The sequence below is a fragment of the Rhodococcus sp. AZ1 genome, assembly GCF_054979605.1.
This window is the reverse complement of sequence record NZ_JBUEQF010000001.1, coordinates 112,023-225,053: the sequence shown is the minus strand read 5'-3', so window position 1 is coordinate 225,053 and position 113,031 is coordinate 112,023. Positions and strand designations below refer to the sequence as shown.

The window sequence follows — 113,031 nt, the reverse complement described above, 5'->3', positions numbered from 1 at the left end:
CGTGCACACCTCACCCTGGTTGAGGGCGAACATCGTGAAGCCCTCGAGCGCCTTGTCCTGGAAGTCGTCGTGTGCGGCCATGACGTCGGAGAAGAAGATGTTCGGGCTCTTGCCGCCCAGTTCGAGCGTGACGGGGATCAGGTTCTGCGAGGCGTACTGCATGATCAGCCGGCCCGTGGTGGTCTCACCAGTGAACGCGATCTTCCTGATGCGCGGGCTCGACGCGAGCGGCTTGCCGGCCTCGGTGCCGAAGCCGTTGACGATGTTGACCACGCCCGGCGGAATCAGGTCACCGATCAGGGAGATGAGGTAGAGGATCGACGCCGGTGTCTGCTCGGCGGGCTTGAGCACCACGGCGTTGCCGGCGGCCAGAGCGGGCGCGAGCTTCCACACGGCCATCAGGATCGGGAAGTTCCACGGGATGATCTGACCCACCACGCCGAGGGGCTCGTGGAAGTGGTAGGCGATGGTCTCGTGATCGATCTCCGACAGCGAACCCTCCTGCGAGCGAATGCACCCCGCGAAGTAGCGGAAGTGGTCGATCGCCAGCGGGATGTCTGCGGCCATGGTCTCGCGGATGGGCTTGCCGTTGTCCCACGACTCGGCGAGGGCAATGGACTCGAGGTTCTCCTCGATGCGGTCGGCGATCTTGTTCAGGATCACCGAGCGCTCACCGGCCGTGGTCTTGCCCCAGGCCGGTGCGGCAGCGTGGGCGGCGTCGAGGGCGAGCTCGATGTCCTCGGACGTCGAGCGGGCGACCTCGCAGAAGTTCTGTCCGGTCACGGGTGTCGGGTTCTCGAAGTACTGACCCTTGACCGGCGGCACCCACTCGCCGCCGATCCAGTTGTCGTAGCGCGACTGGAAGGACATCGCGGCATCGGGCGATCCGGGGCGAGCGAAAACGGTCATCGAACGTGCTCCTTCGTCGGTGGGACTCCCCCGAAGCAGACCCGGGGGCTGTGACTCAGAACACTACGATCGGCAACGTTGCATCCCCGTTGCGTGCTGCGGGCAACCCCGGTCCGCGAGAAACTCAGCGTGCGAAGAACCGGGCCCGCGCCTCGGCGCGAGCGAACTGCGGCGACGACGGGTCCAGGCACGCCCGGTAGGCCGCCCACGCAGCAGGGTCCTCGCGCCCGTGTACCGACGAGGTCCACCTCGCCAGCAGCGACGGGTCGCCGGCCCGCAGCAGGGCTGCCTGCACTCGCAGGCGTAGCTGCTCGCGAATGTCCTCCACACCCGGGGCGAACGATCCGGGCAGCACCGGCCCGCGGTAGCGGCGCAGGGCACCGGCCAGGTCGCCGCGATCGAGGGCTGCCTCGACGTCGGTGACGTCCGAGCGCAGGGCGGTCAGCAGCCGGTAGGGACGCGAGGCGAGCCCGTCGGAACCGAAAACCTTGCGCAGACGCGACATCTCGGCGCGCACGGTCACCGAGTCCAGTTCGTTCTCGTCGAGCAACACGGCCAGGTGGTCGGCGCTCAGACCTTCGGGGTGGGCGGCCAGCAGCACCAGCATCTCCGCGTGACGCTGGGTCAGAGGTACCCGCTCGTGCCCCCGCACCAGCATCGGGCGAGCACCGCCGAACACCTCGAGGCGCGGGGCGCGTTCGGCTCCGCCGAGTTCGGCCGCGTCGTACTCGGCCAGGGCATCGGGGTTGTCGAGCAGGTACAGGCGCAGCTCGGCCTCCGCAGCGGCCACGGTGGCCCGCACGAGCGAGAGTGCCGCGGGTACCGCAACGCCTGGTCCGCCGGTGATGTCGATGGCGCCGAGAATGCGTCCGGTGAGCGGATTGTGAACGGGCGCAGCGGAACAGCTCCATTCCTGCACCGGCCGCGAGAAGTGCTCGGCCGCGAAGATCTGCACGCTGTGGTCGAGGGCCAGGGCCGTGCCGGGCGCGTTGGTGCCCACGCGCGATTCGCTCCAGTCCGAACCCTCCACGAAGTTCATCGCCGTGGCCCGGGTCTTGGCCACCGAGTCGCCCTCGACCCAGAGCATGCGACCGGAGGCATCGGTGATGGCCACGAGCAGACCGGTGTCGGCTGCGTCCTCGACCAGCAGTTTGCGCACGACGGGCCGGATCAGCGACATCGGGTGGTCGGTGCGGTACCGCTCGAGGTCCAGTCCGTCGAGTGCCTGATCGGTGGTGGAATCGGGATCGACACCGAGTTCGGCGCTGCGCATCCACGACTGGCGCACCACGGCTCTGACCGCGCCCGTGGCGCTCTCGGTGCGCGTCTCGACGAAGGCGCGGTGCGCCTCGGAGACGGTGCGGGCGAGTGCACGGGTGTCCTGCCCCGGGCGCACGGCGATCCAGGGGTTGACTGCGCCCTCGCGCTCTGCGGTCACGCCCTCGCGCTCTGCGGACAACCCGTCGGGCTCTGCGGTCAGCGATGTCACGTCTGGAGGTCCTTACGTCTGCGTAGCTCCACTGTAACGCACGTCACAGTTTGCCCACGTCAGCAGGCCCGCACCCCCGCAGCGGACGATCGACGCACCGTGTAGGAGTCCGCGCGGCGCACCGGGGACGGCGGCACGCGGGACCAGGGCGCGCGGCGCACGCGAGGTGATCGCCGCTGCCCACAGACCCGACCCGTAGGCCAGATCCCCGAGCCGAGTGAAGAACACGTGCGTCACCGGGCCCGGCCCGCCGTCGACGCGATGCTCGTGCCAGTCCCACAGACCGTCCGCGACGGCCACGGCGATCGCCAGCCGCCGCACGCGCACCGAGAACACCATCGCGACGGCGGTGATCGGCCAGTACATCCGCAGCATCGCCGCCGCGAGGTGCCAGGCCGTGCTCGCCAGACCCTCCGCCGCCAGGTACGCCGCCACCCGCGACGCGTCGTCGACGCCCACCAGGGCCCGCCGTAGCCGAGTGAACAGGACGGCCAGAGCGGCCAGGGCTCCGAGCAGACCTGTTCTGGTTGCAGCCCCGAGCAGCGCTCCGGCGAGAAGGGCCCATCTCGGCAGCGGCGCGGCCGGGTCGCCATCACCGTGGACGGTGCTCAGGGCCACCGCGCCACGCCCGTGGATCACGCTGCGCACCAACCACTCTCGGAGATCACCGCGATTGTCGTGCGCCACCCGGGCGACGGGTTCGTACCGCACGATCCGCGACTGCTCCTCGAGTCGACGCACCAGGTCGGCGTCGGCCACCGGATGCATGCTCGCATCGAAACCGCCTGCCTGCGTGAGGTGTTCGCGGCGAGCGACCAGCGCTTTGCCCGGTACCGACGTCACCCGACCACCTGCGCTCACCCGCGCCTCACGATGTCCGCGGTCGAGCGGCGAGCGGGCGAACTCGTAGCGCGCGAACGGACCGGACTGCGCCGTGAGCGCAACGATCCGCGGTGCCACCATCGCCACCGACGGATCGGTGAAGTGGCCGAGGATCATCTCGAGCCATCCCCGGTGCGGCACCACGTCGGAATCCAGGAAGGCCACGAATTCCGTAGTAGCACTGCGCAATCCGACGTTACGAGCCTCAGGTGGGCCGACGGGATCGTCGAGGCGGATCACCGTCAGCGACGCGCAGGGGACCTCGTCGGCGTGAACGGTCACCGGCGCCGCGGACCCGTCGTCGACGACGATCACCGCTACCGCACGGAGCGCTCGAAGCAGCCGCATCAACCGCGCAAGGTTGTCGCGAACCGGGATCACCACGGTGACGTTCTCGATGGCCGGCAGCGCGGACGGGCGGGGATTACCGATACCGGTGTCGAGCAGGCGACGGGCGAGCGCGGCGGACTCGTCGTCGACGACGGTGAGGAACCTGTCCACGATGGAGTCGGCGGCAGGGTCGTCGAGTGTCAGCACGCAGGCCGGTGAGCCCCCGACGAGCACGCGCCCGTTGGACATCGCCCGCACCCGGGGATCGATCCGCACCCCGAATCCATCGGGCAGTCGGGGTGCATGCATCCGAATATCGTAGGCAGCGCACCCGGCGCTGTCTGCGTGTCGGGGAGGATATATCCGCCACGGGCGGGGAACACGCGGATCGACGCGGGTGAGCCCGACTCACCACCCGTGCACAGCTCGTTACGCTGTTGTCAGAACACAAGAACCCCGCGCCGGGAGGAGGGCGATCTGGTGCCCGTAGCCGGTGAGGCTCGACGCCCCATGTACAACAATCTGCGCCGCCTGCGAGCTGCAGCCAAGATGTCGCGAGCCGATCTCGCCGCCGAGATCGGCGTCAACGTTCAGACCATCGGCGCGCTCGAGCGTGGCGCGTACTCGCCGAGCCTGTATCTCGCGCTCCTCATCGCCGATGCGCTGAACGTGTCGATCACCGACGTGTTCGGCCTCGCCGACGCGCAGGTACACGACGATGAACGCGCGGGACCCGGCTGATCGCCACGTGCAGAGGTACGGTGGTTACGTGCGCGACAACGCCAGCAGGACAACGCTTCTGCTGTACCTGCGACTCTCCCTCGCAATCGCCCTCGTTGCGCTGCCCGTCATCGTCGACGTGGCCGAGGCGCAGATTCCGTGGATCGTGCTTCTTGCCGCGCATCTGATCGCCTGGTGGTTGCTGATTCGCACCGGATCGGCGGTGATGGAGACCCGTGGAGCCGACCTCGACGAGCGTGAGATGCACATCCGCAACGCCGCCTCCTGGTGGGGCCTGACCACGCTGTGCTCTCTGGTGGCGGTGCTCGCCGCGTTCCAGATAGTCGGCGCCGGCCGTGACGCAGGCCTGTTCCTCGCTCTCCGGGATCGGTCCGGGTACATCCTCGTAGGAGTCCTCCTGACCGCCCTGTCGGTTCAGAGCATCGTGGCCCGGGCGGCGTCGGTCGGGCAGCCGACCGACGCCCCGATCTTCGTCGACCTCGACCCCGACGATCCCGAGACCGACGACTGAGTGCGGTCAGTTCTTGCTCGTGCGCTGCTGCTGAACGCCGAGGTAGACGGCGAAGGCGAGGAGCAGGGCGATGATGACGACGAGAACGGTGCTCATGGGGATTCCCTTCTGATCGATCACTCCGAATGTTGTGTTGTCACAACACTACGGCAGATATTGCGATAACACAACACCGCTCGATCGACGCGGCAACGCCCCCTCAGCCCGCGCTACCGACCTCGAACCGGCGGTCGACGCGTGCGACGCGGTAGTAGACCAGCGCCACGATCCACACCAGCGCGAAAGCGCCCACGACGAACAGCCCCACACGCTCGAGATCGACGGCGGCGAGCACGTCCCACACCCCGCCGGTGAGCGAGAACCGCTCCATCACCAGCGACAGCACCTGGAAGGTGCCGATCACCAGGGCCACGAACACCGACAGCGACGTCATGGTGATGTTGTAGAACAACTTGCGCGCCGGCGTGACGAACGCCCAGCCGTAGGCCTTGGCCATGAACACCCCGTCCAGGGTGTCCATGGTGGTCATCCCGGCGGCGAAGATCAGCGGCAGCGCGATGATCGCGAGCGGCGGAAGCCCACCGGCAACGGCGGTGGTACCGGCGATGGCGAGCAGGCCCACCTGGGTGGCGGTGTCGAACCCCAGCCCGAACAGCAGGCCCAGCGGATACATCTGCCACGACCGATCGACCATCGAGTCGTACCGCCCGCGGAAGACTCGATTGAGCAGTCCCCGCTGGGCGAGCAACCGATCGAGGGTCTCCTCCGCGTACTCACCGCGGCGGGCGCGCCGCCACACGCGCACGATCCCCTGCAGCACAACGATGTTCACCGCCGCGATGGCGAACAGGAACACCCCGGAGACCATCGTGCCGACGAACCCGCCGGGACCGGTGAACGCCTCCTGGAAGGCCGTCGCCTTCGCCGCCACGAATGCGATCGCGGCCACGAAGACGAACACCACCGTCGAGTGCCCGAGTGAGAAGAACAGCCCGACCGCCAGGGGTTGCCTGCCCTTCTGCAACAGCAGGCGCGTGGTGTCGTCGATCGCGGCAATGTGATCGGCGTCGAACGCGTGCCGCATACCGAGGGTGTACGCCACCAGCCCGGCCCCGGCGTACACCAGCGTGCCGTCCGGACCGGTGAGCTGATGGATGGCAGGCACGGAGTTGTAGCACGCGAACAGACCCCACCCCACACCGTGCAGAGCCACGATCACCGCGCCGATGGCCAGCAGACGTCGAATCTCGCCGCGGGTGAACCGATTCGTCACGGGCGACCCAGATCGGTGCCCGGCTCCTGCGTCATCATGGCCAGCAGGAACTGGTCCTGCAGACCGCTGATCTCGGAATCCGGGACGGGCGCGGTGAACAGTTTCTTCACCTGGCCGTGCAGCGCCTCCATACGCACGTCGAGGGCGTGTGCCGCCGCAGCGGCATCGGTGAGTTCGGCCAGAATCGGCTCGGGAACCTGCCCGTCGTACTGATAGTGGATCTTGTGGTCGAGGCTGGCCCAGAAGTCCTGGGCGATGGTGCGGATCTGCACCTCCGTGTACACCCGTTCGACCCGATCACTCAGGTACACCGGGAGTTCGAGGATGAGGTGAATGCTCTTGTACCCGTTGTCCTTCGGGTTGGCGATGTAGTCCTCGAACTCCACCACCCGAACATCTTCCTGATTGATCAGCAGGTCCTTCACCACATAGGTGTCGGCGTGGAAGCTGCACACGATGCGCAGCCCGGCAATATCGCGCACCCCCTCGCGAATACCGTCGAACGTCAACGGATAACCCTTGCGAATGGCCTTGCGGGCAATGCGATCCGGTGTCTTCAGCCGCGAACCGACGTGCTCGATCGGGCAGTAGCTGTGCAGGTGCGTGAACTCGTCCTTGAGGATGTTGATCTTGGTCAACATCTCGTCCAATCCGAACTGGTACACCATCATGAAGCGCGTCAGATCCTCGCGGAGCTCACGCACCCGCGTCGCCCGGTCCTCGGCGCCACCGTCCTCGCCCTCGGCATGCGTCATCGCGACCACACCGTACCGCCGACCACGTCGAGATCGGACTCGGGGCCGAGCCCGAGCACGATCCGCCCGGCCTCGTAGTTCGTCGCCCGCCGATCAAGCTCACCCGGCCGCAGCGAATTCCACACCCGCACCGGCGCATCCGGCACAGACACCGACACCGAGGGGCCGTCACCGAGCATCCGAGACGCCTGACGGGCCACCGCCTCGGCGCTGTCGAACACCGTGATGCCCGGCGGCAGCGCCGCCTCGATCTGCTGCTGCACCAGCGGGTAGTGCGTGCACCCGAGCACCAGGGCCTGCACGTCGGACGGGGTGCGCGCTGCCGCGTCGGCGATGGCGTCGGCAATGGCGACACTGTCGGCCCGATCGATGGCGTCGGCCAATCCGTGGGCGGCGACGGCCGTGACCTCCCGATCGGCGGCGAACGTGGCGATCAGGTCCGCCTGGTACGCGCTCGCGGTGGTGGCGGCGGTGGCCCAGACCGTCAGGCGAGCTGCGGCCGCGGCCGCCGGCTTGATGGCCGGCACGGTGCCCACCACGGGAACCGCCTCCCCCACATGCGCGCGGGTGGCTGCCAACGCCGCGGTGCTGGCTGTGTTGCAGGGCAGCACGATCACCGATGCACCCTCTGCCACCGCGCGGTCCGCTGTGGCCACCACTCGATCGATGATCCAGTGGGTGGACCGCGGGCCCCACGGCGCATTCTCGGGATCGGTGAACAGCAACTGCGCCACATCGGGACGAAGACGACGCAACCAGGCCGCGGTGGGCAGCAGCCCGAGCCCGGAGTCGATCAGCGCAACGCTCACGGCGTCGAATCTACCGTCCACCCGACCGCGACCGGCTCCGCGCCCACAGACGCCGAACGGCGCCCACCCCGAGGGGTGAGCGCCGTTCGAGTGATGCGGGTGTTGCTTGTTGATCGCCCGTAGCCGGAGGCTACTTGTTGATCGCCCGTAGCCGGAGGCTACTTGTTGATCGCCCGTAGCCGGAGGCTACTTGTTGATTTTCGTGACGCGCCCGGCGCCGACGGTGCGGCCACCCTCGCGGATCGCGAAGCGCAGGCCCTCGTCCATGGCGACCGGCTGGATCAGCTTGACGGACATCTCGGTGTTGTCACCGGGCATGACCATCTCGGTGCCCTCGGGGAGGGTCACGACGCCCGTCACGTCCGTGGTACGGAAGTAGAACTGCGGGCGGTAGTTGTTGAAGAACGGGGTGTGACGACCACCCTCGTCCTTCGACAGGATGTACGCCTGGCCCTCGAACTCCGTGTGGGGAGTGGTGGTGCCGGGCTTGACGACGACCTGTCCACGCTCGACGTCCTCGCGCTTGATGCCGCGGACGAGGAGGCCGACGTTGTCGCCCGCCTGGCCCGAGTCGAGCAGCTTGCGGAACATCTCGATGCCGGTGACGGTGGTCTTGGTCGACTTCTCCTTGATACCGACGATCTCGACGTCCTCGTTGACGTTGACCACGCCACGCTCGATACGGCCGGTGACCACGGTGCCGCGGCCGGTGATGGTGAAGACGTCCTCGACGGGCATCAGGAACGGCTTGTCGGTCTCGCGGACCGGGTCCGGGATGGAGTCGTCGACAGCCTGCATCAGCTCGGCGACCGACTCTGCCCACTTCGGGTCACCCTCGAGGGCCTTGAGAGCGGACACCTTGACCACCGGGGCTTCCTCGTCGAAGTCCTGGGCAGCGAGGAGCTCACGCACCTCCATCTCGACGAGCTCGATGATCTCCTCGTCGTCGACCATGTCGGCCTTGTTCAGAGCCACGAGGATGTAGGGCACACCCACCTGACGGGCGAGCAGCACGTGCTCGCGGGTCTGCGGCATCGGGCCGTCGGTTGCTGCGACGACGAGGATCGCGCCGTCCATCTGTGCCGCGCCGGTGATCATGTTCTTGATGTAGTCGGCGTGACCCGGAGCATCGACGTGCGCGTAGTGGCGCTTCTCCGTCTGGTACTCCACGTGCGAGATGTTGATCGTGATACCGCGAGCCTTCTCCTCGGGAGCCTTGTCGATCTGATCGAAGGCGAAGCTCTCGTTGAGGTCGGGGTACTTGTCGTGCAGAACCTTGGTGATTGCTGCGGTCAGCGTCGTCTTGCCGTGGTCAACGTGACCGATGGTCCCGATGTTGACGTGCGGCTTCGTCCGCTCGAACTTCGCCTTCGCCACTGTGTGTCCTCCTGGACTTCTCGTTTGCCTGCGGGGTGCAGTGCGTGTGGTGTGTTGACAGGTGGTGCGGTAGTGCTGGTCCAGCTCCGGGGAGAAGTAGGGCGAACCTACTCTCCGGTGGCCTTCGCAATGATTTCCTTCGAGACGTTCGCGGGAACCTCTGCGTAGGAATCGAACACCATGGAGTAGTTCGCGCGACCCTGGGTACGAGACCGCAGGTCACCGATGTAACCGAACATCTCCGAGAGCGGAACCAGCGCCTTGACGACACGGGCACCACTGCGTTCCTCCATGGCCTGAATCTGGCCACGGCGGGAGTTCACGTCGCCGATCACGTCGCCCATGTACTCCTCGGGCGTGGTGACCTCGACTGCCATGAGCGGCTCGAGGATCACCGGACCGGCCTTGCGGGCCGCTTCCTTGAGAGCCTGCGAACCGGCGATCTTGAATGCCATTTCCGACGAGTCGACGTCGTGGTAGGCACCGTCGAGGAGGATGAGCTTGAGGTTCACCAGCGGGTAGCCGGCGAGAACGCCGTACTGCATGGCGTCCTGCGCACCGGCGTCCACCGACGGGATGTACTCGCGCGGCACGCGGCCACCGGTGACCTTGTTCTCGAACTCGTAGGTGGCGCCGTCCTCACCGGTGAAGGGCTCGAGGGCGATGATCACCTTGGCGAACTGACCCGATCCACCGGTCTGCTTCTTGTGGGTGAACTCGTGCTTCTCGACGGTCTTGGTGATGGTCTCGCGGTAGGCCACCTGCGGCTTGCCGACGTTGGCCTCGACCTTGAACTCGCGACGCATGCGGTCGACGAGGATGTCGAGGTGGAGCTCACCCATGCCGCCGATGACGGTCTGGCCGGTCTCCTCGTCGAGCTTGACCGAGAAGGTGGGATCCTCCTCGGCGAGCTTCTGGATGGCGGTGCCGAGCTTCTCCTGGTCGGACTTGGTCTTGGGCTCGATGGAGACCTCGATGACCGGATCCGGGAACGTCATCGACTCGAGGATGATCTGGTTCTGCGGATCGCACAGCGTGTCACCGGTGGTGGTGTCCTTGAGACCGATGACGGCGTAGATGTGGCCGGCACTGGCGGTGGGCACCGGGTTCTCCTTGTTGGAGTGCATCTGGAAGAGCTTGCCCAGACGCTCCTTCTTGCCCTTCGTCGAGTTGACGACCTGCGAGCCGGAGTCGACCTTGCCCGAGTACACGCGCACGTAGGTGAGCTTGCCGAAGAACGGGTGCGTGGCGATCTTGAACGCCAGCGCCGCGAACGGCTCGTCCGCCGACGGCTTGCGCACGATCTCCTTCTCCTCGTCGCCCACGGCGTGGCCGACGGTCTCGGCGACGTCGAGCGGGGAGGGGAGGTAGTCGATGACGGCGTCGAGCATGGGCTGAACACCCTTGTTCTTGAACGCCGAACCGCACAGGATCGGGTAGAGCTCGGAACCCACGGTGAGCTTGCGGATGGCGCCCTTGATCTCCTCGATCGTGAGCTCCTCACCGCCGAAGAACTTCTCGAGCAGCGCCTCGTCGGACTCGGCGACGGTCTCGAGCAGCTCCTGGCGGTACTGCTCGGCCTTCTCCACGAGATCGGCAGGAATGTCCTGCACCTCGTACTTCTCGCCCAGCTTGGTCTCGCCGGTCCACACCTTGGCCTTCATCTCGACCAGGTCCACGATGCCCTCGAAGCCGTCCTCGGCGCCGATGGGCAGCTGGATCACCAGCGGCTTGGCGCCGAGGCGGTCCTTGATGGTCTGGACGGTGAAGTAGAAGTCGGCGCCCAGCTTGTCCATCTTGTTGACGAAACAGATGCGCGGCACGTCGTACTTGTCGGCCTGACGCCACACCTGCTCGGACTGGGGCTCGACGCCCTCCTTGCCGTCGAACACCGCGACGGCGCCGTCGAGCACACGCAGCGACCGCTCGACCTCGACCGTGAAGTCCACGTGGCCAGGGGTGTCGATGATGTTGATCTGATTGTCGTTCCAGAAGCACGTGGTGGCAGCGGAGGTGATGGTGATGCCACGCTCCTGCTCCTGCTCCATCCAGTCCATGGTGGCTGCGCCGTCGTGGACCTCACCGATCTTGTAGGAGATACCGGTGTAGAAGAGGATGCGCTCGGTTGTGGTGGTCTTGCCGGCGTCGATGTGCGCCATGATGCCGATGTTGCGGACCTTGTTCAGGTCGGTCAGCACGTCCTGTGCCACGGATTGATCCCGCCTCTGGTTCGAAAGAATGGGTTGTCGGTGATCGATGCCCGCGCCCGTCGCGTGTGGAGTGCGACGGGCCGGGCACCGGTGTCACCAGCGGTAGTGAGCGAATGCCTTGTTGGCTTCGGCCATCTTGTGGGTGTCCTCGCGGCGCTTGACCGCGGCACCGAGACCGTTGCTCGCGTCGAGCAGCTCGTTGGCGAGACGCTCGACCATCGTCTTCTCGCGGCGTGCGCGCGAGAACGAGACCAGCCAGCGCAGGGCCAGCGTCGTGGACCGGCCGGGGCGAACCTCGACCGGGACCTGGTAGGTGGCGCCACCGACGCGACGGCTGCGGACCTCGAGGGCCGGCTTGACGTTGTCGAGTGCGCGCTTGAGGGTGACCACCGGATCGGTGCCGGTCTTCTCCCGTGCCTGCTCGAGCGCCTGGTAGACGATGCGCTCGGCGGTGGACTTCTTGCCGTCCAGCAGGATCTTGTTGACCAGCTGGGTCACCAGGGGCGACCCGTAGACGGGGTCGGCGATCAGCGGGCGCTTGGGTGCGGGTCCCTTGCGAGGCATATCAGCTCTTCTCCTTCTTGGCGCCGTAGCGGCTGCGAGCCTGCTTGCGGTTCTTGACGCCCTGGGTGTCGAGCGAGCCGCGGATGATCTTGTAGCGCACACCCGGGAGGTCCTTCACACGACCACCGCGCACGAGCACCATCGAGTGCTCCTGCAGGTTGTGGCCCTCACCGGGGATGTAGGCGGTGACCTCGACCGCGCTGGTCAGGCGCACGCGCGCGACCTTACGCAGAGCGGAGTTCGGCTTCTTGGGGGTGGTGGTGTACACGCGGGTGCACACGCCACGGCGCTGGGGACTGCCCTTGAGGGCAGCGGTCTTGAGCTTCGCAACCTTGTCGGTGCGACCCTTGCGGACCAGCTGGTTGATTGTTGGCATGAACCGGCTTTCTTCGTGTCGTACTTCTCGTGTTCGAGAATCAGGGATCAAGCAGTTGGAGCAAGAGAACGCTGCTCCTCACCCGGTACCGACACCGCGGGTCACTTGCACCCCGCGGTCGGGTGTGTCGCATACCCCCACACGGCAGCCGATCAGCACGATCCATCCGGACTGTACGCACGGCTGTACCTCGCATAGGCACACAGACGGCCCGGACCAGCCGGGCACAGCCCTCGACGATACCCGCCGCCGAGGGTGCGGGTCAAAAATCACTCACGCGCTGGTGTTGAGGGAGAGCTGCATCAGCTTGGTGGCCGCCGCGCAGGGATCGGTGGCGCTGCCCGGGCGGTACTGCACCCACCACCCGATCACCCCGTAGTCCGGCGACCCGGCGGTGACACCGCACGACGCGGGGTCCTCGGGTTGGCGGATCTCGATGGCCCGTCGCGAGGAGATGGTGACATTGGTGACCGTCCACCCGAGCTTCTCGTTGGTGCTGCGCTCGACATCGAGGGAACCGTTCTCGAACCAGTCGAAGGTCACCGACGTCGCCCCGCCGTCGACGGCCCACCGGCAGATCGCACCGATGAACTCGGAGTCGATCGTGGTCCCACCGACCACCTCGGCGATCTTGGCGTCCTCGACCGTCTTGCACTCCTGCAGCAGCAACCGGTACTGGTCGTCGGTCGGGTCCGGACCCAGGGCGGTGGGGGTTCCGGTGACCGAACGCGAGCACCCGGCGACGAGCATCATCAGCACGCCGAGGACGGCCGCGATCCGACGGGCCCTCATTTCGCCCGCTCCACGACCTTGGTGAGCAGCGACTTCGCAACCTCACACGGATCGGCGGTCGGTGGGGACTGGGCGTAGGTCACCGAGAAGTGCACGAAGTCCGCGTCGAACTGCACCCCGATCTCGCAGAGCGCCACCACGCCACCCACCCCGAGGCTGGTGGCCTCGAACCCGGGCCGCCCGCTGATCTCGATGTCCTGTGGCGGTCGGCCGATACGATCGGAGCCCGCCCGCTCACGCCCGATGGGACTGCCGCGATACCAGGAGAAACTCACCCCGGGCGAATCGAGACCGGCGGTCCGCCAGACGCACCCGACGGAGTTGCGGACGATCGTGGTGAACGAGGGGACGGCGAACGCGGTGCGCACCTCGTCGTCGGTGACCGAACCGCACACTCCGAAGAACGGTCCGGGCGGGGCGACGGAGGTGGTCACCACCCCCGGATCCGCCGGCGCATCGGACGACGCCGATTCCGACCCGCACCCGGCCAGCAGGGTCACGGCAGCAACGGCGGGCAGCGTGACGCGCACCCATCTGCGCTGCTTCGGTAAGGCGGACACGCAATCAGAGTGCCAGACGCGCGAGCGCCGAGCGTCATCCGCTCACCCCCCAGCACTGCGCTCAGGTTGCGGCCTGCGCGCAGTGCTGGGAGCGGTGCGTCCGCGGCGAGGGGTCGGCGGCGCCTCGGCGGGGGTTGTCGAGACGGTGCTGAGCGCCGCGTCGAGCTGCACCGCCCATGCGCGCACCACCGATGCCCGCCGCTTGGAATCGTCGGTGAGGAGCCCGGCCAGCCCCAGGCCGCGCGCGAGGTCGAGCGTGGCCTGGACCAGGGAGTGCGCGACGGGATCGGTGTCGTCCACACCGAGGGTCTCGACGGCCATGCGGTGCGCCCGACGCCCGAACGTCTCCTCCAGCGGGACCATCCGGTCGCGCAACTGCGGATCGGCTGCCGCCGCCGTCCACACCTGCAGCGCGGCCCGGAACAGCGGGCCGGTGTAGTAGTCGATCAGACGGGCCACCACCTGCTCGGTGTTGCGTGGGCCCGCACGGCGCGCCCCGAGCTCACGGGTGACGTTCTGGGTGCGCTCGTCGAACATGTGCTCGAGGGCGGCGGTGATCAGATCCTCACGGGTGGGGAAGTGATGCTGGGTGGCCCCGCGGGAGACCCCGGCCCGCTCGGCCACGGCGCCGACGGTGGTGGCGTTCCACCCCTGTTCGGCGAGCGAGTCGATGGTCGCCTCGAGCAGTCGTGCGCGGGTGATCCGACTGCGATCCTGCTTGGGTTCACGGTCGACGACCCCGATCGCCGGCTGCTCGCTCGTACTCGTCACGGCGCCCCTCCTACGGTGTCGGCGCCCAGCGCGGCGCCCTCTTCTGCAGGAACGCCATCATCCCCTCGCGCGCTTCCTCCGAGGCGAAGAGCCGGGCGGAGGTCGCCGCCAGGTCGTCGGCGCGGGCGTCGAACTCGGCCAGCACCGCGCGGGTCATCAGGGCCTTGCACTCGGCCAGTCCCTGCGGTGAGGCCGCGCGCAGCGCCTCGGTGATCTCGGCGAGGGTGGCCGACGGCTGCTCCGCGGCCACCGTGATCACCCCGAACCGGGCGGCCTCCTGCGGCCCGAACTTCTCCCCGGTGAGCAGGTAACGCCCGGCTGCACGCGCGTCCATCCGCGCGAGCACGGTCAGGGAGATGATGGCCGGCGCCAACCCCAACCTCGATTCGGTGAGCGCGAACGTCGACGCCGGTCCTGCCACCGCGATGTCGCACGCGGTCACGATGCCCATGCCCCCGGCACGCACGTGACCGTCGATGACGGCGATCACCGGCTTCGGGCACTCGAGAATCGCCCGCATGAGGTCGACCAGCTGCTGCGTCCGCCCGGCCGGGGATGCGCCCGCTTCGGTGAGATCGGCACCCGCACAGAACGTCCCGCCCGTGTGCGTGATCACCACCGCGCGCACGTCGTCGTCACCGGCCGCGGAGGCCATCGCGGCGATCAGCCCCTCGACCATCGCGGTGGAGAGCGCGTTGCGGTTGTGTGGGGTGTCGAGGGTCAGCGTGGCGATCGAGTCGGCCACCACCACCCGGACCGCGACGGAGTCGGTGTCGGTGGAGCCCATCAGTACGACCGCTCGAGCCCCAACGAGTGCTGGGCGACGAAGTTGAGGATCATCTCGCGGCTCACCGGTGCGACGCGACCGATGCGCGCGGCACCGAGCATCGAGGCCAGACCGTAGTCGGCGATCAGACCCGCTCCGCCGTGCGTCTGGATGGCCTGGTCGAGGGCCTTGATGCTGGCCTCGGCGGCGGCGTACTTGGCCATGTTGGCGGCCTCGGCGGCACCGAAATCGTCGCCCGAGTCGTAGAGGAACGCGGCCTTCTGCATCATCGTGCGCGCCAGCTCGAGTTCGATCTTGCACTGGGCGAGCGGGTGCGCGATGCCCTGGTGCGCACCGATCGTGGTCTTCCAGACCTTGCGTTCGTTGGCGTACTTCACGGCGGCGTCGATGGCGTACCGGCCGATGCCGACGGCCATGGCCGCGCCCATGATCCGCTCGGGGTTCAGACCCGCGAACAGCTGCGCCAGGCCCGCGTCGGGCTCACCGACCAGAGCCTCGGCGGGCAGGGCGACATCGTCGAGGAAGAGCATGAACTGGTGATCGGGCTCGACGATGTCCATCGTCATCTGCGTCTTCGTCAGACCCGGCGCGTCGGTGGGAACGATGAACAGCGCCGGCTTGAGCTTGCCCGTCTTCGCGTCCTCGGTACGCGAGACCACCAGGATCGCATCGGCCTGGTCGACCCCGGAGATGTACATCTTGTTGCCACTGAGCAACCATCCGCCCGTGGACTCGTCACGCCGGGCCGTGGTGCCGATCTGGTGGGAGTTCGACCCCGCGTCGGCCTCGGTGATGCCGAAGACCATGATCTTCGAGCCGTCGGCGAGAGGGGTCAACCACTCCTGCTTCTGAGCCGGCGTGCCGTACTTGGCGATCACCGTGCCGCAGATCGCGGGCGAGACCACCATCAGCAGCAGACCCGCGCCCTGCGCGGAGAGTTCTTCGAGCACCAGCGCGAGTTCGTAGATTCCCGCGCCACCGCCGCCGTACTCCTCGGGCAGGTTGACCCCGAGGAACCCGAGCTTGCCCGCCTCGTTCCACAGTTCGGTCAGCGGCTCCCCCACGCGAGCCCGCGGCAGCACGTAGTCCTTGTAGTTGAAGCGCGCGGCCACACCGGCCACGGCGGAGCGCAGTTCCTTCTGCTCGGCGGTTTCGGTGAAGCTCATGACTGCTCTCCTTCGATGAGTGCGAGAACGGATCCCACCTCGACCTGCTGGCCGAGGGTGACGTGCAACGACGTGAGAACCCCGGCCGTGGGGGCGGACAGGGTGTGTTCCATCTTCATGGCCTCGAGCCAGAGGATGGGTTGGCCGGCGACGACGGTGTCGCCGACCGAGGCACCGATGCGGATCACCGACCCTGGCATCGGTGCGAGCAGCGATCCCTCGGCCACCTGCTCGGACTGATCGACGAACCGCGGCACCACCTCGAGCCGCACGGGCCCGAGGGCGGAGTCCACGAACACCGTCTCCCCGTATCGGCGTACGTGGAACTGCCGACGCAGCCCCGCGGTGTCGAGCACCACGGTGTGCGGCTGCGCGGACACCACCACGGGGGCCGGATCGGCGAATCCGACCGGCTCGTATCCGCTGCGGGTGCGTCGATAGTCGATGTCCACCGGCTCCCCGTCGGCCAGGAACTGCTTGCGTACGGGCGCCGAGGCGAGGTTGCGCCACGCACCGAACCCACGCAGGACGGACGCACGCGCCTCGACGTCGGCGGCGTCGGCGATCGCGGCGGCCAGCGCGGACAGGCGCTGCGCGGGGCCGTCGGCGAGGGGTGCGGCGAGGACGTCGAGACCGTGCCGGTCGAAGAATGCGGTGTCGGTCTCACCGGCCAGGAACGCGGGGTGCCGCAGCACGGTCACCAGCAGGTCCCGGTTGGTGCGCAGTGAGTGCAACGTCGTGCGCTCGAGCGCGGAGGCCAGCAGCCGGGCGGCCGCGGTGCGCGTCGGGGCCACCGAGATCACCTTGGCGAGCATCGGGTCGTAGTCGACACCGACCACACTGCCGTCGACGATTCCCGAGTCGAGTCGGATACCGGTACCGGTGAGCACCTCGAACTCGCTGCGCACACCGGGAACAGCGAAGGCGTGCACCGGTCCGCTCTGCGGTTGCCAGTTCTGGGCGGGGTCCTCGGCGTAGAGCCGCACCTCGATCGAATGCCCGGTGATCGGCGGCTGCCGGGCGGGCAGCGGTTCGCCGGAGGCGACGGCCAGCTGCAGCGCCACCAGATCGAGTCCGGTCGTGTTCTCGGTGACCGGGTGCTCCACCTGCAGGCGGGTGTTCATCTCGAGGAAGTAGAAGTTGCCGTCCTCGTCGGAGAGGAACTCCACCGTTCCCGCACCCTCGTAACCGATCGCGTTCGCGGCGAGGACGGATGCCTGGAACAGTCGCTCGCGCATCCCCGGCGTGCGCTCGACCAGAGGCGACGGCGCCTCCTCGATCACCTTCTGGTGTCGACGCTGAATCGAGCACTCCCGCTCACCCACCGCCCACACCCCGCCGTGCCGATCGGCCATCACCTGCACCTCGATGTGCCGGCCGGTCTCGAGGTAGCGCTCGCAGAACACCGTCTCGTCACCGAAGGCCGACTTCGCCTCGCGCGCAGCGCCTTCGATCTCCCCGGCCAGCGCCGCGAGATCGCGCACCACCCGCATGCCGCGGCCACCACCACCGGCGGATGCCTTGACCAGCACGGGCAGGTCCGCGGCCGTGATCGTGGCCGGGTCCAACCGGCCCAGCACCGGCACCCCGGCATCGGACATGATCTTCTTGGACTCGACCTTCGAGCCCATCAGCTCGATGGACTTCACCGGCGGCCCGATCCACGTGAGCCCGGCGTCCTGGACCGCCCGCGCGAAATCGGCGTTCTCGGACAGGAACCCGTACCCGGGGTGCACCGCGTCGGCCCCGGCGGTGCGCGCGGCATCGATGATCGACTCGGCACGCAGGTAGGTCTCGGCCGGTGTCCGCCCCGGAAGTCGCACGGCCACATCGGCTTCGGCAACGTGCGGGGACCGGGCATCGGGGTCGGAGAACACCGCCACCGTGCCCAGCCCGAGGGAGCGCGCGGTGGTGAACACGCGGCGCGCGATCTCGCCGCGGTTGGCCACCAGGACCCTGGTGATGGTCGGGTTCGAACTGGTCATGGTCGTGGCCCTCACATCCGGAAGACACCGAAGTTGGCGGTGCCCTCGATGGGGGTGGTGGCGATGGCCGACAGGCACATCCCCAGCACGGTTCGGGTGTCGCGGGGATCGATGACCCCGTCGTCGTAGATGCGTCCGGAGAGGAACATCGGGAGCGATTCGGCCTCGATCTGCGCTTCGATCGCCGCGCGCATGGCGGCGTCGGCGTCGGGGTCGACGGCCTGCCCACGCGCCGCCGCCGCGGCCTGCCCGACGATCGAGATCACGCCGGCGAGCTGCGCGCCGCCCATGACGGCGGACTTCGCACTGGGCCAGGCGAAGAGGAACCGCGGCTCGAATGCGCGACCGCACATTCCGTAGTGCCCGGCGCCGTAGGAGGCGCCGATCAGCAGCGAGATGTGCGGGACGGTGGAGTTGGCGACGGCGTTGATCATCATCGATCCGTGCTTGATCATCCCGCCCTCCTCGTACTCCCGCCCCACCATGTACCCGGTGGTGTTGTGCAGGAACAAAAGTGGGGTGTTGGAGCGGTTCGCCAGCTGGATGAACTGGGTGGCCTTCTGGGACTCGGCCGAGAACAGCACCCCACGCGCGTTGGCGAGGATGCCCACCGGGTACCCGTGCAGCTCGGCCCATCCGGTGACCAGGGACGACCCGTAGAGCGGCTTGAACTCGTCGAAGTCCGAGCCGTCGACGATGCGGGCGATCACCTCGCGCGGGTCGAACGGGATCTTCAGGTCCGCCGGGACGATGCCGAGCAGTTCCTCGGTGTCGTAGAGCGGATCGATCACCACCTCCCGCGGTACCGGACCCTTCTTCTTCCAGTTCAGGCGGGCGACGATGCTGCGTCCGATGCGGATGGCGTCGTGCTCGTCGACGGCGTAGTGGTCGGCGAGGCCGCTGACCCGCGAGTGCATGTCCGCACCGCCGAGCGACTCGTCGTCGGACTCCTCACCGGTGGCCATCTTCACCAGCGGCGGACCGGCGAGGAACACCTTGGAGCGCTCCTTGATCATCACGATGTGATCGCTCATGCCGGGGATGTACGCGCCACCGGCGGTGGAATTGCCGAACACCAGCGCGATCGTGGGAATGCCCGCCGCCGAGAGCTGGGTGAGGTCGCGGAACGTCGCGCCGCCGGGGATGAACACCTCCTTCTGAGTCGGCAGGTCCGCACCCCCGGATTCGACGAGGGTGATCACCGGCAGTCGGTTGGTCCGCGCAATCTCATTGACACGCAGGCCCTTACGCAGCGTCCACGGGTTGGAGGTGCCGCCGCGGACGGTGGGATCGTGCGCGATCACCAGGCACTCGACGCCGCTGACCACACCGATACCGGTGACCACGGAGGCGCCGACCTGGAACTCGCTGCCCCACGCCGCGAGGGCGCACAGCTCGAGGAACGGCGTGTCGGGGTCGAGGAGAAGCTCGATGCGCTCGCGGGCGAGCAGCTTGCCGCGCTTGTGGTGGCGCTCGATGTACTTGGGTCCGCCGCCGGCGAGGGCCTTCGCGTTCTCGGCCTCCACCTCGGCGAGCTTGGCCGTCATGGCCGCCGCCGCCGCGGTGTACCCGTCCGAAGCGGTGTCGAGGGTCGATCGCAGAGTGCTCATGCCGAGAGCCCCAATCGTTTGGCCGCGAGGGAGGTCAGGATCTCGGTGGTGCCGCCGCCGATGCCGATGATCCGCATGTCCCGGTACTGCCGCTCGACCTCGCAGTCGCTCATGTAGCCCATGCCACCGAACAGCTGCACGGCCTGGTGGGCCACCCACTCCCCCGCCTCCACGGCGGTGTTCTTGGCGTGACAGACCTCGGCGACGCAGTCGTGATCGGTGGTCATCGACATCTCGACCACGTGCCGGGTGTAGACGCGAGCGACGTCGATGCGTCGATGCATCTCGGCGAGGGTGTTCTGCACGGCCTGGCGGGCGATGAGCGGCTTGCCGAACGTCTCGCGGTCACGTGTCCACGCCACGGTCAGATCCAGGCACCGCTGCGCACTCGAGTACGCCTGCGCGGCCAGGCCGGCCCGCTCGGAGACGAACGCCCGCGCAATCTGCGCGAACCCGGTGTTCTCGGCGCCGACGAGGTTGGTCACCGGCACCCGCGCGTCGACGAAGGCCAACTCGGCGGTGTCCGAGGCCCGCCACCCCATCTTGTCGAGCTTGCGGGTGACGGTGAATCCGGGTGTGTCCGTCTCGATCACGAGCAGCGAGACCCCGGCGGCGCCCGGTCCGCCGGTGCGCACGGCCGTCACCACGAAGTCCGCGCGACAGCCGGAGGTGATGTAGGTCTTCGAGCCGTTGACCACGTAGTGATCGCCGTCGCGAGTCGCGGTGGTGCGCAGGTGGCCCACGTCCGATCCCCCACCCGGCTCGGTGATGGCGAGCGAACCGATCTTCTCGCCCGAGAGCGTGGGGCGCACCCATCGCTCGATCTGATCGGGGTCGCCGGCGGCGATGAGGTGCGGCAGGGAGATCCCGCAGGTGAACAGCGACGCGAATAACCCACCCGACGCGCCTGCCTCGTGCATCGCCTCACAGATCACCAGGGAGTCGGCGCCGTCGCCCCCACCTCCGCCCACCGATTCCGGGTAGGGCGCACCGAGCAGGCCCAGCGCGCCGGCGCTCTTGTGCAGCTCGCGCGGGATCTCTCCCCGCGCCTCCCAGTCGTCGAGGTTCGGCAGGATCTCGTGCTCGACGAAACTGCGCACCGTCGAGCGCAATTCCTGCCGCTCCGCGCTCGTCCACATGCTCATCGATCGCTCTCCTTGTTCGTTGCTGCGAGCAGGGCTCCGTGGTTGTCTGCGAGCAGGGCTCGGGGAATGTCGAGGTGGCGACCGCGCAGCCATTCACCGAGTCCCTTGGCCTGCGGGTCGAAGCGGGCCTGCGAGGCCACGCCCTCGCCGAGGATCCCCTCGATCACGAAGTTCAGGGCCTTCACGAGCGGGAAGACGTGCCGCGTCACGGTCAGCCGCGCGGTCTCGGGGAGAAGTTCCTGGAGCTTCTCGACAGTGAGAGTGTTTGCGAGCCAGGCGAACTCGTCGTCGGTGCGCACCCACACCCCAATGTTGGCGTTGCTGCCCTTGTCCCCGCTGCGGGTGGCGGCGAGGGCGCCCAGCGGGGCGCGGACGGTCTCGCCCGGATCCGCAGCCGGGGGCAGCTCGACCGTCTCCTCGGGCGCCTCGGCGACCGTACGCGCGGGCGGCGGGATGTCCACCCGCTCGCCGCCGGGTAGCACCGCGGTGTGCTCGGGGGCTCCCTGATCGATGTACGCCGGGTCGAACACCCCGTACGGCGACGCGGACGAGGGGGGCGCGGTGACGTGGAAGCCGGGGTAGCTGGCGAGCGCGAGTTCGACGGCGGCAGAGGAGAATCGACGTCCCACCACATCGGGATCACCGTCGCGCACCGCCAGCCGCAGCAGGGCGCTGGCGGTCTCCTCGGTGTCGGCGTCGAGGTGATCGGTGCGCGCGAGCGTCCACTGCACCTCCCGCGGGGCGGGGGTCAGGGCGTCGGCCATCTGGCGGCGAACGAGCTCGGCCTTGGCGTCGATGTCGAGACCGGTGAGCACGAAGGTGACCTCGTTGCGGAAGCCACCGATCGTGTTCCGTGAGACCTTGACCGTCGGTGGCGGCGGCTCGCCCACCACCGAGGTGATCGCCACGCGGTCGGGGCCCACCTGCTCGAGCCGCACGGTGTCCATGCGGGTGGTCACGTCGGGGCCGAGGTAGCGGTGCCCGGCGATCTCGTACATCAGCTGAGCCGTCACCGTCCCCACCGTCACCGCGCCGCCGGTCCCGGCGTGTTTGGTGATCACCGACGAGCCGTCCTCGGCGATCTCCGCGATCGGGAAGCCGGGGTGCGTCAGGTCCGCGATCTCGCCGAAGAACGAGTAGTTGCCGCCGGTGGCCTGGGTGCCGCACTCGATCACGTGACCGGCCACCACCGCACCGGCAAGTTTGTCGTAGTCCTCACGGCCCCAACCGAATCGGGATATCGCCGGCGCGATGACCACCGACGCGTCGGTGACACGGCCGGTGACCACGATGTTCGCTCCGGCGTCGAGGCACCGTGCGATCCCGAACGCACCGAGGTAGGCGTTGGCGGTCAGCGGCGATCCGAGATCGAGTTCGTCGCGGCGGGCGAGCACGTCGTCGCCCTCGACGTACGCCACCGACGCCGCGATCCCCAGCCGGGTGGCCATCTGCTCGATGGTCGCCGCGAGGCCGGCGGGGTTGAGGCCACCGGCGTTGGTCACGATGCTCACGCCCCGCTCCACCGCGAGGCCCAGGCAGTCCTCGAGTTGGCGTTCGAAGGTGCGGGCGTACCCGCGCGCGGGATCCTTGGCGCGGTCGCGGTCGCGGCCGAGGATGAGCATCGTCAACTCGGCGAGGTAGTCGCCGGTGAGGTAGTCGAGTTCGCCGCCGGTGAGCATCTCGCGCATCGCCGAGATCCGGTCACCGTAGAACCCCGAACAGTTGCCCACGCGGATCATGCGCCGACCCCCGCTCGGCGGGAGCCGCGTGCACGGCCGTCACCGGGTGGGCCGGCGAACGCCTGCGCGATGCCGAGCCAGCGCTGCGCCTGCGATCCCAGCGCGCGCACGTCGACATCGTCGAGGTGTGCGCGCTGCGTCACCAGCAGACAGAAATCGAGCGCGGGCCCGGTGACCCGGTCGGTCGCGTCGTCCGGACCCCAGGACCAGGTGTCGCCGTCGGGGGCGGTGAGTTCCACACGGAACGGCTCGGTCGGTGGCTGCTCCCCGCGGGAGATGAACGCGAAGTCTCGGGTACGCACACCGATGTGCGCGACGTGGCGCAGGCGAGCGGTGGGCTCGCGGACCACACCGAGGGCGTCCGCGACGTCCTGGCCGTGTGCCCAGGTCTCCATGATGCGGGCGGTGGCCATCGAGGCCGCACTCATGGGCGGTCCGAACCACCCGATGCGGGCACCGGAGGGCACCTGCGCGAGAGCCTCGGCCAGGGCGTCCCGACCGGCACGCCAGCGGGTGAGCAACTCGAACGGTGGTTCGGCCTCGATGCCGTCGAGCACCCGGTCCACGGCGTCGAGACCGTGGACGAGCAGGGCCCGGGTGCGCTCGGCGAACTCCTCGGCTGCGCGGGCGTCCCCGGCGGCTGCGCGGGTGGTCACCGCGGCGATCTCGTCTGTCCAGGTCAGGTGCCCGATCTGGTGGGCAATGGTCCAGCCGGCGGCCGGGGTGGGCGTTGTCCAGCGCTCGGCCGGGAGTTCCGCGACGAGGTCGTCGAGATCGAGTCCCTCGCGCCGCAGATCGGCCAGTATGTGGTCCATCACACCTCTACCGTGCGTCATCCGGCGCAAAAAAGCAAGCACGATTGCTTGTTCCGCTGGGGCGGCGGCGAGATCCCCGACCTCAGCGCGCGCCGCGCATCCGTTCACGGACCTGATCGAACGTGCGCGGAACCACCCCGGCGTCGCGTCGTGCGAGGCGCCGGTAGTGCACCACCGCCACCGCGGCCAGGGCCCACACCGCGAACTGGCCGAGCCAGGCGATGCGGAAGTTCGCGAAGGTGTATCCCCCCAGCTCGGCGAGGATCAACCCCATCACCTGCATCACCACCAGCGCGGCCACGAAACCGCCCATGTTGACCATCCCCTGCGCGGTACCCCAGGTGGTCGACGGGTTGAACAGACGGGCGTAGTCGAAGCCGACGAGCGAGCCGGGTCCACCCACCGAGATCACCACCACCAGCAGGGTGAGCAGCCACAGCGGGGACGGTGTGGAGCGGATCAACACCAGCGCCCACATCACCGCGCTCGAGCCCATGATGAACAGCACCATCCACGATCGACGGGTCGGGTAGCGGCCGCTGAGCACACCGATGATCACCCCGGCCACCACCGAGGTCACCACCGACACCGTCAGCAGCGCGCCGGCGGCGCCGGGCGAGAGCCCCTGCGCGGACACCAGGTACGGCACACCCCAGATCAGTGCGAACGTCGCGATGGGAAACGAGGTGCCCATGTGGCTGAAGAAGCCCAGTCGAGTGCCGGGTCGGCGCCACACGTCGGCGATGCGCCGGACGGTCTGCCGGAACGTCGCGGCCTCCGATCGCACGCGCTCACCGTTGGGTGAGTCGCGAATCACGCTCAGCGCCAACACGAACGCGAGCAGACCCACCGCGGCGGCGGACGAGAACGCCACCGTCCACCCCGAGGCCCGCAGCAGGGCCAGGAACGGTACCGCAGACAGGATCTGCCCACCCTGACCGAGGATCCCGCTCAACTGCGATACCAGCGGCACCCGCCTCTCGGGGAACCACTGCGGCACCAGTCGCAGCACCGAGATGAAGGTCATCGCGTCGCCGACACCGAGCAGTGCCCGGGCCCCGATGGCGATCGGCAGGGTGTCGGTGACCGCGACCACGATCTGCCCGATGACCATCACCCCCGCTCCGGCGGAGATCATCACGCGCGGGCCCACGCGGTCGAGCAGCACCCCGGCGGGGATCTGCATCCCCGCGTAGACCACGATCTGCAGCACCACGAACACCGACAGCAGACTCGGCCCCACCGAGAACCGCTGCGCCGCCTCGAGACCGGCGACACCGAAGGTGGTGCGGTGCAGCACGGCGGCCAGGTACGCCAGCACACCGACGCCCCACACCACCCACACCCGCATGTCGAGGAGTGTGCCCGTCAGCGAAGCGAACGATCTGCCCGCCCCCGGATGCCGAATCCGTTCCCGCGGTTGCGGCGCACCCCGGGCGGTAGTGTCCCCGGTCATGACAGTGTCCCCGGTCATGACCGACGCCGACGCCAGTGGGCCCACGGGGCACATCCTGGTTCTGAACGGGCCGAACCTGAACATGCTCGGCACCCGCCAACCCGAGGTCTACGGCACCGCGACCCTGGCCGACATCGTCGACGTGTGCACCCGGACCGCGACGGCATACGGGCGCACGGTGGTGGCCGAGCAGTCCAACCACGAGGGCGCGCTCATCGACTGGATACACGCCGCGCGCGGGACGGCGTCGGGAATCGTCATCAATCCCGGTGGCCTGACGCACACGTCGGTGGCTCTGCGCGATGCGCTGGTGATCCCCGAGGTACCCGTCATCGAGGTTCATCTGAGCAACATCCATGCGCGCGAGCAGTTCCGTCACCACAGCTACGTCTCACCCGTCGCCACAGGTGTGATCGCAGGCCTGGGCGTCGAGGGCTACCGCGTCGCGGTGCGGTACCTCTGTGAACACATGAACCGCGAACACACGATAGCTGTGAACGCGCCTGAGCTGTGAGTGGTGTAAGCAATACCTGTGACTGAGACGGCCGCGCATCTCGAGCATGCGCTCACTCCGTGTCCGGGCGAGGTGTTCACCACCGGATGGCCCACCCGCGCCGGTGATGTCGACGCCACCCGGCGGTTACGGCTCGACGGCATCGCCCGTTACCTGCAGGACGTGGGTATCGAGGACCTGCAGGCCTCGGAGATCCGCGATTCCGACCCGCTGTGGATCGTGCGGCGCACCGTGATCGACGTTCATGTCGACGCCACCATGAACGAGGAGCTGACCTTCCGCCGGTGGTGCGCGGCCCTGTCGACCCGATGGACCCACATGCGGGTCTCGCTCGACGGTGCGCTCGGGGCGTCGGTGCAGACGGAGGGCTTCTGGATCAACGTCGACGAGGAGAAGGGCGCGCCGTCGCGTATCTCGGACGTCGGACTCGAAGCGCTCGCTGCCACCGCCTACGAGACACGCCTGAAGTGGAAGCAGTGGCTCACCGATCCGGCACCCGAGCCCAGCGACGACGACATCGAATTCCCGCTGCGCTTCGTGGACGTGGACCCGTTCGATCACATGAACAACGCCGTCTACTTCGCCGCCGTCGAGGAGGCGCTGGTCGATCACCGCGACCTGACCGCGGAGCCGTACCGCGCGATCATCGAATACAACAAGCCGATTCGCGGCGACGCCCCGGTGACGCTGCGCCGGCGTCGGGTCGATCGGACGCTGACGATCTGGTTCGTGGTCGACGGTGAGCCCCGCACCGTGGTTCGGGTGTGTCCGCTGGCTGTTCTCGATCTGAGCTGAGGCGGGCATGGCCACGCTGATCCTGATGCGCCACGGCAAGTCCGGCTATCCCGACGGCGTCACCGATCACGAACGCCCCCTCGCCGAGCGTGGTCGGCGACAGGCCGCCGCCGCAGGTCACTGGATTCGCGCGAACCTCCCGACCGTCGACGCCGTGGTGTGCTCGACGGCCCTGCGTACGCGCGAGACCCTGGCGGCCACCGGTTTCGGTGATGTACCGGCGCGGTTCTGCGTGAGCGTCTACGGCGGGGACACCGCGGACCTCCTCGGTGAGATCACGGCCACCGATCCGACGGTGTCGACGCTCCTGGTGGTCGGCCACGAGCCCGGAATCCCCTGGACGGCACTGGAGTTGGCCGACGACGGTGACAGCGACGCCGCCCGCTGGATTCGCGGGGGCTTTCCCACCTCCGCCCTCGCGGTGCTGAGCGTCGACCTCCCGTGGGCCGACCTCTCCGCAGGCAGCGCACACCTGCGTCATGCCCTGCGCGTGGACTGACGGACAGGGCGCCGACCATGAGCTTCGGGGTGCTCGCGGTGGTGTGCGCCATCGGCCTTCTCGGACCACTGCTGGCGGTCTCCGAGCGCCTGCGCATCCCGGTGGTGATCGGTGAGCTGGTGGCCGGGATCATCCTGGGCAGAACGGGTCTGAATTTCCTGCGGCCCGAGGATCCCACTTTCTCCTTCCTCGCCGAGATCGGGTTCGCCCTGGTGATGTACGTGGCCGGTACGCACGTGCCGATGCGTGATCCCGACCTGGTGGCCGGCGTTCGCATCGGTGGTGTGCGCGCCGCGCTGGTGGGGGTTGCCTCGGCCGTGGCCGCGGTGGCGATCGCGGCGATCTTCGGCAGCGCCCACGTGCCGCTGTACGCGGTGCTGATGGCGTCGTCGTCGGCGGCGATCATCATGCCGATCATCACCGGGGCCTCGCTCACGGGACGGTCGGTGGTGCAACTCATTCCGCAGATCGCGATCGCCGACGCCGCCTGCATCGTCGCCCTGCCGCTGGTGATCGACCCCGTCCGGGCACCGCGGGCGGCGCTGGGTTCGCTCGCGGTGATCGCCTGCGCGGCACTGCTGTGGCTCGTCCTTCGACAGCTCGAGCGGAACGGTATACAGCGGCGCATCCACCGGGTGTCGGAGCACCGCAAGTTCGCGGTGGAACTGCGACTGAACCTGGCGATCCTGTTCTCCCTCGCCGCCCTGGCCACCTACACGCAGGTCTCGATCATGTTGGCGGGCTTCTGCTTCGGGCTGGCCGTGGCCGCCATCGGGACACCGCGGCGGTTGACCAAGCAGATGTTCGCCCTCACCGAGGGCTTCCTCGGGCCGGTGTACTTCGCGTGGCTGGGTGCCTCGCTGGATCTACGACAACTCGCCGCGCACCCGTCGATGATCGGACTCGGGGTGGCGCTGGGGCTGGGCGCGGTTCTCGCGCAACTGATCACGCGCATCCCGCTGCCACGATTGTCGCCGCAGCCGCTCCCGATCGGGGTGCTGGCGGCCTCACAGCTCGGGGTGCCGGTGTCGGCGGTGACTCTGGGCACGCGCGGTGATCTGCTGGCGCCCGGTGAGGGCCCGGCGATCATCCTCGGGGCGCTGATCACCCTCGCCGCAGCGACGGTCGCGGGGTCGGTGCTCTCCAAGCGCGCGGGGGCGCCGACGGGCTGAGCGCCGTCAGGACGAGCGCCGTGCCACCAGGTGCACCGGCTGCCCGTCCTTGGGGAAGGGCAGGGAGGTGAAGTCGATAGGCGTGTCGTACTCGGCGGGCACCGTCCAGGTGAACCGCGTCAGCAGATGATGCATCACGAGCTTGATCTCGATCGCCGAGAAGAACCGACCGATGCAGGTGTGCGCGCCGCCGCCGAAGGGGTGCCAGGACTCGGCGAGATGTGCGGGTGTGCCGTCGGCGAAGCGTTCGGGGCGAAACGCCTCCGGCTCGTCCCACAGGTCCGCCATGTGGTGGGTGAAGTGCGGGGTCAGCAGGACGAAGGTATCGGCGGGGACGAAGTACCCGCCCACGGAGGTGTCCTTGACGGTCTTGCGCACCATGGTCGGTACCGGGGCGAGCAGACGCAGACACTCGTTCATCACCATCTCCAGCGAGACGAGCGAGGCCACCTCCTCCGGCGTACCGGGTTCGGCGCCGAGGCGCAGCGACTCCGCACGGCACCGCTCCTGCCAGTCGGTGTGCTGGCCGAGGTAGCGCATCATGGTCGAGAGCGTGATGGTCGAGGTGTCGTGCGCGGCCATGAGCAGAAAGATCATGTGGTCGATGACGTCGTCGTCGCTGTAGCGATCGCCGTCCTCGGTCTCGATGCGGCACAGCACCGAGAAGATGTCGTCGCCGTCACCGGCGCGGCGGGCCGGCAGGTACTCGCGCAGGAACTGCTCGAGGTACCGGCGGCCGCGATGCCCGCGGTCCCACCGTGTTCCGGGGATCCGCGCCCGAACCAGCGACGACGCCGCCTGCACGCAGTCGACGAACGCGCGGTTCACGCGGTCCATCCGCTCGGGGTCGACGCCCTCCGCGCCACCCATGAAGATCTCGGCCGCGATGTCGAGGGTCAGCGTCTTGAGCTTCGGGTACACCAGCACCCGACCGCCCGCAGGGTCGCCGGGATCGAAAGCGTCGAGTCGCGACGCGATGGCAGGGCCCATCGCGGCGGTGTAGCTGGCCAGGCGGGCCTTGGTGAACGCCTGCTGCATCAGCCGCCGGTGGCGACGATGCTCGTCGAAATCGAGCAGCATCAGTCCGCCGTCGAAGAACGGGCCGACGAGGTAGCCCCAGCCCAGCCTGTTGCTCAGCGCCTTGTCGTGGTTGGCCAGCGCCTCCGCGCACGCCTGCGGGCCGACGACGAGGACGAACTTCTTGCCCAGCAGACGCATCCACGAGACGGAGCCGAACCGGGCGTACTGCTCGCGCCAGAGCGCCAGGGGATCGCCGATCATCCGCAGCGTGTGGCCGAGGAACGGGATGCGCCCGTTGCTGCCGGGTATCGGTGCGAACCCGCTGCCCACGGGCGGCGTGCTGAGAACACTGGTCATCGGTATCTCCTCGTACTCGACCGTGGCGGTCGGTGAGCAATGGCAGTCTGACATGCTCGACTGTCAGATGTAGCGTGCGTCACACGACCGAATAAGTCAAGATGGTCCGGTGACCGGAGCAGCGCGGACGTACCGCGGCATCAGCGCCACCGACCGCGCTGCCGGGCGGCGCAAGCAACTCCTCGACGCCGGGATCGACCTGCTGGGCACTGTCGGATTCGATCAGACCACCATGACCGCCGTGTGCGCGCACGCACGTCTGACCGAGCGTTACTTCTACGAGAGCTTCCGCAGCCGCCAGGAACTGTTGATCGCCGTCTGCGAGAGCGTGGCCGAGTCGCTGCGCACCGAGGCCCTCACCCGCATCGCCGCAACCGAGGGCGACTCGATGGCCAAGTTGCGTGCCGGGGTATCCGGCTTCGTCGAGATTCTCGTGGGCGATCCGCGCGTCGGGCGTGTCGCCCTGGTGGAGGTGGCGGCCGCCGACTTCATGCGCGCCGAACGACGGAAGCTGATGCGGCAGTTCCACACCCTGATCATCGAGCAGGCACGCGAGTTGTTCGCCGACGACGCCCTACCCCCACCGCGGGATGCCATGGGCGCCATGATGTTCGTCGGTGGCTGCAGCGAGCTGATCACCGAGTATCTCGACGGCCATGTCGACGGCTCTCCCGACGACATCGTCGACGCCGCCGTGCACCTGTTCACCACCAGCATGCGCACTGCGCAGGATCGGCACCACGAAGCCTGAGGCGCGCCTGTCTCACCCCAGCACCGCACGGGCGGCGTTGTGGCCACCGATGCCGCTGACACCGCCGCCCCGGCGGGCTCCCGCGCCGCACACCAGAACGCCGGGGTAGCGCGTGTGCACTCCCCACGTACCCACCTCGTCGTCGCGCTCGGCCCAGGGCCACTGGAGGCTGCGGTGGAAGATGTTGCCGCCGGGCAGCGCCAGGGTTGCCTCGAGATCGCGCGGTGACTTGACCTCGATGCACGGCGCACCGGTGCCGTCGCGGGCCACCACATCGGTGATCGGCTCGGCCAGAACGGAGTTCAACGATGCGAGGGTGGCCTCGACGGCCCGCTCCCGCGAGCCGGGAGCGTCGAAGAGGGTCGGCGGCAGGTGCAGGGCGAAGACGGTGAGCGTGTGCGCATCGGGCCCGAGTTCGGCGCCGAGGATGCTGCGGTCGGAGAGGGTGTGGCAGTAGATCTCGGCGGGAACGGGATCGGGCAGGTCTCCGCGGGCGGCCGCTGCGTGCGCGGCCTGCAGCTGGGTGTACCCCTCGTTGATGTGGAAGGTCCCCGAGAACGCCGCGGCCGGATCCACCGAGGTGTCGAGCAGGCGGGGCAGCCGGGTGAGCAGCAGGTTGATCTTCAGTTGCGCGCCCATCGGGGCGGGCTCGTCGGCAATCGGATCCGCCCCGGTCAGCGAGTCGAACACCGTTGGTGCACAGGCGCAATGGAGCATCGAGGCCCGTGCCGAGCCGCCGTCCCACCGCACGGTCCCCGCCCCCGGGTCGACGGCGAGCACCCGCGCACCGGTACGAATGTCGGCACCGGCCGTCCTCGCCGCACGGGCCAGGGCCCCGGTCACCGCACCCATCCCACCGATGGGCACGTCCCAGTCGCCGGTACCGCCGCCGATGAGGTGGTACAGCAGGCAGATGTTCTGCCGCAGTGACCGATCATCGAGATCGGCGAAGGTTCCGATCAGCGCGTCGGTGGCGACGATCCCGCGCACGGTGTCGTCGGCGAACGTGGCGGTGAGGGTCTCGGCGAGCGGCACGGTGGTCAGCGTGTCGAACAGCTCGTCGTCGTCGACGAGGGCGCGAACCTCCTCGCGCGAGCGCAGCGGCTCGAGCACCGTGGGGAACACCCGCTCCGCGAGCGCGGCCATCCGCTGGTAGAAGCGTTGCCACGCCGCGAAATCCGCGTCGGCGCCGGTGGCGGACCGAAACGAGGCCGCGGTGGCCTCGGGGTCACCGGTGTCGACACAGATGCCACGCGACGGGCTGTGCGGCAGGGGGGTGTACGAGGAGAACCGCCGCCGCACCAACCGGATGTCGAGGTCGAGATCGGCCATGATCCGCCGGGGCATCAGCGACACCAGGTACGAGTACCGGGACAGCCGCGCGGGAACACCGGGGAACGGCTGGGCGGAGACCGCCGCTCCGCCCACGTTCTCGCACTGCTCGAGCACCAACACGCGCCGCCCGGCGCGTGCCAGGTACGCAGCCGCGGTGAGACCGTTGTGCCCGCCGCCGATCACGATGTCGTCGAAACTCTCCACGCGCCCGACGGTACGGGCTTTCCCGACCTTCGCGGCGCTCAGGAGGGCAGCCGCACCCCGGCCATGCCGCCGTCGACCGCCAGCGTGGTGCCGGTGGTCGATCCGGCCAGGGGGCTGAGCAGATAGGCGATGGCGTGCGCCACCTCGTCGGCGCGAACCAGGCGCCGGTGCGGCTGGCGCGCCTCGAGCGCCGCCAGGGCGGCGGCCGGGTCGTCCGCGGCTGCCAGCAGCCGCTGCACCCACGGGGTGTCGGCGGTTCCCGGGTTGACACAGTTGAAGCGAATCCCCTCGCGCACGTGGTCGGCGGCCATGGCCGCGGTCAGCGAGAGCACCGCGCCTTTGCTCGCGCTGTAGACCGCCCGCGCCGGCAGACCCGCCGTGGCGGCGATGGAACAGACGGTGACCACCGCGGCGTGGCCGGACTCGCGCAGGTACGGCAGCGCAGCGCGCACCGTGCGCGCGAGACCGAAGACGTTGACCTCGAACACCGCGCGCCATTCGTCGTCGGAGTTGGCCGCCACGTCGCCGACGGCCCCGATCCCCGCGCTGGCGACCAGGAGGTCGATTCCGCCGAGCCGCTGCGCCGCCGCGGTGATCGCCGAGCGCACGGTGTCGTCGTCGCACACGTCGCACTCGATCACCTCCGGCCCGGGTGTGCGGTCCAGCACCGCCACCGCCGCCCCCCGTTCGATCAGCGCCCGCACTGTCGCCGCGCCGATCCCGGAGGCACCGCCGGTGACCACCGCTCGCAGTCCGTCCATCTCCATGCCGCGCTTCCCTTCGGTTGATCCAGCGGGCCCGGTCGATTCGGCGAGCCCTGTCGATTCGTCTAGTGATCCCATGTCTGCATCGGACGCTAGCACCACAGAGGCAGATCGAGAGACTCCGGTCACACGAAAGCCACTGTTGACACAACAAACATCCGATGTATCGTCGTGTCCCAGATCACACCGACAGAGGATGCGAATGACGACGATCACCGCGCTGGCCACCTACGACGTCCGGTTCCCGACGTCCCTGGAACTGGACGGCTCCGACGCCATGAACCCTGACCCCGACTACTCGGCCGCCTACGTGGTGCTGCGCACCGACGACCCGGCCGGCCACGAGGGTCACGGGTTCGCCTTCACGATCGGCCGCGGCAACGACGTGCAGACCGTGGCCATCGATGCTCTCGCCCACATGGTGGTGGGTCGCCGCATCGACGACATCGAGAACGATCTCGGCGCGTTCGCGCGCGAGCTCACCGACGACTCGCAACTGCGCTGGCTGGGCCCGGAGAAGGGCGTGGTCCACATGGCCATCGGGGCCGTGGTCAACGCGGTGTGGGACCTGGCGGCGAAACGTCGTGGACTACCGCTGTGGGAGTTCGTGTCGCGGATGAGCCCCGACGAGATCGTCGACCTCGTCGACTTCCGCTACCTCACCGACGCCCTCACCCGCGACGAGGCGCTGGAGATCCTCATCGCCGCTCAGGCAGGCCGTGACGCACGCATCGACGAGCTCCGCACCCGGGGTTACCCCGCCTACACCACCTCGCCCGGTTGGTTGGGCTACAGCGACGACAAGCTCAGCACCCTGTGCCGGGCAGCCGTTGCCGACGGGTTCGAGACCATCAAGCTCAAGGTGGGTCTGGACATCGACGACGACATTCGGCGGGTCGGACTGGCGCGCAGCGTGATCGGGCCCGCCGTGAACCTGGCCGTCGATGCCAACCAGCGGTGGGACGTGGACGAGGCGGTGACGTGGATGCGCGCGCTCGCCCCCTTCGACATCGCCTGGATCGAGGAGCCCACGAGCCCCGACGACGTGCTCGGGCACGCCGCCATCCGCCGGGGTATCGCCCCGGTCCCGGTCTCGACCGGTGAGCACTGCCAGAACCGGGTGATGTTCAAGCAGTTCCTGCAGGCCGAGGCCGTCGATCTGATCCAGATCGACGCTGCGCGAGTCGGCGGCGTCAACGAGAACATCGCGATCATGTTGCTGGCGGCCAAGTTCGGGGTGCCGGTGGTGCCGCACGCGGGCGGAGTGGGTCTGTGCGAGTTGGTGCAGCACCTGGCAATGATCGACTTCGTCGCCATCTCCGGCACCACCGACGGCCGGGCCATCGAGTTCGTCGACCACCTGCACCAGCACTTCCTCGATCCGGTGCGGATCGTCCGCGGCCGCTACTGCGCGCCGAGCGCACCCGGGTTCTCGGCGGAGATGTCCGCCGCATCCATCGCCGACCACGTGTACCCGTCCGGACCGGTGTGGCTGGCCATCGACAGCCAGCGCCCCGCGTCCTGAGTATCCGCTCCCAGAAGGAAGTTCACCGATGAACAGGTCCACCCTCATGGCCGCGGCCGTGCTCACCACCGCACTGACCGTGCTGTCCACCGGCTGTAGCCGACAGGCCACCGATTCCGGTTCCGGCACCCCGGCGCCCGCCGCCATCGGAACGGGTGATCCCAACGGCGTCTCGGTCGGCGCCGACCAGCCCCGCTCCGACACCGACTTCTGGAGCGCCTACGCCAAGTATCTCGGGCCGAAGGCCGCCGACAACAAGATCAAGCTCGAGAACACCGCGTCGGACAACGACGCGAACCGGCTCAAGTCCAACGTCGACACCCTGATCTCCAAGAACGTCAAGGCCGTCATCATCTCGCCGCAGGACACCGCCGCGGCGGCGCCGGCCATCGCCGCGGCCACCGCGGCGAAGGTCCCCGTCGTCACCGTCGACACCCGTCCGGACTCCGGCGGCGCATACATGGTGGTGCGGGCCGACAACCGCGCGTACGGCACGAACTCGTGCATCTACCTCGGAGAAACACTGCAGGGCAGGGGCAAGGTGGTCGAGTTCCAGGGCGATCTGGCCTCGATCAACGGACGCGATCGATCGGAGGCGTTCGCCGAGTGCATGAAGTCGAAGTACCCCGGAATCGCCGTCATCGAGATCCCCACCGACTGGAAGGGTGATCGCGCGGCATCCGGCCTCGAGGACAAGCTGTTGACCGACCCCGACATCAACGGGATCTACATGCAGGCCGGCGGCGCGTTCCTGCAGCCGACTCTCGCTCTGCTGCAACGCAAGAACAAGCTCGTTCCCGCCGGGCAGCCGGGTCACATCACCATCGTCTCCAACGACGGGATCTCCGCCGAACTCGATGCCATTCGCAAGGGTGACATCGATGCCACCATCTCCCAGCCGGCCGACCTGTACGCCCAGTACGCGGCGTTCTACGCCAGGGCCGCGATCGACGGGAAGACCTTCACCCCCGGCCCCACCGATCACGGATCGACGATCGTCGACACCGGGATCAAGGGGATGCTCGAGGACCAGCTACCCGCACCGGTGGTCACCAGGAACGGTGGCGCCGTGGGCCCGCTGACCACGGTCGACGCGAACTCGACGTCGCTGTGGGGCAATTCGTGACCGATGGCGCACTGCTCGACGCCCGGGGCATCACCAAGCGGTTCGGCGCGAACACGGCGCTGAACGACGTGCGGCTGCGGGTGAGCGCCGGGCGCACCCACGCGCTCGCCGGTCGCAACGGCGCGGGCAAGTCCACCCTGGTGTCCATCCTCACCGGACTCACCGCACCCGACGCCGGGGAGGTGCTGTTCTCGGGCGAGCCCGCCCCGCCGATCTCGGATCGGGACGCCTGGCGCTCACGCGTGGCGTGCGTGTACCAGCACTCGACCATCATTCCCGATCTCAGCGTCGCGGAGAACCTGTTCCTGAACCGCCAGAACATCGATGGTCGCCTCATCCGGTGGGGCGCGGTACGTCGCCGCGCGCGCGAGATCCTCGACACCTGGTCGGTGCCCGTGGACGTCGACACCACCGCCCGTGACCTGTCGGTGGAGCATCGTCAGCTGGTCGAGATCGCCCGATCCCTCTCGCACGGAGCACGTTTCATCATTCTGGACGAGCCCACCGCCCGGCTGGACGGCCCTGCCATCAAGCGGCTGTTCACCCGCATCCGGTCGCTACAGGAGCAGGGCGTGACGTTCCTGTTCATCTCCCATCACCTCGACGAGACGTACGAGATCTGTCAGGACATCACCGTCTTCCGCGACGCACGGCACGTGATCACCGCGTCGGTGGACGAGCTCGGCAAGCCCGACCTGATCGCCGCGATGACCGGCGATCAATCCATGCCTCTCGCTCGCTCCGAGAGTCCCGAACCTGCTCGGGCCGAGGCGGTTTCGACGGCACCGGCCCTCGAGGTCACCGCCCTGGCCCGGCCCGGCGAGTTCGCCGGTGTGGATCTGCGCATCGCGCGCGGTGAGATCGTCGGGCTGGCCGGCGGTGGGGCGAGCGGCAAGGTGGAGGTGGCCGAGACCATCGTGGGTCTGCGCACCGCCGCGAGCGGGACCGTCTCGGCGAACGGGCCGGTGCGCCCTGGCAGCGTCGGCGCCTCGCTGCGCGCCGGTATCGGATTCGTGCCCCACGATCGCCACCACGAGGGGTTGGTGGAGTCGCTGTCCGTGGCGGACAACGCCACCCTCACCGTTCCCCGTTCCCTGGGCCCGCTCGGCCTGATCTCGCGGCGCCGTCGCACCGCGCTCGCCGCGGCCGCCATCGCCGAGTTGGACATCAAGACCGACGGCCCCGAGCAAACCGTGGACGGGCTCTCCGGCGGTAACCAGCAGAAGGTGGTCTTCGCCCGAGCCCTCGCGAGCGAGCCGAAGGTGCTGGTGCTGATCGGACCCACGGCGGGCGTGGATATTCGTTCCAAGGCAACACTTCTCGACGTGGTCACCCGCGCCGCTGCGGACGGCACCGCGGTCCTGGTGGTCTCGGACGAGATCGACGATCTACGCGTCTGTGACCGCGTCCTGGTGATGGTGGGCGGCCATGTGGTCGACGAGTACGGCAACGACTGGAGCGACCACGAACTGGTCGCCTCGATGGAAGGACTGCAGTGACCGGAACGACCCGAACCACCGTGACGGGCAAGGCGCCCGTCACAACTGCGACGCCACCACCGGCAGCGGTCGAGCCCGGTCCCCGCCGGCAGATCCGATGGGCCGCGCTGCGCGACTTCCTACTGGTCCCGCCGATCCTGCTGGTGCTGGTTGTCGGGTACTTCGTCAACGACCAGTTCGTCTCCACCAGCAACCTCACCAACGTGCTCACCACCATGAGCGGGATCTCGCTGATCGTGCTGGCCGAGGTGTTCGTGCTGATCGTGGGCAAGATGGACCTGTCCCTCGAGTCGACGTTCGGGTTGGCCCCCGGTATCGCGATGTGGGCGACGATGGGCACCTCGCAGGTGGGCGCCTTCGTGTGGGCGCAGCAGTGGATGGCCGTTCCGATGGCGTTGGTGGTGGGCGCTCTGGTCGGCCTGATCAACGGCCTGCTCATCGTCCGGTTCGGCCTCAACGGCTTCATCGTGACCCTGGCGATGCTCATCGCCCTGCGCGGACTGCTGACCTTCATCACCGGCGGGTTCACCCTCACCAAGATCGCACCGGCGGTCGACTGGATCGGTAACGACCGCATCCTGGGCATACCGGTGAACATCGTTCTCGCACTGGGACTGTTCGCGATCGGCTACGTGGTCCTCGGCTACACCCGGCTGGGTCGGTCGATGTACGCGATCGGCGGGAACGAGGCGGCGGCGCGCGCTGCCGGTATCCGCACCGACGCCGTGGTGATGGGCGTTCTCGTGGCGGCCGGTGCACTCGCCGCCGTGGGCGGACTGATCTACTCGGGTCAGTTCGCCAGCGTCCAGGTCAGCCAGGGCGACGGCATGATCTTCCAGGTGTTCGCCGCCTGCGTGATCGGCGGCGTCTCACTCAACGGCGGACGCGGATCGGTGGTCGGTGCGTTCTGCGGCATCGCGCTGCTGACGCTGATCCAGAAGCTGCTCTCCTACGGTGGGGTGAGCGCGGACTCGCTGAAGTTCATCAACGGCGCCCTCATTCTCATCGCACTCGTGATCACCCGTGTCGCGAGCCGACGTCGACAGGACTGACACGATGACCGCTTCCGACCGCCCACAGGTGGTGGCGCTGCACACCCGCGTCGCCGAGGGCCGTATCGACGAGTACGACCACGCCCACACCGAGGTCCCGCCCGCTCTGGTGGAGGCCATCCGCACGGCCGGGGCGTCGTCGTGGCGCATCTGGCGCAGCGGGCACGAGCTGTTCCACGTCATCGAATGTGCCGACTACCCGGCGCTTCTCGACGGTTTGCGTGACCTGCCGGTCAACATTGCCTGGCAGGCACGGATGCAACCGCTGCTGTCGACCCCGCACGACTACACCGAGGACGGCACCGACGCGGGTCTGCCGCTGGTGTGGTCGCTGAACGATCAGCTGTGAGTGTGCAGCTGCCACCCCTGGTTCTCGGCGGCGCCGGGTACGCCGGGCTCTACCGCGCCGTGCCCGACGATGTGGCCCGCGCAACCTTGACCGCCGCCCTCGAGCACGGGATCACCGCGTTCGACACCGCACCGCACTACGGCGTCGGCCTGTCCGAGGAGCGGCTCGGGGCCGCTCTGGCCGCGTTCGCCGCCGGTCGTTCCGACACCGACCCCGCGGTGATCGTCTCGACCAAGGTGGGGCGCCTGCTCGTCGACGATCCCGATGCCGTGGACGGCGCCGACGGGTTCTTCGGCACCCCGGCCCGCAGTCGTCGACGCGACTACAGCGCCGACGGTGTGCGGCGCTCCCTGGACCAGTCACTGCTGCGGCTGCAGCGCGACCGCGTGGAGATCGCCCTCGTCCACGATCCGGACGACCATCAGGAGCAGGCACTCTCGGAGGCGGCGCCCGCGCTGTCGGAGCTGCGTGCGCAGGGACGGATCGACTCGTGGGGCGTGGGGGTCAACGACGCCGACCTCGCGCTGCGCTTCGTGCGCGAGACCGACCTCGATCGTGTCCTGATCGCCGGCCGCTACAGCCTGCTCGACCGCCGCGCCCTCGAACTCCTGGGCGCCTGCGCCCAGCGCGGGGTGTCGGTGATGGTGGGCGGTGTGTTCAACAGCGGACTGCTCGCGGACCCGTCCACCCGCACCACCTTCGACTACGGCGACGCCCCCGCCGAGACGGTGGCCCGCGCGCAGGAGATGGCGCGGGTGTGCGGGGACTTCGGGGTGCCGCTGCGCGCGGCGGCCCTGCAGTTCCCGCTGCGCCACGAGGCCGTGGAGGCCGTGGTCAGTGGCGCCGCCGACCCGCAGCAGGTCCTCGACACCCTGGCGATGAGCACCCTGCCCATCCCGGACGATCTCTGGGCCGCCCTCGACGACCTGGTCCTGGTGCGGTGATGGGAAACGGCGAAAGACAGAAGACGATCAGGAAGGACCCGCAGTGAAGTTCCAGCGTATCGGCGAGGTCGGACACGAGAGACCCGTCGTGATCGACGGGGGAACCGCGTTCGACCTCTCCCCCATCACCGCCGACATCGACGGCGCCTTCCTCGCCGACGACGGCATCGCCCGTACGCGCGCCGCGCTCGCCGACGGTGCGCTGCCCACGATCGACATCGACGGCCGACGCGTCGGGGCGCCGGTGGCGCGTCCGCATGCGGTGTGGTGCATCGGGATGAACTACGCCGCCCACGCCGCGGAGTCGGGCTCCGCGCCGCCGGAGGTGCCCGTGCTGTTCTTCAAGACCCCCAACACGGTGGTGGGCCCGTTCGACGACGTCATCATTCCCCGCGGATCCACCCGGACCGACTGGGAGGTGGAGTTGGCCGTCGTGATCGGCTCGCGCGCACAGTATCTGGAATCACCGGAGTCGGCGCTGGACGTGGTGGCCGGATACACGCTCTCCAACGATGTCTCCGAACGCGAACTGCAACTGGAGAAGTCGGGCGGGCAGTGGTCGAAGGGCAAGTGCTGCGCCACCTTCAACCCGTTGGGACCGGCACTGGTGCCGGCGGACGAGATCGACCCGTCCGCTCTGCGTCTGCGCTCGTTCGTCAACGGTGAGCCCCGACAGGACTCCTCGACGGCCGACCTGATCTTCGACGTGGGCTACCTGGTGTGGCACCTCTCGCAGGTTGCCGTGCTCGAGCCCGGCGACATCATCAACACCGGCACCCCGGAGGGCGTCGCGCTGTCCGGCCGCTTCCCCTACCTCGGCCCCGGGGATGTCATGACGGTGGAGATCGACGGCATCGGGTCGGCAACCCAGACGTGTCGGGCCGGGTGATCACCGGGTCACGTTGCGATCGCGCGAGATGGTGAAACCCATCCTGCCCATGAAGCACGTGATGCCGTCGGTGGTCGAGGTGCAGGTGACACCGAAGAACGTGGCGGTCTGCCCGTAGTCCAGCACCCGCGCGGACGGCGCGGCGAGGGTTCCCGGCCGGGTGCACGAGGACAGCGCACCCTCCCCGGACAGCGTCACCAGATAGCGCGGGCCGTAGCTAACCGTCGAACAGTCGACTCCGTTGGCGGCCGCGGGCACCGACACGGCCGCCTCACACCCGAGCACCACGCCCTGCTTCCCGCCCTCGGGGGCGCCGCACGCGACGTTGCCGGTCGGGCTCGAGAAGTAGTACGACGCTCCCGGCGTGCCGCGGGTGCCCACGAAGAACGCCTCGGCGTCGACGGTGTCGTTCGCCGAGGTGAGCGACGACGGGATCCCGGCGGGGGCACCTGCGGGAGGAGGCGCTTCGATCGAGGTCTCGGCGACCGGATTCGGGGAGGCAGGAGTCCGGTCTCCGGGCTTCTGGTCTCCGGGCTTCTGGGCCGCCGGCACCGTGACCGTCGGCGCCGGCGGGGTGTCGGCTGCCGACGGGCTCGCGGTGGAGTTCGACGAGCAGCCCGTGGCTGCCATCGCGAACGCCAGCGCGGCGATACCGAGGAAGTTGGTGGTACGCATGGCAGTCCTGTTCTGTCGGGGCGTGAGCGGCGGGGTGGCCTCTCATCAGCACTATGCACATCACATCGTTCAATTCCGACCAGTCGTTCCGCCGTTGCGGTAACGAACCGATCTCCGTTTGCCGACAACTCGGTGCACGCTGGTCGGCGCCCAATCCGCGAGCCGACAACCAGGCTCGCGGTTACAGTTCACGCGTGAGCGGCAACGATTCCGACAGAACCCCCCACCGTCCCCGCGCCGCCCTGCGCGGCGGCGAGACCGTGACGTTCCTCGAGCTGTTCTTCGACCTCGTGCTCGTGCTGGCCCTGACCCAGGCGACGGCGATCATGGCCGCCGACCCCACCTGGTCGGGACTGACCAAGGGCGTCCTCGTCCTCGGCGTCATGTGGTGGGCGTGGGTGGGGTACGCCTGGCTGACCAGCGTCGTCGACCCCGAGGAGGGCATCAACCGCCTGGTCATCGCGGCTGCGATGGCGGGCCTGCTGGTGGCCGCGATCGCCCTTCCCGAGGCGTTCGACGACCGCGCCCTGCTCTTCGCCGGCGCCTACGCCGTGGTGCGCTACGGCCAACTCGGGCTGTTCTGGCTCGCCGCCGCCGACGAGGACGCCGCCGAACTGCGCCGCTCGGTCACCGGCCTGTTCGTCAGCAGCACCATCGCCGTGGCCATCATCGTCGGCGCTGCCTTCGCCGACGGTCCGGCCCAGGGAGCGCTGTGGCTTCTGGCCATCGTCATCGACATGCTCGGCCCATACGTGTTCGGCAGCGAGGGATGGCGCCTGGCCCCAAAGCATTTCGCGGAACGCCACGGGCTGATCATCATCATTGCGCTCGGCGAGTCCATCGTCGCCATCGGTATCGGTGCCGAAGCAGGACTCGGAACCCTCGAGGTGGTGGCCGTCGTGATCGGGGTGGGCGTCGCGTTCGCCATGTGGTGGCTGTACTTCGACGTGGTGGAGAAGGTGGCCTCGCGGCGTCTCCAGGACGCCGAACCGGGGCCCGAGCAGAATCGCATAGCCCGCGACAGCTACTCCTACCTGCACCTACCGATGGTCACCGGCATCGTGCTCGTCGCCCTCGGGTTGAAGAAGACCCTCGGGCACGTGGACGAGCCGCTGAAGCTCGTGGTGTCCGCGGCCATGTTCGGCGGCATGGCGCTCTATCTCCTGGCCCACGTGGCGTTCCGCTGGCGCAACGTCCACAGCCTGACCACCCAGCGTCTGGTGGCCGCGGCGATATGCCTCGCAGCGATCCCCCTCGGTACGGCGATCCCGGCCCTGACCTCGCTCGTCGTACTCGCCGCGATCGTCACCGGTGTCGTGATCTACGAAACCGTGCGTTTCCGCGACGACCGCGCGGACCTGAGGCGGCGCCTGGCGCACTGAGCGGGTGGATCAGTACACGTCTCGGCGGTCGCGGGAGATGGTGAACCCCGCCTTACCCTGGTAGCAGGTGATCCCCGCCGTGGTGGAGGTGCAGGTGACACCCTGCACGGAGATGGTCTGCCCGTAGTTCAGCGGGAGCGCCGGCCCGATGTTCGGCCCGTCCTGGCGAAAGCCGATGTAGACCCCCTGGTTCTCGCACTGCGCGCGCGCGACACCGTCGATGATCACCACCGACGGAGCGCTGACATCGGACTCCGTGCACACCACCCCGGTGTTGCTGGTCACCGAATCGCGCGCCCGGCAACCTGCCCCGAGAGCGCTCCCCGACGTCACGCCGCAGTCGACATTGCCTGTGGGCGAGCGGAAGTAGTATCCGGCCGCAGCCACGGGAGTGTCGGTGCCGATGAAGTAGTCCCGCGGATCGACGTTGGCATCGGCCGGGGTGAGGGCCGACGGGATGGCGTCGGTAGCGCTCTGCGCCGGCGGTGTGGTCGAGGTGGCGTCACTGGGCGGTGTCGAGCTGCGCGTGGTGGGCGCGGCCGCCCCCGCGCTGACGGTGGGCGCGGTGGGTGTGCCGGAGGGCGCCGGGGAATCGTCGGAACCGCAACCAGCGCACAGGATTCCGATGATCGCAACGACAGGGGCGGCAGCCCGGTGCACGGGGCGGACGAGTGCGGGGCGAGCGGGCAGGGAGCGAGAAAGCAGGGGACGAGAAAGCAGGGGACGAGAAAGCACTGTGGACTCCAATCGAGGTGTGACACACACGACATCGTCCGGTCCGAACCGCACCGTTACGGCGGAAAAGTAACAGTTTGGATCGTCAGGGGTTCGGTGACGCGCTCACCGAACGCAGCACCTTCGTCAGCGCCTTACCACGCGCCAGTTCGTCGACGAGCTTGTCCAGGTAGCGGATACGTTGCATCAACGGGTCCTCGACATTCTCCACACGCACCCCACACACCACGCCGGTGATCAGGGTGACGTCCGGGTTCAGTGTGGCCGCGTCGAAGAAGTCCGCGAACGTGGTCCGCTCTGCCAGGTGCCTGTCGAGGGTCGGCTCGTCGAAGCCGGTCAACCACTCGAGGACGGCGCGGAGTTCGCTCTCGCTGCGACCCTTGCGTTCGAGCTTGGCCACGTAGGCGGGATAGACGTCGGCGACAGGCGTGGTGAAGATGCGATGCACGTCGCTCAACTTAAGGGGTGCGCCCGCACGATGCCTAGTAGCCGGCCGATCCGTCGATGCGCTCGCGCAGGATGTCGGCGTGCCCGAGGTGACGGGCGTATTCCTCGATCATGTGGAACCCGATCCACCGCATGGACACCGCCTGCCCACCGCGCAGCCCCACACCGAGTGCGGTGGGATCGACCCCGTCGGCCACGGCGCGGCAACGCTCGAGGGTGTGGCGGTAGAGGTCGAGCACCTCCCCCGCGGGCATGCCGTGCAGCTCGGTGAAGTCGCGATCATGGACGCCGTGGTCGGCGAACGGCACCGGCTCGGGCAGGCCCGCGAACACCTTCAGGTACCAGTAGTGCTCGACGAACGTCAGGTGCCGCAGCAGACCCAGCAGCGTCAACGACGACGGCGGGGCCGACGCCGTGCGCAGCTGCTCGTCGGTCAGCCCCGAGCACTTCCACACCAGGCTCGCCCGATAGAACTCGATCCACGCGGTGCACATGTCGGCCTCGTCGGCCACGAACGGAATCGGCGCTCGCCCTGCAGAATCGGAGTCGGTCATCCTCCGATCCTGCCAGCACCGATCCGAGCCACCGGCATCGATCTGACCGAACTCGCCGCGCCACGAGCGGCCGGGCGGCACAGTGGGCGGCATGACATTCCAGATCGCCTTCCCCCGCCTCACCCGCGTCGGAGCCGGCGCCGTCGCCGAGATCGGTGAGGTGGTGACCTCACTGGGTCTGCGGCGCCCGCTGCTGGTCACCGACGCCTTCATCGTCTCCACCGGGCTCGCCGAGCGCGTGATGGACCACCTCACCGCGAGCGGCGCCATGCCCGCACTGTTCGACGGCACGGTGCCCGACCCCACCACGATCTCCCTCGGCGCCGGGCTCGACGCCGTACGCGAGCACGGCAGCGACTCGGTGATCGGGCTCGGCGGCGGCAGCCCGATGGACACCGCCAAGGCTCTCGCCGCCCTCGCCGCGAGTGGTGGAGCGATGCGCGACTACAAGGCCCCGCACCAACACACCGGCGCCTCGCTGCCGGTGATCGCCGTTCCCACGACGGCCGGAAGCGGCTTGGAGGCAACGCAGTTCACCGTCATTTCCGACAGCGACACCGACGAGAAGATGCTGTGCCCAGGGTTGTCGTTCCTGCCCGTCGCCGCGATCGTCGACCCCGATCTCACCATGACGATGCCGCCGCGCCTGACCGCCGACACCGGGGTGGACGCACTCACCCACGCTGTCGAGGCCTACGTCAGCCGCAAGGCCAACCCGTTCTCCGACGCGTTGGCCCTGGCCGCGATCGGCACGATTGCACGCAACCTGCGCACCGCCTACGCCGACGGCGGACATGCGCAGGCACGGTCGGCGATGATGATCGCCGCCACCCAGGCCGGAATGGCCTTCTCCAACGCGTCGGTTGCGTTGGTGCACGGCATGTCCCGGCCCATCGGAGCCCACTTCCACGTGGCGCACGGGCTGTCCAACGCGATGCTGCTGCCGGCCGTCACCCGCTTCTCCGTCGACGGTGCCACCACCCGCTACGCCGACTGCGCGCGGGCGTACGGGGTGGCCGCGCAGAGCACCGACGACACCGCCGCCGCAGCGGCCCTGGTGGACGAGATCACCACGCTCTGTGCGGATCTGGCCGTACCCACCCCGGCGTCCTACGGCATCGACGAGCAGCGGTGGGAGGAGCTGATCCCGTTGATGAGCGAACAGGCCCTCGCGTCGGGCTCACCGGGCAACAACCCGGTGGTCCCGGACGCGGCGCAGATCGCCGAGCTGTACCGGGAGGTCTACCGCGGGCGTCAGTAGCCCTGGATCTCCGACCAGGCGCGGCGCAGGCCGAGTGCGTACTCGCTGTCGCAGACGATGCGCTCGACCGTCGCCCGGTCCGACGCAGTGAGCTGCTCGCCCACCACACGGTGCACGTAGCCCACGGCGTCGAGCACGGCGATGAGAGCGGCCAGACGCGAGTTGACCTCCGAGCCACCCTGCACGGCGAGGCGAACCTGCTCGGTCAACTCCCCGGTCGGCGCGCTCTCCGTGGCCACCAGCCGGGTGCGGCGCAGCACCCCGCCACTGGTGACGGTGACGTCGCCGCGGGCGACGAGGTCGTCGCGCACCACCCGATCCGGGCGGGCAGCGCCGGTGAAGTCGACGTCGGCGGAGGTCAGCACGTTGCGCAGCAGAGCCGGCGAATCAAGCTGCGCCAGAACGGCATCGGCTGCGCGATCACCGGTGGGTGTGCTGTCCACGGGCTCGATCTTGTCGCCGATCACCGACACGCGGCCCGCGAGGACCAGCTCGCCGATCGCCGCGGCGGTCACGATCCGGGCGAACGAGGTGACCGTGCGCGCACGTCCGGTGGTGGGGTCGTAGGCCAGCAGAAGTGCAGCTTGGGGAAGCGACGTCGATACGCTCATGGTGGGGTGTTCCTTCCACGCTCAGCCAGGGAGCCGGACGGCCCCGCGATGACCCGACGCTAGCGAGAGTCGGACATTTCAACCATGAATCGCGGTGCTTCTTAGCGGGGACTTAAGACAACTGCCCGGACAGCGAGCGATCACTACCTATGTTCGGTCCGATATCGGCTCGCGGCACCAGGATGCAGCGCGAAGGACCCGGTGTCGATGAACGATCGCGCGCGCAGATTCTGGGCGCCGCGCGCTCCGTCCGGAACCAGATCGGGTGCCGACGACAGCAGCAGCGCCACCAGATCCGACGCGATGTCGTCCGCCAGGTCCGGCCGTGTGAGCAGAAGGTTCGGCAGACCCACGGTCGAGACCGGTGGCGAATCCGCATACGCACCGCCGGGCACGGTCAACCGTCGGAATGGGGCGCCGAGCGTGGAGACGACGGATTCGACGACGCCCGCCAGATCCACCAGCCGCACCGGTCCGGACTCCGCGAACGCCGGGGTGGGCACCGCACCGATCCACCCCACCGCATCCACCGATCCCTCGCGCAGAGCCTTGGCGGCGGCGCGCAGACCCAGCGGTGTCACCTCGACGTCCCGCACGGTGTCGATCCCGACCGCAGCCAGCACCTCGGGCAGGGCGACGAACGTGCCCGAACCCGTGCGCCCCAGGCTCACCCGACGACCGCGAAGATCGTCGACCACCCGCAGGTTCGACGAGGCCGACGCCGCGATCTGCAGATAGTTGTCGTACACCCGCGCGATCGCGACGAGGCTGTCCGGCCGGTCGGCCGTGAAGGCCAGGGCGGTGTCCTGCTGGGTCAGCGCCACGTCCACCTCACCGGCGGCGAGAAGCTCGAGGTTGCGACGCGACCCCGGCGTGACCTGCACGTCGATCGCGAGGGTGTCTCCGCGCGCGGCGGCGGCGGCCAGCAACCGACCGAACGCCAGGTAGCCGCCACCGTCCTCCCCCGCCGCCAGCCGGATCGCGTGCGGACTCGCATGCGCGCACCCGCCGATCACGGTGGCCACCGCGCCGATGGCCGCACCCAACAGGAACCGCCTGCGCTCGATCACGATGCGGCCACCGTCTCGCTGACGGGCAGGACGACGCGGAATGTCGCACCGCGCGGATGCGTGGCCGCCATCTCCACCGATCCTCCTCGCATCTGCGCCAGCGCCACGGCGATGGACAGGCCCAGACCGGATCCGCCCTCGGTGCCGCGGACGAATCTCTGCGTGAGCGTCGGGGCGACCCCGGAGTCGAACCCCACACCGGTGTCGATCACCTCGATCACCGCGTTCTCCCCCGCCTCCGCGGCCCCCGACGTCGAGGTTGCCGGGGTGGTGGATGTTGCCGGGGTGGTCGAGGTTGCGATGGTGACGGTTGCACCGCGGCCGGCGTAGCGGGAGGCGTTGCTCAGGGCGACGTCGAGAATCTGGGCGAGCGAGTCCGCGGAGATGGCCGCCACCACCGACGCGTTGTCGGGCGCCACCTGCAACTGCATGCCGGCGCGCGCGAACGACTCGGCCCAGGCGTCGACGCGGTCACCGACGACGACGTCGACACGGCACGCCGCGTTGCCGGCGGACTCGGCGGTCAGCGCGGCGTGTTCGAGCTCGGCGAGGGTGAGCATGCCGTCGAGCACGGCGCTGAGCCGATCGACCTCGGTGGCCGCGCGCTCGAGCTCACCTCGCGTGGCGTCCGGTGCTGCCATCGAGATCGCGTCGAGCCGAAGCTGCAGTGCTGCAAGCGGATTGCGTAGCTGGTGGGCGGCGTCGGCGGTGATCCGCTGCTGGGTGGCGACGGCGTCGACGACGGTGGCGGACAGGTCGTCGAACGAGCGTCGGAGGCGTCGGAACTCCCGCGGCCCACCCACCTCGGTGCCCGGTTCGTCGTCGGCGGTGCGCCGGCCCGGCAGCCGCGCCGAGAGCTCGACAAGATCGTTCGACATGGTCTCGAGCGGGCGGAGCACCCACCTGCTCACCAGCACCGCACCGCCCATGAACAGGGCCACGAGCACAACCGACACCGCCGCGATGCCGAGCCACAGCCGCCCCAGTTCCGACCGCAGCGGAGCCGTGGACGCCTCGATCACCACCACTCCGCTCGGGTCGCTGAGCCGACCGATCGGATAGGTGAACACCGCGTCCGTCGGCCCCCACGGCAGAACCTCGTCGAGCGGGGTCGACTCCTCGCTGCGCAGTGCCGCCTCGACGGCCCCGAGGATGCGGGCATCGGCCGGATCCCCACCGGCCGAGGCGATCACGATGCCGCGACTGTCGGTGACGAGCACGGTGTCGCCGTAGAGCTCGCTGTATCGACGCGCGTACGTGGCCAGTTCGTCGTACCCGCCCGCGGGCGTCACGGCCTCGGCCAGCCGCGAAATGTAGTCGAGGTCGCGGTTGCGTTCGAGCACGAAGTCGCGGGTCCGCGACGCCGAGAACGACAGTGCCAGCGCAGCGGACAACCCGGCGATCGAGACGATGAAGAGCACCCCGAGCACCACGATCAGACGCGCGCGCACCTCACACTCCCAGGCGGTAACCGAAGCCGCGGATCGTCGAGATCAGGCCCGGCCGATCCAGCTTGGCCCGCAGGCTCGTCATGTGCACATCGAGGGAGCGGGAGACCACCACGAACGCGTCGCCCCACACCTCGTCGAGGAGCTGCTCTCGACTCACCGCCGTACCGACCTTGCCCGCCAACACGCGAAGAATGTCGAACTCCTTCTGCGTCAACGCGATCGGCAGTCCGTCCACCGACACCGCTCGGCTCGCCAGGTCGATGCTCACGTCGCCGATCACCACCGAGTCCGCGGCGGCACTCTCACTCGCCCGTGCGGCGCGGCGTGAGACCGCCTCGATTCGCGCCAACAACTCGCTCAGCCGCGCCGGTTTGACCAGGTAGTCGTCCGCACCGGCGCGCAACCCGGCCACCACCGACCGCTCGTCGCCGCGGGCGGTGAGCACCACCACCGGTACGGCACTGACCGAGCGGAGCTTGCGCAGCACATCGATCCCGTCCGCATCGGGCAGACCAAGATCCAGCAGGACCACGTCGATGTTCTCGTGCCGTGTGAGGATGTCGCTGCCGCGCCGCATGCGCACCGGGGTCAGGTGTTGCGATCGCAGCGCGGACACCAGAGCGTCGCCGACCCCGTCGTCGTCCTCCACCACGGCGATGCGCATCAAATCACCTCGACATTCGTGCCGCGTGCGATCCTGCCACACGGTGGGTGGCAGGCGTCGAAGGCGACCCGACGCGGAACTGGTGGCCGGGCGGCGGCGCTCCGGACAATGCACGACGGGTGGGGCGTCAGATCGAAGAGCGTGACCCCGTCGACGGCGGTGGACGGGAAGGTCGACGCCAGGTGCATCCGGGTTGTCGTACCGGTACCTCAGCGCTGCGGTGGGTGTGAGCGCCAGGACAAGAGCGGCCGGCAGCCGAGATCTCCATCAGCCACAGTGACGCGGGGACGAGCCCAGCGGGGGCGGGGCTCGGTGGTGTCGGTCCCGGGCGCGTCGGGCTCACGCGTGTCCGGATCGGGGGTGTGGGCGGGGTGGGCGGTCATCGAGGTGGGACGAGGACGCGGACGAGAAGTCCGCGATGGTCCGAGCCCCGCACGTCGACGGGGCACACGGAGATCGGGGCAGCATCTGCGATCAGCACGTGGTCGATGGCGATGATCGGTGGGTACCACCGGTCCGCGGCGTAGGTCTTGATCGGGGCGACGCCGAGCGCGGTCGCCGCATCGAGGAATCGGCCGGACGCCAGGCGTCGGAAACGCACGTGATCGCGGGTGGCGTTGAAGTCGCCCGCCACGATCACCGGGCCCTCCGGCAGATCGTCGAGCAGAGCGCGAAGCCGGTCCATCTCACGCAGCCATGCTCCCGGCCGCCGGGGCCACGGTGGGACAGGGTGGGCGGCCGCCACCCTGACCGGGCCGACCTCCGGGACCGCCACGGTGGCGGAGAGCAACTCGCAGACGAAGCCGTCGTGTCGGACCATCGCGCTGAGTGGGTACCGACTCCAGATACCGGTCCCCTGCCCGCCGTCACCTGGCGACAGGTGGTGGTACGGCAGCGTGCGCTCGAGGCCCGCCGCCCGCAGACCGTCCACGGTGACCTGCGAAAGTTCCACCAAGGCCAGCACGTCCGCACCGTGGGCGCGCACCTGCGCTGCCAGGTGGGCTGTATCCGCGCCGCCGAGGAGCACGTTCGCGTGCAGCACCGCCAGTTCACGCCCCACATCCGCTGCGGGCGGGGCCGGTCGACGGCGGCGGCGCTGCGTGAGCGCGGCCACCTGTCCCACGACGACTCGGGCCACCACAACTGCGGCCACGACGACTCCGGCCACCGCCCCGAGGAGGCTCCACACCGACGGGTCGACGAGCGCGGCCACCAGCACGAGCACCGCGCCGGGCAGCGCCGCGAGCCTCAGGTACGGGGCCAGCGCCGCCGCCACCAACACGACCTGTCGTCGCGAGTCCAGATGGTGCGCCGCGACCCCGGCCACCGCGATCAGTAGTAGGGCGACCCCGACGAGGGTGAGGACAATGGGCACCTCACCCAGTGAACCAGGCTGAGCGGAACTGCTGCCCGGGTGATGCTCGGAGCGGACCTACTCGGAGACCCCGATCTCCGGTCGCCCGGACGGCACGACCACCGTCGCGCGGGTCCGGGCGGGCACTCCGGGTGCGGACACCGTGTCCACGGTGCGCAGTTCGGCCGTCCACTCGTCGGGCGTCAGGCGCGCACGCACGTGCCCGCGCAGAGCGTTGCCGAACTTGACGTGCGGCGACGCCGCCGCGATGGCCCGGCCGGTGTCGTCGACGTCGGCGCCGTTCTTCCCCGAGGCGATCGAGGTACCCGCGAACTCCACGCCCACCACCGGGGCCGACGGGTCCTGATAGTCGCGTCGCAGCTCGGAGACGATGCTGCGGTGGATGTCGCCGACGATGGAGACGAGGTTCTGCGTGCCGCGCTCGCGCGCCCCGTCGAGGATCCGGTGCCGTGAGCCCTCGTAGCCTCCCCACTGGTCCATCGGCACTACGCGCTCACCGTTCTTCTGCGCCGCCAGGTCGGAGATCACGGTCTGATGGGCGAGGAACTTCCACCGGGCGGGACTGGTGAACCCGTCGAGGATCCACTTCTCCTGCTCCGGCCCTGTGATGGTGCGGGCAGGGTCTGCGGTGACGGCGTCCTGCGGGTGCTCGCCGTCGCCGTCGGCCTGGTCGTCGCGGTACTGCCGAGTGTCGAGCACGGAGAAGTCGACGAGGTCGCCGAAGGTGAATCTGCGGTACTCGGCGATGTTCGGGCCGTTCGGACGCAGGTTCGCGCGCACCGGGGTGTTCTCCCACCACGCCTTGAACGCATCGGCGCGCCGCAGCAGGAACTGCCGCGGGTCGTCGTTGTTCTGACTGATCGACCCGGCCCAGTTGTTCTGCACCTCGTGATCGTCGAACGCGGAGATCCACGGTGCGCTGGAATGTGCGGCGGCGAGATCGGGATCGGACTTGTACAGCGCGTAGCGGTCACGGTAATCGGCGAGCGAGACCGATTCGTGGCGCATCGACTCGGGGAACGCCGCGCCTCGCACCCCACCGCCATCGGTGAGTGGGTACTCGTAAATGTAGTCACCGAGGAAGAAGATGACGTCGAGGTGCTCCTGCGCCATGTCGGCGTAGGCGTTGTAGAAGCCCTCCTCCCACTTCTGGCACGAGGCCCAGGCGAATGTCAGCGCAGCGCAGGCCGATCCGGGCGCGGGCGCGGTCTTGGTGCGGCCCACAGGGCTCGCGTCGGAGCCGACCATGAAGCGGTAGAAGTACTCGCGGCCCGGCTCGAGGCCCGTGACGTCCACGTGCACCGAGAATCCGTCCTGGTCGGTGGCCACCTCCACACCGCGCGCCACGACCGCCCCGAACGAGGGATCGTGCGCGATCTCCCAGCACACCGGCACGATGCCCGGTGTCATCCCACCGAGGGGCGCGACCGGGTCCACCACCAGTCGCGTCCACAGGACCACCGAATCGGGCAGTGGGTCGCCGGAGGCGACACCGACGCGGAACGGGTAGCCGGGCGGTGTGACGGGCGCGGCCGACGCGAGGGTGTTGCCCGTCAACGCGGGCGTGAACGCGAGCGCGCCGACCAGCGCGGTCCACGTGAGGAACTGACGTCGAGTGGTGCCGGCGCGCAGTGACCTGTCGGATCCGATCACGAAATCGTTCATGAACCTCAGCATCGACCGGTCCGGTGACCATCATCGTTATGTGCGGTAACGATCAGGTGGATCTGCGGCGACAGGACCGTCGAAATCGGGCGGACACGACACGAGCCCCGCACCCCTGGCGGACCAGGGACGCGGGGCTCGTGAGGCTACTGGCAGATCTACCGGTAGTCGCCCGAGAAACCGTAGTCGTCGAGCGGCACCGCAGCACCGGTGTTCTGGCCGAAGCCGTCCGGGCTGTAGTACTGATCGTCGTACGACGGCACGGCGTACGCCGCTGCGCGCGCCTCCTCGGTGGGTGCAACGGTGATGTTGCGGTACCGGTTGATGCCGGTGCCGGCCGGGATCAGCTTGCCGATGATCACGTTCTCCTTCAGACCGATGAGCTTGTCCGAGCGGCAGTTGATGGCCGCGTCGGTGAGCACACGGGTGGTCTCCTGGAACGACGCCGCCGACAGCCACGAATCCGTCGCCAGCGACGCCTTCGTGATACCCATCAGCACCGGACGTCCGGCCGCGGGCTCGCCACCCTCGGCCACGACGCGACGGTTGCTCGCCTCGAACTCGCTGCGCTCGGTGAGCGATCCGGGCAGGAACTCCGTCGAACCCGAGTCGATGATCGTCACCCGACGCAGCATCTGACGAACGATCGTCTCGATGTGCTTGTCGTGGATCGACACGCCCTGGCTGCGGTAGACCTCCTGCACCTCGTTGACGAGGTGGATCTGCACCTGACGGGGACCCATCACGCGCAGCACCTCGTGCGGGTTGGCCGCACCCTCCATCAGCTGCTGGCCGACCTCGACGTGATCGCCGTCCGCGAGCAGACGCTCCGAGCCGTCCTCGTGCTTGAACACACGCAGGCGCTGACGCTTGGAGAGCTTGTCGTAGACCACCTCTTCGCCACCGTCGTCCGGCACGATGGTGATCTTGTAGAAGCGCTCACCCTCCTCGAGCTGCACGCGCCCGGTGACGTCCGCGATCGGCGCGACACCCTTGGGCACACGTGCCTCGAACAGCTCCTGCACACGCGGCAGACCACCGGTGATGTCGTCGCCGGCCACACCACCCTGGTGGAAGGTGCGCATCGTCAGCTGCGTGCCGGGCTCGCCGATCGACTGCGCCGCGACGATACCGACGGCCTCGCCGATGTCGACGAGCTTGCCGGTGGCCATCGAACGGCCGTAGCACGTGGCGCACACACCGGTGCCGGTGGTGCAGGTGAGCACCGAGCGCACCTTGACCTTGGTGATGCCCGCCGCGAGGAGAGCATCGATGGCCGGATCGCCCAGATCGTGACCACGCTCGACGATCACGGTGCCCGACTCGTCCACCGCGTCGGCGGCCAGGGTGCGGGCGTACGTGCTGGTCTCGACGTGCGCATCGCGGATCAGCGTGCCGTTGGGCTGCTTCTCGGCGATGGTCGTGGTGATGCCGCGGTCGGTGCCGCAGTCGACCTCGCGCACGATCACGTCCTGGCTGACGTCCACCAGACGACGGGTCAGGTAACCCGAGTCGGCGGTGCGCAGGGCGGTGTCGGCCAGACCCTTGCGGGCGCCGTGCGTGTTGATGAAGTACTCGAGAACCGTCAGGCCCTCCTTGAAGGAGGACTTGATGGGCCGCGGGATGAACTCACCCTTCGGGTTGGTCACCAGACCCTTCATTCCGGCCAGCGAGCGAACCTGCGTCATGTTTCCGGCGGCACCGGACTTGACGATCATCGGGATCGGGTTGCTGTCGGGGAAGTGGGCCTCCATGGCCTTACCGACCTGCTCGGTCGCTTCCTGCCAGATCTTCACCAGAGCCGAGTTGCGCTCGGTGTGATCGAGCGCGCCGCGCTGGTACTGCTTCTCGATCCGGTCGGCCTGGGTCTCGAACTCCTCGAGGATCTGCGGCTTCTCCGGCGGCACCAGCACGTCGGAGATCGAGATGGTCACACCCGAGCGCGTGGCCCAGTAGAAACCGGCGTCCTTGAGCTTGTCGACGGTCTGGGCCACCACGATCATCGGGTACCGCTCGGCGAGGTCGTTGATGATCGTCGCCTGACGCTTCTTCGGCATCTGCTCGTTGACGAACGGGTAGTTGCCCGGCAGCAGCTCGTTGAAGATCACACGCCCGAGGGTGGTCTCGGCGGTCCAGGCATCGCCCGGCGCCCACCCGTCGGGGAACAGCTCCGCCTCGACGTCCGCAGGCGGACGCTGCTGGGTCAGACGCACCTTGATCTTCGACTGCACCGTCAGCACACCACGGTCGACGGCCATCTGAGCCTCGGCGGGGCTGGCGTAGATGCCCTGCTCCGGCCGGTCCTTGGCGGCGGCCGCGTTCTCCCCGAGAGCCTTCTCGTCGAGACGGGTCAGGTGGAACAGACCCGTCACCATGTCCAGACGCGGCATGGCCAACGGGCGACCCGACGCGGGCGAGAGGATGTTGTTGCTCGAGAGCATCAGCACCCGGGCCTCGGCCTGCGCCTCCGCCGACAGCGGCAGGTGCACGGCCATCTGGTCGCCGTCGAAGTCGGCGTTGAAGGCCTCACACACCAGCGGGTGCAGCTGGATGGCCTTGCCCTCCACCAGCTGCGGCTCGAACGCCTGGATACCCAGACGGTGCAGGGTGGGTGCACGGTTGAGCAGCACCGGGTGCTCGGCGATGACCTCTTCGAGCACGTCCCACACCTGGGCGCGCTGACGCTCGACCATGCGCTTGGCCGACTTGATGTTCTGCGCATGGTTCAGATCCACCAGGCGCTTCATCACGAACGGCTTGAACAGCTCGAGAGCCATCAGCTTCGGCAGACCGCACTGGTGCAGCTTGAGCTGCGGACCCACCACGATCACCGAGCGGCCCGAGTAGTCCACACGCTTTCCCAGCAGGTTCTGACGGAAGCGACCCTGCTTGCCCTTGAGCAGATCCGACAGCGACTTCAGCGGACGGTTGCCCGGCCCGGTGACCGGACGCCCACGACGACCGTTGTCGAACAGCGCGTCCACCGACTCCTGCAGCATCCGCTTCTCGTTGTTGACGATGATCTCGGGGGCACCGAGATCGATCAGTCGCTTGAGGCGGTTGTTGCGGTTGATCACGCGGCGGTACAGGTCGTTGAGGTCGGAGGTGGCGAAGCGGCCACCGTCGAGCTGGACCATCGGACGCAGCTCCGGCGGGATCACCGGAACGGCGTCGAGCACCATGCCCATCGGCGAGTTGCCGGTGGACTGGAACGCCGCGACCACCTTCAGGCGCTTGAGGGCGCGGAGCTTCTTCTGCCCCTTGCCGCTGCGGATGGTCTCGCGCAGGCTCTCGGCCTCGGCCTCGATGTCGAAGTTCTCCATCAGCTTCTGAATGGACTCCGCGCCCATCGCGCCGGTGAAGTACTCGCCGTAGCGGTCGACCAGCTCGCGGTAGATCAGCTCGTCGACGATGAGCTGCTTGGGGGCGAGCTTGGTGAACGTGGACCAGATCTCCTCGAGCCGGTCGAGTTCGCGCTGCGCCCGGTCGCGGAGCTGACGCATCTCGCGCTCGCCGCCGTCCTTGACCTTGCGGCGCACATCGGACTTGGCACCCTCGGCCTCGAGCTCGGCGATGTCGGCCTCGAGCTTCTGCGCGCGTGCCTCGAGATCGGCGTCGCGCTGATCGACGACGGCCTTCTTCTCCACCTCCATCTCGGCCTCGAGGGTCGAGAGCTCGTTGTGGCGCAGCTCGTCGTCCACCGAGGTGATGACGTATGCGGCGAAGTAGATGATCTTCTCGAGATCCTTCGGCGCCAGGTCGAGCAGGTAACCCAGACGCGACGGGACACCCTTGAAGTACCAGATGTGGGTGACCGGCGCGGCCAGCTCGATGTGACCCATGCGCTCACGGCGAACCTTGGCGCGCGTGACCTCCACGCCACAGCGCTCGCAGATGATGCCCTTGAAGCGCACACGCTTGTACTTGCCGCAGTAGCACTCCCAGTCGCGAGTCGGTCCGAAGATCTTCTCGCAGAACAGGCCGTCCTTCTCGGGCTTGAGCGTGCGGTAGTTGATGGTCTCCGGCTTCTTGACCTCACCGTAGGACCAATTGCGGATGTCCTCCGCGGTCGCGAGACCGATGCGAAGTTCATCGAAGAAGTTGACGTCCAGCACGTCGTACTTCCTTTCCCCGTAGGACGGGTTAGTTTTCTGTAGCTACGGCAGTGGGTCGGCGAGGACGAACGCCGCCGACTACTGCGCCAGATCGTCGACGGTGGCGGCCTCGTTGCGGGAGAGGTTGATTCCCAGGTTGGCCGCCGCGCGCTCGAGATCCTCGTCGTCGCCGTCCGCCATCGTGATCGCCGCACCGTCGGAGGAGAGAACCTCCACGTTCAGGCACAGCGACTGGAGCTCCTTGAGGAGCACCTTGAACGACTCGGGGATGCCCGGCTCGGGGATGTTCTCGCCCTTGACGATGGCCTCGTACACCTTCACGCGGCCCACCACGTCGTCCGACTTGATGGTCAGCAGCTCCTGCAGCGTGTACGCCGCGCCGTAGGCCTGCATCGCCCAGCACTCCATCTCGCCGAAGCGCTGGCCACCGAACTGGGCCTTACCGCCGAGCGGCTGCTGGGTGATCATCGAGTACGGACCGGTCGAACGAGCGTGGATCTTGTCGTCGACCAGGTGGTGGAGCTTGATGATGTACATGTAGCCCACCGACACCGGGTACGGGAACGGCTCACCGGAACGACCGTCGAACAGCGTCGCCTTACCGTCGGCGCCGACCATCTGGTCGCCGTCACGGTTCGGGATGGTGCTCGAGAGCAGACCCGTCAGCTCGTCCTCCTTGGCGCCGTCGAACACCGGAGTGGCGATGTTGGTGTCGGCCTCGGCCGCCAGCATCTCCTCCGGCAGCGTCGCCGCCCAGTCCGGACGGCTACCGTCCGACGCCACCTGCACGTTCCACCCGGTCTTGCCGATCCACCCCAGGTGGGTCTCGAGGATCTGACCGATGTTCATACGACGGGGCACACCGTGCGTGTTGAGGATGATGTCGATCGGGGTGCCGTCGGAGAGGAACGGCATGTCCTCGGCGGGAAGGATCTTGCCGATGACGCCCTTGTTGCCGTGACGACCGGCGAGCTTGTCGCCGTCCTGGATCTTGCGCTTCTGCGCCACGTACACGCGCACCAGCTCGTTCACGCCCGGAGGCAGATCGTCGTCGTCGTCGCGCGAGAACACGCGAATACCGATGACCTTGCCGTTCTCGCCGTGCGGCACCTTCAGGGAGGTGTCGCGAACCTCGCGCGCCTTCTCACCGAAGATCGCGCGCAGCAGGCGCTCCTCCGGCGTCAGCTCGGTCTCACCCTTGGGCGTGACCTTGCCGACGAGCACGTCACCGTCACGAACCTCGGCACCGATGCGGATGATGCCGCGCTCGTCGAGATCGGCGAGCACCTCGTCGGAGACGTTGGGGATGTCGCGGGTGATCTCCTCGGCACCGAGCTTGGTGTCACGGGCATCGATCTCGTGCTCCTCGATGTGGATCGAGGTGAGCACGTCCTCCTCCACCAGACGCTGGCTGAGGATGATCGCGTCCTCGTAGTTGTGGCCCTCCCACGGCATGACGGCCACCAGCAGGTTCTTGCCCAGGGCCATCTCACCGTTCTCGGTGCACGGCCCGTCGGCGAGCACCTGACCGGCCTCGACGCGGTCACCCTCGTCGACGATCGGACGCTGGTTGGCGCACGTGCCCTGGTTGGAGCGGGCGAACTTGCGCATGCGGTAGGTGCGGCGGGTGCCCTCGTCGGCCATCACCGTCACGTAGTCGGCGGAGACCTCCTCGACCACGCCGGCCTTCTCGTTGACCACCACGTCACCGGCGTCGACGGCGGCACGAAGTTCCATGCCGGTACCGACGATCGGGGCCTCGCTGCGCACCAGCGGAACGGCCTGACGCTGCATGTTGGCACCCATCAGGGCGCGGTTGGCGTCGTCGTGCTCGAGGAACGGGATCATGGCCGTGGCCACCGACACCATCTGGCGCGGCGAGACGTCCATGTAGTCGACGTCGGTCGACGAGACGAACTCCACCTCGCCGCCCTTACGACGGACGAGGATGCGGTCCTCGACGAAGGCACCCGAGGTGTCGATCGCCGAGTTGGCCTGCGCCACCACGTGGCGGTCCTCCTCGTCGGCGGTGAGGTAGTCCACCTCGTCGGTGACGCGACCGTCGACCACCTTGCGGTACGGGGTCTCGATGAAGCCGAACGGGTTGACCCGCGCGTACACCGACAGCGATCCGATCAGGCCGATGTTCGGGCCTTCCGGCGTCTCGATGGGACACATGCGGCCGTAGTGCGAGGGGTGCACGTCGCGCACCTCGAGGCCGGCGCGCTCACGCGAGAGACCACCGGGACCGAGAGCGGACAGGCGGCGCTTGTGCGTCAGACCCGACAGCGGGTTGTTCTGGTCCATGAACTGCGAGAGCTGCGAGGTGCCGAAGAACTCCTTGATCGCCGCCACGACGGGACGGATGTTGATCAGGGTCTGCGGCGTGATCGCCTCCACGTCCTGCGTGGTCATGCGCTCACGGACCACACGCTCCATGCGCGAGAGGCCCACGCGGATCTGGTTCTGGATCAGCTCGCCCACCGTGCGCAGACGACGGTTGCCGAAGTGGTCGATGTCGTCGACCTCCACCGGAACCTCTTCGCCGCCGGGTGCGGTCATCGAGGTCTCGCCCGCGTGCAGACGCACGAGGTACTCGATGGTGGCGACGATGTCCTCCTCGGTGAGGGTGGACGCCAGGATCGGCTGGCCCGGGTTCAGGCCCAGCTTCTTGTTGATCTTGTAGCGACCCACCCGTGCGAGGTCGTAGCGCTTCTCCTTGAAGAACAGGTTCTCGAGCAGGGTCTGCGCGCTCTCCTTGGTGGGGGGCTCGCCCGGACGCAGCTTGCGGTAGATGTCGAGCAGGGCCTCGTCGGTGCCGGCCGTGTTGTCCTTCTCCAGCGTGGCCATGAGGATCTCGGAGAACCCGAAACGCTCGGTGATCTGCTCGGTGGTCCACCCCAGCGCCTTGAGCAGCACGGTGACCGGCTGGCGACGCTTGCGGTCGATGCGCACACCCACGGTGTCGCGCTTGTCGACGTCGAACTCGAGCCACGCACCGCGGCCCGGGATCACCTTGACGCTGTGCAGGTCCTTCTCGGTGGTCTTGTCCACCGAGTGGTCGAAGTACACGCCGGGCGAGCGCACGAGCTGGCTGACCACCACGCGCTCGGTGCCGTTGATGATGAAGGTGCCCTTGTCGGTCATCATGGGGAAATCACCCATGAACACCGTCTGGCTCTTGATCTCGCCGGTGTTGTTGTTGATGAACTCCGCGGTGACGAACAGCGGCGCCGCGTAGGTCATGTCCTTGTCCTTGCACTCGTCGATCGAGGCCTTGACCTCGTCGAAGCGCGGGTCGGAGAAGGAGAGCGACATCGAGCCGGAGAAATCCTCGATGGGGGAGAGCTCGGTGAGAATGTCCTCGAGCCCACCGCTGGCCGAGCTGTCGCCGCGGGCCTGAGCCCTCTCACGCCAACTCGGAGCCCCGATGAGCCATTCGAACGAATCAGTTTGAAGATCAAGTAGCCCTGGTACCTCGAGCGGCTCGCGAATCTTCGCGAACGACACCCTCTTCGGGGCTCCGGGAGTTCCGGTGTTGTCCTTGGTCTGGGTGGAGACTGCCAAGATGCATCCTTCCAGCACCTCACGCGAACCGTGCCGCTACCGAACCGTGAGGACTCGGGCGACCGCCGCTGTATCTGCTTTTGTGTGGGGCGAATCGGTGTGACCGAAACCGCTGGTCACAACCCGAACGACGACCTCGCCCCGAGCAGCCCACAACACAGCGGACGACACGGAAACAGGAGAAGGACAGGAGGCACCCAGCGCAACAACCGAAAGTACCCCTCGCGGCGCTCAGATGCAAGCCCCCAGCCGGACCCTCACGCCGGCTCGCAGTATCGGTGCCTCCATTTGCGCCGATAGCAAACCGCCGGGCTCGGGAACCCAGTGGAGCGACGAACGAATTCGCCTTGCAACAGCCTGGACCGCGAACGTCCCCGCGTCAAGACGAACACGAAATTTGTGTCCTCGGGTTTGCGACGGTGGCGCCCTCAGCGGTTGTCGAGCTTGGAGATCAGCCAGCGCCCGTCGACTCGCCGCATCGTGAGCGTCACCGGCGTATCGGCCTGACCCTGATCGACACCGTCCTGCGACGCGGTGACGTTCAAACTGGCCGTCACCTCGGCCAGGTCCCCCTGCAGCGACCCGACACCGAGCTGGGTGACCTTGGCGACGGCCACCGTCTTCGTCTGCAGCACACCGGATTTCGTCTGATCAGCGGTGTCGTTGTATTCCTTGAGACGATCACCGTCGAGGAAGGTCCGCGCAGCCGCCTGATCGGCGTCGATCGTATCGGCCTTGTAGGTGAACACCGTCTCGAGCGCGGTGCGCGCAGCCGCGGCCACCTCGTTGGTGCCGGGCTGATCCACCCACGCGTCGTTGGTCACCGTGCGCGTGCCCGGCTGGAAGGCCGCGATCGCGGCCGCGATACCGGCCACCACGGCGATCACCAGCAGGACGACGGTGACCCGTCGAACGCGGCGCGAGGACGCCGTCTCGGCCTCCCCCACCGGCGACGGCCCGCTCGAGCCCGCCGCCGCTCCCGCGGCGACAGGCTTGCTGAGGCGATACGCCGCAGTCCGACGCCTCTTGGGCTGCACAGCCGTCGTGGCTTCAGCGTCCACGGTGTCGGGTGCCGCGGTGTCGGGTGCCGCGGTGTCCGCGATCTCGGTGTCGGCGGCGACCTTCGTCAGTGCCACGGTCTCGGCGACATCGGCCTTCTCGGCAACATCGACTTTCTTGGCGACATCGACCTTCTTGGCGGGGGCAGCCTTCTTCGCGGGGGCAGCCTTCTTCGCGGGGGCAGCCTTCTTGGCGGGGGCCACCTTCTCGACCGGCTCCGCCTTCTTCGCCGGAGCGACCTTCTTGGCGGGGGCGGGTGCGCTCTCGCCGACCTCGGGTGATCGACCGGCCACACGGGGTCGCCGAGCCGGGCCGGCAGGGTTCTTGCGGCGCGGGGGTGCCATCGTCAGGTCCTCAATCGCTCTCGTGCCGGATGACTACTGCCCGGCGGGGGCGGGTGCGGGTGCCGGCGCCGGGGACTCGGGCGTGGCAGGTGCCGGTGCATCGGGGGCCGGTGCCGGCGCCGGGGTTCCGGGCGCCGGGGTGGTGGTGGGGACGGCGAGGGCGATCCGCTGCCCGATGGGCTGAATCTTCGAGGCCTTCCACACGTCACCGACCTTGGTGAGCTCGAGTCGCACCGTGGTGAGGTAGCGCTCCTCACCGCTGGGCTTCTTGGTGTCGGTCTGCAGAACCACCAGTGACGCGGCAGTTCCGTCGTCCTGATTGAAGTCGGTCAGAACGGCGTGCTGCACGGTGGCCGTGGTGACCACGTTGGTGGTCGCGAACTGTGCGCGGAACTGGTCCTTGGTGTCGTTGAGACCCGCGGTCAGCTCGTCACCGGTGATCGAGGATTCGATGTCGGCGAACGTCTTGTCCAGGTTGTTCGAATCCACCGAGTTCAGGTTGACCCCCGCCTGCCGAGCGCCCGCGAGCGCCGACTCGCGAGCATCGGCCTTGGCGGAGTTCTGAGCCGAGTGGAACCAGCCGGTACCGAGCAGGACGGCAGCGACCACCGCCACCACGGCAGCGAGTGCCGCGGCGACGAGACCGACTATGTCCCACCGCCGACGTTGTGCGGGTGAAGTCACGGTTCGAACGTACTCCGAGCTCACTTCACGGTGACACCCACGAGGGGTGCCAGCTGCGAGGCGATGGGGTTGAGGTTCAGCGGCGCGGGGGCGACCTTGGGTGTGTCGTCCCAGGGCTGCGGAACCGTCGGGTCCGCGAAGACGGCCCGGTTGGCACTGCGCACGCCGGTCACCGACCCCTGCGGGGCGGTGCAGTTGGCGTTGGAGTTGAGCGGGAAGTCCTGCTGCTCATCGTTGAAGTTGGGGTCCTTCGCCCGCTCCGCGTCGATGATCGCCCGGGTGCCCTCGTAACCCACCGTGCACGGCGGCGGGGCGTTGACCTCGAGGATCGCGCCCTGGTGGACAGTGGAGTCGCCCGGTGTCGCCGACGGCGCCGCCACCGACAGTGCCGGCAGGAACTGAAGCAACGGCCGCAGGGCGAACGTTCTCGGACTCAGTGCATCGATCAACGACGCCAGCGACCCCAGGTTCTGAGTCAGCGGTGCGCCGATCTGGTTCACCAGAGCCCCCACCTGATCACTGGCCGGGATCCCGTTGTCGATGAGACGACGAATATCGGGATCGTTCGAGCGCAGCTGCGCGGTGACGGTGTCGAGGTCGCGGGTGAACTGGGCGATGGCCGACGACTGGTCGCTCTGCGTGCCCAACACCACGGTGCTGTCGCGCACGAGTGTCAAAGTCTGCGGCAGCGCCTCGACACCGGACTGCGACAACGTGTCCAGCGACGTCACGAGGGTCTGCAGATCGTCGCCCTTGCCGGCGAAACCCTTGCCGAGTTCGGTGACCAGGGTGCGCAGCTTGTCGATCGGAACCGAGTTGGCCAGTGTGTTCACCGAGGTCAACACACTTTCGACGGGTGTCGGGGTGAACGAGGTGGTGATGGTCGACCCGTCCTCGAGGTAGGGGCCCTGATCGCTGGACGGCCGCAGGTCGACGTACTGCTCGCCGATGGCCGATCGGTTGGCCACCGTCGCCGAGGCGTTCGCCGGAATCTTGGGGCCGCCGCTGTCGAGGATCAGGTCCACCTGCACGCCGTCTGGGGTCAGCCGAAGGTCGCCCACGCGCCCGACCGGCACACCGCGATAGGTGACCTCCGCGTTGGTGAAGATGCCGCCCGAATCCTTGAACTCACCCTTGACCGTGTACTGCCCGAACCCGATCAACTGATCGAGCCGCACGTACTTACCGCCCACGTAGAGCAGGCCGGCCAGGGCGATGATGGTGAAGAGCGCCAACTGAATTCGTAGACGTTTGACCATCACCGACCACTTCCCGGAAGCTGAACACCGAACTGCTGGAGCAGGCCGTCGAGCGGATTGGCCGCGGGCGGGGCGGCCGGCGGGGCGCCGGGCACACCGGGCGGGGGCACCGGGTTGGGGATGATCGGCGGGAGCGGAAGCAACGACACCGTCGGCAGGCCCGGTCGCGGACCGTTCCCGTTGTAGTACGGGTTCGACGGATCCACGAACGGCTTCTTGCCGAACTGCGGCGGGCTGTAGACCGGGTCGCCCTTACCGACACCGAGCGCCGAGAGCTGAGTGCCCAGCGACAGATCCAGGCTCAGGAACAGGTTCACCGAACCACCGGTGATGATCTTCTCCACCCCGTCCGGGAACGGGAACGTCGGGATGAAGCTCAGGTCGGAGACCAGCGCGTCACTGGACTTCGCCAGTTCCTGCAGTGTGGGCCGCAGGGCACGAATATCGGCGATCAGATTGTCCTTGGACTGGTTGAGCACGTCGGTACCGACGGTGCCGAGGCGATCGAGCTGGGTCAACAGCGCGGTGAGCTGCGGACGCTGCTTCTCGAGTACATCGGTCGCGACCGGCAGATCCTTGAGGATCCGATCGATCTTGTCGGTCTGAGTGGACACCGACGAGGTGAGCGTGTCGAGCCCGTCCAGCGCCCGGGTGATGTCGTTCTTCTGCTGATCGAGCCCGGTGATCAGCGTGTTGGCCTGCTCGAGCAGGTCGCGCACACGGTCGGTGCGACCGTCGAGAGCAGTGTTGAGCTCCTTGACGATGGGGGCGAGCTGAGCCACACCGCCCTCGGTCAGCAGCATCGACAACGCGCCGAGAACCTGCTCGATATCGGTGGCCGAGCGCGTGCGATCGAGACCGATGGTTGCGCCCGAGGCCAGCTTGTTCGCGTCGGCCTGGCCCAGCGGAGGTGCGATGGAGACGAACTTCTCGCCCAGCAGGCTCGTCTGTTCGATCTTCGCCGTCGCATTGGCCGGGAGCGAGACCGACGAGTTCACCGTGACATCGACCAGCGCGGTCCAGCCGTCGGGAGCGACCTTGATGTCGGTGACCCGACCGACGGGCACGCCGTCGACCTTGACCGTCGACTGCGGAACCAGGTCCAGCACGTCGTCGAACTGGATAGACAGGTTCATCGGGTTCGACCCGAGATCCGCACCACCGGGCAGCGGGATCGAGTAGATCCCCTCGCTCGCACACGAGGTCGCGGTCAGCATGAGAGCACCGGCGGCCGCGACCAGCGCGATCGGACGCCTCGAGCGAGTTCTCACTGCCCACCTCCGGTCGTCAGACCCGGCAACTCGATGCCGCTCAGGCGCGGTGACGGCACACCGGGAACGGTGCCGGGGACCACGGCGCGCTGAATGTTGTCGGCGCTGAGCAGTCCGAGCGGAAGGTTCAGCGACGGCGACTTCACCGCGTTCGTGGCCTGCCCGACGATGGTGCGGCAGTTGTCGACGATGGGCTGCATCTGCCGTCCCAACGCCTCGAACGCCGGGTCACCGGGCTTGAGGTTCTTCAGATCGATGAGGCGGCAGATCAGTGACGCCGGATCCTGAAGTTCGGGCAGGTTCACGCGCGAGGACAGCGTGCCCGACTCGGCGTCGTAGCTGTTGACCACGTTGGAGATCGCCAGCGGCAGCAGCGTGATGGTGTCGGCCACCTTGGCGCGGTTCTGAGCCAGCAGATCGGTCGTCGGGACGAGCTCGTTGACGTCGGCGGTCAGCTTGTCGCGGTTGTCGCGAACGAACCCTGCGACGTCCCCCAAGGCCACCGACAGCTGGTTGATCGCCAGGCCGAGGTTCTCCCGTTCGCCCGCCAGGAAGCTCGACAGCGAGGACAGCTGGGTGTTGAACTGGCGAACCTGATCGTCGTTCTGGGCGAGCGCCGTGACGAACACCTGCAGGTTCTTGACCGTGTCGAACAGGTCGCCGCGGTAGGAGTTCAGGGCGTTCACCGCGCCGGAGAGCTGGGTGATCGACGAGTTCAGCGCGTCACCGTTACCGGCGAGGTTCTGCGCCCCGGTGGTCACCAGGTCCGACACGGCACCGTTCTTGTTGGCCCCGTTGGGGCCCAGCGCGTCGGCAAGCTTCTGCACGCTCTTGTACAGCTCGTCCACCTCGACCGGGGTGGCGGTGCGATCGCGCGGGATGGTGGTGCCCGAGCGCATCTTGTCGCCGCCGGTGTAGGCGGGGGTGAGCTGGACGTAGCGATCGGCAACCACCGAGGGGGCCACCTGGACGGCCTTGGCAGCGGCCGGGACGTCCACGCCGCGATCGACCCGCAGGTCCACGCGCACCTGGTCACCGAGGGGCTCGACCTTGGTCACCTCGCCCACCTTCACCCCGAGGATGCGCACATCCGTGCCCTCGTACACCCCGACACTCTTGTCGAAGTAGGTGGTGATGGTGGTTGTCCCCGCGCGCGTGAACAGCCACCACAGGCCCGTCGCGATCAGCAGCGCACCGATCACCGCGATGGCGATGTACGGGATGTTCTTCTTGGTCAGGATCGATGTGGTCACTGGCCGGCCCCCGGTCCGGGGCTGCGCACCGGGTCCACCCCGAGATCGCGGATCGGAGCGCGGTCGCCGGGCTGAACCGACAGGCCGGGCGGGAGGAGGTTGACGATCACCTGATCGAACCACCGGCCGTTGCCGACGATGTTGGTGTACAGCCGCACGAACGGCGAGTACAGGTCGATGGCCCGCGCCAGATTCTGGTTGTTCTGCTTCAAGATGTCGATCACTCCGCCGAGCTGTTGGAGGGCAGGTCCGATCTGGGCCTCGTTGTCACGTACGAGGCCGGTGAGCTGCTGCGAGATCCGCTGGGTTCCCGTCAAAAGCGCGGCCACGGCCTGCTGCCGGTTGTTGAGCTCCTGAACCAGGACGCCCGCGTCGGTGATGAGTTTGGTGAACTCCTTGTTGCGGTCGGCGAGCACCTTCGAGGTCTTCGCCGTCGCGTCGAACAGGGTGCGCAGTTGGTCGTCGCGCGTGGCGATCGACTGCGAGAGCCGCGACACCCCGTCGAGGGCACCACGCACGTTCTCCGGAGTCTGCGAGAACGCCTGCGTCAGCGTCTCGAAACTCGTCGCGAGCTGGTCGGTGTCGATGTCACCGGCCGTCCTCGCCGCATCGGAGAAGGCATCGATCACGTCGTACGGCGAGGTGGTGCGCTCACGCGGGATCACGTCGCGTGGATCGAGCGGCTCGGTGCCCTTCGGCTCGAGGGCGAGGTACTTCGATCCGAGCAGCGTCTTGATCTGGATCGACGCCGTGGTCTGGTCGCCGACCCACGCATCGCGAACATCGAAGGCGACCTTGACCTTGTCGCCGTCGAGTGTCACGGAGGTGACCGTGCCGACCTTGACTCCGGCGATGCGCACCTCGTTGCCGTCCTTGAGTCCGGCGGCCTCGGAGAAGTCTGCGGTGTACTTCGATCCCGCACCCAGGATGGGCAGCGAGTCGAGGAAGAACGCCGAGGCAACCGACATCAGGATCACGAAGAGACCCAGGGCGCCGGCAACCGCCGGCCGACGACGGGAGTGGTTCACTTGATCCCTCCTGCAGCGCAGCGCGTCGCCGAGTTGGTGTAGATGGCTTCGTTGATGGTCGGCAGACCGGTGGGCAGGTTCAGCTGCGGTGCGTACCCGGGACCGGCCGTGATGTCGAGACCACACAGGTAGAACTGGAACCACGAACCGTAGCTGGCCACCCGGGTGAGCTTCTCGATCTTGATCGGCAGCGTCGCCAGGGTCGCGTTGACCTCGTCCGCGCGCCGGTTGATCGTCCCGGACAGCGTGTTCACCGAACCGATCACGCTCTGGATCGCGGGTCGGGTGGGCTCGAGCAGATCGGCCGTCACGTTGGTCAGGGTGGACAGCGAGCTGACCGCGGACCCCACGGTGTCGCGATCGGCAGCCAACCCGGACACCAACTTCTGGGTGTTGACGATCAGATCGTCGAGACCCTTGTCGTTCTTGTTCACCGTGTCGAGCACGGTGTTGAGGTTGGTGATGACCTTCCCGATCACGGCATCCTTGTCGGCCACGGTGTTGGTCAGGCTCGCCGTCGTGCGCACCAGATCGCCGATCGTGCCGGCCTCACCCTGGAACACCTGGATGATCTGCTGCGACAGCTTGTTCACATCGTCCGCGGTGAGAGTTTGGAACAGGGGACGGAAACCACCGAACAGCGTCGTCAGGTTCACCGCGGGCTTGGTGCGCTCGATCGGGATGGTCGACCCGGGGTTGAGCTTCTCACCCTGCTGACCGGTCCCCTCCACGAGCGAGACGTACCGCTGGTTGATGAGGTTGCGGTACCGGATGACGGCCATGGTGCTCGCCGGCAGGTAGTCACGTCCCTCGACCGTGAAATCGACCTTGGCCTTGTCACGGTCGTAGATCTCGATGCCCGTCACCTGACCGACGCGCACGCCCGCGATGCGCACCTCGTCGCCCTTGTTCAGCGAGGCCGCGTCGGTGAAGATCGCCGAGAACGACGACCCGCCGCCACCGGAGCTGTTGGCGATGGTGAACGCCAGTGCGGCGGTGGCCATCAGCGTCACGATGATGAAGATGATCAACTTGATCAACGGAGCGAGAAGACCCCTCACTGAACGTTCACCTCGGTTCCTCGAAGAGCAGGGGCGCCGATGAGCGTGGTCCACGCCGGCACGCTGGCCGGCGACTGACCGATGGCCTTGCCGTAGAGCACCGCGAGGGTGTCACGCTCGATGTCCGATCCCTTGTACGTGATCGGGACGCTGCCCGACGAGTCGGGCGAGATCGCCGTGCCGGGGGCCTGCGGATCGGTCGAGGCAGGGGCCTGCGAACCCGCTGCCGGCACGGACGAGTACTGCGGCGGGGGCAGGTACTGGATGTCGCGGGGGCCGGGGTTGCGCGAGGGCACCTGGTAGGAGCCGTCGTTGAGTCCGCCACCGGGGAACTGCGGGAAGAAGTTGTCCGGCCTCTTGACATCGGCGTAGCAGGCCGCGGGTCGATCGTCGAACATACGCGGCTCGTCCTGGTTGGGCAGGTACGCACCACGCGGGTTGATGAATCGAATGGTGGCCCGTGCACCGGGGTACGCCTGACCTTCACCGAGGATGCGGCGGCCCTCCTTGCCGATCGGCACGAAGTTCTCGAGTGTGCAGCTGAACGACGGCGAGTAGTCGGCCAGCAGCTCGAGCGCCTGACGCGACTGGGCGGCGATGGTGATGACCGACTGCGAGTTGGCCGCGAGCAGGTCCGCGAGCGACGAGGACGACGAGGTTGCCGTGGTGAGCAGCAGCTTCAGGTCGTTCTGCTTCTCGACGATGGTGTTGCCCGTCACCGAGAGGTTGTCGAGCGCATCGATCAGGTCGGGCGCCGCGGTGGAGTAGGTCTGCGCGAAGTCCGCGAGCCCCACCAGGTCCTTCTGGATGTTGGGCAGCTCGGAGTTCAGACCCGCGAAGATCGTGTTGAGGCGATCGAGGGTCTCGCCGAGAGACTTGCCTCGACCCTGCAGTGCCTGACCGAGCGCACCGAGAGTGTTCGCGAGGTCCTGCGGCGGGATCGCGTCGAGCAGCGGAAGCAGCGAGTCGAGCACCTGCCCGACCTCGATGGCGTTGCCACTCTTGTCCTGCTCGATGGTCGCGCCCTCGCGGATCGACGATGCGGCCGCGCCGCTCTCGGGGATCTGCAGGGCGACGTAGCGCTCGCCGAAGAGGGTCTTCGGCAGCAGGCGTGCGGTGACGTTGGACGGGATGGTGGCCGCCTTGTCCGGATCCAACGCGATCCGCGAGGTGACCTTGCCGCCGTCGCTCGACGCCGAGCGCACCTCACCGACGATGACGCCCCGAATCTTGACGTCGGCGTTCGCGGGCAGCGCATTGCCCACCGAGTCGGTCACGAGGTCGACCATGACGACGGACTTGAAGGTCTTGAGGTACGAGGTGATGCTCGCGCCGATGAACAGCGCCACCACCAGGAAGAAGGCCGCGCCGAGCAGGACCCGTCGCAGTCTCGAAGGTGCCTTGGTCATCCGGCCACCCGCACAGTCGTCGTCGTTCCCCAGATGGCGAGGCTGAGGAAGAAGTTGAGGATGGAGATCGTGACCAGCGCGGCGCGGACGGCGCGCCCCACCGCCACACCGACGCCGGCCGGACCGCCCGAGGCGTGGTAGCCGTAGTAGCAGTGGATCATGATCAGCACGAAGGCGAACACGAGCACCTTGAGGAACGAGTACAGCACGTCCTCCGGTGGCAGGAACAGCGTGAAGTAGTGGTCGTACGTACCCGAGGACTGACCGTTGAAGATGGTGCTGATCAGGCGTGAGGCGAGGTAGGCCGAGAGCAGGCCGACGATGTAGAGCGGGATCACCGCCACGAAACCGGCGACCATGCGCGTGGTGACCAGGAAGGGCACCGACGGCACCGCCATGACCTCGAGCGCGTCGATCTCCTCCGAGATCCGCATCGCACCGAGCTGGGCTGTGAAGCCGCAGCCGACCGTGGCCGAGAGCGCGAGCGCCGACACGACCGGCGCGAGTTCGCGAGTGTTGACGTAGGCCGAGAGGAACCCGGTCAGCACCGAGCTACCCAGCTGATCGAGGGCTGCGAAACCTTGCAGGCCCACCACGACGCCCGTGAATCCGGACATCATCAGGATCACCCCGATGGTCCCGCCGATCACCGCGAGGGCGCCGCTTCCGAAGGTGACCTCGGCGAGAAGACGCAGAGTCTCCTTGCGGTACTGCACCACCGTGCGCGGGATCCAGCCGATGGCTCGGCCGTAGAACGACATCTGCTCGCCGGCACGATCGAACGTGCCCACGGGCGCAGCCACCAGTTTGCGCAATCGCAGGATGGTGCGATCGCCTCGTCCGCGTGCGATGACCATGTCAGCCTCCCTTCGCCGGGACGATCTGGAGGTACACCAGGGTGAGCACCAGGTTTGCGAGGAACAGCAGCAGGAACGTGATCACCACGGTCTGGTTCACCGCCTCACCCACCCCTTTGGGGCCGGGGTTGGGGTGCAGACCCTTGTACGCGGCGATGACACCGGCGAGCACACCGAAGATCACAGCCTTGAGCTCGCTGACCCACAGGTCGGGCAACTGCGCCAGAGCGGAGAACGACGCCAGGTAGGCACCGGGGGTTCCGCCCTGCAGGATCACGTTGAAGAAGTAGCCACCGGCGATACCGACCACCGAGACCAGGCCGTTGAGCAGCACGGCGACCAGAACCATGGCCAACACCCGGGGAACGACGAGGCGCTGGACGGGGTTGATCCCGAGCACCTCCATCGCGTCGATCTCCTCGCGGATGGTCCGCGAGCCGAGGTCGGCGGTGACCGCCGATCCCGCCGCACCCGCGATCAGCAGTGCCACCACGATCGGACTTCCCTGCTGCACCACCGCCAGCACACTCGCGGCACCGGTGAACGACTCGGCGCCGAGCTGCTTGATCAGCGAGCCGGTCTGCAGGGAGACGACGGCACCGAACGGGATCGCCACCAGGGCGGTCGGCAGAATCGTGACGCTGGCGATGAACCAGGCCTGCTCGATGAACTCGCGGAACTGGAACGGGCGACGGAACGTTTCCCGTACGACCTCGGTGAACAGTCCGACGATGTTCCCGGCCTGGGTCAGCGCAGCATTACCCGAGTCGAGAATCGGGTTCCTCTTGGTAGCCATCTGAGTCGGTTATCTCCACGTCTTCGCGCTGGTGCCGACCGGCGGTTCGTGACCGGACTCGGCCAGACTCTCGCGAATGGCGATCTGCGCGCTCTCGGGGAGGGTGTGCAGGATCTCCCGCACCCGATCGCGTCGCCGGTCGATCGCTTGGCGATACGGCATCCCGGGGCTGGGCTCCATCTGCGGCATGATGCCCTCGACGTCGTCGACACCACCGAAGTTGTGACCGGCCTCCGCGAGCGCCTGCTCCTCCCGCATCTGCGACTCGTCCTTCTCCTCGGACATGCCGATGGGCCCGATCATGGTGCCGTTGAGGAACTGCTTGACGGCGGGCTCGTCGGAGGTCAGCAGCACCTCGCGCGGGCCGAACATCACCAGGTGCTTGCGGAATAGCATCCCGATGTTGTCCGGGACGGTGCGGGCGAGGTTGATGTTGTGCGTGACGATCAGGGTGGTCGCGTCGATCTCCGCGTTGATGTTGAGCAGCAACTGCGAGATGTAGGTGGTGCGCACGGGATCGAGACCGGAGTCGGGCTCGTCGACGAGGATGATCTGCGGATCGAGCACCAGCGCACGGGCGAGGCCGGCGCGCTTGCGCATACCGCCGGAGATCTCGCCGGGCAGCTTGTCCTCGGCGCCGTTGAGGCCGACCAGGTCCAGCTTGTCCATGACGATGGAGCGGATCTCGGTCTCGGACTTACGTGTGTGCTCGCGGAGCGGGAACGCGGTGTTGTCGTAGAGGTTCATCGACCCGAACAGCGCGCCGTCCTGGAAGAGCACGCCGAAGAGCTTGCGGATCTCGTACAGCTCGCGCGACGAGCATTCGAGGATGTTGGTGCCGTCGATCCAGATCGCGCCCTCCTCGGGGCGGAGCAGACCGATCAGGGACTTCAGGAAGACGGACTTTCCGGTGCCCGACGGGCCGAGCAGGGCACTGACCTCACCGGCCGGAAGGGTGAGCGAGACGTCCTGCCAAATCTTTTGAACCCCGAACGACTTGGTCAACCCCTCGACGGATACTTCGACACCCACGCTTGACCCTCCGCTACTCGAACACGCACGACGACTCTGTTGCCCCGACACCGCCTGTGCGTCAGGTCACTCTAACCCACCCATAGCGCCATTAACGACACCGGGGATTACCGCCGGGTAGGTCTGGGTAATCCGTGGGGTCGGGTCCGCATGAAGTGTGCCGTACGAACCAGGGTCGGACATCACTTATGCCTTGCTATGGATCCGAACCGTGGCTCACCGTAGCGGCTGGCCCCGGAAGAACACCAGCCGCACCCGTGGGATCCGGGTGCGGCTGGTGTTCTGGTGCTGCGGGCCGTGGCGGCCACGAAGACCTACTTGACGGTGATCTTCGCGCCTGCGGCTTCGAGCTTCTCCTTGGCTGCGTCGGCAGCGGCCTTGTCGACCTTCTCGAGGATCGCCTTGGGCGCGCTCTCGACGAGGTCCTTGGCCTCCTTCAGACCCAGGCCGGCGACAACCTCGCGCACAACCTTGATGACCTGGATCTTCTTGTCGCCGGCGCCCTCGAGAACGACGTCGAACTCGTCCTGCTCCTCGACAGCCTCGGCGGCAGCGCCACCAGCGGCGCCACCGACGGCGGCGACGGCGACGGGGGCGGCGGCGGTGACCTCGAAGGTCTCCTCGAACGCCTTCACGAACTCACTGAGCTCGAGGAGGGTGAGCTCCTTGAACTGGTCGAGCAACTCTTCGGTGCTGAGCTTCGCCATGGTGGCGGGTCCTTCCTTGTATGTCCTCGTCGCTGATCCGCGAGAGGGATTTCGGGTGTGCGCAGTCCTTACGGATCAGCTATTCGGCATCGGGGGCGGGGGCGCCCTCGGCTGCCTTCTTCTCCGCCAACGCAGCCGCCAGACGGGCGACCTGCGATGCGGGGGCGTTGAACAGGCCGGCGGCCTTCGCCAGGTTGCCCTTCATCGCGCCGGCCAGCTTGGCGAGCAGGATTTCGCGGGACTCGAGGTCCGCGATCTTGTTCACCTCGTCCACGGACAGCACCTTGCCGTCCATGTAGCCGCCCTTGATGATGAGCGCCTTGTTCTCCTTGGCGAAGGTCTTGATCGCCTTGGCAGCGTCGACCGGCTCGCCCGCGATGAACGCGATGGCGGTCGGGCCGACGAACAAGTCGTCCAGGCCAGTGATGCCGGCTTCCGCGGCAGCACGCTTGACCAGGGTGTTCTTGGCGACGGAGTACGTCGCACCGGTACCGAGAGCCCGACGGAGCTCCGAGATGCGACCAACCGACAGGCCACGGTATTCCGTGACGACGGCGGCCGTGGAGCTGGTGAACTGCGCGGAGATCTCCGCGACAGCCGTTACCTTCTCTGCCTTTGCCATACTTCGCCTCCTCTCGTGAAGCGTCGTGTTGGTCGTTGCGGACCAGGGAAACGACGAACGCCCCGGCGCAGAAGCACACGGGGCGTGAGAGGGCGTGGGCCGCAGAGGACCTGACGCTCCCGACCTCGGTCCTCCTGCGTGGGCCGCCCGGTTCGATACCCGGGACCTTCGATCGCTGCACCGAACGGGTGCAGCGACGACCAACGGTCTGTGGTGGATCTGGATAGGGGTGGTGCTGGTGAGGAAAGCTTGCCCACCGCAGTGGACACGCAAGAGTACCGCGCCGACCACCCGGCGACCAAAACGCGGTCAGACGGGCACGCCGAACACCACGAGATTGCGGTCATAGCTACCCACGGATGCGTCGAAGTCACCCGAGCACGTGATCAACCGAATCTGGTCCGTCGCAGTGGCACCGAACACACGCACTGTCGGCAGTGACACCTTGTCGAACTCGCTCACCTCGACCACCCGATACGTGACCGACGGCCCACCCACGGTCTCGACGGTGATCATGTCGCCCTCGGACACCTCCTCGAGCCGGTCGAACACCGCCGGTCCCGTGACCGAGTCGACGTGACCGGCGATCACCGTGGGACCGACGCCGCCGGGTCGACCACCGTCGACGAACCATCCCACGTCGTCGTAGTTCGTCGGAACGGCCATCGCCCCGTCCCTGGTGAGCCCTAGATCGATCAACGGCTCGTCCAGGTCGATCGCCGGGATGGCAACCCTGGTGGGGACCCGTCCGACGACCAACCGATCGCCCCCCGCGGTCGCTCCCGCACCGGGCGACCCGGTTTCCACGGGCCCCGACTGCACGGGCCCCGACTGCGCGGGTGCGGTGACGGGTGCGGTCGGGCCGCTACAACCCACTGCCACCACCACCGCCGCCGCCACCACCACGATCGGCGCGCGTCGGATCACGAGCGCTCGGCGCCCCGCCGTCGCACCACCAGCGCGGTTCCGAGGACGGCTGCCGCGCCGACGGCCGTCACACCGGCGATCGCGCCGGCAGCGTGTGCAGCCCCACTTCCCGCGTTCCCGCCGGCACCGGTCTCCACCCCACCGACAGGGATGCGGGTCAGCTGGCCACGCACCACCCCGGCGGGCGAGGTCACCGTGTGCGCATCGGCGGTGAACCCGGTGGGGTTCGCCTCGAGTGCCGCGAGCGTGAACCCGGTACCCGTGTCGGCGCCGTTGGTGACGATGCCGGTGGTGAACGGGCCCTGCAGACAACCCTTGCTGGTTCGGGGGCCGTCGCCCACCGGGGTCGGGTTGGGGAATGCGATGCGCGGCGGCCCGGACTTGCCCACGGCAGCCTGGTGAATGTGTGTGGCGGTCTTCGCCGGGCTCATGTAGTCGCCCGTCACGCCGGTGAGGGTGATGTCGTAGCAGATGATGTTCAGCTCCGAGTTCACCCGGAAGGTGAAGGAGCCGCTCGCTCCCGCCTGGCCGGGGGTCACCACCGAATCGGCGTTGACCACCTGATCGGGAGTGGCCATCGTGGTGAACGCGCTGGTGAAGGTCGCAGGCTCCGCGACCGCGGTCTCGGCCGACGCGACCGGAGCGCCGAACAGCGTGGTCGCGACGGCGATCGTGGCGGGCCCGGCAATCACGCCGAGTGCTCGCGTGGCAGTGGGGCCGGACATCTTGCTGGGGCCGGACGTCTTGCTGGGTCCCGACGTCTCGGTGGGGACAGAGGTGTTGGTGGGGACAGACATGGGTGGTGCCCTTCCGTTCCGACGAGCACGGTGTGCCCGTTCCGCAGGGGTATACGTCGCCCGGGCTCCCCGCGTTCATCACCCGCGCACGATCGATCCGGCTATACAGTCGAGACCATCGGCCGACTCGACGATCCCGGCCCCGTCGACCGGAGGAGGTGCAGAACCCTGGACTCGTCTGTGACTCCGCGGCCGGACGACGTCGACGCCCGCGAACGCGGGTTCGACCTTGCCGTCGCCTATGACCGCCACGCCTCCGTCCTGCTTGCTGTCGCGGTGTCCGCGCTACGTGATCGGGCTCGCGCAGAGGACGTCGTCCAGGAGACGTTCCTACGCGCGTGGCGAGCGAGAACCTCGTTCGACCCACGACGTGGTGCGCTGCGGACCTGGCTGTTCGCCATCGAGCGCAACGTCATCGTCGACGCCGTGCGCGCCCGCGCACGCGCCCCGGTGGCTTCTGCGGTCGCCCCCGACGATCTGCGATCACACCCCGACATCACCCCGGAACCGGATCACTCGGACGCGACGGTGGAGCGAGTTCGCTTACTGGAGGCGCTCTCGACCCTCTCACCCGACCATCGCGAGGTGGTCGGTGCCATCCACATTCGGGGACTGACCTACGCCGAACTGGCTGCGAGCACCGGCACATCGGTTGCGACGCTGCGCACCCGATGCTTCTATGCCCTGCGCGCCCTGCGTGCCCGCTTCGACGCGGAGGAGAAACGATGAGCAGCTACGACGACCGGCGTGCCGAACTGGTGGCAGCAGCGGTCGGCGACGATCTGGCCGCGGACGAACGCGCCGAACTCGACGAGATGATCGAGGCCGATCCCACGGTGGCCGAGGAGATCGAGGCTCTGCGCCACGTTGCCCGCTCGCTGTCCACCCTGCGGATCGAGGACCCGGCATCGACCGTGCACCCGAATTCGACTGCTCCGGTGCCCGGCCGGGCCGTGTCTCGAACCGCCCGGCGGTCGACTCTGCACCGGGCCGGTCGCGTCCTCGCCGCCGCCTCGGTGGGTCTGCTCGTCGGAATCGGGGCCACACTCGCGGTGCAATCGGTGTCGACACCCGATCCAGTGACCGGACCCCCCGGCACCCTCGGCGCATTCGAGCCCGCGAGCTTCACCGCCGTCGGCGCCGACACCCGCGTGACGGGAGGGCTCGTCGCACATACATGGGGCACGGAAACGGTGCTCGACATCACCGGTACCACGGCTCGCACGGTGTACGACGTGGTGCTGATCGACCGGACCGGACGCCCCGCGCCGTCCGGCTCTTTCGTCGGCACGGGCGCCACCATCGACTGCCGCATGAACGTCGCCCTCGACCGCGCAGACGTCGGCGCCATCGAGATCCGCACGTCCGACGGCCGAACCGTCGCCGCGGCGGCGGTGCCCGCCGTCAACTGACCCGCAGACGACTGACCCGCAGACGACTGACCCGCAGACGACGAAGGGGCCGACATCGCACAACGATGCCGGCCCCTCTCGTGCTGTTCTTCTGGCGACGTGCTCTCAGACCGCGGCGTCATCCTCGAGGAGGTTGCGCGTGCGGTTGGGGTCGACGGGGATGCCGGGACCGGTTGTGGTGGTCACGGTGACCTTCTTGACGTAACGACCCTTGGCCGACGACGGCTTGGCGCGCAGGATCTCGTCCAGCGCGGCGCCGTAGTTCTCCACCAGCTTGGCCTCGTCGAAGGACGCCTTGCCGATCACGAAGTGCAGGTTCGCCTGCTTGTCGACGCGGAAGTTGATCTTGCCGCCCTTGATGTCGCCGACGGCCTTGGTGACATCGGTGGTCACCGTGCCCGTCTTCGGGTTCGGCATCAGGCCACGCGGTCCGAGTACGCGGGCGATGCGGCCGACCTTGGCCATCTGGTCCGGGGTGGCGATAGCGGCGTCGAAGTCGAGCCAACCGCCCTGAATACGCTCGATCAGGTCCTCGGCGCCCACGGCGTCGGCCCCGGCGGCTTCGGCCTCCGCTGCCTTCTCACCGGCGGCGAACACGATGACGCGCGCGGTCTTGCCGGTGCCGTGAGGGAGGTTGACGGTGCCGCGCACCATCTGATCGGCCTTGCGGGGGTCGACGCCCAGGCGAACGGCGACCTCGACGGTGGCGTCGAACTTGCTCGACGCGGTCTCCTTGGCGAGCTTGGCCGCTGCCAGCGGCGAGTACAGCTCGTCCTTGTCGATCTTTGCGGCGGCGGCCTGGTAGGCCTTGCTGCGCTGTGCCATGTTGCTGTCCGTTTCTGTTGATTCTCGAAAGGTTGTGGTCTGCGGGCCTGGCCGGCCCTTCCACACGATCGGTTGTGCGTTCAGCCCGACAGTTCACACCCGGGCTTCACTGCATTCAGCCCAACAGTTCCCATGCGGGCTTCACTGCGTTCAGCCTTCGACCGTGATGCCCATCGACCGGGCGGTGCCGGCGATGATCTTGGCAGCCTGGTCGATGTCGTTGGCGTTGAGGTCTTCCTGCTTGGTCTTGGCGATCTCGCGCACCTGATCCATGGTCACCTTGGCAACCTTGGTCTTGTGCGGCTCACCCGAGCCCTTGGCGACGCCCGCTGCCTTGAGCAGCAGCTTGGCAGCGGGTGGGGTCTTGAGCTTGAAGTCGAAGGTCCGGTCCTCGTAGACCGAGATCTCGACGGGCACGACGTTGCCGCGCTGCGACTCGGTCGCGGCGTTGTACGCCTTGCAGAATTCCATGATGTTCACGCCGTGCTGACCGAGGGCGGGACCCACGGGCGGGGCGGGGTTGGCCTGGCCTGCCTGGATCTGAAGCTTGATCATCCCGGCGAGCTTCTTCTTCTTGGGGGGCATCTTTTTCGTTCCTAGGTTTGTTGCGTTCTCGGATCTTGCGGTGGTGCCTGGTGCAAGTGTGTGGTGTCAGATCTTGGCGACCTGTGTGAAGCCCAGCTCGACGGGTGTCTCGCGGCCGAAGATCGACACGAGCACCTTGAGCTTTTGCTGCTCGGCGTTGACCTCGCTGATGCTGGCCGGCAGCGTGGCGAACGGCCCGTCCATGACGGTGACGGACTCGCCGACCTCGAAGTCGACCTCGATCACCGGCTTGCTGATGCCGTCCGACCCGACCGACGCGGCGGCGCCGACTCCCGCGCTGACCTTCTTCTTGTCCTCCTGCGGGAGGAGGAACTTGACGACCTCGTTGAGCGTGAGCGGCGACGGACGGGAGGTGGCACCGACGAACCCGGTGACGCCGGGGGTGTTGCGCACCGCGCCCCAGGACTCGTCGTTGAGTTCCATGCGCACCAGGATGTAGCCCGGCAGGATCTTGCGGTTGACCTGCTTGCGTTGACCGTTCTTGATCTCGGTGACCTCTTCCGACGGCACCTCCACCTGGAAGATGAACTCGCCGAGGTCGAGGTTCTGCACGCGGGACTCGAGGTTGGCCTTCACCTTGTTCTCGTACCCGGCATAGCTGTGGATGACGTACCAGTCGCCCGGCTCCCGGCGCATGGCGGCCTTGAACTCGGCGACCGGGTCGACCGGCTCGTCGTAGATGTCGTCGGCGGGTGAGTCCGCGGCAGCAGGAGAAGCCTCGGCAGAAGCGGAGTTCTCGTCGGCGATGGTGTCGTCAGCAGTGATGTCGGCCGGCGCATCGTCGTGTTCTGGCGTGCTCACGTCAGTGCACTCGCTTCCTTGTTGTCTTCCCCGGTGCTGGTGTCTTCCGGTGCATGTCTTCCGGTGGTGGTGTTGCGGCGGGCTCGGTCAGCCGAACAGCCAGGTCACGCCTCTGATGAACGCCAAGTCGATGCCGCTGATGAAGGCGACCATCAGCGAGACGAACACCACCACCACGATGGTGTAGGTGACCATCTGCCTGCGGTTCGGCCAGATGACCTTGCGCAGTTCCGCGATCACTTCGCGCATGTACTTGATCAAGCGCTTGAACGGGTTCCGCGACGGGGCCGTGGCCTCCTTGCGGGTGCGGTTGGCCACTCGCGTGGCGGTGGCGACACCCTTACCTTCGGCATCCGATCCGGCTTTCTCACCCGAAGCGGCCGAGCGACGAGGCCGTTTGCCGGTCGGTCGTGCGACGCTGCCGGTCGGTCGTGCGACGCCGCCGGTTGCTGCGTCCCCGGTTGCCGCGTCCTCGGGCTCGTCGCCGTCGGAGCTGCTGCCGCGGGTGCCGCGCTGCTCGCTCACCGTCGATCCTCTCGTCACAAGTTGGGTGCGCCGGGAGGTCAACCCGGTGCAGGGGCGACAGGACTTGAACCTGCAACCTACGGTTTTGGAGACCGTTGCTCTACCACTTGAGCTACGCCCCTCCGGTCGTGCGTCGAACAACGCCGACCGTCCCGACAACCCCACGGACACCCTGCACGCGGACGCGCAGAACTAGAACCGAGGGAACTCGGAAGCCTCAGTGTACGTCACCCGCTGTGAACGAACGAAATCCCTGATCACAGCCGTACCGCGGGCAGTGCGCTCGCGCGCTCAGGCCAGACGGACGGTGGCGACCGCGCGGCCGAAGATCTTCTTGCCGCCGTGCAGCGCGGTGATCGCGATGGTCGCGGTGCGCGCATCGGTGTCGACCGACTTGATCTTGCCGGTGAACTCCACCTCGGCCGGCTCGGTCTCGGCCACCAGTACCGGACTGGTGAACCGCACGTTGTACTCGGTGACCGCACCCGGGTCACCCAGCCACGACGTGACGTAGCCCGCGCCCAGGCCCATGGTCAGCATCCCGTGTGCGACGACGGACGGCAGCCCGGCGAGCTTCTGCGCGATGGGGTCACTCCAGTGGATGGGGTTGGGATCGCCGGAGACACCGGCGTAGTTGACGAGATCCCCGCGGGTGAGCTCGTAGGTCCTCGGCGGGAGCGCATCCCCCGCGGCGACGTCAGCGAACTGCCGCAGCGCCATGCATCATCACACCCTTCACCGTGTCGAGGAACGAGGTCTCCGGCGGACCGCCGGAACGCGCGACGAGGGTGGTCCACGACGTGACCACCGTGTCGCCGCGCTCGTCGGCGATGACGTTGCGGGTGACGAAGATGTCGCTACCACCCATCTGCCGGAACGATTCGAAATGGACGTCGATGGTCAGCCGATCGCCCACGAGGATCGGCCGAGCGAAGTCGATGCGCTGATCGGCCTGCATGATCTGGCTCAGGTCGTATCCGACGGCGACCTTCTCGAAGAACTCGGTCTGCGCCTGCACGGCGGCCACGGCGAAGAACGTCAGCGGCGCGACGATGTCGGGGTGTCCGATCTCGCGCGCGGAGTCCTCGGAGTAGTGCGCGGGATGCGCGTCCTGCACAGCGCGCGCGAACTCGCGAACCTTCTCGCGGCCGACCTCGTAGTGGTCGGCGAGGCGAAGATGGAATCCGACCTTGGCGGCGGCGTGCGCGGCCGGATCGAACTCTGCGTCGCTCAGGCGAGAGGCGTCACTCACTAGCGGTGAACCGATCGACGACCCGGAGGTCAGCGAGACTCGCGGTGCGCGCGATGCGTGCCGCAGTTCGGGCAGAACTTCTTGATCTCGAGACGATCGGGATCGTTGCGACGGTTCTTCTTGGTGATGTAGTTGCGGTGCTTGCACTGCTCGCACGCCAGAGTGATCTTGGGGCGAACGTCTGTGGAGGAGGCCACTGAACTGCCTGCTTTCGGATGTAGGGGAGTACTGATCCCAGTTGCGTAGCGATGGCCGGACTTGAACCGGCGACACAACGATTATGAGTCGTTTGCTCTACCGACTGAGCTACACCGCCTCGGTGCCTCACGCCGGCCGGCGCGATGGTCCCGCGAGCCCCCTAACGGAATCGAACCGTTGACCTTTTCCTTACCATGGAAACGCTCTGCCGACTGAGCTAAGGGGGCCGGATCCGCGCACGCGAGCGTGCGCCGAAGCCTTCCGAAGGTTACACACGGGTGGCCGCGGACGACAAACCGGCAGGTCGACCGGCCCGGAGACGCGAACGGCCCCGGCGAGATACCCGCCGGGGCCGTTCGGGTGGCAGATGTAGGATTCGAACCTACGTAGGCATAAGCCGACGGATTTACAGTCCGCTCCCATTGGCCGCTCGGGCAATCTGCCGGGTGCGCTCTCGGCGCGATGAGAACTGTACAACGACCCAACCCCCCGGATGCAACCCGGCTCGCAACGGCCGCGCGCGCTGATGGGGGCGAGCAGAACAGGAGTCACCCGATGGCCGATTCGTCGTTCGACATCGTGAGCAAGGTTGATCGCCAGGAGGTCGACAACGCGCTCAATCAGGCGGGCAAGGAACTGTCCACCCGCTTCGATTTCCGCGGCACCGGCGCATCGATCGAGTGGTCCGGAGACGAGACGATCGTGCTCACCGCGGAGGCGGAGGAACGGGTACAGGCCGCCCTCGAGGTGTTCAAGGAGAAGCTGATCCGGCGCGAGATCTCCCTGAAGGCGTTCGACGCCGGCGAGCCGGTGCAGTCCGGCAAGGTCTACAAGATCACCGGCACGCTCGTGCAGGGCATCAGTTCCGAGAACGCCAAGAAGATCTCCAAGAAGATCCGCGACGAGGGGCCCAAGGGGGTCAAGGCGCAGATCCAGGGTGAGGAACTGCGCGTGAGCAGCAAGAAGCGCGACGACCTGCAGGCTGTTCAGCAGCTGCTGCGCGGCGAGGATTTCGGCATCGCCCTGCAGTTCGTCAACTACCGCTGAATCCCGTCACCGCTCACCGCGCGCCATCCGCACCAGCCGGTCGATGCGCTGATCCATCGGCGGGTGGGTGGAGAACAGTCGCGACATCCCTTCGCCGGGGCGGAACGGGTTCGCGATCATCAGGTGTGACTGCGCGGCGATCTGCGGCTCCGGCGGCAGCGGGGCCAGGGCGGTGCCGTGGGCGAGCTTGTTCAGTGCCGACGCCAGCGCCAGTGGGTCACCGGTGAGTTCCGCGCCGGACTCGTCCGCCTGGTACTCGCGTGTGCGCGAGACCGCCAGCCGCACCAGGGTGGCGGCGACGGGTCCGAGCAGTGCCACCAGCATCAGGGCGATCGGGTTCGGGCCGTTGCCGTTGCCTCGGTTGCCGCCGAAGGCGCCGGCGAAGTACGCGAGGTTGGCCAGCCCGGAGATCACCGCGGCCATGGCACCGGCGATGGACGAGATGAGGATGTCGCGGTTGTAGACGTGGGAGAGCTCGTGCCCCAACACCCCGCGCAGCTCACGCTCGTCGAGCAGATCGAGGATCCCCTGGGTGCAGCACACCGCCGCGTTGCGCGGGTTGCGCCCGGTCGCGAAGGCGTTGGGTGCATTGGTGGGGCTGATGTAGAGCCGCGGCATCGGTTGGCGTGCCGCGGTGGCCAACTCCCGCACCACGGCGTACACCCGCGGATACTGCACCTCGGACATCGGCTGCGCCCGCATGGATCGCAGTGCGAGTTTGTCGCTGTTGAAGTACGCCCACCCGTTGACCGCGACGGCCAGCACGACGGATCCGACGAGGATGGTCCGACTGCCGAACAGCGAGCCGACGAAGACGATCAGCGCCGACATGCCGACCAGCAATCCGAACGTTCTGAGCTGGTTCGCGACCTTCATGTGCGTTCTCCCGACCGCGTCGACGGACTCTGCGCCGATGCGCGTGTTCTCAGCCGACGCGTGCCACCGTGTATTCCACGAGGTGGGCGATGGCATCGTTGGCCGGACCCTGCGGCAGTGCCGCCAGTTCGGCGCGCGCCTTGCCCACGTACTCGTCCAGCGTACGTCGCGCCGCGACCATGCCGGGTGAACGACCGAGCAGGTCGAGAGCCTCGGCGAGCGTGTCGTCGTCGGTGACCGGACCGTCCAGCAGCACCCGCAGACGCTCGCCGATGGGGCCGTCGTCGCGCAGGGCGTAGAGCACCGGCAGGGTGTGCACACCCTCGCGCAGGTCGGTGCCGGGAGTCTTGCCCGACTGCTCCTGCGCCGAGGAGATGTCGATGATGTCGTCGCAGATCTGGAAGGCGGTGCCGACTGCGTCGCCGAGTCGCTCGAGGCGACCGATGTGCTCGTCGTCGCCGCCGGAGAACGTGCCACCGAAACGCCCACACGTGGCGATAAGCGAGCCCGTCTTCTCCCACACGGTGGTCAGGTAGTGCTCGACCGGGTCCTGGCCCTCGCGGCGGCCGATGGTCTCGCGCATCTGCCCGGTGACCAGGGCGGCGAAGGTCTCGGCGATGATGCGCACCGCGGACGGGCCGAGTGTGGACACCAGTCGCGAGGCGTGCGCGAAGAGGTAGTCCCCGGCGAGGATGGCGACGCTGTTGCCCCATCGGGCGTTGGCGCTGGGGACGCCGCGGCGCATGGGAGCCTCGTCCATCACGTCGTCGTGATAGAGGGTGGCCAGGTGGACCATCTCCACGACGGCGGCCGCGGTGATCACGTCGGGGCTGTCCGCCTTGGGCCCGAGCTGAGCGGAGAGGATGGTGAACAGCGGCCGGAACCGCTTGCCGCCGGCCTCCGCCAGGTGCAGGGCCGCCTCGATGAGGAACTCCTCGCCGCTCGATAGTTCCTCCACGATCAGCGCCTCGACGCGCTCGAGGCCCGCGCGCACGGTGGCCGCCACGTCCGCGTCGGCGAGGTCCACTCCCGCCGCGATGGTGGGCCCGTCCTGCTGTAACCGCTCCACCGAGTGCTGCTCCGCTCTGGTCACTTGACCTGTACCGTCCCTCGATTCGACCCCGCGTCAGCAAGCCGGACACCTATAACCGTACTGGTTGGGGATGATGGAACCATGACCGCCGGACAAGATGCAGTCGCCACACCCCTGCCAGCGCACGGTGACGTGGTGGTGATCGGCGCCGGTCCGGCGGGCTCGTCGGCGGCCGTCTGGGCTGTTCGTGCAGGTCACGATGTTCTGCTGGTCGATTCGGCGACGTTTCCGCGGGACAAGACGTGCGGCGACGGTCTCACTCCGCGGGCAGTGGCCGAACTGGACCGACTCGGCATCGGCGACTGGATTCTCGGGCGCGCCCGCAACCGTGGCCTGCGGCTGACGGGCTTCGGCCGTCGGCTCGAACTGGAGTGGCCCGGCGGGTCGCTGCCGGCCGTCGGCAGCGCTGTGACCCGCACCGATCTCGACGACGGGATCCGCCGCGCAGCCGTGGACGCCGGCGCGACGATGGTGCAGGGGGCCAGAGCGGTCGACGTGGAGATCTCCGGTGGCAGAGTTCGCAGCGTGACGTTCGACACGGCCGACGGGCCGCGGACGGTGACCTGCGAACGCCTCGTCGTCGCCGACGGGGTGCGCTCGACCATCGGCCGCAAGCTGGGCCGGCAGTGGCATCGGGACACCGTGTACGGCGTCGCGGCCAGGGCATATCTGACGTCCGGTCGCAGCGATGACGAGTGGATCACCTCCCACCTCGAGCTGCGCGACGCCGATGGCACACTGCAGGCCGGGTACGGCTGGGTGTTCCCGCTCGCCGACGGCACCGTCAACCTGGGCGTGGGCAGCCTGGCCACGGCCCGTCAACCTGCCGGATCGGCGTTGCGACCGCTGCTGGAACTGTATGCAGCGCAGCGGGAGCAGGAGTGGCAGCTCAGCGGCGGGGTTCGCCGCTACGCCTCGGCGCTGCTGCCGATGGGCGGGGCGGTGTCCAACATCGCCGGCGAGAACTGGGCCCTGATCGGCGACGCCGCAGCATGCGTCAACCCTCTCAACGGTGAGGGCATCGACTACGGCCTCGAGGGTGGACGGCTGGTGGCGGAGCTGCTCGACGAGCCCGACCTCACCGACGCCTGGCCCGCGACGCTGCGCGAGCACTACGGCCTCAGTTTCTCCGTGGCCCGTCGCCTCGCGGGACTGCTGACCCTGCCATGGTTCCTGCCCGCAGCCGGGCCGATCGGGATGCGCTCGGCGACACTGATGCGCATCGCCGTGCGCTGCATGGGCAACCTGGTCACCGAGGCGGACCACGACACTGTCGCCCGAGTGTGGCGTCTGGCCGGACGCGGATCGAGCGCGCTCGATTCACGCCCGCCGTTCACCTGAGCTACTTCACCGCGTGGTGCAGGGCGACGATCCCGGCGGTGAGATTGCGCCACCTGACCTCGCGCCAGCCGGCGGCGTGCATGCGCCGTGCGAGCGCGGCCTGATCCGGCCACGCCCGAATCGACTCGGCTAGGTAGACGTAGGCATCGGGGTTGCTGCTGACGGCGCGGGCCACGGCCGGCAGAGCCTTCATCAGGTACTCCATGTAGACCGTGCGCATGGGTGCGAGCACCGGGGTGGAGAACTCGCACACCACCAACCGACCACCGGGGCGGGTCACGCGTCGGATCTCCCGCAGCCCGGCATCGAAGTCCGAGACGTTGCGCAGACCGAAGGAGATGGTGGCGGCGTCGAAGACGTCGTCGGCGTACGGCAGGGCCATCGCATCACCCGCCACCATCGGCACCCCGCGGGAGACACCGGCTGCGAGCATGCCCTTGGAGAAGTCGGTGGCCACACAGTAGGCACCGGACTTCGCGAGTTCGACGGTGGAGACGCCGGTGCCGGCCGCGAGGTCGAGCACCTTCTCACCGGGACGCAGGTTCAGCGACTCGCGGGTCAGACGACGCCAGTGCCGGTCCTGCCCGAACGACAGCACGGTGTTGGTGAGGTCGTAGCGCTCGGCGACCCCGTCGAACATGGTCGCGACCTCGTGGGGCTTCTTGTCGAGTTGCGCGCGAGAACCGGTGGCTGACACGTCCTCGACGGTACAGCTCACGCGGCGGCGGCCTGCTCCCAGCCGAGAACGTCCTGGTAGTGCCCCATCAGCTCGCCACAGACGGCCGGCCAGGTGCGTGCGGTCACCGAGCGTCGGGCAGCCTCGGAGAAGTGCCGACGGGTGGCGGTGTCTAGCAGCGACTCCACCGCGCCGGGGAGCAGCTCGGTGAACTGCTCGGTGCCCAGCAGGTAGCCGGTCCGGCAGTGGTCGATCAGATCGATGGGCCCACCGGCGTGCGGGGCGATGGCCGGGACGCCGCTCGAGAGCGCTTCCTGCACGGTCTGGCAGAACGTCTCGTGCTCACCGGGGTGGACGAACACGTCGAAGCCGGCGTAGGCGCGGGCGAGGTCGTCGCCGCCGAGTTGGCCGAGGAAGAGCGCCGACGGCATGAGCGCCTCGAGGCGAGCGCGTTCTGGTCCGTCACCGACGATCACCAGCTGCACGCGTGGGTCGTCGGCCAGAACCGCGAGCCGCTCGACGTGCTTCTCCGGAGCCAGGCGACCGACGAAGCCGACCACCGCGCGCGCGCCGGGCGTCGTGCTCAGCCAGTGCCGGCGAGTGCTCTCGCAGCGGGCGTCGGGGGTGAAGCGGTCGGTCTCGACCCCGCGCCCCCACCGGTGCACGCGCGGGATCCCGTGCTCGGCGAGCGCGGCCATGGCGGCGCTGGACGGGGCGAGCGTGCGGCTCGCGCCGCGGTGGATGTGCCGGGTCCAGCGCCACGCCGCGCGGCTGGTGAGCCCGAGTCCGTAGCTCTGGGCGAATCCGGCGACGTCGGTCTGGTACACCGCCACGGTCGGTACGCCGAGGCGGCGGGCACTGGCCAGTCCCCCGGCGCCGAGCGCGAACGGCGACGCCAGGTGCACCACGTCCGGATCGAAATGCCGCAGGGCGGCCGTCAGGCCCGGGCCGGGGATGCCGACGGGCAGCGTGCTCACTCGCGGCACCATCACCGACGGCATGCGCAGCACCGGGGTCGCGCGGTGGTGGGTGGGGGCGGGTTCGAGGTCGCCGGGGGTGTCGGGGGCGACCACCAGCGCGGTGTGTCCGGTGCGTTCGAGGTGCTCGAGGATTCGCACCACCGAGTTGGTCACGCCGTTGACGTACGGGAGGAAGGACTCGGCGACTATTGCGATGCGCACGGTTGATCAGTGTTCGCAGACCGCGCGACCGCCCGCCGACGTCGACGTTACGAACGGGCGACCCCGGAGCGAACTCTCGAGCCGTCCTTGCGGCGCAGCAGCCACAACACCGGGGCCGCGATCGCCCACGTCACCACGATCACCGACGCGGCGGGAATCACCGCGACCGACGCATCTCGACCGGCCACGCGCACCAGGTCGGGTTCACTGCGCGCGTACTCGACGTCGATGCGTTGACCGGCGATCAGATTGGTCGGGTACAGCACTCCCAGCTGCGGGTTGTGGGTGACGCCGTCGGGGGTGACGAAGCTGATCGCCGAGCGCAGACGCCCCGCCGAGAGCACCTCCGCGGTGGCCGTACCCTCGTCCGAGGTGATGGTGCGATCGTTGCGCCAGGCCGCCACCACCAGCAGCACGGAGAGCACCGAGATCGCACTTGCGAGCACCAGGACGGTAAGTCGGGCGCGGCGCACGGTCACCGCGCCAGGCTATCGCGCACTCCGGTACGGTCGGTCACCATGGCTCGCACCTTCGACATCACCGAACAATTCAACGCTCCCACCGCCGCCGTCCTTGCGGCATTGACCGACGAGAAGACCTGGGCCACACGGGCCGCCGAGGCGTCCGAACGCGCCACCGTGGAATACGACGCACTGCCCGGTGGAGAGGTTCGCATCGCCGTCACCGAGAACGTCGGTGCCGCCGTTCTGCCGGGCATCGTGCAGAAGGCGATGCGGGGCGATCTGAAGATCCACCGCACCGACACCTGGCAGCCGCTGGTGGGCGACACCGCACACGGCACGCTGTCCGGGTACTCCACCGGCCTGCCCGCCAAGGTCGAGGGCACCTTCACCCTGGCCCCCACCGAGACCGGTTCCGCTCTGACCCTCGTCGGCCAGGCGGAGGTCAAGCTCCCGCTCGTCGGCGGCAAGATCGAGTCGATGGTCACCGACATGATCGGCAAGATCGTGCACGGCGAGGCCAAGCAGACCCGCAAGGCCGTCACCGGCAGCGAGTAGGGGTCAGGCCATCTCGCGGCGGATGGACGCGTGCAGCTCACGCAGACCCGACCGCTCGGTGGTCACCTCGACCACCCGTATCCCATCGGCAGGCGCGTCCAGCGCCGCGGGTAGATCCGGCAGGCTCACCCGCAGGTGCTGGGCGCGGTAGGCCGCGCACAGGGGCGCCAGGTCCACCCCGTGGGGGGTGCCGAACACGCGCTCGAACACCCCCGCGTACTGCGGATCGCCCTGCTCGAGCAGCTCGAAGATCCCCCCGCCGTCGTCGTTGGCCACCACGATGGTCAACTCTCGCGGGCGGGGCTCACCCGGACCGATGAGCAACCCGGACGCGTCGTGCAGGAACGTCAGGTCCCCCACCAGTGCCGTGGTGCGACCCTCGTGGGCCAGCGCCGCGCCGATGGCCGTCGACAATGTTCCGTCGATCCCGGCCACGCCCCGATTGGAGAGCACCCGCACCCCCGGCAGCGGGTGACTGACCAGAGCGACGTCGCGCACCGGGTTCGAGGCACCGAGAACCAGCAAATCTCCCTCTCGACGCGAGGCCGCCACCGCCGCGGCCACGTGCAGTCCGGTGGGCTTGTCGTGCGCGGCGAGCGCATCACGCACGGCCGCCTCGGCGCGGGCGCCGATCTGCGCGGCGCGATCCAACCACTGCGGCGACGGCTCCCCGACCACCACCGCGCGGGTGCCGGTGGCCATGACGTTGCCGGAGACGTCGGGCCACCGCGGACCCGAGGTGAGCGCGTACACCGACACCTGCGGGTCGGCGAGCACGCTCGAGACCGGGCGGTGCAGCGTGGGGCGCCCGGTGATGATCGCCTGACGCGGCGCCAGTTCGGTCAGGGCCAGCGGGCTCAGCGGCACACCGTGCAGGGGCGCGGTGGGCTCGGCCACCGTGGGCAGGCCGGCCAGCTCCGGACGCGGCGCCGAACCGTGGCCGGAGATCACCACGGTGGGGATGCTCACGTCGATCTCGACGGGCACGTCGAGGGTGGCGTACTGCGTGGACGTCCACGGCAGACCGCCGGCGCGGCCGGTGTCGGGGCCCGGTTCGAGCGAGTCCGGTGTCAACGGCTCGCGCAGAGGAACGTCGAAGTGCACCGGGCCGGCGTTGCCCGAGCGGGTGCCGCGCGCGGCCGCCAGCACCCGGCACACCGCCGACCGCCATCGGCTGTTCTGCAGGTCCGCCGCACCAGCGTCGTCTGGGTGCTCGGCCAACCCCAGGCTGATGGCGGCGCGCACCTGGGTGCCGAAGATGCCCAGCTGCTCGACGGTCTGATTGGCCCCCGTGCCGAGCATCTCGTACGGCCGGTTGGCACTGAGCACCACCAGCGGCACCCGCGCATAGTTGGCTTCGAGCACGGCGGGAGCCAGGTTGGCCACCGCGGTTCCCGACGTCATCACCACCGGCACCGGACGCGAACTCGACACCGCCAGGCCGATGGCGAGGAATCCGGCGGTGCGCTCGTCGATACGCATGTGCAGGCGAATGCGCCCGTCCGCGTCGGCCGCCTGCAGCGCGAACGCCAGCGGCGCGTTGCGCGAGCCGGGGCACAGCACGACATCACGAACGCCGCCGCGATGAAGTTCGTCGACGACGGTGCGTGCCTGCAGGGTGGACGGGTTCACCCTTCCAGACTGTCACAGCGCCGCCGCCGCTTCGGTGCGGTCTGCGACACTGACGAGCGTGCGCACAATCCACGATCCAGCCGAGATCGACCCATTCCGCTTCTACACCCTGTTGACGGCCTCGATCGTGCCGCGGCCCATCGCCTGGGTGTCCACGATCGACGTCGACGGGGTGACCAATCTCGCGCCGTACAGCTTCTTCACCGTGGCCTCCACAGCACCGCCGGTGGTGCAGTTCACCTCGGTCGGGCACAAGGACAGCGTCCGCAACATCGAGGCGACGGGCGAGTTCGTGATCAACATCGCCACCGAATCGATGATGGACGCCGTCAACGCCACCTCCGCGAACTTCGACGCCGCCACCAGCGAGTTCGAGGCGGTGGGTGTGGCGTCCGAGCCCAGCGAGAAGGTGCGCCCGCCGCGGGTGGCGCAATCACCCGTCGCGATCGAGGCCACGCTGAACCGAGTGATCGAAGTGGGCAACTGCTGGGTGGTGATGGGCAATGTGGTTGCCCTCGCCGCGCACCCCGACGTCCTCGCCGAGGACGGCCTGCCCTCGTTCGAGCAGCTCGCCCCGGTCAGCCGACTAGGGCGCGATCAGTGGGGACTGACGCCGCCGGTCCGCCGACTCACCCGGCCCGACGCGCCGCAGGGCTGACGCCGCCGACCTTCGCCGCGGTGGCGCTGGTCTCGAATCGGTAGCGCGAGGCCGGCACGTGGCGAGTACGCCACCAGCCCTCGATCGTGGTGGAGGCCCGGAACGGCACCTCCCCGTTGGGCCCGAAGTAGTAGCTGTTGGCGCTCGCGCAGGACGGCTGATCGAACACCCGCCGGCCGTCGCGTCGAACCATCCGCTTCATGTAGTCGGCGGTGGCCTTCTCGGTGACCTCGACGCGGGTGGCCCGACGCTCACCGACCTGCTTCATCAGGCGTGTCAGCTGCGCCATCTGGTTCTCGATGAGCGTGAAGTACGACGCCCCGTTGTAGCCGTAGGGGCCGAACGCCCAGAACAGGTTCGGGAACCCGGGCACCGCGAAGCCCTCGTGGGTGCCGTAGCCGCCGGTGTGCCAGCGCTCGGTGATGCTCCCCGCCGGGCCCTCCACGGCGAACGGCGGCATGTTGCTGTCCTCGAACGCGGCGAAGCCGGTGGCGCACACCAGGATGTCCGCCGGGTGGCGCACGCCGTCGACGGTCACGATGGCGTCGGACTCGATCCGATCGATCCCCTCGGTCAGCAGCGAGACGTTCTCGCGGTTGAACGCGGGCAGGTAGGTGTTGGAGAAGCTGGGGCGCTTGCACCCCAGCGAGTACTGCGGGGTGAGCTTGGCGCGCAACTCGGGGTCGGTGATGGTCTTGCGCATGTACGAGTGGCCGGCCTTCTCGCCGTACCGCGAGACACCCAGCAGGGAGTGGTAGTGGGCGGCGAGGGGGAAGGTCACCTCGACGAAGCTCTGGCTGAGCAGCCGGGCAACGCGGGCGAGGCCGGGAACGCGGCGCAGGGCCGTGCGGGCACTGTTGTTGAGTGCGACATCCGGCTTGGGCAGACACCAGATCGGGGTGCGCTGGTACACGTCGAGGTGTTCCACCAGCGGCGCGAGCGCCGGAACCACCTGCACACTCGACGCGCCGGTACCGATGATCGCCACGCGCTTGCCGGTGACGTCGAGCGCGTCGTCCCACCGCGCAGTGTGCACGACGGGCCCGGCGAAGCTGTCGAGCCCGGCGATGGTCGGCATCTTCGGCTGGCTCAGAGCTCCGGTGGCCACCACCAGGTGGCGGGCCACGTACTGCTCGCCGCTGGTGGTCACCACGGTCCAGGTGTGCTCGCTCTCGCTCCACACCGTGCGGGCCACGCGGCGACCGAAGCGCGCTCGCCGGTTGATGTCGTGCCGAACGGCCAGGTCACGTGCGTACTGCAGCAGTTCCTCACCGGGCGCGTAGGTCCGCGACCAGTCCGAGCGCGGGGCGAAGGAGAACTGGTACGAGAACGACGGGATGTCGACGGCGACACCCGGATAGTGGTTCCACTTCCAGGTGCCGCCGACGTCCTCGGCCTCGTCGATCAGCAGATGATCGCGCATCCCGCACCGGTCCAGGGCGATGGACATGCCGATGCCGGAGAAACCTGCGCCGATGATGATCGCGTCGTGAACCGGCGTGCCCTCGCCCCCGGCACCGCTGTCACGCTCGGAACTGCCGTCACGCTCGGAACCGCTGTCACGCTCGGCGCTGGGCGAGAGATCAAGTGTGCTCATGGTCACTCTTGCTACCAGATGCCGACGACAGCCGGTAGCGACGGGGTGTCAGCCCGCGTACTTCTGAACCAGTTCGCCGATGCGGGGAAGGGCCTCGCCCACGTTCTTCTTCGCGGACGGTCGCAGCGAGGAGTAGCCCTTCTTGATCGCGCTCTTGCTCGTCTGGTCGATGCGCGAATCCGTCACCGACAGCAGAGCATCGGCGGCGGCATCGGCGTTGGCCACGAGGTACTCGCCGAAGGTGCCCGTGGGCGCGGCGGAGTACTGCTGCCAGAACGGGTCGAGTTGCTCGACGAAGCCGGGCCACAGCTTGGTGACGGCGTCCTCGATCACGGAGGGGCCGATCTTCTTGACGGTGCCGTACACGGCCTTGACGGTCAGGCCCTTGTCGGAGACCTCGGCGTCGATCAGGGAGCGCACATCGGCCTCGACGGCGGGGCGGGCGCTCTCGGCGAGCAGGGAATCACTCAGTGGTGCCACGGAAAACAATCCTTCGGTCGGCTCTGGGCGGGTCGGGCCGAACGCTACCCCATTTCCTGCCACACCCGTCGGGCTCGCGCGTGCCACCACAGACGCCTGTCCGCCGGTGCTGCGAGTGCGCTCAGAGCCGCCGGATCGGGTGTGGCCACGCGCACCGCCAGGCGCCCCGCGTCGGGCACCCGCCCGATCGACGACGGGTCCACCAGGTCCCGCTCGAACAGCTGCCCGGTACCGAGCCCGCTCGCCGGTTCCACCCCGTCGACGAGCGGAAGCGATGCTGCCGCAACCAGTCCCGCGCTCATGCCGACGGCGGTGTCGAGTGCACTCGAGATCACGATCGGTACGCCGAACTCCGCCAGTTCCCTCGCCAGCGCCGCCACGGCCCGCACGCCGCCCAGCGGGGCCACCTTCACCACCGCGACGTCCGCGGCCCCCGCGCGAACCACCCGCAGGGGGTCCGCGGCCCGGCGAATGCTCTCGTCCGCGGCGATCCGCACCCCGGGCACCAGCTCGCGCACGCGGGCAAGCTCCTCGACCGTGGCGCACGGCTGCTCGGCGTACTCCAACTCGCCCGACTCGGTCAGCGCTCGCAACGCCGCGGCTGCCTGCTCGACGCTCCAGCCGCCGTTGGCGTCGACGCGCACCGTGGGCACCCGTGCGCGCACGGCCTCGACCCGCGCCACGTCGTCGGCGAGGGTGCCGCCCGGCTCGGCGACCTTGACCTTCGCGGTGACCGCGCCGGGGTACCGCGCCAGAACGGCGGGCACCTGGTCGGCGTGGACGGCCGGGACCGTCGCATTGATCGCCACCGAATCACGCACCTGCACAGCCGTTGTCGGCGTCGTCAGGCCGAGTACGGCCGCCTCGACCCCGGAAGCGAGCCAGGGCGCCGCCACGGCGTCGTCGTACTCGGTGAAGGCCGCGAACTCACCCCATCCGGCGGGCCCCTCGAACACCATGGCCTCGCGAACGGTGATGCCGCGGAAGCGAACTCGCATCGGTAGCGACACCACGTGCGACGACCCGATCAGATCCTCGATCCCGTAGCCGGCTCGGGTCGCGGCGGCGGCGATCACGGTTGCCAGGGGTGCAGGGCCACCATCAGCGCCTCGCAGTCGGCGAGGACGGCGGGCTCGGCGGGCTGAGCAGGGTCGGCTGGTTCGGCAGGGCCGAGGAGTTCGGCGGTGATGAAGGTCTTGCGCCCCTCCACCCGGTCCACGCGGGCGCGGGCGGTGAGCGGGGTGTCGAGCGGGGTGACCTTGCGGTAGTTCACGTGCAGGAACGCGGTGCGCCCGATCGGGCGGTCGTGGGCGAATTGCGTGAGCCCCACCAGGTCGTCGAACAGCAGGGTGATCACACCGCCGTGAGCTGCTGCGTTGCCGCCGAGGTGGAAGCGTCGGAACGTCCCGCCGATGCGCACACCCTCGGGGCCGAACTCGTCGATGGTCCACGGCGGGTTCAGCAGGCTTCCCCGCCCCGGCAATCGCGGGAGCCGGCCGGCCGGTGAGCGCCCCTCGGGCACCGCGTACGGCGCCATGATCGCGACGAGTTCCTGCGCTGTCTCCCGGGCGCGCGCGGTGACGTCGTCGGGCATGTCGGTCGAGACCGCCAGGTCCTGCACCGTCCGCAACGCCTCGATCAGCGGCGCGTAGTCCGGGCCGACCACCGCGGGCTCGTACCTCGGGAACCCGCCGTGCTGCGCTCGCTCGCTCATTGCTGCACCGTAACCAACTGTCGGCACCTGGCCGCCCGGGCCGGTCACTATCGTTTGACCCATGACCTTCGACGCCCAGCTCTGGCGGCCGGTTCCCGGCTTCGAGAACCTCACCGACATCACCTATCACCGGCACATCACCGACGGCACGGTGCGCGTGGCGTTCGATCGTCCCGAGGTGCGCAACGCGTTCCGACCCGGCACCGTCGACGAGCTGTACCGCGCGCTCGATCACGCCCGGATGACCTCCGACGTCGGAGCAGTGCTCATCACCGGCAACGGCCCGGCGCCCAAGGACGGGGTGTGGGCCTTCTGCTCGGGTGGTGATCAGCGCATTCGTGGACGCAGCGGCTACCAGTATGCGGATGGCGAGACCGCCGACACCGTCGATCGTGCCCGCGCCGGGCGCCTGCACATCCTCGAGGTGCAGCGGCTGATCCGCACCATGCCCAAGGTGGTGATCTGCCTGGTCAACGGGTGGGCCGCCGGCGGTGGGCACAGCCTGCACGTGGTGTGCGATCTGACCCTCGCCAGCCGCGAGCACGCCCGCTTCAAGCAGACCGATGCCGACGTGGGCAGCTTCGACGGCGGATACGGCAGTGCCTACCTGGCGAAGATGGTGGGGCAGAAGTTCGCCCGCGAGATCTTCTTCCTCGGCGATGAGTACTCCGCCGAGGACATGCACCGCATGGGCGCGGTGAACAAGGTGGTCGATCACGCCGAGCTCGAGACCGAGGGCATCGCGTGGGCGAAGAAGATCAACGGCAAGTCGCCGCAGGCGCAGCGCATGCTCAAGTACGCCTTCAACCTCCAGGACGACGGGCTGGTGGGCCAGCAACTGTTCGCCGGGGAGGCCACCCGTCTGGCGTACATGACCGACGAGGCCGTCGAGGGACGCGATGCCTTCCTGGAGAAGCGTGAGCCCGACTGGTCGCCGTATCCCTGGTACTTCTGATCGGGACTCGGCGGGCCCGCGATGCCCGGTTGGTTGCTCCGTAGAGCAGCTGCAGACCGGAGTATCAGGTTGTATGTGCGTGTATAAGGCCTGGCCTTATACGTCCTTATACAACCCGATACTCGGCCGGCGACGGCATATCGGACTATCGACGCCGAGCCCGCCGCCCAACAGAGGAGGAGTGCATCGACATCCGAGCAGCGCACCGAAATCACCGAGCTTTCTGGCAGCAGATCGCCCCGGTGTGTGGCGGTGCGGTGAACGAGACACCGGGTGGCCTGATCATCGAGACCGGCATTCAGGCAACCGGTTTCAACCAGCTCCACTGTGACGGCGGATCGCCGGAGAGCGACGAGGCGGCGATCGCTGCCGCCGAGCAGCACTTTGGGTCGAGTGGGTCGAGTGGGTCGTGGCGGCTCGTCAGCGGAGGGCCCAGCGTCGCAGCCGAGACGTTCGCCGCGCGTCACGGGGTCGAGCGCGAACCGCTGTACCCGATCATGACCATGCCCCTGACCGGTTCCGTGCCGCCGCTGAAGACACCGCTCGTACTTGCCACTGCGGACGATGTCGCCGACCTCCGCTCGTTCGTGGACAGCGCCGCTGCCGGATACCGGATGGACCCGGCCTTGCTCAAGCCGCTCGCCACCAAGGCGGCGCTGGCGGAGGGCGATCTGCAGTTCCACCTCGGCCGCCTCGACGGGCGCTGCGTCGCTGTGAGCGTGAGCGTGCGGTCCGGCGACACCGTCGGCGTGTACTTCGTCGCCGTCCGGCGAGGCTTCCGGCGGCGCGGGTTCGCTGCGGCCATCACCTGGCATGCGATCCACGACGGCGCGAACCCGGCCGCCGGCACCGCGGTGCTGCAGGCCACGACCGCGGGCTACCCGGTCTACACGCGGATGGGGTTCACGCAGATTGCCGACTACTGGCTGTGGGACCTGCCCGGGCAGCATCCCACCGGTCGTCCGACCTCGAGACCATGAACGTCCCGCCGTGGAGGGTTGCCCTCGCAGCAGCGGAGCCGGTTGACTATCGGTCATGACTCCGTCGCCGCCGGTCGCAGGCACCATCACCGGGCACCGCTGATGGAGGTGCTGAGCAGCCGCATCATCCTGCGGCCCGCCGACCCCGCCCGCACCACGGCGTTCTATCGCGACACCCTCGGGCTCGCGATCGCGCGCACCTACCCCGGCGGCACGGTGTTCTTCGCCGGGCAGGGTCTGATCGAGGTGGCCGGGCACGGCGGCAGTGGTCGGCCGAGCACGTTCGACGGCGCCCTGTGGCTGCAGATCCGTGACGCCGAGGCCACCGCCACCGAGCTACGCGCGGCGGGTGTGGCCATCGAACGCGGGCCCACCACCGAGCCGTGGGGGCTGATCGAGATGTGGATCTGCGACCCGGACGGCGTACCCATCGTGTTCGTCGAAATTCCCCCCGAGCACCCCCTGCGCAAAGATCAGCGCGGATGATCCTCGAGCCGCTGCCCATCCCGACGGGTGAGGCGGTGCGCGCGGTCCTGCCCGCCCTCGCCGACGCGCTCGACGGCCGGCGCAGCCTGCTCCCGGTTCCTGCGGCCGACCCGGGTGAGACCGCTCGGCTCACCGACGCCCTCTCCCCCGGCGAGCCCATCGACCCCGCGGTGGCGCTGGTCGTCGCCACGTCGGGGTCGACGGGTGTTCCCAAGGGCGCCATGCTCACTGCCGAAGCACTGCAGGCCAGCGCCGCGGCCACGGACGCCCGCCTGGGCGGCCCGGGCACGTGGCTGCTGGCACTGCCCGCCCATCACGTCGCGGGCCTGCAGGTACTGCTGCGCAGCCTCGCCGCGGGCACCGACCCGGTGATCGTCGACGTCGCCGGTGGCTTCGATCCCGGTGCGCTGCCCCCTGCCATCGCGAGCATGGCCGGTCCGCGGCGCTACACCTCCCTGGTCCCGACGCAGCTGATCAAGGCCCTCGACCACCCGGAGGCCACCGCGGCACTCGCCGAGCTCGACGCCGTTCTGCTGGGCGCCGCCGCCACCCCCGCGCCGGTGCTCGCCCGCGCCCGCGAGGCGGGGATCACGGTGGTGCGCACCTACGGGATGAGCGAGACCTGCGGCGGCTGCGTGTACGACGGGCTACCGCTGGACGGGGTGCGGGTGCGGCTCGACGGCGCGCGGGTGGTGCTGGGCGGGTCCACGCTGGCCTCGGGCTACCGCGGGCACCCCGACCACGAGGCGTTCGCCGAACCGGGGTGGTTTCGCACCGACGATGCCGGGCAGATCCACGACGGCGTCCTCACCGTGCTGGGCCGACTCGACGACGCGGTGAGCACCGGCGGCCTCACCGTGGTGCCCCGCGTGGTCGAGGACGTTCTGTGCGCTAATCCCGCCGTCGCCGAGTGCGCGGTGGTGGGGGTTGCCGACGAGCGACTGGGTCAGGCCGTGGCGGCGGCGGTGGTGGTGCGCGAGGGCGTCACCACCACCGCCGGAGCGCTCCGCGATCACGTCGCGTCCGCTCTGGGCCCTTATGCCGCACCGCGGACCGTGACGTTCGTGCCCGGTCTGCCCCTGCGCGGACCGGGAAAGATCGACAGAGCCGAGGTGCGGAGGCTGCTGGAACGCCATCCCAGTCGGTGAGCATCTCGGGGTGAACGTCAGTGGGTGAGCGTGCCGTCGGTGTTGCGTGCGGACAGGCACAGTTCCAGATCGGTGGTCACGGAGATCGCGCCCTCGACGTCGCCGGCGAGCAGGCAGCGACGCTGGGCGAGGGTGAGCGCACAGATGGCGCGGTCGAGTTCGCCGCGATCCATCGCGCGGATGACGTCCGCGATCAGCGGATAGGTGTTGCCCACGAAGCCCCCCGGGAAATGCGATCACGCGTGCTGCGGGCACGACGCGACACCAGCGCATCATCCATGGCCGACCACGACAGACCACGGGAAACCTTCGGGTGTGAAGGCGCGAAAGACGATCATAACGTTTCGGTGAACACACGCAAAAGGGACGACGAGTGTGGGATGCGCAATGATCGTCACCATGGCGACAGTTGCGCAGTGGATAGAAGGGGCCCGGCCCCGCACCCTCCCCAACGCGATCGCACCCGTGGTGGCCGGCACCGGAGCGGCGGCCTGGCTCGACGGCGCGGTGTGGTGGAAGGCGATCCTGGCGCTGGTGGTCTCGCTGTCGCTCATCATCGGGGTCAACTACGCCAACGACTACTCCGACGGAATCCGCGGTACCGACGACAACCGTGTCGGCCCGCTGCGGCTGGTGGGTTCTCGGCTGGCGACGCCGACGGCCGTGCGCACCGCCGCCGTCGCATGCTTCGCGGTGGCGGCAGCTGCGGGGCTGGTCCTGGCAGCGACCACCGCGTGGTGGTTGGTGGCCATCGGCGTGTTCTCCATTGCCGGTGCCTGGTTCTACACCGGAGGCTCGAAGCCCTACGGCTACAGCGGATTCGGCGAGATCGCGGTGTTCGTGTTCTTCGGGCTGGTGGCGGTGCTGGGAACGCAGTTCGTGCAGGCCGACCGCATCGACGGCGTCGGGGTGGCGACGGCGGTGGCCGTCGGGTGCTTCTCGAGTGCGGTGCTGGTGGCGAACAACCTGCGCGACATCCCCACCGACACCGAGGCGGGCAAGATCACCCTCGCGGTGCGCCTCGGTGACCGACGCACCCGCATCGCGCACGTGGTGCTGCTGGCCGTGCCGTTCGTCGTCACCGCAAGCCTGTCGATCCACGTGCCGTGGGCCCTGCTGGGACTCCTCGCGCTGCCGCTCGCGGTGAAGGCCAACACTCCGCTGCGCACCGGGGCCACCGGGCTGGCCCTGATCCCGGCTCTGCGCGACACCGGCCTGACGATGCTTCTGTGGTCGTTCGGCACCGCGGCGGCGCTGATCATCGGCTGAACCGCGTCACACCGTCGCGCGACTCACACCTTTTCTGGCACGAGCACACCGAGGACCCAGTTCACGAGCGAGACGATGATCGCGCCCCAGAAAGCCGCCCAGAAGCCGACGATCTCGAGCCCATAGTTGGTGGTCGAGGTGATCGCCGCGGTGAGCAGCAGCATCAGCGCGTTGATCACCAGCGTGAACAGTCCCAGCGTCACGATCAGAAGCGGCAGGGACAGCAGTTTCACGACCGGCTTGATGACGGCGTTGACCAGGGTGAACACCGCGGCGATACCGAGCACGACGAGGATGTCGACACCCACCCCGTCGCCCGGGCTGACGATGGAGATGCCCTCCACCCAGGCGGCGGCGAGCCAGATGGCGACGGCGTTGATGACCAGGCGTGCGATCAGGCTCATGCCGCCGACCGATCGAGCAGGTCCTCGACATCGAGGCGCAGGCGCGCGATCTCCACCGGCCCGGCCACCGATGCCGGTATCGCGTCGACGGTGTTGATCGCGGCGAGCACCATGTGTTCGAGCCCGATCGCGCGGTCCTGGCGGCGGACCGCCTCGCGCAGCGCACCCTCGAGGACGTTCTTGGCCGACTTCTCGAAGGGCAGGTGGCCCCATCGCTTGGGGTTCGGCGACCGCAGTCGACGGCGACGGCCGGGCCTGATGTCCATGGCACCGAACCCGAAGCGACTCTCCACCGATTCGCGCACGGCGCCGAGATCGATCCCGATCGATTCGAGGGCCTGCCGGTCCTGCTCGTCGAGGCTCGACGGGTCCGCCGGGTCCGGCCGGGTGACCACGGCTCGACGGACCGCATCGGCGGTGAGACCGGCTCGGGTGAGGGCCTCGCCGAGGGCGGCCTGCGCGGTGAGGGTGACCCCCAGCAGCAGGTATCCGGAGTCGAGGGAGCGGGCGCCGAGTTGGTGCGCCTCACGCTGGGCACGCACGATGCTCAGCCGCGGTTCCTTGGTGAATCGTTCGAACATGACGCTCACTTTCTCCGGGAGTACTTCTGGTGCATGGCCTGGCGGCTCACGCCGAGGGCGTCGGCGATGGACTGCCACGACCACCCCTGTTCGCGTGCGGCGCGCACGTGCAGCGCTTCGAGCCGGTCCGCCAGACGTCGAAGGGCCGTGACGGCGCGCAGACCCTCGGCAGGATCGGCGGAACCGGCCGAGGCCGACAGCCCGGTGGAATCGGTGATTGCCATGGCCACGACGGTAGACGGACTCACCGCGGCTGTCAACGAAAATTGACAACATTTCGGCGACGGCCGTGGGGTCCGCCGACGTCGGGTAAAGATGACCGCATGCGCAACGCAGCCACGACGCCCAGCCCGATCATCGACCCGGCCCGATCATGAACACCGCCCGATCATGAACACGGCAAACCTGACGCGCGAGGAGACCGCGGCCCGCGCGCGGTCGATCACCGACGTCGCCTACGCCGTCGAACTCGACCTGCGCAGCGCGCCCGACCACACTGTTCCCACCTTCGCCAGCACCTGCACGGTCACCTTCACCGCCACCACCGGGCACACCTGGCTGGATTTCCTCGGCCACGTCGACGCGGTGGAGGTGAACGGGGCGGCGGTGACGGTGGAGTACGACGGCGCACGGATCGCGCTGCGTGATCTGCACGGCCCCACCACGGTGACGGTGCGCGGGCGTGGCCGCTACAGCCGCTCCGGCGAGGGCCTGCACCGGTTCGAGGACCCGGCCGACGGGCAGACGTACCTGTACACGCAGTACGAGCCGGCCGATTGCCGTCGGGTGTTCGCGTGCTTCGAGCAGCCGGATATCAAGGCGCCCTTCACCTTCACCGTCGCTGCGCCCGCGGACTGGAAGGTGCTCTCGAACCAGTCCGTCACCGAGTTCGACGGGCAGCGGCGGATCTTCGCGCCCACCCTGCCGATCTCCACCTACATCACCGCGATCGTCGCCGGCCCGTACCATCGCGTCGAATCATCCTGGAGCCGTGGCGATCTCACGGTTCCCCTCGGCGTAATGTGCCGAGCGTCGCTGGCCGAGCACCTCGACGCCGAGACCATCCTGACCGTCACCGCGCACGGGTTGGACTTCTTCCACGAGGTCTTCGTTCGCGACGTCGACGACCACCGATACCCCTTCGGCAAGTACGACCAGGTGTTCGTGCCCGAGTACAACCTCGGTGCCATGGAGAACCCCGGGTGCGTCACCTTCACCGAGGCGTACGTATTCCGCAGCGCCGCAACACGATCGCAGTACGCCGCGCGCGCCAACACCATCCTGCACGAGATGGCGCACATGTGGTTCGGCGACCTTGTGACCATGCGGTGGTGGGACGACCTGTGGCTCAAGGAGTCGTTCGCGGACTACATGGGCTCGTTGGCCTCGGTCCGCGCCACCGAGTTCGCCGACGCGTGGGTGAGCTTCGCCATCCGCCGCAAGGCCTGGGCGTACCAGCAGGACCAGCTGCCCACCACGCACCCCATCGTGGCCGACATCGCCGACCTCGAGGCGGCCAAGCTCAACTTCGACGGCATCACCTACGCCAAGGGCGCGAGCGTGCTCAAGCAGCTCGCCGCCTACGTCGGGGAGGAGGCGTTCCTGGCGGGTTCGCGCGCCTACTTCCGCCGCCACGCCTACGGCAACACCACGCTCCCCGATCTGCTCACCGAACTGTCCACCGCCGCCGACCGATCGCTCGACACCTGGGCGAGTGCGTGGCTGCGGACCTCGGGGGTCGGCGAGCTGACGTTCGACCGCGCGAGCGCCACCGTCGTCCAGACCGTGCCTGCGGGCACCGATCCGCGGCCGCAGGCCGTGGTGGTCGCCGGACTCGATGTTCGGGGCGACGCACTGGTCACCGTGGCATCCGAGCGCCTGCACGTGAGTGGTGTTCGCACACCCGTGTCCGAGACGGCCATCGTCGACTGCCCGGTGATCGTGATCAACGACGAGGACCTCACCTACACCAAGACCCGCCTCGACGAGCGGACGCTGGCGACCGTGCGAACTCGCATCGGCGCGATCGACGACACCCTGCAGCGGGCGCTGATCTGGTCGGCGCTGTGGAACGCCACACGCGATGCGCTGCTACCCGCCGCGGACTTCCTCGACGTCGTCGCACGGTTCGCACCGGGCGAATCCGACGTGGCCGTGCAGTCGTCGATCCTGGGCAACGCGGCGGTGGCCGTCGAGCGCTACAGCGCCGACCGCGACACCACCAGGTCCACCTGGCTGGAGGTGACGTGGACGTCCCTGCACGCCGCGCTACCCGGCTCCGACGCGTACGTCGAATGGTTCCGCGCCTTCGCCGCCGCCGCCGAGCGCACCCCCGGATCGTCTCCGCGGGTACGCGAGGTGTTGGCATCGGACGATCTCGATCCCGATCAGCGCTGGTCGCTGTGGTTCGCCCTCGCCGCACAGGACGCGTCCGACGCCGATCACTCCCCGTTGGTCGACGAGCTGGACGCCGCTCTCGCACGGGACCGCACGGCGTCGGGGGTGATCGGTCATCGCGCCGCCATGAGCGCGCTTCCGAGCGCGTCACGACGGGCACGCACACGCGCCGAGATACTCGATCCGGACGCCGGCCTGTCCAACGACGAGATCAGCGCCCGCATTCGGGGGTTCACCTCGGGGCCCTCGCGTGCACTGATCGAGCAGTACGACGGCGCCTACTTCGACGACCTAGTCGGCGTGTGGTCCACTCGCAGTATCGAGATCGCACGACGTGTCGTTCTCGGGCTCTTCCCACAGACCGACACCGCGGATGCGCCGACGGCGTGGCTCGGGCGCAATCTCGACGCCCCCGCGGCTCTGCGTCGACTGGTCATCGAGCAGACCGACCACCTCTCGCGGTCGATCGCGGCGCGCGCCCTGCACTGAGCGCCGGGCGCTCGGGCCCACCCGGCGGTGTCAGTCGCGCTCGCCGCGCAGGCGCTGCTGCAGGTCCTCGCGGGCGATGCGTCGCTGTTCGTCGACGGCGGCAATGTTCGCGGTGACGCGGTTGCGCAGGCCCTTGAACAGCACGAGGGAGAGAGGGAATGCGATGACGAGAGCGAAGACGAGAGCCACGATGAGCGGGATCTCCACACCGAACGCTCTCGCGCCCAGCACGACGACCGCCGCCACCACCGCGACCAGCCCCAACCGCGCCGCGGTGTAGAGGGCGAGGCTGCGTACGAGGTCGGCTCTCGATGACGGACCTGCGGACGGTGCCGCGGGAACAGGGGCCTTCTCGGAGCTGTCTTCCTCGGTCATGGCGCCAGGATAGCGCCGTCGGATTCACCCGCTATGTCCATTACTTCCGCTTTGGATTTGGCTCACGAGTCGAGTACCGCGGCCCGTGATGGCAGTATAGGTTCGGTTGACGAAGTACCTTCATTTGCGTCGAATGTCCCAATCCACGCAACCGACCACGGTCCCCGGACCACACGGCAGCTCCACACGAGAAAGTTAGGACCTATCGCGATGAGTGCACCCGCCTACCCGCTCCGCCACGAGAACCTGCTGACCCCCGGACAGGTTGCGAGCCTGTTCCACGTCGATCCGAAGACGGTCACGCGGTGGGCTCATGCGGGTCGCCTGGGCTCGCTGCGCACCCCGGGCGGTCACCGACGCTTCCGGGAGACCGAAGTGATGCAGCTGCTCGAGGAGCTCACCACCGAAGCTCATCGCTGACCTCACCACACCGGGGCCCGAAGTGCGGCTACTCTCGTAAGTGGGAGGTGTGTCGTGGTTTATCTACTCGCTCTGATCGGTCTGGTCACCGTGCTGGTGCTGCTGTGGAAGGCTTTCGGTCCTGACGGCAAGGCACCGGCAGCACGTGTGTACGGGCCCGATGACGACCCGGATTTCCTGTGGAAATTGAACCGGGACAGGCGTTCCGGGCGCGATGGCTCCGGGCCCGATGACGGCTCGGTGAGCTGATCGTCAGCTGAAGGACGAACTCACTGCCGCCGCCAACTCCAGCAGTGCAGAACGCGTGCGCGGCTTGAGTCGGTCGAGATCCACTTCGGCCCCCTGCTCGAGATGCGGGTCGAACGGGATCACCCGTACCGCGCGGCAGCGCTGCTCGAAGTGCTCGATGATGCGGTCCAGCGCAACCTGGCCCGACCGCGGGCGCACCATGTTCACCACGGCGATCGACTGCTCGACCAGCGTGCGGTAGCCGTGCGCGTCGAGCCAGTCCATGGTTGCCGACGCGCTGCGGGCACCATCCACCGAGCCTGAGCTGACGATGATCAGCGAGTCCGCACCGTGGAGGATCCCCTGCATGGCCGAGTGCAGAAGCCCGGTACCGCAGTCGGTGATGATGATGCTGTAGAAGCGCTCGAGCAACGCCACTGTCTTGTCGTAGTCGGCGGCGCTGAACGCCTCGGACACCGCAGGATCGGCGTCGGACGCCAGGATCTCCAGGCGGTGCTTGTTCTGCGAGGTGTAGCGGCGCACCTCGGAATACTTGTCCAGGGTGCGCACGTCGCGCAGAAGCGTGCGCACGGTTGCGTCGGTCTCGAGCCGCATCTTCTGGCTCAGCGTCCCGCGGTCGGGATTCGCGTCGACGGCGATCACGCGATCGCCGCGCAGCGCGGCGAAGGTGGAGCCGAGCGTCGCGGTGACGGTGGTCTTGCCCACCCCACCCTTGAGCGAGAGAACGGCAATCTTGCTGCTGCCCCGCAGCGGCTGATTGATCTGCTTGGTCAGCGCGATCCGGCGCATCTCCTTGGCGCTGTTGGCCACGTGGATGCGACCACCCGACGCGCGGTAGAGCAGACGGCGCAGCGTGGTGGTGGGCACCTCGCGCACCGGTCCGAGCAGGGCCGAGGTGGACAGGTCGTTCGACGACGCCGACGACGCTGCCGGCGGCGGGGTGCTCATGGTGAACTGCGGCGGCGGCCAGAACCCGGTGGTGCTGGGCTGCTCGTCGCGCGCGTGGGCCTGGCGTCGACTCGCCCGACCGCCCTCGGGCACCGGATACCGCGACTCGTACGGCAGGGTGAACGTGGCCTCCACGGGAGTGGCCGACTCCGAGTAATCGGCGTCCAGGGAAGCCGAATCCGGCAGTGTCGAGTCCGGGTATCTCGAGGTGTAGGTGGACGGGTATCGCTCGTCTGAGAGCCCCCCGGGCAGCTCGTCGCGGTGCTCCTCACGCGGGCTATCCGTCGTCACACTCTGCCCTTCGCCGGTCGGTCGACACGTGCCGATTACGTCAGTTCAGACCCGCATACGAATGCAGACCCGACACCACCATATTGATGATGAAGAGATTGAACAGCATTGCCACGAAACCTGCGACATTGATCCATGCCGCTGCCCGGCGCCATCCGGTGGTCGCCCGTGCGTGCAAGTAGGCGGCGTAGATGACCCACGCGATGAACGACACCGTCTCCTTGGGATCCCAGCCCCAGAACCGGCTCCACGCCGCCTCGGCCCAGATGGCGCCGAGGATCACCCCGGCTCCGAAGATCGGGAACCCGATGATGGTGGTCTTGTACGCCAGCCGGTCGAGGGTCTCGGCATCGGGCAGCCGGGCAGCGAATCGGCCGAGGGCGGTCGAGGACTCCTCACCGCGTGGGAAGCGCATCCGCAGCAGGTACAGCAGCGAGGCGACGCCACCGACGAGGAAGATTCCGCTACCGACGCTGACCACGGTCACGTGGATCGGCAGCCAGTACGACCGCAGAGCGGGCACCACGGGCGCGGCGTCGGCGTAGAGCACGGTCCCCGCCAGGAACATCAGGATCAGCACCGGCACCACCACGAAGACCAGCGTTTCGCGCATCCGTCGCAGTGCGATCACGCCGGTGACGGTGGCGGCCGCAGTGGCCATCACCACGAACTCGTACATGTTGCCGAGCGGGAAACGTTCGGTCGCGAAGCCGCGCAGCACGATGGAGATCACCTGCAGCGCCGCCGCCAGGACCACCAGCGCGAATCCGACGCCACCGAACCGCTCGGACGCCGGACGCCGCGGAGCGGTGATCACCCGACCGGGGCCGGTGGGAGCCACCGGCGGCATGCTCGCCCCCGCGCCCACCAGAACTTTGCGCTCGGCCGCGGCCGAGGCGTCGACCTTCACCGTCGCGTAGCGGGCGACGAGGAACACCGCCGCCAACACGTACACCGCGAAGGCGGATCGGAACGCCCAGTCGCTGTACTGCGCGAGGGTCTCGTTGATCGGCATCACTTCACTCCTGAGGGATGAGGTCGTGCGGCTGGTGCGGTGGGGTTGGCGTGGTCGGCCGAGAGCCGTTCGGTGAGCCTGTCGAACTCCTCACCCCATCCGGCCTGATCGGTCCGGGCCAGCCCGCCCAGTTCTACTACGATACGTCGTGCGTCGTCGTCGGTGCTCACCCGCACCCAGATCCGGCGTCTCTTGATCATCAGGGACACCAGCAGGCCCGCCATCATCGCGATCGCGAAGATCAGCACGAAGTTCTGCGCCGGGTCGTGCGCAACCTGCAGGTTCACGAACTGCTCGGCGCCGTCGAAGCGCACCGTGGTGCCGTCGGCGAGCGTGGTGGTCTCGCCCGGCTTCAGGTTCACCCGGGCCTGCTTGACCAGGCGCTCCTGGGCGATCAGATCGTGGCTCAGCGAGAAGAGCGACTGCGGCTGACCGGTGTCGAGGCCGGCGTCACCCTTGTAGATGTCGATGGCCACGGCCGGATCGTTGGGCGCCGGGAAGCTCGACGAGAGCAGCGTCCCGTTGAACGACGCGGTCGGCGCGAAGAGTCCCTCGATGGCGATCTGGTTCTTGCGGCGCTCGTCGTTGTCGGGGAACAGACCCGCCGGCGGATCGAACCGCATCACCCCGCTGGAGAGGAACGTGGTGCCGTCGGTGGGTTCCCACTGCACGGTGTCGGTGCGGCTCTCGCCGTTCGGGTAGGTGACGGTGAACGTCGGCGCGTACCCGTGGCCCTGCAGGTACACGCGGTCACCGGCCACCCTCAGCGGGTGGTTGACCTGCAGGGTGTCCTGGCGCCAGGTGTTGGTCACCAGGTCGTCGCCCGCCTGGTACTCGATGTCGGAGGTGAACTGCTCCGCCTGACCGTTGGGCAGGTAGTCGGCGGCGAAGTTCTTCACCCGCACGCAGATAGGGGTGAGGCCGGTGCCGTCCTCGATGTTGCCGGCGCGGAACGAGTCGAACACCGCGGGCGAGGTGGTGCAGATGCCGGGGCCGTCGTTGGCCACCACCACCACGTTGCCCTCGTATCCGAACAGCTTGCCGACGGCGATGGCCACGAGCAGTCCGACCAGCGAGAGATGGAACACCAGGTTGCCCAGCTCGCGCGTGTAGCCCTTCTCGGCGGAGATCGTCAGCGCCGGCGCTGCGCCGTCGCGCTGCTCCTCCCGCTCGGCGATCCGCCAGCCCCGCAGGTAGCCGCGCACGCGCGCGACGGCCTGCTCCGCGGACTCGCCGTCGCGCTCGACACTGGCGTGGTGCGGCAGACGCGCGAGGTTGCGCGGGGTTGGCACCGGCGGGGTGCGCAGAGCCCGATAGTGGTCGACGCAGCGCGGCAGGATGCAGCCGACGAGGGAGACGAACAGCAGCACGTAGATGGCCGTGAACCAGAAGCTGCTGAAGACGTCGAACAGTTCGAGCCGATCCATCAGCGGACCCAGGGTGGGCCGGTTGGCGATATAGGTGTCGACCTTGCCGGAGTTCAGGCTGCGCTGCGGCAACAGGGCACCGGGGATCGCGGCCAGCGCGAGCAGGAACAGCAGAACCAGCGCCGTGCGCATCGAGGTGAGGGCGCGCCAATAGTTGCGTACGGTCGCCGTCACCCTGGAGACGATCCTCATTCCTCGGGTACTCCTGTTGGTCCTGATGGTTGGAGCGGTCTTCATCGGTGGAGCGGTTCTCATCGGTGTTGCGGTCAGATCGGCAGCACGGTGCTGCTGACGAAACGATCCCTGATCCACGAGACGAACACGTCCCATGCCCCCGTCACCAGCGCGAGTCCGACGGCGATCAGCAGCACCCCCCCGACGATCTGGATGACCCGCCCGTGCCGCCGCAACCACGCGGCCGCACGCAGGGCCCGCACCGAACCCAGTGCCAGTACTACGAACGGTAGTCCGAGTCCGAGGCAGTACGCCACGATGAGAGTCACCCCACGCGCAGCGGTGGCGCCGTCGGTGCCCGCGGTCAGGGAGATCACCCCCGCCAGGGTGGGGCCCAGGCACGGTGTCCACCCCAGCGCGAACACGGCTCCGAGCAGGGGCGCACCGGCGATCGACCCGATCAACCGTGGTTCCGGGCGGGTGTCGCGTTGCAGCGCAGGGATGAGCCCGATGAACACCAGGCCCATGGCGATGGTGATCACACCACCCACTCGTTGGAGGAGTTCGCGGTTGACCGCGATCACCGAGATCGCGCCGAACACCGTGGCCGTCGCCAGGACGAACACGGCCGTGAACCCGGCGACGAACAGCAGCGCCGCACCCACCACGCGATACCGCCCGCGGGTACGGGTCATCACCGCGGCCTCGTCGGCGGTCACGGCCGGCGCCTGCGCCCCGACGATCCCCGCCAGGTACGACAGGTAGCCCGGCACCAACGGCACCACGCAGGGCGAGGCGAACGAGACCAACCCGGCGAGCATCGCGGCACCGAACGCCAGGATCAGCGGGCCGCTGGCCGCGGCATCGGAGAACGTGGCGCCGATCCCACCCGCCAGCGTCATGGCTGTTCCCAGATCACTGTTCGGCCGCGATCCGGTCGACGACGGGTTGAAGATCGGTGGCCAGCAGTTCGGTCAGGTACACCGCTGCCACGCGGTGCTGCCGGTCGAGGACGATGGTCGTCGGCACCACCGACGTCGGGTAGTTGCGCCCGAGGCCCAGCAGGCTGCGCAGAGCCGGATCGTAAATCGAGGGGTAGGTGATCTTGTTGTCGGTGACGAAGTCCTGGGCCTTCTGCTTCTGCGGGTCGCGCACGTTGATCCCGAGCAGCGTCACGCCGCGATCCTTGGAATCGGTGTACACCTTCTCGAGGTCGTCGGCCTCGGCGCGGCACGGACCGCACCACTGACCCCACACGTTGATCACCACCACCTGGCCGGTGAAATCCGACAGCGAGGTGGTCTTGCCCTCGGTCATCAGGTCGGGTCCGGAGATCTCGCCCACGGTTCCGCGCGAGGACGGCGGGTCGTAGAGGATCGAGGTCTTCCCGCCCGGGGAGACGAAGTCGAACGTGCCGCCCTGCGCCACCGCATCGGTGCCCGTCGCGCAGCCCGCCAGCACCGAACAGGCGGCGAGCACCGCACAGGCTTTCGCAAGCAGGGAGTGCTGCGCGCGGGCGGTGGTCATGCCCCGGTGATCGTCGGGTCGGACGACCCGGCCGGCTCGGAGTAGACGATGTCGACGAGGGTGTCCCCCTCATAGACGAGGGAGGTCAGCGACGCGAGGCCGCACTGGCGCTGCCGCGGGTCGTGCCAGAGTCGGTCGCCCTGCAGGAATCGGCGCAGGGTCCACACCGGCAGTTGGTGTGAGACGCAGACCGCTTCGTGACCGACGGCCGACACGCGCGCGGCACCGACCGCGGCGAGCATGCGGTGCGCGATCTGCAGGTACGGCTCGCCCCACGACGGGGTGAAGGGATCGCGCAGCCGCCACCAGTACTTCGGCCGTCCCAGGGCGCCGTCGCCCACGGAGACCTTCAGGCCCTCGAAGTCGTTGCCCGCCTCGATCAGGTTCTCGTCGGTGGACACCGTCAGTCCGTGCGCCGCGGCGATGGGGGCTGCGGTCTGCTGGGCCCGCTCGAGCGGGGACGCGACCACGTGGGTGATGTCGTGGCCGGCAAGGGTGTCGGCGACGGTCTTCGCCTGCGCTCGCCCGGTGTCGGACAGGTCGAACCCGGGCAGTCGCCCGTAGAGGATGCCGCCGGGGTTGAACACCTCACCGTGGCGCATCACGTGCACGATCGTGCGGACGCTCTCGTTCTCGCTCATGCCGAACCCTCCGGTGCCGACGCGGCCGCTGCGGCGCGCGCCGCGGCGGGCAGCGCCGAGTCGATGATCTCGAACGCCCGGTCGTCGAGAACGGACGAGACGAACCACGCCTCGAACGCGCTGGGCGGGGGGTAGACGCCGCCATCGAGGAGCGCATGGAAGAACGCGGGGAACCGCCACGTCTGCGCGGCCTTGGCCCCGGCATAGTCGGTCACGGGGGTCTCGGAGAAGAACACACTCACCATGGTGCCTGCGAACTGCACCCGGTGCGGAACCCCCGCTGCGCTCAGGTGCTCGCCGAGCAGCGAGCCGAGTCGGCTCGCGTTCGCCTCGAGCGCGCGGTAGACGGCCTCGTCGGCCAGCTGCAGGGTGGCCAGGCCCGCGGCCACCGCCACCGGGTTCCCCGACAGCGTGCCCGCCTGGTACACCGGGCCCGACGGGGCGAGGTGGGCCATCACGTCGGCGCGACCGCCGAACGCCGCGGCCGGCAACCCGCCGCTCATCACCTTGCCGAACGTGTAGAGATCACCGGCCACACCGTCGACGCCGAACCAGCCCGAGGAGCTCACCCGGAACCCGGTCATCACCTCGTCCATGATCAGCAGGGCGCCGTGAGCAGCGGTGATGTCCTTCAGGCCCGCGTTGAACCCCGCCGCCGGAGCGATGGCGCCCATGTTCCCTGCAGCGGCCTCGGTGATCACGCACGCAATGGAGTCGGGGTACTCGGCGAAGACCGCCCGCACCGCGTCGAGGTCGTTGTAGGGCAGCACGATGGTGTCCTCGGCCTGCGCGCCCGTCACGCCCGGCGAGGTGGGCAGACCCAGCGTGGCGACACCGGAACCCGCATCGGCGAGCAGCGCATCGACGTGACCGTGATAGCACCCGGCGAACTTCACGATCTTGCTCCGACCGGTGAACCCGCGTGCCAACCGCACGGCGCTCATGGTCGCCTCGGTGCCGGAGTTGACCAGCCGCACCTGCTCCACGGGGCCGACGCGACCGATGATGGCCTCGGCCAGCTCGATCTCGCGCTCGGTCGGGGCACCGAACGACAGGCCGGACGCCGCCGCGGTCTGCACCGCCTCCACGATCGCCGGGTGCGCGTGGCCCAGGATCATCGGGCCCCACGAGCAGATCAGGTCCACGTACTCGTGGCCGTCGGCGTCGGTGAGGGTGTAGCCGGAGGCTGTGGAGATGAATCGGGGGGTTCCGCCCACCGAGCGGAAGGCGCGCACGGGCGAGTTCACACCACCGGGAATGACGGCGGATGCGCGCTCGAACAGGCGCGCGGACGTCGACGTCGAAATCACGAGTTCCAGTGTTTCACAGCGCCGACACCGCCGATCCCGCGCTGCATGAGGGTCAGATCCAGCCAGCGGCCGAATTTCCTTCCCACTTCGGGCATTACGCCCACCACCGTGAACCCGAACTTCTCGTGCAACGCGATCGATGTCACGTTGGTGGACTCGATTCCCGCCACCATCACGTGCACACCGCCGACGTTCGCGGCGTCGATCAATGCGGAGAGCAGCGCGGTGGCCACTCCGCGCCGCTGGAACTCGGTGGCGACGTAGACGGAGTTCTCCACGGTCTGCGCGTACCCGGCCTTGGGCCTGAACTGCCCGTACGAGGCGTACCCGGCGACGGCACCACCGATATCGGCAACCAGGATCGGGTGCCCGGCGGCGGCGCGGGCGTCGAACCAGGCTTGCCGCTCGGCCAGGTCGACGAGCTCGGTGTCCCAGATCGCGGTGGTCTCGGCGATGGCCTGGTTGTGGATCTCGAGGATCTCGGGCAGGTCCGACGGCCGCGCAGGGCGCACGGTCGTCGAGTGCTCGGTCATGATGCGCGGGTGGGGTCGACGACGATCTTGGCGTGTTCGGCCGAGGACAGTCGGTCGAAGGCGTCGGCCACACCGGACAGCCCCACGGTGTCGGTGATGAGCGGCGAGGGGTCGATCTTCCCGCGAGCCATCAGAGCCATCGCGCCGTGGAACTCGACGGGGTCGTACCCGAACGCGAACCGCAGGTCCACCTCCTTGTTGATCGCCATCGCAGGACGGAAGGTGTCCGGTTCCATGCACACACCCACCACCACGATGCGCGAACGAAGCGGCGCCTTGCTGACGATGTGCTCGATCACGCCGGGCGTGCCGACGCACTCGAACACCACGGGTCCGCGTGGATCGGCACCCAACTTCTGTGCGGTGGCGACCACGCGATTCCAGGGGACCAACGGCACCGCTCGCGCCGTGCGCATCGCGGTGAGGGCGAGGTCGAACAGTTGGGTGGGGGTGGTGATGTACTTCGAGCCCTCGTCGAACACCGTCCACGGCGAACGCTCGGCCGGATCGATCACCACGTCCGCCCCGCACCGAGCTGCCAGGGCGCGGCGGGGAGCGGAGTAGTCGCTTGCGACCACGGTGCGCACTCCGCGCGCCTTGAGCACCGTGATCACCGCGAGCCCGATGGGTCCGCAGCCGATCACCACGGCGGTATCGCGGGCACCCGGGTTCCCACGGTTGACCGCATGCAACGCCACGGCCAGAGGTTCGGTCAGCACGGCGAGGTCCGGGCTGAGGGCATCGGGGACCTCGAACATCAGGGCCTCGGTGACCAGCACCTGCTCCGCGTACCCGCCCGGTGCGTTGGCGGAGAGCCCGGTCAGTTCGAGGCCGCTGTCCGTGCCGAGCATCGGCATCGCCACCACCGGCGTCCCCACGGGTAGGCGTCGACGGGTGCCGGGGCCGTACTCGGCCACAGTGCCCGTGAACTCGTGCCCCATCACCACGCGTTCGGTCGAACGCATGAAGGTGGTGTACCCGATCTCGGCGGCCACATCGGCGGTGGCGTCGCCCTGTGTGCGGGCGTGCAGGTCCGACCCGCAGATGCCGCACCGGGTCACATCGAGCAGAACCTGACCCGTGGTGGGCGTCGGATCGGCCACATCCTCGACGGCCAGGGCGCCCCGGTGCAATGTGACGGCTCGCATACGCGGACGGTACCGGGTGTCCGAACGGGGGCGGCTCAATCCCGACGCTTGGAGGTAGGGCGGGGTGGTCTTCTTGCCCACCTCTGAGCGAATTCGGCGGCGCCTGTCCGCTGAATTCGCTCGAAGGTGGGCACAACACACCCAGCGAGGAGAAGACCCGATCGCCTGCGACCGTCCGTGCGACGACCCGAAGGTAGGCGCGGGGGCCCCGAGCATCGCGCATGATGACCCGATGACCGATTTCAACGCCACCATCATCGACGAGTTCCGCCGCACCGGCGGCCATGTCACCACGGCCGGGTTCGGGGACAGGCTGATCGTGCTGCACACGATCGGGGCCAAGAGCGGACAGGTGCGCCTGAACCCGCTGTTCTCCATCCACGAGGGCGATACCTGGATGGTCGTGGGCTCCGCGGCCGGTTCGGTGAAGGATCCCGCCTGGGTGCACAACCTGCGTGCCCACCCGCGCATCGAGATCGAGGTACCCGGCGACGGCGCTGTGCGAACCCTGACCGTCGACGTCACCGAGATCGACGACGACGAGTGGGCGGCCGAGTGGGCCAAGTTCACCGCTGCGTCGCCGGGGTTCGACGGCTACACCGCCAAGGCGCAGGGGCGCCGGTTCCCGATCTTCCGGCTCCGTCCGACCTGACAGACCGACCCGACAGGCCGGACCGACTGCCGGATCCGACGGGCACGGCACCCCTGCGCGTCGGCCTACTTCTTGGCGAACACTCCGTACTGATCGGCGTTGTCCTTGGTGATCAGCTGGCAGTCCACCGACTGCTTCTCGGGCATTCCGGTCG

At 68.4% G+C, this 113,031-nt stretch carries 114 protein-coding genes and 4 tRNA genes (2 of these 118 running past the window's edge); 31 read left to right on the top strand and 87 right to left on the bottom strand.

Annotation, left to right across the window (positions count from 1 at the left end; translation table 11 throughout):
* The 3 genes from exaC to mftF form a co-directional block, all read right to left on the bottom strand.
* Positions 1-909, bottom strand: the 5' portion of a protein-coding gene (gene exaC / locus ACY48E_RS01165) for an acetaldehyde dehydrogenase ExaC (RefSeq protein ID WP_462870212.1). The gene continues 615 nt to the left of window position 1, outside the view; only the first 909 of its 1,524 coding nucleotides appear in the window; it begins with the start codon at positions 907-909; its stop codon lies beyond the left edge, outside the window.
* A 124-nt stretch (positions 910-1,033) separates the two neighbouring features.
* Entirely contained in the window at positions 1,034-2,347 is a 1,314-nt protein-coding gene (locus ACY48E_RS01160) for a transcriptional regulator (protein WP_462870495.1), read from the bottom strand.
* 63 nt (positions 2,348-2,410) lie between these two features.
* Positions 2,411-3,919 (bottom strand): mycofactocin biosynthesis glycosyltransferase MftF, encoded by a 1,509-nt coding sequence (gene mftF / locus ACY48E_RS01155; protein WP_462870211.1) that lies wholly within the window; start codon positions 3,917-3,919, stop codon positions 2,411-2,413.
* 171 nt (positions 3,920-4,090) lie between these two features.
* Between mftF and ACY48E_RS01150 the strand changes: the two genes are divergently transcribed.
* Positions 4,091-4,351, top strand: a complete 261-nt coding sequence (locus tag ACY48E_RS01150; RefSeq protein ID WP_462870210.1) for a helix-turn-helix transcriptional regulator — start codon at positions 4,091-4,093, stop codon at positions 4,349-4,351.
* A 28-nt stretch (positions 4,352-4,379) separates the two neighbouring features.
* Positions 4,380-4,862 (top strand): hypothetical protein, encoded by a 483-nt coding sequence (locus tag ACY48E_RS01145; RefSeq protein WP_462870209.1) that lies wholly within the window; start codon positions 4,380-4,382, stop codon positions 4,860-4,862.
* Positions 4,863-5,061: 199 nt separating this feature from the next.
* Here the strand turns inward: ACY48E_RS01145 and ACY48E_RS01140 are convergent, their stop codons facing one another.
* The 18 genes from ACY48E_RS01140 to ACY48E_RS01055 all read right to left on the bottom strand — a co-directional run bounded on the left by ACY48E_RS01140 (position 5,062) and on the right by ACY48E_RS01055 (position 24,947).
* Positions 5,062-6,135, bottom strand: a complete 1,074-nt coding sequence (locus tag ACY48E_RS01140) for a HoxN/HupN/NixA family nickel/cobalt transporter (protein ID WP_462870208.1) — start codon at positions 6,133-6,135, stop codon at positions 5,062-5,064.
* Positions 6,132-6,890 carry a GTP pyrophosphokinase gene (locus ACY48E_RS01135; protein WP_462870207.1) on the bottom strand — a complete coding sequence of 253 codons (759 nt, stop codon included), beginning with the start codon at positions 6,888-6,890 and terminating at the stop codon, positions 6,132-6,134. Before ACY48E_RS01135 ends, ACY48E_RS01140 begins: the two co-directional genes overlap by 4 nt.
* Positions 6,887-7,699 carry a glutamate racemase gene (locus tag ACY48E_RS01130; RefSeq protein WP_462870206.1) on the bottom strand — a complete coding sequence of 271 codons (813 nt, stop codon included), beginning with the start codon at positions 7,697-7,699 and terminating at the stop codon, positions 6,887-6,889. The genes ACY48E_RS01135 and ACY48E_RS01130 overlap by 4 nt, the downstream gene beginning before the upstream one ends.
* A gap of 186 nt (positions 7,700-7,885) precedes the next feature.
* Complete coding sequence (gene tuf / locus ACY48E_RS01125; RefSeq protein ID WP_462870205.1) at positions 7,886-9,076, bottom strand: elongation factor Tu; 1,191 nt, start codon at positions 9,074-9,076, stop codon at positions 7,886-7,888.
* Positions 9,077-9,183: 107 nt separating this feature from the next.
* The gene (gene fusA, locus ACY48E_RS01120; RefSeq protein ID WP_462870204.1) at positions 9,184-11,286 is read right to left on the bottom strand and encodes an elongation factor G; all 2,103 of its coding nucleotides are present in this window, start codon (positions 11,284-11,286) and stop codon (positions 9,184-9,186) included.
* A 93-nt stretch (positions 11,287-11,379) separates the two neighbouring features.
* The gene (rpsG, locus tag ACY48E_RS01115; protein WP_462870203.1) at positions 11,380-11,850 is read right to left on the bottom strand and encodes a 30S ribosomal protein S7; all 471 of its coding nucleotides are present in this window, start codon (positions 11,848-11,850) and stop codon (positions 11,380-11,382) included.
* A 1-nt stretch (position 11,851) separates the two neighbouring features.
* Positions 11,852-12,226, bottom strand: a complete 375-nt coding sequence (gene rpsL, locus ACY48E_RS01110; RefSeq protein WP_075839236.1) for a 30S ribosomal protein S12 — start codon at positions 12,224-12,226, stop codon at positions 11,852-11,854.
* A 273-nt stretch (positions 12,227-12,499) separates the two neighbouring features.
* Positions 12,500-13,018, bottom strand: coding sequence for a DUF3558 domain-containing protein (locus ACY48E_RS01105; protein ID WP_462870202.1), 519 nt, complete (start codon positions 13,016-13,018; stop codon positions 12,500-12,502).
* The gene (locus tag ACY48E_RS01100; RefSeq protein WP_462870201.1) at positions 13,015-13,578 is read right to left on the bottom strand and encodes a DUF3558 domain-containing protein; all 564 of its coding nucleotides are present in this window, start codon (positions 13,576-13,578) and stop codon (positions 13,015-13,017) included. The genes ACY48E_RS01105 and ACY48E_RS01100 overlap by 4 nt, the downstream gene beginning before the upstream one ends.
* Positions 13,579-13,620: 42 nt before the next feature.
* Positions 13,621-14,349 carry a TetR/AcrR family transcriptional regulator gene (locus ACY48E_RS01095; RefSeq protein ID WP_462870200.1) on the bottom strand — a complete coding sequence of 243 codons (729 nt, stop codon included), beginning with the start codon at positions 14,347-14,349 and terminating at the stop codon, positions 13,621-13,623.
* A gap of 10 nt (positions 14,350-14,359) precedes the next feature.
* On the bottom strand, positions 14,360-15,136 hold the full coding sequence (locus ACY48E_RS01090; protein ID WP_462870199.1) for an enoyl-CoA hydratase family protein: 777 nt from the start codon (positions 15,134-15,136) through the stop codon (positions 14,360-14,362).
* Entirely contained in the window at positions 15,136-16,302 is a 1,167-nt protein-coding gene (locus ACY48E_RS01085; protein ID WP_462870198.1) for an acyl-CoA dehydrogenase family protein, read from the bottom strand. Before ACY48E_RS01085 ends, ACY48E_RS01090 begins: the two co-directional genes overlap by 1 nt.
* Positions 16,299-18,287, bottom strand: a complete 1,989-nt coding sequence (locus ACY48E_RS01080; protein ID WP_462870197.1) for an acetyl/propionyl/methylcrotonyl-CoA carboxylase subunit alpha — start codon at positions 18,285-18,287, stop codon at positions 16,299-16,301. The genes ACY48E_RS01085 and ACY48E_RS01080 overlap by 4 nt, the downstream gene beginning before the upstream one ends.
* Positions 18,288-18,298: 11 nt before the next feature.
* Entirely contained in the window at positions 18,299-19,897 is a 1,599-nt protein-coding gene (locus ACY48E_RS01075; RefSeq protein WP_462870196.1) for an acyl-CoA carboxylase subunit beta, read from the bottom strand.
* Positions 19,894-21,042 carry an acyl-CoA dehydrogenase family protein gene (locus tag ACY48E_RS01070; RefSeq protein WP_462870195.1) on the bottom strand — a complete coding sequence of 383 codons (1,149 nt, stop codon included), beginning with the start codon at positions 21,040-21,042 and terminating at the stop codon, positions 19,894-19,896. Before ACY48E_RS01070 ends, ACY48E_RS01075 begins: the two co-directional genes overlap by 4 nt.
* Positions 21,039-22,781 carry an acyclic terpene utilization AtuA family protein gene (locus tag ACY48E_RS01065; protein WP_462870194.1) on the bottom strand — a complete coding sequence of 581 codons (1,743 nt, stop codon included), beginning with the start codon at positions 22,779-22,781 and terminating at the stop codon, positions 21,039-21,041. Before ACY48E_RS01065 ends, ACY48E_RS01070 begins: the two co-directional genes overlap by 4 nt.
* Positions 22,778-23,596: a TIGR03084 family metal-binding protein gene (locus tag ACY48E_RS01060; protein ID WP_462870193.1), complete on the bottom strand. Its 819-nt coding sequence runs from the start codon at positions 23,594-23,596 to the stop codon at positions 22,778-22,780. Before ACY48E_RS01060 ends, ACY48E_RS01065 begins: the two co-directional genes overlap by 4 nt.
* 82 nt (positions 23,597-23,678) lie before the next feature.
* Positions 23,679-24,947, bottom strand: a complete 1,269-nt coding sequence (locus tag ACY48E_RS01055; protein WP_462870192.1) for an MFS transporter — start codon at positions 24,945-24,947, stop codon at positions 23,679-23,681.
* Positions 24,948-25,050: 103 nt separating this feature from the next.
* Between ACY48E_RS01055 and aroQ the strand changes: the two genes are divergently transcribed.
* Genes aroQ through ACY48E_RS01035 form a run of 4 tightly spaced genes read left to right on the top strand, consistent with a single transcriptional unit; the run spans position 25,051 to position 28,032 of the window.
* Positions 25,051-25,566 (top strand): type II 3-dehydroquinate dehydratase, encoded by a 516-nt coding sequence (aroQ, locus tag ACY48E_RS01050; protein WP_462870191.1) that lies wholly within the window; start codon positions 25,051-25,053, stop codon positions 25,564-25,566.
* Positions 25,567-25,584: 18 nt separating this feature from the next.
* Positions 25,585-26,361 carry an acyl-[acyl-carrier-protein] thioesterase gene (locus tag ACY48E_RS01045; protein ID WP_462870190.1) on the top strand — a complete coding sequence of 259 codons (777 nt, stop codon included), beginning with the start codon at positions 25,585-25,587 and terminating at the stop codon, positions 26,359-26,361.
* Positions 26,362-26,368: 7 nt separating this feature from the next.
* Positions 26,369-26,860 carry a SixA phosphatase family protein gene (locus ACY48E_RS01040; protein ID WP_462870189.1) on the top strand — a complete coding sequence of 164 codons (492 nt, stop codon included), beginning with the start codon at positions 26,369-26,371 and terminating at the stop codon, positions 26,858-26,860.
* 17 nt (positions 26,861-26,877) lie between these two features.
* Positions 26,878-28,032, top strand: coding sequence for a cation:proton antiporter (locus tag ACY48E_RS01035; protein WP_462870188.1), 1,155 nt, complete (start codon positions 26,878-26,880; stop codon positions 28,030-28,032).
* 6 nt (positions 28,033-28,038) lie between these two features.
* Here the strand turns inward: ACY48E_RS01035 and ACY48E_RS01030 are convergent, their stop codons facing one another.
* Positions 28,039-29,409, bottom strand: a complete 1,371-nt coding sequence (locus ACY48E_RS01030; protein ID WP_462870187.1) for a cytochrome P450 — start codon at positions 29,407-29,409, stop codon at positions 28,039-28,041.
* Positions 29,410-29,518: 109 nt separating this feature from the next.
* Here ACY48E_RS01030 and ACY48E_RS01025 point away from each other — a divergent pair, with 109 nt between their 5' ends.
* On the top strand, positions 29,519-30,160 hold the full coding sequence (locus ACY48E_RS01025) for a TetR/AcrR family transcriptional regulator (RefSeq protein ID WP_462870186.1): 642 nt from the start codon (positions 29,519-29,521) through the stop codon (positions 30,158-30,160).
* Between the two features lie 12 nt (positions 30,161-30,172).
* On the opposite strand, the gene ACY48E_RS01020 is transcribed toward ACY48E_RS01025, so the two are convergent.
* Both ACY48E_RS01020 and ACY48E_RS01015 read right to left on the bottom strand, forming a co-directional pair.
* Positions 30,173-31,699 carry a phytoene desaturase family protein gene (locus ACY48E_RS01020; protein WP_462870185.1) on the bottom strand — a complete coding sequence of 509 codons (1,527 nt, stop codon included), beginning with the start codon at positions 31,697-31,699 and terminating at the stop codon, positions 30,173-30,175.
* A 38-nt stretch (positions 31,700-31,737) separates the two neighbouring features.
* Positions 31,738-32,466, bottom strand: a complete 729-nt coding sequence (locus tag ACY48E_RS01015) for an SDR family NAD(P)-dependent oxidoreductase (RefSeq protein ID WP_462870184.1) — start codon at positions 32,464-32,466, stop codon at positions 31,738-31,740.
* Between the two features lie 199 nt (positions 32,467-32,665).
* Between ACY48E_RS01015 and ACY48E_RS01010 the strand changes: the two genes are divergently transcribed.
* The 7 genes from ACY48E_RS01010 to ACY48E_RS00980 are packed head-to-tail and all read left to right on the top strand — an operon-like array spanning position 32,666 to position 39,847.
* On the top strand, positions 32,666-33,988 hold the full coding sequence (locus ACY48E_RS01010; RefSeq protein WP_462870183.1) for an L-fuconate dehydratase: 1,323 nt from the start codon (positions 32,666-32,668) through the stop codon (positions 33,986-33,988).
* A 28-nt stretch (positions 33,989-34,016) separates the two neighbouring features.
* Positions 34,017-35,114: a sugar ABC transporter substrate-binding protein gene (locus tag ACY48E_RS01005; protein WP_462870182.1), complete on the top strand. Its 1,098-nt coding sequence runs from the start codon at positions 34,017-34,019 to the stop codon at positions 35,112-35,114.
* Positions 35,111-36,613, top strand: coding sequence for a sugar ABC transporter ATP-binding protein (locus ACY48E_RS01000; RefSeq protein ID WP_462870181.1), 1,503 nt, complete (start codon positions 35,111-35,113; stop codon positions 36,611-36,613). The genes ACY48E_RS01005 and ACY48E_RS01000 overlap by 4 nt, the downstream gene beginning before the upstream one ends.
* Positions 36,610-37,665, top strand: coding sequence for an ABC transporter permease (locus ACY48E_RS00995; protein ID WP_462870180.1), 1,056 nt, complete (start codon positions 36,610-36,612; stop codon positions 37,663-37,665). Before ACY48E_RS01000 ends, ACY48E_RS00995 begins: the two co-directional genes overlap by 4 nt.
* 4 nt (positions 37,666-37,669) lie before the next feature.
* Positions 37,670-38,014, top strand: coding sequence for an L-rhamnose mutarotase (locus tag ACY48E_RS00990; protein ID WP_462870179.1), 345 nt, complete (start codon positions 37,670-37,672; stop codon positions 38,012-38,014).
* Positions 38,011-38,958, top strand: a complete 948-nt coding sequence (locus ACY48E_RS00985) for an aldo/keto reductase (RefSeq protein ID WP_462870178.1) — start codon at positions 38,011-38,013, stop codon at positions 38,956-38,958. The genes ACY48E_RS00990 and ACY48E_RS00985 overlap by 4 nt, the downstream gene beginning before the upstream one ends.
* 43 nt (positions 38,959-39,001) lie before the next feature.
* The gene (locus ACY48E_RS00980) at positions 39,002-39,847 is read left to right on the top strand and encodes a fumarylacetoacetate hydrolase family protein (protein WP_462870177.1); all 846 of its coding nucleotides are present in this window, start codon (positions 39,002-39,004) and stop codon (positions 39,845-39,847) included.
* Here ACY48E_RS00980 and ACY48E_RS00975 read toward each other — a convergent pair whose 3' ends face one another.
* The gene (locus ACY48E_RS00975) at positions 39,848-40,522 is read right to left on the bottom strand and encodes a DUF6636 domain-containing protein (RefSeq protein ID WP_462870176.1); all 675 of its coding nucleotides are present in this window, start codon (positions 40,520-40,522) and stop codon (positions 39,848-39,850) included.
* 194 nt (positions 40,523-40,716) lie between these two features.
* Here ACY48E_RS00975 and ACY48E_RS00970 point away from each other — a divergent pair, with 194 nt between their 5' ends.
* Positions 40,717-41,904, top strand: coding sequence for a low temperature requirement protein A (locus ACY48E_RS00970; protein ID WP_462870175.1), 1,188 nt, complete (start codon positions 40,717-40,719; stop codon positions 41,902-41,904).
* Positions 41,905-41,913: 9 nt separating this feature from the next.
* Here the strand turns inward: ACY48E_RS00970 and ACY48E_RS00965 are convergent, their stop codons facing one another.
* From ACY48E_RS00965 to ACY48E_RS00955, 3 genes are all read right to left on the bottom strand, one after another.
* Positions 41,914-42,564: a hypothetical protein gene (locus ACY48E_RS00965; protein WP_462870174.1), complete on the bottom strand. Its 651-nt coding sequence runs from the start codon at positions 42,562-42,564 to the stop codon at positions 41,914-41,916.
* 160 nt (positions 42,565-42,724) lie between these two features.
* The gene (locus ACY48E_RS00960; protein ID WP_462870173.1) at positions 42,725-43,087 is read right to left on the bottom strand and encodes a DUF2200 domain-containing protein; all 363 of its coding nucleotides are present in this window, start codon (positions 43,085-43,087) and stop codon (positions 42,725-42,727) included.
* Positions 43,088-43,121: 34 nt separating this feature from the next.
* Complete coding sequence (locus ACY48E_RS00955; RefSeq protein ID WP_462870172.1) at positions 43,122-43,640, bottom strand: DinB family protein; 519 nt, start codon at positions 43,638-43,640, stop codon at positions 43,122-43,124.
* A 91-nt stretch (positions 43,641-43,731) separates the two neighbouring features.
* On the opposite strand from ACY48E_RS00955, the gene ACY48E_RS00950 reads away from it, so the two are divergent.
* The gene (locus ACY48E_RS00950; protein ID WP_462870171.1) at positions 43,732-44,901 is read left to right on the top strand and encodes an iron-containing alcohol dehydrogenase; all 1,170 of its coding nucleotides are present in this window, start codon (positions 43,732-43,734) and stop codon (positions 44,899-44,901) included.
* Here the strand turns inward: ACY48E_RS00950 and ACY48E_RS00945 are convergent.
* The 23 genes from ACY48E_RS00945 to ACY48E_RS00835 all read right to left on the bottom strand — a co-directional run bounded on the left by ACY48E_RS00945 (position 44,895) and on the right by ACY48E_RS00835 (position 74,525).
* Positions 44,895-45,512, bottom strand: a complete 618-nt coding sequence (locus ACY48E_RS00945) for a GOLPH3/VPS74 family protein (RefSeq protein WP_462870170.1) — start codon at positions 45,510-45,512, stop codon at positions 44,895-44,897. The genes ACY48E_RS00950 and ACY48E_RS00945 overlap by 7 nt on opposite strands.
* A gap of 143 nt (positions 45,513-45,655) precedes the next feature.
* Positions 45,656-46,582 carry a TAXI family TRAP transporter solute-binding subunit gene (locus ACY48E_RS00940; protein WP_462870169.1) on the bottom strand — a complete coding sequence of 309 codons (927 nt, stop codon included), beginning with the start codon at positions 46,580-46,582 and terminating at the stop codon, positions 45,656-45,658.
* A complete protein-coding gene (locus tag ACY48E_RS00935) occupies positions 46,579-48,033 on the bottom strand; it encodes a sensor histidine kinase (RefSeq protein ID WP_462870168.1) in 1,455 nt (484 codons plus the stop codon). The genes ACY48E_RS00940 and ACY48E_RS00935 overlap by 4 nt, the downstream gene beginning before the upstream one ends.
* A gap of 1 nt (position 48,034) precedes the next feature.
* Positions 48,035-48,697, bottom strand: a complete 663-nt coding sequence (locus ACY48E_RS00930) for a response regulator transcription factor (RefSeq protein WP_462870167.1) — start codon at positions 48,695-48,697, stop codon at positions 48,035-48,037.
* Positions 48,698-49,076: 379 nt separating this feature from the next.
* Positions 49,077-50,072 (bottom strand): endonuclease/exonuclease/phosphatase family protein, encoded by a 996-nt coding sequence (locus ACY48E_RS00925; RefSeq protein ID WP_462870165.1) that lies wholly within the window; start codon positions 50,070-50,072, stop codon positions 49,077-49,079.
* 57 nt (positions 50,073-50,129) lie between these two features.
* Complete coding sequence (locus tag ACY48E_RS00920; RefSeq protein WP_462870164.1) at positions 50,130-51,737, bottom strand: alkaline phosphatase D family protein; 1,608 nt, start codon at positions 51,735-51,737, stop codon at positions 50,130-50,132.
* Between the two features lie 158 nt (positions 51,738-51,895).
* Positions 51,896-55,852, bottom strand: coding sequence for a DNA-directed RNA polymerase subunit beta' (locus tag ACY48E_RS00915; RefSeq protein ID WP_462870163.1), 3,957 nt, complete (start codon positions 55,850-55,852; stop codon positions 51,896-51,898).
* A gap of 78 nt (positions 55,853-55,930) precedes the next feature.
* Entirely contained in the window at positions 55,931-59,437 is a 3,507-nt protein-coding gene (rpoB, locus tag ACY48E_RS00910; RefSeq protein WP_462870162.1) for a DNA-directed RNA polymerase subunit beta, read from the bottom strand.
* A gap of 410 nt (positions 59,438-59,847) precedes the next feature.
* On the bottom strand, positions 59,848-60,822 hold the full coding sequence (locus ACY48E_RS00905; protein ID WP_462870161.1) for a hypothetical protein: 975 nt from the start codon (positions 60,820-60,822) through the stop codon (positions 59,848-59,850).
* Positions 60,823-60,855: 33 nt separating this feature from the next.
* A complete protein-coding gene (locus ACY48E_RS00900; RefSeq protein ID WP_462870160.1) occupies positions 60,856-61,506 on the bottom strand; it encodes a hypothetical protein in 651 nt (216 codons plus the stop codon).
* Between the two features lie 20 nt (positions 61,507-61,526).
* Positions 61,527-62,765 carry an MCE family protein gene (locus ACY48E_RS00895; protein WP_462870158.1) on the bottom strand — a complete coding sequence of 413 codons (1,239 nt, stop codon included), beginning with the start codon at positions 62,763-62,765 and terminating at the stop codon, positions 61,527-61,529.
* Complete coding sequence (locus ACY48E_RS00890) at positions 62,765-63,982, bottom strand: MCE family protein (RefSeq protein ID WP_462870494.1); 1,218 nt, start codon at positions 63,980-63,982, stop codon at positions 62,765-62,767. The genes ACY48E_RS00895 and ACY48E_RS00890 overlap by 1 nt, the downstream gene beginning before the upstream one ends.
* 50 nt (positions 63,983-64,032) lie before the next feature.
* On the bottom strand, positions 64,033-65,289 hold the full coding sequence (locus ACY48E_RS00885) for an MCE family protein (protein WP_462870157.1): 1,257 nt from the start codon (positions 65,287-65,289) through the stop codon (positions 64,033-64,035).
* Positions 65,286-66,257, bottom strand: coding sequence for an MCE family protein (locus ACY48E_RS00880; protein WP_462870492.1), 972 nt, complete (start codon positions 66,255-66,257; stop codon positions 65,286-65,288). Before ACY48E_RS00880 ends, ACY48E_RS00885 begins: the two co-directional genes overlap by 4 nt.
* A gap of 56 nt (positions 66,258-66,313) precedes the next feature.
* Positions 66,314-67,378: an MCE family protein gene (locus ACY48E_RS00875; protein WP_462870156.1), complete on the bottom strand. Its 1,065-nt coding sequence runs from the start codon at positions 67,376-67,378 to the stop codon at positions 66,314-66,316.
* The gene (locus tag ACY48E_RS00870) at positions 67,375-68,787 is read right to left on the bottom strand and encodes an MCE family protein (RefSeq protein ID WP_462870155.1); all 1,413 of its coding nucleotides are present in this window, start codon (positions 68,785-68,787) and stop codon (positions 67,375-67,377) included. The genes ACY48E_RS00875 and ACY48E_RS00870 overlap by 4 nt, the downstream gene beginning before the upstream one ends.
* Positions 68,784-69,644, bottom strand: coding sequence for an MlaE family ABC transporter permease (locus ACY48E_RS00865; RefSeq protein WP_462870154.1), 861 nt, complete (start codon positions 69,642-69,644; stop codon positions 68,784-68,786). Before ACY48E_RS00865 ends, ACY48E_RS00870 begins: the two co-directional genes overlap by 4 nt.
* Position 69,645: 1 nt before the next feature.
* Entirely contained in the window at positions 69,646-70,440 is a 795-nt protein-coding gene (locus ACY48E_RS00860) for an MlaE family ABC transporter permease (RefSeq protein ID WP_462870153.1), read from the bottom strand.
* Between the two features lie 9 nt (positions 70,441-70,449).
* Positions 70,450-71,472 carry an ABC transporter ATP-binding protein gene (locus ACY48E_RS00855; protein ID WP_462870152.1) on the bottom strand — a complete coding sequence of 341 codons (1,023 nt, stop codon included), beginning with the start codon at positions 71,470-71,472 and terminating at the stop codon, positions 70,450-70,452.
* 314 nt (positions 71,473-71,786) lie between these two features.
* Entirely contained in the window at positions 71,787-72,179 is a 393-nt protein-coding gene (gene rplL / locus ACY48E_RS00850) for a 50S ribosomal protein L7/L12 (RefSeq protein ID WP_462870151.1), read from the bottom strand.
* Between the two features lie 79 nt (positions 72,180-72,258).
* Positions 72,259-72,801 (bottom strand): 50S ribosomal protein L10, encoded by a 543-nt coding sequence (gene rplJ / locus ACY48E_RS00845; RefSeq protein WP_462870150.1) that lies wholly within the window; start codon positions 72,799-72,801, stop codon positions 72,259-72,261.
* 309 nt (positions 72,802-73,110) lie between these two features.
* Positions 73,111-73,728 carry a class F sortase gene (locus tag ACY48E_RS00840; RefSeq protein WP_462870149.1) on the bottom strand — a complete coding sequence of 206 codons (618 nt, stop codon included), beginning with the start codon at positions 73,726-73,728 and terminating at the stop codon, positions 73,111-73,113.
* Positions 73,725-74,525 (bottom strand): CHRD domain-containing protein, encoded by an 801-nt coding sequence (locus tag ACY48E_RS00835; protein WP_462870147.1) that lies wholly within the window; start codon positions 74,523-74,525, stop codon positions 73,725-73,727. Before ACY48E_RS00835 ends, ACY48E_RS00840 begins: the two co-directional genes overlap by 4 nt.
* A gap of 180 nt (positions 74,526-74,705) precedes the next feature.
* Here ACY48E_RS00835 and ACY48E_RS00830 point away from each other — a divergent pair, with 180 nt between their 5' ends.
* Both ACY48E_RS00830 and ACY48E_RS00825 read left to right on the top strand, forming a co-directional pair.
* Positions 74,706-75,254, top strand: coding sequence for a sigma-70 family RNA polymerase sigma factor (locus tag ACY48E_RS00830; RefSeq protein WP_462870146.1), 549 nt, complete (start codon positions 74,706-74,708; stop codon positions 75,252-75,254).
* Positions 75,251-75,937: an anti-sigma factor gene (locus ACY48E_RS00825; protein ID WP_462870145.1), complete on the top strand. Its 687-nt coding sequence runs from the start codon at positions 75,251-75,253 to the stop codon at positions 75,935-75,937. The genes ACY48E_RS00830 and ACY48E_RS00825 overlap by 4 nt, the downstream gene beginning before the upstream one ends.
* Positions 75,938-76,042: 105 nt before the next feature.
* Here ACY48E_RS00825 and rplA read toward each other — a convergent pair whose 3' ends face one another.
* The 11 genes from rplA to ACY48E_RS00770 form a co-directional block, all read right to left on the bottom strand.
* Positions 76,043-76,762 (bottom strand): 50S ribosomal protein L1, encoded by a 720-nt coding sequence (rplA, locus tag ACY48E_RS00820; RefSeq protein WP_462870144.1) that lies wholly within the window; start codon positions 76,760-76,762, stop codon positions 76,043-76,045.
* A 150-nt stretch (positions 76,763-76,912) separates the two neighbouring features.
* Entirely contained in the window at positions 76,913-77,347 is a 435-nt protein-coding gene (gene rplK, locus ACY48E_RS00815; RefSeq protein ID WP_462870143.1) for a 50S ribosomal protein L11, read from the bottom strand.
* A 66-nt stretch (positions 77,348-77,413) separates the two neighbouring features.
* The gene (nusG, locus tag ACY48E_RS00810) at positions 77,414-78,169 is read right to left on the bottom strand and encodes a transcription termination/antitermination protein NusG (RefSeq protein ID WP_462870142.1); all 756 of its coding nucleotides are present in this window, start codon (positions 78,167-78,169) and stop codon (positions 77,414-77,416) included.
* Between the two features lie 87 nt (positions 78,170-78,256).
* Positions 78,257-78,694: a preprotein translocase subunit SecE gene (secE, locus tag ACY48E_RS00805; protein ID WP_462870141.1), complete on the bottom strand. Its 438-nt coding sequence runs from the start codon at positions 78,692-78,694 to the stop codon at positions 78,257-78,259.
* 49 nt (positions 78,695-78,743) lie between these two features.
* Positions 78,744-78,816: transfer RNA gene (locus tag ACY48E_RS00800), tRNA-Trp, on the bottom strand.
* A 169-nt stretch (positions 78,817-78,985) separates the two neighbouring features.
* Entirely contained in the window at positions 78,986-79,414 is a 429-nt protein-coding gene (gene hadB, locus ACY48E_RS00795; RefSeq protein ID WP_462870140.1) for a (3R)-hydroxyacyl-ACP dehydratase subunit HadB, read from the bottom strand.
* The gene (gene hadA / locus ACY48E_RS00790; protein ID WP_462870139.1) at positions 79,392-79,946 is read right to left on the bottom strand and encodes a (3R)-hydroxyacyl-ACP dehydratase subunit HadA; all 555 of its coding nucleotides are present in this window, start codon (positions 79,944-79,946) and stop codon (positions 79,392-79,394) included. Before hadA ends, hadB begins: the two co-directional genes overlap by 23 nt.
* 29 nt (positions 79,947-79,975) lie before the next feature.
* Positions 79,976-80,143 carry a 50S ribosomal protein L33 gene (gene rpmG / locus ACY48E_RS00785; protein ID WP_188543351.1) on the bottom strand — a complete coding sequence of 56 codons (168 nt, stop codon included), beginning with the start codon at positions 80,141-80,143 and terminating at the stop codon, positions 79,976-79,978.
* A gap of 46 nt (positions 80,144-80,189) precedes the next feature.
* Positions 80,190-80,262 (bottom strand) — tRNA-Met (locus tag ACY48E_RS00780).
* 36 nt (positions 80,263-80,298) lie between these two features.
* Positions 80,299-80,371 (bottom strand) — tRNA-Thr (locus ACY48E_RS00775).
* A gap of 134 nt (positions 80,372-80,505) precedes the next feature.
* Positions 80,506-80,588 (bottom strand) — tRNA-Tyr (locus tag ACY48E_RS00770).
* Between the two features lie 111 nt (positions 80,589-80,699).
* Here ACY48E_RS00770 and ACY48E_RS00765 point away from each other — a divergent pair.
* A complete protein-coding gene (locus ACY48E_RS00765; RefSeq protein WP_462870138.1) occupies positions 80,700-81,191 on the top strand; it encodes a YajQ family cyclic di-GMP-binding protein in 492 nt (163 codons plus the stop codon).
* Positions 81,192-81,197: 6 nt separating this feature from the next.
* Here ACY48E_RS00765 and htpX read toward each other — a convergent pair whose 3' ends face one another.
* Both htpX and ACY48E_RS00755 read right to left on the bottom strand, forming a co-directional pair.
* Positions 81,198-82,067 (bottom strand): zinc metalloprotease HtpX, encoded by an 870-nt coding sequence (htpX, locus tag ACY48E_RS00760; protein ID WP_462870137.1) that lies wholly within the window; start codon positions 82,065-82,067, stop codon positions 81,198-81,200.
* 49 nt (positions 82,068-82,116) lie between these two features.
* Positions 82,117-83,160 (bottom strand): polyprenyl synthetase family protein, encoded by a 1,044-nt coding sequence (locus ACY48E_RS00755; RefSeq protein WP_462870136.1) that lies wholly within the window; start codon positions 83,158-83,160, stop codon positions 82,117-82,119.
* An 81-nt stretch (positions 83,161-83,241) separates the two neighbouring features.
* On the opposite strand from ACY48E_RS00755, the gene ACY48E_RS00750 reads away from it, so the two are divergent.
* Positions 83,242-84,501: a geranylgeranyl reductase family protein gene (locus tag ACY48E_RS00750; RefSeq protein ID WP_462870135.1), complete on the top strand. Its 1,260-nt coding sequence runs from the start codon at positions 83,242-83,244 to the stop codon at positions 84,499-84,501.
* A 1-nt stretch (position 84,502) separates the two neighbouring features.
* Here the strand turns inward: ACY48E_RS00750 and ACY48E_RS00745 are convergent, their stop codons facing one another.
* From ACY48E_RS00745 to ACY48E_RS00735, 3 genes are read right to left on the bottom strand one after another with little or no spacing between them, the layout of a single operon-like run.
* Positions 84,503-85,198 carry a demethylmenaquinone methyltransferase gene (locus tag ACY48E_RS00745; protein WP_462870134.1) on the bottom strand — a complete coding sequence of 232 codons (696 nt, stop codon included), beginning with the start codon at positions 85,196-85,198 and terminating at the stop codon, positions 84,503-84,505.
* A gap of 17 nt (positions 85,199-85,215) precedes the next feature.
* Positions 85,216-86,358 carry a glycosyltransferase family 4 protein gene (locus tag ACY48E_RS00740; RefSeq protein ID WP_462870133.1) on the bottom strand — a complete coding sequence of 381 codons (1,143 nt, stop codon included), beginning with the start codon at positions 86,356-86,358 and terminating at the stop codon, positions 85,216-85,218.
* 47 nt (positions 86,359-86,405) lie between these two features.
* On the bottom strand, positions 86,406-86,837 hold the full coding sequence (locus ACY48E_RS00735) for a DUF3592 domain-containing protein (protein ID WP_462870132.1): 432 nt from the start codon (positions 86,835-86,837) through the stop codon (positions 86,406-86,408).
* 39 nt (positions 86,838-86,876) lie between these two features.
* Between ACY48E_RS00735 and ACY48E_RS00730 the strand changes: the two genes are divergently transcribed.
* Positions 86,877-87,377 (top strand): DUF2505 domain-containing protein, encoded by a 501-nt coding sequence (locus tag ACY48E_RS00730; RefSeq protein ID WP_462870130.1) that lies wholly within the window; start codon positions 86,877-86,879, stop codon positions 87,375-87,377.
* Positions 87,378-87,380: 3 nt separating this feature from the next.
* Here ACY48E_RS00730 and menD read toward each other — a convergent pair whose 3' ends face one another.
* Positions 87,381-89,009, bottom strand: coding sequence for a 2-succinyl-5-enolpyruvyl-6-hydroxy-3-cyclohexene-1-carboxylic-acid synthase (gene menD, locus ACY48E_RS00725; RefSeq protein WP_462870129.1), 1,629 nt, complete (start codon positions 89,007-89,009; stop codon positions 87,381-87,383).
* 58 nt (positions 89,010-89,067) lie between these two features.
* Here menD and ACY48E_RS00720 point away from each other — a divergent pair, with 58 nt between their 5' ends.
* The gene (locus ACY48E_RS00720) at positions 89,068-89,667 is read left to right on the top strand and encodes a flavin reductase family protein (protein WP_462870128.1); all 600 of its coding nucleotides are present in this window, start codon (positions 89,068-89,070) and stop codon (positions 89,665-89,667) included.
* On the opposite strand, the gene ACY48E_RS00715 is transcribed toward ACY48E_RS00720, so the two are convergent.
* The 4 genes from ACY48E_RS00715 to ACY48E_RS00700 all read right to left on the bottom strand — a co-directional run bounded on the left by ACY48E_RS00715 (position 89,639) and on the right by ACY48E_RS00700 (position 93,458).
* On the bottom strand, positions 89,639-91,264 hold the full coding sequence (locus ACY48E_RS00715) for a flavin-containing monooxygenase (protein ID WP_462870127.1): 1,626 nt from the start codon (positions 91,262-91,264) through the stop codon (positions 89,639-89,641). The genes ACY48E_RS00720 and ACY48E_RS00715 overlap by 29 nt on opposite strands.
* A 48-nt stretch (positions 91,265-91,312) precedes the next feature.
* Positions 91,313-91,744, bottom strand: a complete 432-nt coding sequence (locus ACY48E_RS00710) for a DUF6918 family protein (RefSeq protein WP_462870126.1) — start codon at positions 91,742-91,744, stop codon at positions 91,313-91,315.
* 44 nt (positions 91,745-91,788) lie between these two features.
* The gene (locus ACY48E_RS00705) at positions 91,789-92,742 is read right to left on the bottom strand and encodes an o-succinylbenzoate synthase (RefSeq protein WP_462870491.1); all 954 of its coding nucleotides are present in this window, start codon (positions 92,740-92,742) and stop codon (positions 91,789-91,791) included.
* A gap of 74 nt (positions 92,743-92,816) precedes the next feature.
* Positions 92,817-93,458 (bottom strand): PaaI family thioesterase, encoded by a 642-nt coding sequence (locus tag ACY48E_RS00700; protein ID WP_462870125.1) that lies wholly within the window; start codon positions 93,456-93,458, stop codon positions 92,817-92,819.
* 61 nt (positions 93,459-93,519) lie between these two features.
* Between ACY48E_RS00700 and ACY48E_RS00695 the strand changes: the two genes are divergently transcribed.
* From ACY48E_RS00695 to menE, 4 genes are all read left to right on the top strand, one after another.
* On the top strand, positions 93,520-94,413 hold the full coding sequence (locus ACY48E_RS00695) for a 1,4-dihydroxy-2-naphthoyl-CoA synthase (protein WP_462870123.1): 894 nt from the start codon (positions 93,520-93,522) through the stop codon (positions 94,411-94,413).
* 257 nt (positions 94,414-94,670) lie between these two features.
* Entirely contained in the window at positions 94,671-95,393 is a 723-nt protein-coding gene (locus tag ACY48E_RS00690; protein ID WP_462870122.1) for a GNAT family N-acetyltransferase, read from the top strand.
* A 102-nt stretch (positions 95,394-95,495) separates the two neighbouring features.
* Positions 95,496-95,879: a VOC family protein gene (locus ACY48E_RS00685; protein ID WP_462870490.1), complete on the top strand. Its 384-nt coding sequence runs from the start codon at positions 95,496-95,498 to the stop codon at positions 95,877-95,879.
* Positions 95,876-97,027, top strand: a complete 1,152-nt coding sequence (gene menE, locus ACY48E_RS00680) for an o-succinylbenzoate--CoA ligase (protein ID WP_462870121.1) — start codon at positions 95,876-95,878, stop codon at positions 97,025-97,027. The genes ACY48E_RS00685 and menE overlap by 4 nt, the downstream gene beginning before the upstream one ends.
* Before the next feature lie 17 nt (positions 97,028-97,044).
* Here menE and ACY48E_RS00675 read toward each other — a convergent pair whose 3' ends face one another.
* On the bottom strand, positions 97,045-97,242 hold the full coding sequence (locus ACY48E_RS00675) for a hypothetical protein (RefSeq protein ID WP_462870120.1): 198 nt from the start codon (positions 97,240-97,242) through the stop codon (positions 97,045-97,047).
* Positions 97,243-97,426: 184 nt separating this feature from the next.
* Here ACY48E_RS00675 and ACY48E_RS00670 point away from each other — a divergent pair, with 184 nt between their 5' ends.
* Positions 97,427-98,296 (top strand): 1,4-dihydroxy-2-naphthoate polyprenyltransferase, encoded by an 870-nt coding sequence (locus ACY48E_RS00670; protein WP_462870119.1) that lies wholly within the window; start codon positions 97,427-97,429, stop codon positions 98,294-98,296.
* Positions 98,297-98,319: 23 nt separating this feature from the next.
* On the opposite strand, the gene ACY48E_RS00665 is transcribed toward ACY48E_RS00670, so the two are convergent.
* From ACY48E_RS00665 to ACY48E_RS00655, 3 genes are read right to left on the bottom strand one after another with little or no spacing between them, the layout of a single operon-like run.
* Positions 98,320-98,700, bottom strand: a complete 381-nt coding sequence (locus tag ACY48E_RS00665) for a phage holin family protein (RefSeq protein ID WP_462870118.1) — start codon at positions 98,698-98,700, stop codon at positions 98,320-98,322.
* Complete coding sequence (locus ACY48E_RS00660; protein ID WP_462870117.1) at positions 98,697-99,281, bottom strand: Clp protease N-terminal domain-containing protein; 585 nt, start codon at positions 99,279-99,281, stop codon at positions 98,697-98,699. Before ACY48E_RS00660 ends, ACY48E_RS00665 begins: the two co-directional genes overlap by 4 nt.
* 5 nt (positions 99,282-99,286) lie before the next feature.
* On the bottom strand, positions 99,287-99,499 hold the full coding sequence (locus ACY48E_RS00655; RefSeq protein ID WP_462870489.1) for a helix-turn-helix domain-containing protein: 213 nt from the start codon (positions 99,497-99,499) through the stop codon (positions 99,287-99,289).
* A 172-nt stretch (positions 99,500-99,671) separates the two neighbouring features.
* Here ACY48E_RS00655 and pepN point away from each other — a divergent pair, with 172 nt between their 5' ends.
* On the top strand, positions 99,672-102,167 hold the full coding sequence (pepN, locus tag ACY48E_RS00650; RefSeq protein WP_462870116.1) for an aminopeptidase N: 2,496 nt from the start codon (positions 99,672-99,674) through the stop codon (positions 102,165-102,167).
* A gap of 30 nt (positions 102,168-102,197) precedes the next feature.
* Here the strand turns inward: pepN and ACY48E_RS00645 are convergent, their stop codons facing one another.
* Positions 102,198-102,542 carry a DUF4229 domain-containing protein gene (locus ACY48E_RS00645; protein WP_462870115.1) on the bottom strand — a complete coding sequence of 115 codons (345 nt, stop codon included), beginning with the start codon at positions 102,540-102,542 and terminating at the stop codon, positions 102,198-102,200.
* 210 nt (positions 102,543-102,752) lie between these two features.
* On the opposite strand from ACY48E_RS00645, the gene ACY48E_RS00640 reads away from it, so the two are divergent.
* Together ACY48E_RS00640 and ACY48E_RS00635 are read left to right on the top strand one after the other, a co-directional pair.
* Positions 102,753-102,962: a BldC family transcriptional regulator gene (locus tag ACY48E_RS00640; RefSeq protein WP_462870114.1), complete on the top strand. Its 210-nt coding sequence runs from the start codon at positions 102,753-102,755 to the stop codon at positions 102,960-102,962.
* 54 nt (positions 102,963-103,016) lie between these two features.
* Entirely contained in the window at positions 103,017-103,211 is a 195-nt protein-coding gene (locus tag ACY48E_RS00635; RefSeq protein WP_462870113.1) for a hypothetical protein, read from the top strand.
* Positions 103,212-103,214: 3 nt separating this feature from the next.
* Here the strand turns inward: ACY48E_RS00635 and ACY48E_RS00630 are convergent, their stop codons facing one another.
* From ACY48E_RS00630 to ACY48E_RS00590, 9 genes are read right to left on the bottom strand one after another with little or no spacing between them, the layout of a single operon-like run.
* Entirely contained in the window at positions 103,215-104,450 is a 1,236-nt protein-coding gene (locus ACY48E_RS00630) for a MinD/ParA family ATP-binding protein (protein ID WP_462870112.1), read from the bottom strand.
* Positions 104,451-104,490: 40 nt separating this feature from the next.
* Positions 104,491-105,465, bottom strand: coding sequence for a c-type cytochrome biogenesis protein CcsB (gene ccsB / locus ACY48E_RS00625; RefSeq protein WP_462870111.1), 975 nt, complete (start codon positions 105,463-105,465; stop codon positions 104,491-104,493).
* Positions 105,465-107,129, bottom strand: a complete 1,665-nt coding sequence (resB, locus tag ACY48E_RS00620; RefSeq protein WP_462870109.1) for a cytochrome c biogenesis protein ResB — start codon at positions 107,127-107,129, stop codon at positions 105,465-105,467. The genes ccsB and resB overlap by 1 nt, the downstream gene beginning before the upstream one ends.
* A 29-nt stretch (positions 107,130-107,158) precedes the next feature.
* Complete coding sequence (locus tag ACY48E_RS00615) at positions 107,159-107,968, bottom strand: cytochrome c biogenesis CcdA family protein (protein ID WP_462870108.1); 810 nt, start codon at positions 107,966-107,968, stop codon at positions 107,159-107,161.
* A gap of 13 nt (positions 107,969-107,981) precedes the next feature.
* Complete coding sequence (locus ACY48E_RS00610; RefSeq protein ID WP_462870107.1) at positions 107,982-108,593, bottom strand: TlpA disulfide reductase family protein; 612 nt, start codon at positions 108,591-108,593, stop codon at positions 107,982-107,984.
* Entirely contained in the window at positions 108,590-109,234 is a 645-nt protein-coding gene (locus tag ACY48E_RS00605; RefSeq protein WP_462870106.1) for a histidine phosphatase family protein, read from the bottom strand. Before ACY48E_RS00605 ends, ACY48E_RS00610 begins: the two co-directional genes overlap by 4 nt.
* Positions 109,231-110,553 (bottom strand): glutamate-1-semialdehyde 2,1-aminomutase, encoded by a 1,323-nt coding sequence (gene hemL / locus ACY48E_RS00600; RefSeq protein WP_462870488.1) that lies wholly within the window; start codon positions 110,551-110,553, stop codon positions 109,231-109,233. Before hemL ends, ACY48E_RS00605 begins: the two co-directional genes overlap by 4 nt.
* Positions 110,541-111,077 carry an N-acetyltransferase family protein gene (locus ACY48E_RS00595; protein WP_462870487.1) on the bottom strand — a complete coding sequence of 179 codons (537 nt, stop codon included), beginning with the start codon at positions 111,075-111,077 and terminating at the stop codon, positions 110,541-110,543. The genes hemL and ACY48E_RS00595 overlap by 13 nt, the downstream gene beginning before the upstream one ends.
* The gene (locus tag ACY48E_RS00590) at positions 111,074-112,225 is read right to left on the bottom strand and encodes a zinc-binding dehydrogenase (RefSeq protein ID WP_462870105.1); all 1,152 of its coding nucleotides are present in this window, start codon (positions 112,223-112,225) and stop codon (positions 111,074-111,076) included. Before ACY48E_RS00590 ends, ACY48E_RS00595 begins: the two co-directional genes overlap by 4 nt.
* A 232-nt stretch (positions 112,226-112,457) precedes the next feature.
* Between ACY48E_RS00590 and ACY48E_RS00585 the strand changes: the two genes are divergently transcribed.
* Positions 112,458-112,877 (top strand): nitroreductase/quinone reductase family protein, encoded by a 420-nt coding sequence (locus tag ACY48E_RS00585; RefSeq protein WP_462870104.1) that lies wholly within the window; start codon positions 112,458-112,460, stop codon positions 112,875-112,877.
* A gap of 65 nt (positions 112,878-112,942) precedes the next feature.
* On the opposite strand, the gene ACY48E_RS00580 is transcribed toward ACY48E_RS00585, so the two are convergent.
* Positions 112,943-113,031 carry the final stretch of a substrate-binding domain-containing protein gene (locus ACY48E_RS00580; protein WP_462870103.1) on the bottom strand. 883 nt of this gene lie beyond the right edge of the window, so the window shows 89 of its 972 coding nt (coding positions 884-972); the start codon falls outside the window, past its right edge; its stop codon occupies positions 112,943-112,945.

What these genes read in the sequence shown, in the direction of transcription:
- mftF (WP_462870211.1), bottom strand. Translation starts at nt 3,919, where the DNA reads ATGCATGCACCCCGACTGCCCGATGGATTCGGGGTGCGGATCGATCCC.
- ACY48E_RS01135 (WP_462870207.1), bottom strand. Translation starts at nt 6,890, where the DNA reads ATGACGCATGCCGAGGGCGAGGACGGTGGCGCCGAGGACCGGGCGACG.
- rpsG (WP_462870203.1), bottom strand. Translation starts at nt 11,850, where the DNA reads ATGCCTCGCAAGGGACCCGCACCCAAGCGCCCGCTGATCGCCGACCCC.
- rpsL (WP_075839236.1), bottom strand. Translation starts at nt 12,226, where the DNA reads ATGCCAACAATCAACCAGCTGGTCCGCAAGGGTCGCACCGACAAGGTT.
- ACY48E_RS01105 (WP_462870202.1), bottom strand. Translation starts at nt 13,018, where the DNA reads ATGAGGGCCCGTCGGATCGCGGCCGTCCTCGGCGTGCTGATGATGCTC.
- ACY48E_RS01090 (WP_462870199.1), bottom strand. Translation starts at nt 15,136, where the DNA reads ATGGGCTCCACCGACACCGACTCCGTCGCGGTCCGGGTGGTGGTGGCC.
- ACY48E_RS01085 (WP_462870198.1), bottom strand. Translation starts at nt 16,302, where the DNA reads ATGAGCTTCACCGAAACCGCCGAGCAGAAGGAACTGCGCTCCGCCGTG.
- ACY48E_RS01080 (WP_462870197.1), bottom strand. Translation starts at nt 18,287, where the DNA reads ATGACCAGTTCGAACCCGACCATCACCAGGGTCCTGGTGGCCAACCGC.
- ACY48E_RS01075 (WP_462870196.1), bottom strand. Translation starts at nt 19,897, where the DNA reads ATGAGCACTCTGCGATCGACCCTCGACACCGCTTCGGACGGGTACACC.
- ACY48E_RS01070 (WP_462870195.1), bottom strand. Translation starts at nt 21,042, where the DNA reads ATGAGCATGTGGACGAGCGCGGAGCGGCAGGAATTGCGCTCGACGGTG.
- ACY48E_RS01065 (WP_462870194.1), bottom strand. Translation starts at nt 22,781, where the DNA reads ATGATCCGCGTGGGCAACTGTTCGGGGTTCTACGGTGACCGGATCTCG.
- ACY48E_RS01060 (WP_462870193.1), bottom strand. Translation starts at nt 23,596, where the DNA reads ATGGACCACATACTGGCCGATCTGCGGCGCGAGGGACTCGATCTCGAC.
- ACY48E_RS01055 (WP_462870192.1), bottom strand. Translation starts at nt 24,947, where the DNA reads ATGCGGGTGTGGGTGGTGTGGGGCGTCGGTGTGCTGGCGTACCTGGCC.
- aroQ (WP_462870191.1), top strand. Translation starts at nt 25,051, where the DNA reads ATGACAGTGTCCCCGGTCATGACCGACGCCGACGCCAGTGGGCCCACG.
- ACY48E_RS01040 (WP_462870189.1), top strand. Translation starts at nt 26,369, where the DNA reads ATGGCCACGCTGATCCTGATGCGCCACGGCAAGTCCGGCTATCCCGAC.
- ACY48E_RS01035 (WP_462870188.1), top strand. Translation starts at nt 26,878, where the DNA reads ATGAGCTTCGGGGTGCTCGCGGTGGTGTGCGCCATCGGCCTTCTCGGA.
- ACY48E_RS01030 (WP_462870187.1), bottom strand. Translation starts at nt 29,409, where the DNA reads ATGACCAGTGTTCTCAGCACGCCGCCCGTGGGCAGCGGGTTCGCACCG.
- ACY48E_RS01015 (WP_462870184.1), bottom strand. Translation starts at nt 32,466, where the DNA reads ATGGAGATGGACGGACTGCGAGCGGTGGTCACCGGCGGTGCCTCCGGG.
- ACY48E_RS01010 (WP_462870183.1), top strand. Translation starts at nt 32,666, where the DNA reads ATGACGACGATCACCGCGCTGGCCACCTACGACGTCCGGTTCCCGACG.
- ACY48E_RS01005 (WP_462870182.1), top strand. Translation starts at nt 34,017, where the DNA reads ATGAACAGGTCCACCCTCATGGCCGCGGCCGTGCTCACCACCGCACTG.
- ACY48E_RS00990 (WP_462870179.1), top strand. Translation starts at nt 37,670, where the DNA reads ATGACCGCTTCCGACCGCCCACAGGTGGTGGCGCTGCACACCCGCGTC.
- ACY48E_RS00975 (WP_462870176.1), bottom strand. Translation starts at nt 40,522, where the DNA reads ATGCGTACCACCAACTTCCTCGGTATCGCCGCGCTGGCGTTCGCGATG.
- ACY48E_RS00955 (WP_462870172.1), bottom strand. Translation starts at nt 43,640, where the DNA reads ATGACCGACTCCGATTCTGCAGGGCGAGCGCCGATTCCGTTCGTGGCC.
- ACY48E_RS00950 (WP_462870171.1), top strand. Translation starts at nt 43,732, where the DNA reads ATGACATTCCAGATCGCCTTCCCCCGCCTCACCCGCGTCGGAGCCGGC.
- ACY48E_RS00945 (WP_462870170.1), bottom strand. Translation starts at nt 45,512, where the DNA reads ATGAGCGTATCGACGTCGCTTCCCCAAGCTGCACTTCTGCTGGCCTAC.
- ACY48E_RS00930 (WP_462870167.1), bottom strand. Translation starts at nt 48,697, where the DNA reads ATGCGCATCGCCGTGGTGGAGGACGACGACGGGGTCGGCGACGCTCTG.
- ACY48E_RS00920 (WP_462870164.1), bottom strand. Translation starts at nt 51,737, where the DNA reads ATGAACGATTTCGTGATCGGATCCGACAGGTCACTGCGCGCCGGCACC.
- ACY48E_RS00905 (WP_462870161.1), bottom strand. Translation starts at nt 60,822, where the DNA reads ATGGCACCCCCGCGCCGCAAGAACCCTGCCGGCCCGGCTCGGCGACCC.
- ACY48E_RS00895 (WP_462870158.1), bottom strand. Translation starts at nt 62,765, where the DNA reads ATGGTCAAACGTCTACGAATTCAGTTGGCGCTCTTCACCATCATCGCC.
- ACY48E_RS00890 (WP_462870494.1), bottom strand. Translation starts at nt 63,982, where the DNA reads ATGCTGACCGCGACCTCGTGTGCGAGCGAGGGGATCTACTCGATCCCG.
- ACY48E_RS00880 (WP_462870492.1), bottom strand. Translation starts at nt 66,257, where the DNA reads ATGTCGGTTGCCTCGGCGTTCTTCCTCGACTCGCTGCCCATCCTGGGT.
- ACY48E_RS00870 (WP_462870155.1), bottom strand. Translation starts at nt 68,787, where the DNA reads ATGACCAAGGCACCTTCGAGACTGCGACGGGTCCTGCTCGGCGCGGCC.
- ACY48E_RS00865 (WP_462870154.1), bottom strand. Translation starts at nt 69,644, where the DNA reads ATGGTCATCGCACGCGGACGAGGCGATCGCACCATCCTGCGATTGCGC.
- ACY48E_RS00860 (WP_462870153.1), bottom strand. Translation starts at nt 70,440, where the DNA reads ATGGCTACCAAGAGGAACCCGATTCTCGACTCGGGTAATGCTGCGCTG.
- rplL (WP_462870151.1), bottom strand. Translation starts at nt 72,179, where the DNA reads ATGGCGAAGCTCAGCACCGAAGAGTTGCTCGACCAGTTCAAGGAGCTC.
- rplJ (WP_462870150.1), bottom strand. Translation starts at nt 72,801, where the DNA reads ATGGCAAAGGCAGAGAAGGTAACGGCTGTCGCGGAGATCTCCGCGCAG.
- ACY48E_RS00835 (WP_462870147.1), bottom strand. Translation starts at nt 74,525, where the DNA reads ATGTCTGTCCCCACCAACACCTCTGTCCCCACCGAGACGTCGGGACCC.
- ACY48E_RS00825 (WP_462870145.1), top strand. Translation starts at nt 75,251, where the DNA reads ATGAGCAGCTACGACGACCGGCGTGCCGAACTGGTGGCAGCAGCGGTC.
- rplA (WP_462870144.1), bottom strand. Translation starts at nt 76,762, where the DNA reads ATGGCACAGCGCAGCAAGGCCTACCAGGCCGCCGCCGCAAAGATCGAC.
- rplK (WP_462870143.1), bottom strand. Translation starts at nt 77,347, where the DNA reads ATGCCCCCCAAGAAGAAGAAGCTCGCCGGGATGATCAAGCTTCAGATC.
- hadB (WP_462870140.1), bottom strand. Translation starts at nt 79,414, where the DNA reads ATGGCGCTGCGGCAGTTCGCTGACGTCGCCGCGGGGGATGCGCTCCCG.
- ACY48E_RS00765 (WP_462870138.1), top strand. Translation starts at nt 80,700, where the DNA reads ATGGCCGATTCGTCGTTCGACATCGTGAGCAAGGTTGATCGCCAGGAG.
- htpX (WP_462870137.1), bottom strand. Translation starts at nt 82,067, where the DNA reads ATGAAGGTCGCGAACCAGCTCAGAACGTTCGGATTGCTGGTCGGCATG.
- ACY48E_RS00750 (WP_462870135.1), top strand. Translation starts at nt 83,242, where the DNA reads ATGACCGCCGGACAAGATGCAGTCGCCACACCCCTGCCAGCGCACGGT.
- ACY48E_RS00730 (WP_462870130.1), top strand. Translation starts at nt 86,877, where the DNA reads ATGGCTCGCACCTTCGACATCACCGAACAATTCAACGCTCCCACCGCC.
- ACY48E_RS00715 (WP_462870127.1), bottom strand. Translation starts at nt 91,264, where the DNA reads ATGAGCACACTTGATCTCTCGCCCAGCGCCGAGCGTGACAGCGGTTCC.
- ACY48E_RS00705 (WP_462870491.1), bottom strand. Translation starts at nt 92,742, where the DNA reads ATGCGAGTTCGCTTCCGCGGCATCACCGTTCGCGAGGCCATGGTGTTC.
- ACY48E_RS00700 (WP_462870125.1), bottom strand. Translation starts at nt 93,458, where the DNA reads ATGAGCGAGCGAGCGCAGCACGGCGGGTTCCCGAGGTACGAGCCCGCG.
- ACY48E_RS00695 (WP_462870123.1), top strand. Translation starts at nt 93,520, where the DNA reads ATGACCTTCGACGCCCAGCTCTGGCGGCCGGTTCCCGGCTTCGAGAAC.
- ACY48E_RS00685 (WP_462870490.1), top strand. Translation starts at nt 95,496, where the DNA reads ATGGAGGTGCTGAGCAGCCGCATCATCCTGCGGCCCGCCGACCCCGCC.
- menE (WP_462870121.1), top strand. Translation starts at nt 95,876, where the DNA reads ATGATCCTCGAGCCGCTGCCCATCCCGACGGGTGAGGCGGTGCGCGCG.
- ACY48E_RS00670 (WP_462870119.1), top strand. Translation starts at nt 97,427, where the DNA reads ATGGCGACAGTTGCGCAGTGGATAGAAGGGGCCCGGCCCCGCACCCTC.
- ACY48E_RS00665 (WP_462870118.1), bottom strand. Translation starts at nt 98,700, where the DNA reads ATGAGCCTGATCGCACGCCTGGTCATCAACGCCGTCGCCATCTGGCTC.
- ACY48E_RS00660 (WP_462870117.1), bottom strand. Translation starts at nt 99,281, where the DNA reads ATGTTCGAACGATTCACCAAGGAACCGCGGCTGAGCATCGTGCGTGCC.
- pepN (WP_462870116.1), top strand. Translation starts at nt 99,672, where the DNA reads ATGAACACGGCAAACCTGACGCGCGAGGAGACCGCGGCCCGCGCGCGG.
- ACY48E_RS00645 (WP_462870115.1), bottom strand. Translation starts at nt 102,542, where the DNA reads ATGACCGAGGAAGACAGCTCCGAGAAGGCCCCTGTTCCCGCGGCACCG.
- ACY48E_RS00640 (WP_462870114.1), top strand. Translation starts at nt 102,753, where the DNA reads ATGAGTGCACCCGCCTACCCGCTCCGCCACGAGAACCTGCTGACCCCC.
- ccsB (WP_462870111.1), bottom strand. Translation starts at nt 105,465, where the DNA reads ATGCCGATCAACGAGACCCTCGCGCAGTACAGCGACTGGGCGTTCCGA.
- resB (WP_462870109.1), bottom strand. Translation starts at nt 107,129, where the DNA reads ATGAAGACCGCTCCAACCATCAGGACCAACAGGAGTACCCGAGGAATG.
- ACY48E_RS00615 (WP_462870108.1), bottom strand. Translation starts at nt 107,968, where the DNA reads ATGACGCTGGCGGGTGGGATCGGCGCCACGTTCTCCGATGCCGCGGCC.
- ACY48E_RS00610 (WP_462870107.1), bottom strand. Translation starts at nt 108,593, where the DNA reads ATGACCACCGCCCGCGCGCAGCACTCCCTGCTTGCGAAAGCCTGTGCG.
- ACY48E_RS00605 (WP_462870106.1), bottom strand. Translation starts at nt 109,234, where the DNA reads ATGAGCGAGAACGAGAGCGTCCGCACGATCGTGCACGTGATGCGCCAC.
- ACY48E_RS00595 (WP_462870487.1), bottom strand. Translation starts at nt 111,077, where the DNA reads ATGACCGAGCACTCGACGACCGTGCGCCCTGCGCGGCCGTCGGACCTG.
- ACY48E_RS00590 (WP_462870105.1), bottom strand. Translation starts at nt 112,225, where the DNA reads ATGCGAGCCGTCACATTGCACCGGGGCGCCCTGGCCGTCGAGGATGTG.
- ACY48E_RS00585 (WP_462870104.1), top strand. Translation starts at nt 112,458, where the DNA reads ATGACCGATTTCAACGCCACCATCATCGACGAGTTCCGCCGCACCGGC.